The 102,643-nt window shown below is 67.9% G+C and carries 74 protein-coding genes and 1 pseudogene (1 of these 75 running past the window's edge); 39 read left to right on the plus strand and 36 right to left on the minus strand.

Going from position 1 to position 102,643, the window contains the following annotated elements:
* Nucleotides 1-216, plus strand: the 3' portion of a protein-coding gene (locus ACJH6H_RS10085) for a hemophore (RefSeq protein WP_406774770.1). Its footprint begins 330 nt before the window's first position; only the last 216 of its 546 coding nucleotides appear in the window; its start codon lies off the left edge, out of view; the stop codon is at nucleotides 214-216.
* Between the two features lie 95 nt (nucleotides 217-311).
* On the plus strand, nucleotides 312-683 hold the full coding sequence (locus ACJH6H_RS10090; protein ID WP_406774771.1) for a heme-binding protein: 372 nt from the start codon (nucleotides 312-314) through the stop codon (nucleotides 681-683).
* A gap of 52 nt (nucleotides 684-735) precedes the next feature.
* Here the strand turns inward: ACJH6H_RS10090 and ACJH6H_RS10095 are convergent, their stop codons facing one another.
* Genes ACJH6H_RS10095 through ACJH6H_RS10105 form a run of 3 tightly spaced genes read right to left on the minus strand, consistent with a single transcriptional unit; the run spans nucleotide 736 to nucleotide 3,458 of the window.
* On the minus strand, nucleotides 736-1,107 hold the full coding sequence (locus ACJH6H_RS10095) for a DUF3054 domain-containing protein (RefSeq protein WP_406774772.1): 372 nt from the start codon (nucleotides 1,105-1,107) through the stop codon (nucleotides 736-738).
* Nucleotides 1,097-2,338, minus strand: coding sequence for a M23 family metallopeptidase (locus ACJH6H_RS10100; protein WP_406774809.1), 1,242 nt, complete (start codon nucleotides 2,336-2,338; stop codon nucleotides 1,097-1,099). Before ACJH6H_RS10100 ends, ACJH6H_RS10095 begins: the two co-directional genes overlap by 11 nt.
* Nucleotides 2,295-3,458 (minus strand): YbhN family protein, encoded by a 1,164-nt coding sequence (locus ACJH6H_RS10105; protein ID WP_318984811.1) that lies wholly within the window; start codon nucleotides 3,456-3,458, stop codon nucleotides 2,295-2,297. The genes ACJH6H_RS10100 and ACJH6H_RS10105 overlap by 44 nt, the downstream gene beginning before the upstream one ends.
* A gap of 99 nt (nucleotides 3,459-3,557) precedes the next feature.
* Here ACJH6H_RS10105 and ACJH6H_RS10110 point away from each other — a divergent pair, with 99 nt between their 5' ends.
* Nucleotides 3,558-4,730 (plus strand): AI-2E family transporter, encoded by a 1,173-nt coding sequence (locus tag ACJH6H_RS10110; RefSeq protein ID WP_212807935.1) that lies wholly within the window; start codon nucleotides 3,558-3,560, stop codon nucleotides 4,728-4,730.
* Here the strand turns inward: ACJH6H_RS10110 and ACJH6H_RS10115 are convergent.
* The 3 genes from ACJH6H_RS10115 to trmB form a co-directional block, all read right to left on the minus strand.
* Nucleotides 4,690-7,668, minus strand: a complete 2,979-nt coding sequence (locus tag ACJH6H_RS10115; RefSeq protein ID WP_318984809.1) for an MMPL family transporter — start codon at nucleotides 7,666-7,668, stop codon at nucleotides 4,690-4,692. The two genes, ACJH6H_RS10110 and ACJH6H_RS10115, sit on opposite strands and share 41 nt — an antisense overlap.
* Nucleotides 7,669-7,765: 97 nt before the next feature.
* Nucleotides 7,766-8,446, minus strand: a complete 681-nt coding sequence (locus ACJH6H_RS10120; protein WP_244872895.1) for an NYN domain-containing protein — start codon at nucleotides 8,444-8,446, stop codon at nucleotides 7,766-7,768.
* A 14-nt stretch (nucleotides 8,447-8,460) separates the two neighbouring features.
* On the minus strand, nucleotides 8,461-9,264 hold the full coding sequence (trmB, locus tag ACJH6H_RS10125) for a tRNA (guanosine(46)-N7)-methyltransferase TrmB (protein WP_406774773.1): 804 nt from the start codon (nucleotides 9,262-9,264) through the stop codon (nucleotides 8,461-8,463).
* A gap of 110 nt (nucleotides 9,265-9,374) precedes the next feature.
* Here trmB and ACJH6H_RS10130 point away from each other — a divergent pair, with 110 nt between their 5' ends.
* From ACJH6H_RS10130 to ACJH6H_RS10140, 3 genes are all read left to right on the plus strand, one after another.
* Complete coding sequence (locus tag ACJH6H_RS10130; RefSeq protein ID WP_318984807.1) at nucleotides 9,375-10,370, plus strand: hypothetical protein; 996 nt, start codon at nucleotides 9,375-9,377, stop codon at nucleotides 10,368-10,370.
* Nucleotides 10,371-10,586: 216 nt separating this feature from the next.
* On the plus strand, nucleotides 10,587-12,416 hold the full coding sequence (locus ACJH6H_RS10135; RefSeq protein ID WP_318984806.1) for a phosphoenolpyruvate carboxykinase (GTP): 1,830 nt from the start codon (nucleotides 10,587-10,589) through the stop codon (nucleotides 12,414-12,416).
* Nucleotides 12,417-12,727: 311 nt separating this feature from the next.
* Nucleotides 12,728-14,011, plus strand: coding sequence for a sodium:proton exchanger (locus ACJH6H_RS10140; RefSeq protein WP_318984805.1), 1,284 nt, complete (start codon nucleotides 12,728-12,730; stop codon nucleotides 14,009-14,011).
* On the opposite strand, the gene ACJH6H_RS10145 is transcribed toward ACJH6H_RS10140, so the two are convergent.
* Nucleotides 13,912-15,621 carry a GMC family oxidoreductase N-terminal domain-containing protein gene (locus ACJH6H_RS10145; RefSeq protein ID WP_318984804.1) on the minus strand — a complete coding sequence of 570 codons (1,710 nt, stop codon included), beginning with the start codon at nucleotides 15,619-15,621 and terminating at the stop codon, nucleotides 13,912-13,914. The genes ACJH6H_RS10140 and ACJH6H_RS10145 overlap by 100 nt on opposite strands.
* Nucleotides 15,622-15,888: 267 nt before the next feature.
* On the opposite strand from ACJH6H_RS10145, the gene fadD4 reads away from it, so the two are divergent.
* The 7 genes from fadD4 to ACJH6H_RS10180 all read left to right on the plus strand — a co-directional run bounded on the left by fadD4 (nucleotide 15,889) and on the right by ACJH6H_RS10180 (nucleotide 24,652).
* A complete protein-coding gene (gene fadD4, locus ACJH6H_RS10150; protein WP_318984803.1) occupies nucleotides 15,889-17,406 on the plus strand; it encodes a fatty-acid--CoA ligase FadD4 in 1,518 nt (505 codons plus the stop codon).
* A gap of 1 nt (nucleotide 17,407) precedes the next feature.
* Nucleotides 17,408-18,391 (plus strand): MaoC family dehydratase, encoded by a 984-nt coding sequence (locus ACJH6H_RS10155; RefSeq protein ID WP_406774774.1) that lies wholly within the window; start codon nucleotides 17,408-17,410, stop codon nucleotides 18,389-18,391.
* 19 nt (nucleotides 18,392-18,410) lie between these two features.
* Nucleotides 18,411-19,442 (plus strand): helix-turn-helix domain-containing protein, encoded by a 1,032-nt coding sequence (locus ACJH6H_RS10160; RefSeq protein WP_318984802.1) that lies wholly within the window; start codon nucleotides 18,411-18,413, stop codon nucleotides 19,440-19,442.
* A gap of 214 nt (nucleotides 19,443-19,656) precedes the next feature.
* Nucleotides 19,657-20,214, plus strand: coding sequence for a nuclear transport factor 2 family protein (locus ACJH6H_RS10165; protein WP_318984801.1), 558 nt, complete (start codon nucleotides 19,657-19,659; stop codon nucleotides 20,212-20,214).
* Nucleotides 20,207-21,889 carry an AMP-binding protein gene (locus ACJH6H_RS10170; protein WP_406774775.1) on the plus strand — a complete coding sequence of 561 codons (1,683 nt, stop codon included), beginning with the start codon at nucleotides 20,207-20,209 and terminating at the stop codon, nucleotides 21,887-21,889. The genes ACJH6H_RS10165 and ACJH6H_RS10170 overlap by 8 nt, the downstream gene beginning before the upstream one ends.
* A gap of 11 nt (nucleotides 21,890-21,900) precedes the next feature.
* Nucleotides 21,901-23,463, plus strand: a complete 1,563-nt coding sequence (locus ACJH6H_RS10175; protein ID WP_318984799.1) for an FAD-binding protein — start codon at nucleotides 21,901-21,903, stop codon at nucleotides 23,461-23,463.
* 43 nt (nucleotides 23,464-23,506) lie between these two features.
* The gene (locus ACJH6H_RS10180; RefSeq protein WP_318984798.1) at nucleotides 23,507-24,652 is read left to right on the plus strand and encodes a Rieske 2Fe-2S domain-containing protein; all 1,146 of its coding nucleotides are present in this window, start codon (nucleotides 23,507-23,509) and stop codon (nucleotides 24,650-24,652) included.
* Nucleotides 24,653-24,733: 81 nt separating this feature from the next.
* On the opposite strand, the gene ACJH6H_RS10185 is transcribed toward ACJH6H_RS10180, so the two are convergent.
* On the minus strand, nucleotides 24,734-25,003 hold the full coding sequence (locus ACJH6H_RS10185) for a hypothetical protein (protein WP_020103427.1): 270 nt from the start codon (nucleotides 25,001-25,003) through the stop codon (nucleotides 24,734-24,736).
* 271 nt (nucleotides 25,004-25,274) lie between these two features.
* Entirely contained in the window at nucleotides 25,275-26,192 is a 918-nt protein-coding gene (locus tag ACJH6H_RS10190; RefSeq protein ID WP_318984797.1) for an alpha/beta hydrolase, read from the minus strand.
* Nucleotides 26,193-26,302: 110 nt separating this feature from the next.
* Here ACJH6H_RS10190 and ACJH6H_RS10195 point away from each other — a divergent pair, with 110 nt between their 5' ends.
* Nucleotides 26,303-27,790 carry an amino acid permease gene (locus ACJH6H_RS10195; protein WP_212807951.1) on the plus strand — a complete coding sequence of 496 codons (1,488 nt, stop codon included), beginning with the start codon at nucleotides 26,303-26,305 and terminating at the stop codon, nucleotides 27,788-27,790.
* 44 nt (nucleotides 27,791-27,834) lie between these two features.
* Nucleotides 27,835-29,193 (plus strand): WS/DGAT/MGAT family O-acyltransferase, encoded by a 1,359-nt coding sequence (locus ACJH6H_RS10200; protein WP_406774776.1) that lies wholly within the window; start codon nucleotides 27,835-27,837, stop codon nucleotides 29,191-29,193.
* A gap of 70 nt (nucleotides 29,194-29,263) precedes the next feature.
* On the opposite strand, the gene ACJH6H_RS10205 is transcribed toward ACJH6H_RS10200, so the two are convergent.
* Both ACJH6H_RS10205 and ACJH6H_RS10210 read right to left on the minus strand, forming a co-directional pair.
* The gene (locus tag ACJH6H_RS10205) at nucleotides 29,264-30,481 is read right to left on the minus strand and encodes a septum formation family protein (protein ID WP_406774777.1); all 1,218 of its coding nucleotides are present in this window, start codon (nucleotides 30,479-30,481) and stop codon (nucleotides 29,264-29,266) included.
* An 89-nt stretch (nucleotides 30,482-30,570) separates the two neighbouring features.
* The gene (locus ACJH6H_RS10210; RefSeq protein ID WP_406774778.1) at nucleotides 30,571-32,730 is read right to left on the minus strand and encodes an acyl-CoA dehydrogenase; all 2,160 of its coding nucleotides are present in this window, start codon (nucleotides 32,728-32,730) and stop codon (nucleotides 30,571-30,573) included.
* Between the two features lie 144 nt (nucleotides 32,731-32,874).
* On the opposite strand from ACJH6H_RS10210, the gene ACJH6H_RS10215 reads away from it, so the two are divergent.
* Both ACJH6H_RS10215 and ACJH6H_RS10220 read left to right on the plus strand, forming a co-directional pair.
* Complete coding sequence (locus tag ACJH6H_RS10215) at nucleotides 32,875-34,098, plus strand: alpha/beta hydrolase fold domain-containing protein (protein WP_406774779.1); 1,224 nt, start codon at nucleotides 32,875-32,877, stop codon at nucleotides 34,096-34,098.
* A 47-nt stretch (nucleotides 34,099-34,145) separates the two neighbouring features.
* Nucleotides 34,146-35,564 carry a wax ester/triacylglycerol synthase family O-acyltransferase gene (locus ACJH6H_RS10220; RefSeq protein ID WP_212807955.1) on the plus strand — a complete coding sequence of 473 codons (1,419 nt, stop codon included), beginning with the start codon at nucleotides 34,146-34,148 and terminating at the stop codon, nucleotides 35,562-35,564.
* A 19-nt stretch (nucleotides 35,565-35,583) separates the two neighbouring features.
* Here ACJH6H_RS10220 and ACJH6H_RS10225 read toward each other — a convergent pair whose 3' ends face one another.
* The 4 genes from ACJH6H_RS10225 to ACJH6H_RS10240 all read right to left on the minus strand — a co-directional run bounded on the left by ACJH6H_RS10225 (nucleotide 35,584) and on the right by ACJH6H_RS10240 (nucleotide 39,767).
* Complete coding sequence (locus tag ACJH6H_RS10225; protein ID WP_406774780.1) at nucleotides 35,584-35,949, minus strand: hypothetical protein; 366 nt, start codon at nucleotides 35,947-35,949, stop codon at nucleotides 35,584-35,586.
* Nucleotides 35,950-36,166: 217 nt separating this feature from the next.
* Nucleotides 36,167-37,399 carry an alpha/beta hydrolase gene (locus ACJH6H_RS10230; RefSeq protein WP_406774781.1) on the minus strand — a complete coding sequence of 411 codons (1,233 nt, stop codon included), beginning with the start codon at nucleotides 37,397-37,399 and terminating at the stop codon, nucleotides 36,167-36,169.
* Nucleotides 37,389-38,960 (minus strand): acyl-CoA ligase FadD12, encoded by a 1,572-nt coding sequence (gene fadD12, locus ACJH6H_RS10235; RefSeq protein ID WP_406774810.1) that lies wholly within the window; start codon nucleotides 38,958-38,960, stop codon nucleotides 37,389-37,391. Before fadD12 ends, ACJH6H_RS10230 begins: the two co-directional genes overlap by 11 nt.
* 54 nt (nucleotides 38,961-39,014) lie before the next feature.
* Nucleotides 39,015-39,767, minus strand: a complete 753-nt coding sequence (locus ACJH6H_RS10240; protein WP_244872892.1) for a lysophospholipid acyltransferase family protein — start codon at nucleotides 39,765-39,767, stop codon at nucleotides 39,015-39,017.
* Between the two features lie 147 nt (nucleotides 39,768-39,914).
* On the opposite strand from ACJH6H_RS10240, the gene ACJH6H_RS10245 reads away from it, so the two are divergent.
* Complete coding sequence (locus ACJH6H_RS10245; RefSeq protein ID WP_212814458.1) at nucleotides 39,915-40,700, plus strand: crotonase/enoyl-CoA hydratase family protein; 786 nt, start codon at nucleotides 39,915-39,917, stop codon at nucleotides 40,698-40,700.
* Between the two features lie 30 nt (nucleotides 40,701-40,730).
* On the opposite strand, the gene ACJH6H_RS10250 is transcribed toward ACJH6H_RS10245, so the two are convergent.
* The 4 genes and pseudogenes from ACJH6H_RS10250 to ACJH6H_RS10265 all read right to left on the minus strand — a co-directional run.
* Nucleotides 40,731-41,198, minus strand: coding sequence for a hypothetical protein (locus tag ACJH6H_RS10250; RefSeq protein ID WP_406774782.1), 468 nt, complete (start codon nucleotides 41,196-41,198; stop codon nucleotides 40,731-40,733).
* A 42-nt stretch (nucleotides 41,199-41,240) separates the two neighbouring features.
* Nucleotides 41,241-41,726, minus strand: coding sequence for a hypothetical protein (locus ACJH6H_RS10255; RefSeq protein ID WP_406774783.1), 486 nt, complete (start codon nucleotides 41,724-41,726; stop codon nucleotides 41,241-41,243).
* A gap of 89 nt (nucleotides 41,727-41,815) precedes the next feature.
* Entirely contained in the window at nucleotides 41,816-42,625 is an 810-nt protein-coding gene (locus tag ACJH6H_RS10260; protein ID WP_406774811.1) for an acyl-CoA dehydrogenase family protein, read from the minus strand.
* Between the two features lie 204 nt (nucleotides 42,626-42,829).
* A pseudogene (locus ACJH6H_RS10265) lies at nucleotides 42,830-43,948 on the minus strand (acyl-CoA dehydrogenase family protein); the annotation flags it as partial.
* 58 nt (nucleotides 43,949-44,006) lie between these two features.
* Between ACJH6H_RS10265 and ACJH6H_RS10270 the strand changes: the two are divergent.
* Nucleotides 44,007-44,534, plus strand: a complete 528-nt coding sequence (locus tag ACJH6H_RS10270) for a dihydrofolate reductase family protein (protein ID WP_406774784.1) — start codon at nucleotides 44,007-44,009, stop codon at nucleotides 44,532-44,534.
* Here ACJH6H_RS10270 and ACJH6H_RS10275 read toward each other — a convergent pair.
* Nucleotides 44,531-45,106 (minus strand): TetR/AcrR family transcriptional regulator, encoded by a 576-nt coding sequence (locus ACJH6H_RS10275; protein WP_318984862.1) that lies wholly within the window; start codon nucleotides 45,104-45,106, stop codon nucleotides 44,531-44,533. The genes ACJH6H_RS10270 and ACJH6H_RS10275 overlap by 4 nt on opposite strands.
* A gap of 56 nt (nucleotides 45,107-45,162) precedes the next feature.
* Nucleotides 45,163-45,297 (minus strand): hypothetical protein, encoded by a 135-nt coding sequence (locus ACJH6H_RS10280; protein ID WP_020103445.1) that lies wholly within the window; start codon nucleotides 45,295-45,297, stop codon nucleotides 45,163-45,165.
* 610 nt (nucleotides 45,298-45,907) lie between these two features.
* On the opposite strand from ACJH6H_RS10280, the gene ACJH6H_RS10285 reads away from it, so the two are divergent.
* A complete protein-coding gene (locus tag ACJH6H_RS10285) occupies nucleotides 45,908-47,071 on the plus strand; it encodes an IS30 family transposase (protein WP_226522072.1) in 1,164 nt (387 codons plus the stop codon).
* 512 nt (nucleotides 47,072-47,583) lie between these two features.
* Here ACJH6H_RS10285 and ACJH6H_RS10290 read toward each other — a convergent pair.
* Together ACJH6H_RS10290 and ACJH6H_RS10295 are read right to left on the minus strand one after the other, a co-directional pair.
* On the minus strand, nucleotides 47,584-49,056 hold the full coding sequence (locus ACJH6H_RS10290) for an aldehyde dehydrogenase (RefSeq protein ID WP_406774785.1): 1,473 nt from the start codon (nucleotides 49,054-49,056) through the stop codon (nucleotides 47,584-47,586).
* A gap of 55 nt (nucleotides 49,057-49,111) precedes the next feature.
* The gene (locus ACJH6H_RS10295) at nucleotides 49,112-49,894 is read right to left on the minus strand and encodes a class I SAM-dependent methyltransferase (protein WP_406774786.1); all 783 of its coding nucleotides are present in this window, start codon (nucleotides 49,892-49,894) and stop codon (nucleotides 49,112-49,114) included.
* A 33-nt stretch (nucleotides 49,895-49,927) separates the two neighbouring features.
* On the opposite strand from ACJH6H_RS10295, the gene ACJH6H_RS10300 reads away from it, so the two are divergent.
* From ACJH6H_RS10300 to ACJH6H_RS10320, 5 genes are all read left to right on the plus strand, one after another.
* Nucleotides 49,928-51,115, plus strand: a complete 1,188-nt coding sequence (locus ACJH6H_RS10300; RefSeq protein WP_406774787.1) for a glycosyltransferase family 4 protein — start codon at nucleotides 49,928-49,930, stop codon at nucleotides 51,113-51,115.
* A gap of 79 nt (nucleotides 51,116-51,194) precedes the next feature.
* Nucleotides 51,195-53,579 carry an EspA/EspE family type VII secretion system effector gene (locus ACJH6H_RS10305; RefSeq protein ID WP_406774788.1) on the plus strand — a complete coding sequence of 795 codons (2,385 nt, stop codon included), beginning with the start codon at nucleotides 51,195-51,197 and terminating at the stop codon, nucleotides 53,577-53,579.
* Nucleotides 53,580-54,500 (plus strand): hypothetical protein, encoded by a 921-nt coding sequence (locus ACJH6H_RS10310; protein ID WP_133425820.1) that lies wholly within the window; start codon nucleotides 53,580-53,582, stop codon nucleotides 54,498-54,500. It begins immediately after the preceding gene.
* Between the two features lie 43 nt (nucleotides 54,501-54,543).
* Nucleotides 54,544-55,326: a type VII secretion target gene (locus tag ACJH6H_RS10315; RefSeq protein ID WP_133425821.1), complete on the plus strand. Its 783-nt coding sequence runs from the start codon at nucleotides 54,544-54,546 to the stop codon at nucleotides 55,324-55,326.
* A gap of 343 nt (nucleotides 55,327-55,669) precedes the next feature.
* Nucleotides 55,670-57,139: a sugar transferase gene (locus tag ACJH6H_RS10320; RefSeq protein ID WP_226520376.1), complete on the plus strand. Its 1,470-nt coding sequence runs from the start codon at nucleotides 55,670-55,672 to the stop codon at nucleotides 57,137-57,139.
* On the opposite strand, the gene ACJH6H_RS10325 is transcribed toward ACJH6H_RS10320, so the two are convergent.
* Complete coding sequence (locus tag ACJH6H_RS10325) at nucleotides 57,096-58,751, minus strand: hypothetical protein (RefSeq protein WP_406774812.1); 1,656 nt, start codon at nucleotides 58,749-58,751, stop codon at nucleotides 57,096-57,098. The genes ACJH6H_RS10320 and ACJH6H_RS10325 overlap by 44 nt on opposite strands.
* 17 nt (nucleotides 58,752-58,768) lie before the next feature.
* On the minus strand, nucleotides 58,769-59,965 hold the full coding sequence (locus ACJH6H_RS10330; RefSeq protein ID WP_406774789.1) for a DUF3068 domain-containing protein: 1,197 nt from the start codon (nucleotides 59,963-59,965) through the stop codon (nucleotides 58,769-58,771).
* Between the two features lie 217 nt (nucleotides 59,966-60,182).
* On the opposite strand from ACJH6H_RS10330, the gene ACJH6H_RS10335 reads away from it, so the two are divergent.
* Nucleotides 60,183-61,292, plus strand: coding sequence for an acyltransferase (locus tag ACJH6H_RS10335; RefSeq protein ID WP_234880490.1), 1,110 nt, complete (start codon nucleotides 60,183-60,185; stop codon nucleotides 61,290-61,292).
* A gap of 76 nt (nucleotides 61,293-61,368) precedes the next feature.
* Nucleotides 61,369-61,710 carry a type II toxin-antitoxin system HicB family antitoxin gene (locus tag ACJH6H_RS10340; RefSeq protein WP_020103455.1) on the plus strand — a complete coding sequence of 114 codons (342 nt, stop codon included), beginning with the start codon at nucleotides 61,369-61,371 and terminating at the stop codon, nucleotides 61,708-61,710.
* 200 nt (nucleotides 61,711-61,910) lie between these two features.
* On the opposite strand, the gene ACJH6H_RS10345 is transcribed toward ACJH6H_RS10340, so the two are convergent.
* Together ACJH6H_RS10345 and ACJH6H_RS10350 are read right to left on the minus strand one after the other, a co-directional pair.
* The gene (locus tag ACJH6H_RS10345) at nucleotides 61,911-66,050 is read right to left on the minus strand and encodes an alpha-(1->3)-arabinofuranosyltransferase (protein ID WP_406774813.1); all 4,140 of its coding nucleotides are present in this window, start codon (nucleotides 66,048-66,050) and stop codon (nucleotides 61,911-61,913) included.
* A 52-nt stretch (nucleotides 66,051-66,102) separates the two neighbouring features.
* A complete protein-coding gene (locus ACJH6H_RS10350) occupies nucleotides 66,103-66,276 on the minus strand; it encodes a DUF2613 domain-containing protein (protein ID WP_020103457.1) in 174 nt (57 codons plus the stop codon).
* A gap of 118 nt (nucleotides 66,277-66,394) precedes the next feature.
* Here ACJH6H_RS10350 and ACJH6H_RS10355 point away from each other — a divergent pair, with 118 nt between their 5' ends.
* The 4 genes from ACJH6H_RS10355 (at nucleotide 66,395) to ACJH6H_RS10370 (ending at nucleotide 69,837) form a co-directional block, all read left to right on the plus strand.
* Nucleotides 66,395-67,582, plus strand: a complete 1,188-nt coding sequence (locus tag ACJH6H_RS10355; RefSeq protein ID WP_406774790.1) for a glycoside hydrolase family 3 N-terminal domain-containing protein — start codon at nucleotides 66,395-66,397, stop codon at nucleotides 67,580-67,582.
* 25 nt (nucleotides 67,583-67,607) lie between these two features.
* Nucleotides 67,608-68,207 carry a TetR/AcrR family transcriptional regulator gene (locus ACJH6H_RS10360; protein WP_020103459.1) on the plus strand — a complete coding sequence of 200 codons (600 nt, stop codon included), beginning with the start codon at nucleotides 67,608-67,610 and terminating at the stop codon, nucleotides 68,205-68,207.
* Between the two features lie 264 nt (nucleotides 68,208-68,471).
* Nucleotides 68,472-69,044 carry a CHAP domain-containing protein gene (locus tag ACJH6H_RS10365; protein ID WP_406774814.1) on the plus strand — a complete coding sequence of 191 codons (573 nt, stop codon included), beginning with the start codon at nucleotides 68,472-68,474 and terminating at the stop codon, nucleotides 69,042-69,044.
* Between the two features lie 22 nt (nucleotides 69,045-69,066).
* Entirely contained in the window at nucleotides 69,067-69,837 is a 771-nt protein-coding gene (locus tag ACJH6H_RS10370) for a hypothetical protein (protein ID WP_406774791.1), read from the plus strand.
* Between the two features lie 61 nt (nucleotides 69,838-69,898).
* Here the strand turns inward: ACJH6H_RS10370 and ACJH6H_RS10375 are convergent, their stop codons facing one another.
* Nucleotides 69,899-70,741: a MaoC/PaaZ C-terminal domain-containing protein gene (locus ACJH6H_RS10375; protein ID WP_406774792.1), complete on the minus strand. Its 843-nt coding sequence runs from the start codon at nucleotides 70,739-70,741 to the stop codon at nucleotides 69,899-69,901.
* A gap of 34 nt (nucleotides 70,742-70,775) precedes the next feature.
* Nucleotides 70,776-72,125 (minus strand): 3-oxoacyl-ACP reductase, encoded by a 1,350-nt coding sequence (locus tag ACJH6H_RS10380; protein WP_346416504.1) that lies wholly within the window; start codon nucleotides 72,123-72,125, stop codon nucleotides 70,776-70,778.
* Nucleotides 72,126-72,272: 147 nt separating this feature from the next.
* Here ACJH6H_RS10380 and ACJH6H_RS10385 point away from each other — a divergent pair, with 147 nt between their 5' ends.
* Nucleotides 72,273-73,580: an acetyl-CoA C-acetyltransferase gene (locus tag ACJH6H_RS10385; RefSeq protein WP_406774793.1), complete on the plus strand. Its 1,308-nt coding sequence runs from the start codon at nucleotides 72,273-72,275 to the stop codon at nucleotides 73,578-73,580.
* Nucleotides 73,581-73,790: 210 nt separating this feature from the next.
* On the opposite strand, the gene ACJH6H_RS10390 is transcribed toward ACJH6H_RS10385, so the two are convergent.
* Nucleotides 73,791-74,123 (minus strand): DUF488 domain-containing protein, encoded by a 333-nt coding sequence (locus ACJH6H_RS10390; protein WP_406774794.1) that lies wholly within the window; start codon nucleotides 74,121-74,123, stop codon nucleotides 73,791-73,793.
* The gene (locus tag ACJH6H_RS10395; protein WP_406774795.1) at nucleotides 74,120-75,235 is read right to left on the minus strand and encodes a TDT family transporter; all 1,116 of its coding nucleotides are present in this window, start codon (nucleotides 75,233-75,235) and stop codon (nucleotides 74,120-74,122) included. The genes ACJH6H_RS10390 and ACJH6H_RS10395 overlap by 4 nt, the downstream gene beginning before the upstream one ends.
* Between ACJH6H_RS10395 and ACJH6H_RS10400 the strand changes: the two genes are divergently transcribed.
* From ACJH6H_RS10400 to ACJH6H_RS10410, 3 genes are all read left to right on the plus strand, one after another.
* Nucleotides 75,234-76,199 (plus strand): TIGR03564 family F420-dependent LLM class oxidoreductase, encoded by a 966-nt coding sequence (locus ACJH6H_RS10400; protein WP_406774796.1) that lies wholly within the window; start codon nucleotides 75,234-75,236, stop codon nucleotides 76,197-76,199. The genes ACJH6H_RS10395 and ACJH6H_RS10400 overlap by 2 nt on opposite strands.
* 61 nt (nucleotides 76,200-76,260) lie before the next feature.
* The gene (locus ACJH6H_RS10405) at nucleotides 76,261-76,974 is read left to right on the plus strand and encodes a VIT family protein (protein WP_406774797.1); all 714 of its coding nucleotides are present in this window, start codon (nucleotides 76,261-76,263) and stop codon (nucleotides 76,972-76,974) included.
* Between the two features lie 335 nt (nucleotides 76,975-77,309).
* The gene (locus tag ACJH6H_RS10410) at nucleotides 77,310-77,669 is read left to right on the plus strand and encodes a hypothetical protein (protein ID WP_406774798.1); all 360 of its coding nucleotides are present in this window, start codon (nucleotides 77,310-77,312) and stop codon (nucleotides 77,667-77,669) included.
* 162 nt (nucleotides 77,670-77,831) lie between these two features.
* On the opposite strand, the gene phaZ is transcribed toward ACJH6H_RS10410, so the two are convergent.
* Genes phaZ through ACJH6H_RS10425 form a run of 3 tightly spaced genes read right to left on the minus strand, consistent with a single transcriptional unit; the run spans nucleotide 77,832 to nucleotide 81,834 of the window.
* Nucleotides 77,832-78,650, minus strand: coding sequence for a poly(3-hydroxyalkanoate) depolymerase (gene phaZ, locus ACJH6H_RS10415; RefSeq protein ID WP_406774799.1), 819 nt, complete (start codon nucleotides 78,648-78,650; stop codon nucleotides 77,832-77,834).
* Nucleotides 78,647-80,332, minus strand: coding sequence for a PHA/PHB synthase family protein (locus ACJH6H_RS10420; RefSeq protein WP_406774800.1), 1,686 nt, complete (start codon nucleotides 80,330-80,332; stop codon nucleotides 78,647-78,649). The genes phaZ and ACJH6H_RS10420 overlap by 4 nt, the downstream gene beginning before the upstream one ends.
* Before the next feature lie 2 nt (nucleotides 80,333-80,334).
* Nucleotides 80,335-81,834, minus strand: coding sequence for a long-chain-fatty-acid--CoA ligase (locus ACJH6H_RS10425; protein ID WP_406774801.1), 1,500 nt, complete (start codon nucleotides 81,832-81,834; stop codon nucleotides 80,335-80,337).
* Between the two features lie 108 nt (nucleotides 81,835-81,942).
* On the opposite strand from ACJH6H_RS10425, the gene ACJH6H_RS10430 reads away from it, so the two are divergent.
* Nucleotides 81,943-83,121, plus strand: coding sequence for a PucR family transcriptional regulator (locus ACJH6H_RS10430; protein WP_406774802.1), 1,179 nt, complete (start codon nucleotides 81,943-81,945; stop codon nucleotides 83,119-83,121).
* Nucleotides 83,122-83,349: 228 nt separating this feature from the next.
* On the opposite strand, the gene ACJH6H_RS10435 is transcribed toward ACJH6H_RS10430, so the two are convergent.
* The gene (locus ACJH6H_RS10435) at nucleotides 83,350-85,185 is read right to left on the minus strand and encodes an acyl-CoA dehydrogenase (RefSeq protein WP_406774803.1); all 1,836 of its coding nucleotides are present in this window, start codon (nucleotides 85,183-85,185) and stop codon (nucleotides 83,350-83,352) included.
* 606 nt (nucleotides 85,186-85,791) lie between these two features.
* A complete protein-coding gene (locus ACJH6H_RS10440; protein ID WP_406774804.1) occupies nucleotides 85,792-96,825 on the minus strand; it encodes a type I polyketide synthase in 11,034 nt (3,677 codons plus the stop codon).
* A gap of 358 nt (nucleotides 96,826-97,183) precedes the next feature.
* On the opposite strand from ACJH6H_RS10440, the gene ACJH6H_RS10445 reads away from it, so the two are divergent.
* From ACJH6H_RS10445 to pe, 3 genes are read left to right on the plus strand one after another with little or no spacing between them, the layout of a single operon-like run.
* Nucleotides 97,184-98,593, plus strand: coding sequence for a condensation domain-containing protein (locus tag ACJH6H_RS10445; protein WP_133425844.1), 1,410 nt, complete (start codon nucleotides 97,184-97,186; stop codon nucleotides 98,591-98,593).
* Between the two features lie 6 nt (nucleotides 98,594-98,599).
* Nucleotides 98,600-101,575, plus strand: a complete 2,976-nt coding sequence (locus ACJH6H_RS10450; RefSeq protein ID WP_133425845.1) for an RND family transporter — start codon at nucleotides 98,600-98,602, stop codon at nucleotides 101,573-101,575.
* Nucleotides 101,572-102,582 (plus strand): acyltransferase PE, encoded by a 1,011-nt coding sequence (pe, locus tag ACJH6H_RS10455; protein WP_406774805.1) that lies wholly within the window; start codon nucleotides 101,572-101,574, stop codon nucleotides 102,580-102,582. The genes ACJH6H_RS10450 and pe overlap by 4 nt, the downstream gene beginning before the upstream one ends.
* Nucleotides 102,583-102,643 lie beyond the last annotated feature (61 nt).

The raw sequence follows: 102,643 nt of genomic DNA on the forward strand, positions 1-102,643 counted from the left end.
TTGTCGTCGCAGTGCAAGCTGCCGCTGACCCTGCCGCAGCTGATGGGCCTGATGCAGTCGGCGCAGCAGGGTGGCGGACTGCCCGCCACGTTGCCCGCGATGCCGAGCGTGCCCGGCGCCGTGCCGTTCACGCCCACCCTGCCTGGCGTGACGACGGCGACGGGGTCCATCCCGGCGGCCCAGGCCGTGTCGGCGGCGCAACCCGCCGGGCGCTAGACAGGCGGTTATCCGGCTCTTCTGCTTATCTTTGAGGGGCCGGTAGCCCCGTCGGGGTTCCGCTACCGGAACTCTCGACGAAGGGGTTTGACCACATGATGCTTTCCGCTCTGGCCAAGCGACGCGTTGTTGCCGGTTTCATCGGTGCCGGCGCGGTCGCCGGCAGCATGTTGTTCGGTGCCGTGCCGTCGGCCCTCGCCGACGACCTGCCGCCCAACTGCACCTCTGCGGACATCGCCGGCGTCAAGTCGGGCGTCGAGGCCTCGACCTCCGCCTACCTGTTCACCCACCCCGACGTGAACGACTTCTTCACCAGCCTCCGGGGCCTGTCGAAGGACCAGGCGCACGCCAAGGTCAAGCAGTACCTGGCCGCCAACCCGCAGACCAAGGCGGAGCTGCAGGGCATCCGGCAGCCGCTCAAGGACATCCGCGACCGCTGCGGCCTGCCCGGCCCAGCTGCCCGCTAGTCAGGGATTTGTGCACGAAAATCCGCGGCCAGCGCGGATTTTCGTGCACAAATCACTTGCGGAGTCGAGCCAGGCCGCGCCAGCCGAGCAGGAAGACGGCCGTGACGGTCGAGGCGACGATCACGAAACTCACCGCGACGCCCTGGGCTGAGGCCTTGCGCAGCAGCATGCCGATGACGACGGTGCTGATCCACACCACCAACCCGGTCGGGTTCAGCGCCGTCGGGCGGCGCCAGCCCCGCGACAGCGCCCAGCCCGCCACGGTTCCGGTCAGGAACGGCCAGCTCGTGTGCGCCACGCCGGCCAGGGTGATGCCCTCGGCGTGACTGCGCCGGCCGATGGCGCAGAAGATCACCACCAGCACCACGTCGGCAACGAAAGCCAGTGCGGCACTGCGATTTCCGGTGGTCTGCTCAGTTGTCATAGGTCATCACGTCCAGATTCAGTGGGCTGACATTGTTTTCGGCGCGGGCGGTGAAGCCGGGTTCCGGACGCGCGGGACCGCCGGCCTCCAGCGCGTCGACGGCTGCCATGTTGGCCAGTCGGTCGGTGAGCCGGAACGAGCGGAACACGAACGGCAGGCCGTCCGCGCGCAGTGGATCGGGTGCGCTCATCACGTGGAAATGCAGGTGCGGCGCACTGGAATTGCCGGTGTTGCCGACGTTGCCCAGCACCTGCCCGGTGGTCAGCCGGTCACCCGGCTTGACCTTGACGCTGCCGGTCTTCAGATGCGCGTAGAAGGCGAAGTTTCCGTTCCCGATGTCCTGGACGACGTGATTGCCGCCGTACTGCGCCAGCGTGAGGCCGGTCGGGTCGACACCCGGCACCTGCTCGGGCAGGCCGTCGAGAACCGCCACCACCGGGCCGTCGGCGACCGCGTGCACGTCCGAGCCGAAGTAGAGGTAGCTGTCCGTTTTCGCGCGGTCCCCGCTGAACAGCTGCCCGTCGGCCCGTAGCTGCTCGTAGTCGATGGCGAATCGCTCTGCGGCCCAGAGTTTTCCATCGATCGGGTTGAGGGCCATGCGGTGCGGCGTCATGTCGCAACAGCCGTTGGCGTCGAGCCAGCCGGAGCCGCGCAGCGGCGGGTCGAGTACGACGGGCTTGTGGTCGGACACCGTCACGGGTGCGACGTTCTCGGTCACCACCGGTGGCACGAGCGGCGGCATCGGCTTGGGTACCTTGACCACCACCCGGTGTGAAAGTTGCTGGGGCGCAGCGCCACCCGCGTCCAGTTTGACGTCCAGCCAGACGATCGACCGTTGTCCGGGCGCCAGATCGTTGCTGCTGATGCGGGTGCCCATGGTCCGCGTCCAGTAGGCGAGGCCGGCGCCGGACAGTTGCAGCAGGGGCCCGGCGGGTCCCAGGACGGCGATCGAATCCACGGTCACGGGTTCGGGGGAGGTGTTGGTCAGCAGCAGCTCGTATGCGAGATGCACCTTCCCGTCGGTCGCCGGAACGGGCACGGGTTCGGCCACGACGTCGACGAGGACGGGCGTGACGATCGGCTCGGCGCCTATGGAAGTCGTTGCGGGAGTTGAAGACTCGACCGATTTCGGTGCCGTCGTGCAGGACGTCAGCGCGGCGGCGAGCAGCAGTGCCGCCGCCGGCCGGCTACCCGGGATCACGCGAGGTCTCGGGGTCGGCGGGCGGCACACCCGGTGCGGGGGCAGGGGTTTCGGGCGCATCCGGGTCGAAGTCCTTCTCCGTGCGGAACAGGAAGAAGAACACCACCCAGCCGATGGCCGAGATGAAGATCCAGCTGACCAGCCGATAGATCAGCATCGTCGAGATGGCCGCCGCGAGCGTCATGCCGCTGGACACCAGGCCGGGCACCAGCACCGCCTCGACCACGAGCAGCCCGCCGGGCATCAGGGGAATCGCGCCGACGGCGCGGGCCGCGGCATACGCGACAGTCAGACCGGCCAGCGACGGATGCCCGCCGGTGGCGTACGCCGCGCAGGCCAGGCACGCGACGTCGGCGACCCAGTTGAACAGCGACCAGCTGAATGCGACGGTCAGGGTCCGGCGGCTCAGGCTCACCGACTCCAGCTGGTTCAGGGTGCGGCGCCAGCCTTCCAGCCCGGTGTCGGCGGGCTTACCGCGCAGCGAGTTGAACCACGACAGCAGCCGCACGCCGATGCCGTCGATCTGCTGCGGATTGGCGGCGACGGTCTGCGCCAGCAGCAGCAGCGCCACGAAACCGCCGATCGTGAAGATCAGCGACAGCGGGTTCTTGCTCGCGCCGAGCAGGAACGCGCCGCCCAGGCCCAGCAGGGCCAGCCCGACCACCTGCAGGGCCCCGGACATCACCAGCTGCCACGACGCCACCAATGGCGAGGCGCCCCACAGCCGCTGCTGGCGGTAGACGAAGGTGGCCGAGAGCACCGGGCCGCCCGGCAGCGTGGTGGACAGCGCGTTGCCCGCGTAGAACGCGGCCTCGGACCGCCACTGCTTGACCCGGACACCGGCGGACCGGAGCAGGGTGCGCTGAATCTGCGCGAAGCTGTGCATCGAGGCCAGGGCCGCGACGGCCGCGGCGGCGACCCACCACCACGTCGCCGACAACAGGCTGCGCCACGCCTTGGCGAGCTGCTCCCAGACCATCACGACCTCGACGGTCAGCACGACGACGGCGATACCGATCAGCACCCAGCGCAACCACCAGTACTTGCCGCGGGGCCGGGCCGGTGCCGAACGGGCATCAGCGCGCCGGCACGCCGCCCAGAGACCGCGACGGCGGGCCGTCAAAGACCCGGGGGCAGCCTCGTGTGACACCGCTACAGCGTATCCGGCGTGTCGCGGGCGGCTCGCCGTACGCGGTCGGCATGGCGCAACGACCCCGCGGTGTCATCGGGCGGCGCTACGCTGGCGCCCATGTCACAAGCCGACGAAGCGGTAGATCCGGTGGTACGCAAGGCCGCAGCCTGGTCGTGGCGGTTCTTGGCGATCTTCGGTGCGGTGCTCGCCGTCCTGTGGATCGTCATCAAGCTCGAGGTCATCGTGGTGCCGGTGCTGCTGGCCATGTTGGCCACGGCCTTCCTGCTGCCGGCCGTGGACCTGCTGACCCGGCGCGGTCTGCCGCGCGGCGCGGCCGTCGCCGTGATGCTGCTGAGTTCCATCGTGGTGATGGGCGGCATCCTGACGTTCGTCGTCTTCCAATTCATCGACGGCGCACCGGCTTTGGTGGAGCAGGTCACCAAGAGCATCGACGGTGCCCGCAAGTGGCTGACCGAGGGCCCGATCCTGCACCTGAGCGCCGACCAGATCAACAGCGTCGGCCAGACCGCCATCGATGCCCTGAAGAACAACCAGTCCAAGCTGACCAGCGGGGTCTTCTCCACCGCCGGCGCGCTGACCGAGATCGTCACCGGCCTGCTGCTGACCCTCTTCACCCTGATCTTCCTGCTGCACGGCGGGCGGGACATCTATGCGTTCGTCACCAAGATCATCCCGTCGTCCGTGCGGGACCGGGTGCGCGAGGCCGGCCGGGCCGGATTCGGCTCCCTGATCGGATACGTCCGCGCCACGTTCGTGGTCGCAATGGTCGACGCCGTCGGCATCGGCACCGGGTTGGCGATCATGGGCGTGCCACTCGCGCTACCGCTGGCATCGCTGGTGTTCCTCGGCGCGTTCGTCCCGCTGGTCGGTGCGGTCGTGACCGGTTTCGTGGCCGTGGTGGTGGCACTGATCGCCAAGGGCTGGATCTACGCGCTGATCGCGCTCGGCCTGATCATCGCCGTGCAGCAGCTGGAGGCGCACGTGCTGCAGCCGATCGTCATGGGCCGTGCGGTGTCGGTCCACCCGCTCGCCGTCGTGCTGGCGATCGCCGGCGGCAGCGTCACCGCCGGCGTCATCGGCGCCTTGATCGCCGTGCCCATCGTCGCATTCCTCAACAGCGCGATCCGGGTGCTGACCGCCGACAATCCACGCGCCACCGAGGCCGAGGTACTCGCCGAGGCCGGTTCGGTCGCCGCCGCGGCGGTGTCGCCGGGGGACACGCCGCCAGCTACAGACGGCCCTCCCGGCGCAGCAGATCCGCAGCGCTGACCCCGCCGCCGGTACCGCGACGCTGAGTTTCGGCGGTATCGATCTTCTCCGTGGCGTCAGGGGCGTCGGCCGGCTGGGCGCGGAACGCCGTGGTCGGCTCGTTGCCCTGATCGCCGGGTGCGTCTGACGGCGTCTGAATCTGCGGCCCGGAGGCGCTGATGTTGCCGCGCAGCTGCCCGAGCCACGACTCGATCTCCCGGTTGCCCGGACCGCCCTGGCCCTGGCCCGGCTCGGCGGGACGGCCCGCTCCCGGCGCACGGAACGCCGTGGTGGCGGGCTCGGAGGGCGGACCGAACGCGGTGGTCGCCGGGTCGCCGATCGCGGTGGTCGGCGGCGTCGGGTCCCCATTCTGCGGGGTGACGGCGCGGGTCACGTTCGACACCACGTTGCGGAAGGCGCCCTTGGCGGCGCTGAACCGCGTGGTCGCGGGTTCAGCAGACGAAGGTGCGGGCGGGGCCTGCGGTGCCGGGGGCTGCGGCGGAGCGCTCGGCATCCGGTTGGTGGGTGCCTGGCTCGGCGGCTGCGGCTGCCCCGGGGTGATCCGGGTCGGGACGGCACGCTGGCCGGGGGCCGGATGCGTGGGATCGTGCGGCGGCCGGACCGGGGCACCGGAGCCGACCAGCGCACGGGGATCCTCGGGTTCGCGGACCGCGGGACGCTTGCGCTCGTCGGGCAGCTCGGTCTCGCCGAGACCCAGCTTCTGCTGAACGCGCTTCATCCACAGCGGCGCCCACCAGCAGTCGTCGCCGAGCAGCTTCATGACGGCCGGCACCAGGAACATGCGGATGACGGTGGCGTCGAGCAGCAGCGCCATCAGCAGACCGAATGCCAGGTACTTCATCATCACCAGGTCGGAGAACGCGAAGGCGCCGACGACGACGGCCAGCACCAGCGCGGCGCCGGTGATCAGGCGGCCCGTGGTGGCGGTACCGATCCGGATGGCCTCGGCGGTGGACATGCCGCGCTCGCGGGCCTCCACCATGCGGGACACCAGGAACACCTCGTAGTCGGTCGACAGACCCCAGATGACCGCGATGATCAGGCCGATCATCGGCGCCATCAGCGGCTGCGCGGTGTAGTTCATCAACCCCGAGCCGTGCCCGTTCTCGACGAACATCCAGGTCAGGATGCCCATGGTCGAGCCGAGCGTGAGGGCGCTCATCAGGGCGGCCTTGATGGGCAGCACCAGTGAGCCGAACGCCAGGAACATCAGGACGGTCGTGGTGATCACCAGGATCGCCACCATCAGCGGCAGTTTCTCGAACAGCGTGCTGATGCTGTCCTGTTCGAGCGCCGGGGTGCCGCCGACCATCACCTGGACGCCGTGCGGCTCCTGCAGGGCGCGCAGTTCGTTGATCTTCTCGCCGGCGTCACCGCTGTTGATGAGGCCGTTGGACAGCACCCGGACGGACGGGTCCTTGCTGCCGCCCTCCTGGTACGTCCGCTCGGCCCACATCTTCGACTTGTCGTTGCCGTCCGGCGTCACGAACCCGCTGATGGTGCCGGCGTTGGCCCGCACCTGGGCGATCTGCTGATCGGTGACGGGCTGGCCGTTGTCGCTCTTGATGACGAGGGTCAGGGCGTTGGTACGGAAGCCGGGGAAGAGCTGGTCGAACTCCTCCTGCGCGGTACGGACCGAGTTGTCCGGCGGCAGGTACTTCTCGCTCATACCGGCGAGGGCCAGCTGTCCCAGTGGGATGACCAGCAGGATCATGCCGATGGTGATCGGCACGGCGAATGCCAGTGGCCGTTTCATCACGACGTTGACCAACTTGCCCCAGAAGCCCTTCTCGACCTCTTCGCGGGTCTTGGTCTTCTGCGTCTTCTCGGCGAACCAGTCGATGATCTTGCGCGAGAACGGCCAGTTGGCCAGGAACGGCACCTTCAGCAGGGTGCGGACACCGAGCGCGTCGACGTTGGAACCCAGGATGCCCAGCACCGCGGGCAGCACGGTGTTCGACAGGAACGCAGCCAGCAGCACCGACGCGATGATCGCGTAGGTGATGGACCGCAGGAAGCCCAGCGGGATCAGCAGCAGGGGCAGCGACGACGCGACGATGATCACCGCGGAGAACGCGACGGTCCGGCCCGAGGTCATGACGGATCTTCGGACGGCCGCTTCGACGTCGTAGCCCTCGGCCAGTTCTTCTCGGAACCGGCTCACGATGAACAGGCCGTAGTCGATGGCGATACCGAAGCCCATCATGGTCACGACCGGCTGGGCGAAGAAGTGCACGGGCCCGAACTCGGCGGTGAACCGCAGGATGCCGAGCGCGCCACCGATGGTCAGGCCACCGATGATGGCGGGCAGCGCCGCGGCGACCGCGCCACCGAACACGAAGAACAGCACGACCGCGACGAGCGGCACGATCGCGATCTCGGCACGCTTCTGGTCGGTGCCGATGGTGCCGGTCAGCTCGCTCGCGAGCGGCTCCAGACCGGCCAGCTTGATGTTGCCGCCGTTGACCTTGTACAGGTCAGGGGCGACGGACTGGTAGTTCTTCAGGATCGCGTCATCGTTGTCGCCCTTGAGCGGAACGGTGATGAAGGTGTGGCGCAGGTCCTGCGTCGTCATCTTCTTCAGCCCGTCGCTGGGCGCCTTCAGCCAGCCGACCCAGGCGACCACCTTGTCCTTGTGGTCGTTGACGAAGGTGTCCAGCTCGCCGCTGACCTTCTTCTGCCAGGCCGGGTCGGTGATCTTCTTGTCGTCGGGTGGCGTCAGGATGGCCACCACGAGGCTGGTCCGGTCGCGGCCGTAGACCTCGTCACCGAGCACCGACGCGGCGACGGACTCGCTGCCCTCGTTGTAGAAGCCACTCTGCGTGACATGCTCGCCGAGACTGGACCCGTACACGGCGCCACCAAGGCACAGTGCGACCATGACACCGATCACTATGTATCGGAATCGGTACACCGTTCGACCCCACCAGGCGAACACGTCAGCTCCTCACGATTATCTGCATAAATTTGAGCTCAAAGGCACCCTCTAAGAGGTTGCCATTTTCAGCCACCGCACACGTCATCTGTAGTTTTTCCTAAACGCGCGAGCTCAGCAGCGCGGACAACGGCCGGAAGGGCTGCAGCCAGGCGCCCTGTTCAGGCAGCGAATCCAGGCCGATTCGCGGCAGCGGCTCCCGGAAGACACCAGGGATGTCTTCCAGGTCGACGAAGTCCAAGGTATCCGACGCTAACGCCCAACTGGCATGTTCGCGAAATCCGACCACGGTCGCGGGAGTGCCGTCGTGGGCGATGTCCTCGAGCGGTTGGCGGAACGCCTGGCCGTCGGCCGAGGCCACATAAATGCCGGCCAGACCCTCGCTGCGGCGCAGCGCGATGTGCGCCAGCATGTCGCTGTCGACGTCGCTGTCCTCGTCGGTCTTCGGCTTGGCGAACACCGCGAAACCGACGTTCCGCAGGGCCTCCACCCAGGGGCGCACGACGTCGGCGCTACCGGGCGCGATGTTGGTGAAGACGGTCGCCTCGGGCTCCAGGGACACCGGCGGCTGGTCCGGCCGCCGGCCGTTCGCGATCTCGTTGGTGCGGGCCAGTAGCCAGCGGCCCAGCGCGTCGAAGCGGGGCCGGTGGGCGGCGGTCGGCCGGCCGCCGAGGATCGACCCGAGGCCCATGTCGAGGTTCGGTGCGTCCCAGACCAGCAGCACCCGGTGCGGCCGGGGTCCCGGCGGCGGGGTGGGCGGGTAGGGCTTCACCTGTGGAATGGCCTCGGTGATTGTCACTCGGGCTTCTCCCAGATGAGTTCGGTGATGGGGCTGCCCATCCGCATGCCGCGCGCCTCATATTTGGTCGTGGGGCGCCGCACCGAGATCGGCAGGTCGGCATCGGCCGACGTGCGCTTCAGCGTCGGCTCGGCGTCGCCGACTTCGGCGATCTGCACGGCGTAGTCGGCGTGGTCGGTCGCCGCGTGCAGGATGCCGCCGGGCTTGAGGCGGCTGGAGATCAGCGCCACCGTCTCGGCCTGCAGGAGCCGGCGCTTGTGGTGGCGGGCCTTGGGCCAGGGATCCGGGAAGAACACGCGCACGGCGGTCAGGGTGCCCGGCGCGATCATGTGTTCCAGCACATCGACGCCGTCGCCGCGGACGAATCTCACATTCGTCAGGCCGGCCCGGTCGACGCCGCCGAGCAGCTGCGCCAGGCCTTTGCGGTAGACCTCGACCGCGATGACGTCGAGGTGTGGTTCCTCCTGCGCCATGGCCAGGGTCGAGATACCCGTGCCGCTGCCGATCTCCAACACCACCGGCGCGGTGCGGCCGAACCAGGCGGCGGTGTCGATGAGGCTCGCCGCGGTGCCATCTTCGGAGCGGGCGACTTTGCCCAGCTCAGGCCAGCGCCGGTCCCACGTGCTCTGCTGTCCGGTGGACAGGGTCGACCGGCGGGAGCGGAAGCTGGTCACGCGGCGATGCTGGTGGGTGGGTGCGGCGGTGGTTTCGGTGGCCGGCTCGTTTTCGGCCGCCGAGGCGCCGGCCGACGAGGCAGCGTCGTCCTCGCGCTGGGCATACATTCGTCCATCGTCTCTCATCCGGCTGTGAGAGCCCGCATCGTGGTGCAGATTGATACCCAACAGTTGCCTGGAAAACGGCGTCGGCCGGACCCGCGCCGAGGTGCGACGATGGCATCCGGGGGTAGGTGGTGTCAGGGGATCTTTGGCAGCGGTTCACCGCGGAGCTGCAGCGGTTGACGGACGACGTGCCGGGCCTGGCGCATGTCGTTGCGGGCCCCGAACCGGACGACGCCGCCGGCCGGTACCGGTCGATATGTGCAGTGCTGAGTGAAATCGACTGGGCGGCAAACGAATTGGCTGACGATCGGGTGCACCGGTGGTTGGCCTCCGATGCGATGGCGGCCCTGCGCGCCGCCGCGGCGACGGCTGCGCTGGCAGCCGACGGCCTGGTTGTCGACGCCGCCATGGACCCCGACGTCCAGCTGCGGCGGGCGCTGCACTGGCGCCGTCACGGCCGTCGCACCACCGCCGAACTGCATCAACGCTGCGCCGCGGACCTCACGCGCGGGTCATTGCGGCTACTCGCACGTGCGGGAGTGCGACGCGTGACGTCTCGACTGGAACTTCAGCGCATCCGGCTGGAGCTGCTTCGCGAGTGCCGCCGGCAGTACGGCGACCTGCACGCCGAACTGCTCGCTCGGGTGCCGTCCCGGCGGGTCGCGACCGGGAGTTTCGAAGCCGGCGTCCGCGTGCGGCTTGTGGAGCAAGCTGCGCGGATTCGCGACGAGACCACGTTCGCGCTCGGCGCTCCCCAGGCCGACGGCCGGTGGCCGGCACCCGGCATCCCGGGGCCGGTGCTGGCCCAGCGCCCGGACGAGGTGTGGTTGGGCCTCGTGCTGGGCGCGGGTTTCGGTCTGGGTGCGGCGTTGGGGCTGGCCAGGGTGGCGACCGGGCTGGCGGGCGTGCCCGACGGCATCGGCGGCGGCGTGGGGCTGGTGCTCGGTCTCGCACTGACGGCGGCGGTCATCGCGGGCCGCGCCCGGCTGCATCGGCGGGCGGTGCTGGACCGGTGGGTTGGGACGGCCGTCGCGGCGGCACGGCAGGCGAGTGAAGAGGAACTGGCGTACCGGTTACTGGAGGCGCAGGCGGTGATGGCGTCCGCACATCACAAAACGAAAAATTGACCGATTTACGAATTGTGCCCACCGAAGCGCTCGCGCTACTGACGGGTAACCGGCAGTTGGCGCCCTCAAACGCGTTACCTGCGGGTTCGGCAGCTGCGATTGGGCTTTCTGAATCGTTCTTGTGAGAGATCGGACAGCAGCCCGATTGTCCACTTGTATGTCACTCACGTTAACCTCTAAAGAGGTATAGCTGCGATTTGCGAGCAGGAGAATTTGATGACCTCAGCGACCATTCCCGGTCTCGACGCCGCACCGACCAATCACGCCGGGCTACTCGCCTGGGTTCGTGAAGTTGCGGAGCTGACTCAGCCCGACCGGGTGATGTTCGCCGACGGCTCGGCCGAGGAGTACGACCGCCTCGCCGCTCAGCTCGTCGAGGCCGGCACCTTCCAGAAGCTGAACCCCGAGAAGCAGCCGAATTCCTATCTCGCACTGTCGGATCCGTCTGACGTTGCCCGTGTCGAGTCGCGGACCTTCATCTGCTCGCAGCGCGAAGAGGACGCCGGGCCCACCAACAACTGGATGGATCCGGCCGAGATGCGCGGCATCATGACCGACCTCTACCGCGGCTGCATGCGCGGCCGCACCATGTGGGTCGTGCCCTTCTGCATGGGCCCGCTGGACGCCGAGGATCCCAAGCTCGGCGTCGAGATCACCGACTCGGAGTACGTCGTCGTCTCGATGCGCACCATGACGCGCATGGGTGCCAAGGCGCTGGTCAAGCTCGGTGACGACGGCTTCTTCGTCAAGGCGCTGCACTCGCTCGGTGCACCGCTGGAGCCCGGCCAGAAGGACGTGCCGTGGCCGTGCAATGACACCAAGTACATCACCCACTTCCCCGAGACCCGCGAGATCTGGAGCTACGGCTCGGGCTACGGCGGCAACGCGCTGCTGGGCAAGAAGTGCTACTCGCTGCGTATCGCCTCGGCCATGGCGCACGACGAGGGCTGGCTCGCCGAGCACATGCTGATCCTCAAGCTCATCTCGCCGGAGAACAAGGCGTACTACATTGCCGCGGCGTTCCCGTCGGCCTGTGGCAAGACCAACCTCGCGATGCTGCAGCCCACCATCCCGGGCTGGCGCGCCGAGACCGTCGGCGACGACATCGCCTGGATGCGTTTCGGCAAGGACGGCCGCCTGTACGCCGTCAACCCCGAGTTCGGCTTCTTCGGCGTCGCGCCGGGCACCAACTGGTCATCGAACCCGAACGCCATGAAGACCATCGCCGCCGGCAACACCGTCTTCACCAACGTCGCCAAGACCGACGACGGTGACGTCTGGTGGGAGGGCCTCGAGGGCGAGCCGGAGCACCTCATCGACTGGAAGGGCCAGGACTGGATCCTGCGGGAGACGGAGACCAAGGCGGCGCACCCGAACTCGCGCTACTGCACCCCGATCTCGCAGTGCCCGTCGGTCGCGCCCGAGTGGGACGACCCGCAGGGTGTGCCGATCTCGGCGATCCTGTTCGGCGGCCGCCGCAAGACGACGGTGCCGCTGATCACGCAGGCCCGCGACTGGCAGCACGGCGTCTTCATCGGCGCCACCCTGGGATCCGAGCAGACCGCCGCCGCCGAGGGCAAGGTCGGCACCGTGCGCCGCGACCCGATGGCCATGCTGCCGTTCCTCGGCTACCACGTCGGTGACTACTTCCAGCACTGGATCAACATCGGCAAGAACGCTGACGAGTCCAAGATGCCGAAGATCTTCTTCGTCAACTGGTTCCGCCGCGGCGACGACGGCCGCTTCCTGTGGCCGGGCTTCGGTGAGAACAGCCGCGTGCTGAAGTGGGCCATCGAGCGCATCGAGCACCAGGCCGAGGGCAAGAGCACCCCGATCGGCATCGTGCCGACCGCCGCTGACCTGGACCTGGAGGGTCTGGACGTGTCGGCTGCCGACGTCGACGAGGCGCTGGCCGTGCGTGTCGACGAGTGGCAGAACGAGCTGCCGCTGATCGAAGAGTGGTTCGAGTTCGTCGGCGAGAAGCTGCCGACCGGCATCAAGGACGAGTTCGACGCCCTCAAGCACCGCTTGGCTGAAGAGGCCTAAGAGCTCCCTCGCACAAACACACGACCCCCGGTCTCCCAGGAGATCGGGGGTCGTGGGTTTTGGGGCGATCCACCGCGAATGTGCGTCCAGATCGCGGATCGGGTGGCGGAGACGCGCTACGTGCACACTCGCGGCGTGGGGAGACCGACGGCTTCCCGCCACAAATGATCTTGATTAGCCACACAATCGAGTTAGGGTAACCGAACTCAAAACGTCCAGCACGCTGACCAGCAAATTCAGCGCCGCAGGCCGAAGTAATTCGTAGCAACGCTAAGTTGCTGGAACGGTTTTGGGCGGCTAGCGTCAGCGGCGTGACCAGCACCCGATCCGCCGGCCCGACCACGCGTCGGCCGCTTGCGCGATCCCTGCTGCTGGCCACTGCGTTCGTTCTCCCGGCGGTGGCGCTGCGTCTCGCGGGCGTCCACCCGAACCCCGTCGTCTCGCTGTTGGCATTCGGCGCGGCTGTCGTCGCCGCAAGCTTCGTGCTGGCCTGGGCGGCCGAAGCAGCGCAGGTCGACGTGTCCGGTGGCCTCGCCATCGCCGTTCTGGCCCTGATCGCGGTGCTGCCCGAATACGCCGTCGACCTCTACTACGCCTACGTCGCCGGCCACAACGCCGAGTACGTGCAATACGCCGCCGCCAACATGACCGGCTCCAACCGGCTGCTCATGGGTATCGGCTGGCCGGTCGTGGTGATCGTCGGTCTGTACGTCGCGCAGCGGATGTCGGCCGGCAAGAGCAGCAAACCGATGTTGTCGCTGGAACCCGGCAACCGCGTCGAGCTGGGCTTCCTGCTCATCGCCGGACTCGTCGCGTTCATCATCCCGACGACCGGCCGCATCCACCTGGTGCTCGGCGTGGCACTGCTGGCCTGGTTCGGCTTCTACCTCTACAAACTGACGCGCGGGGAGCCGGAGGAGCCCGAGCTCGTCGGTACTGCCGCGGCCATCGGCGCGCTGCCCGACCGGGCTCGCCGCATCACCGTCGTGACGTTGTTCGCGGTATCGGGTGCGGTCATCCTGATGTGTGCGGAGCCGTTCGCGAACAGCCTGGTCGACGCGGGCACCGAGCTGGGTGTCGACCGCTTCCTGCTGGTGCAGTGGCTCGCGCCGCTGGCCTCGGAGGCCCCGGAGTTCATCATCGCGACCATCTTCGCCGCGCGAGGGAAGAGCACCGCGGCCATCGCGACCCTCATCTCATCCAAGGTCAATCAGTGGACGCTGCTGATGGGCTCGCTGCCCATCGCCTACCTCGCCGGCGGTGGCGGCACCGAGCTGGTTCTCGACGGCCGGCAGGTCGAGGAGGTGCTGCTGACGGCCACCCAGACCATGATGGGCGTCGCGCTGATCCTGTCGCTGCGGTTCCACCGGGCGACGGCGTGGCTGCTGCTGGCGCTGTTCGTGGTGCAGTTCCCGATCACCTCGACCACCGGCCGCCTGGTGCTGTGCGGCGTCTACGGCGCGCTGACGGTGGTGGGCCTGATCATCAACCGTCGTCACATCGTCGCGACGCTGCGGGCACCGTTCAGCGCCGGCGACGACGACGTCGACGGGGTGCGGTTCGACGGCCGGGAGCTGTCGATCGTCGGTCGCTGACCGCGGTGACGAGCGGCGCGAGCCGGCGAGTCCAGGATGAAGTCCGCGGCGCGCGCGGCCATCGCCATCGCAGGCGCATTTGTGTTGCCGGACAACATGATCGGCATGATCGACAGATCGGCAACCCGTAGACCGTCGATGCCGCGGACCCGCAATTGGTCATCGACGATGTCGTCGTCGTCCGGTCCCATGCCGCAGGTGCCGATCGCGTGGAACCCGGTCAGCCCCTGCGTCATGGCGGCGTGCAGGAGTTCGTCATCGGATTGGGTCTCGGGGCCGGGCGTCAGCTCCGTGGCGATGAGGTCGGCGATGGGCGACTGCTGGAACACCTCGCGCATGGCGCGCAGGACCCCGATGGCGGCGGTCCGGTCGTGGGCGGTGGCCAGATAGTTGGGGTCGATCATCAAAGGGTCGTCCGGGTCGGGCGAGCTGATCCAGACGCTGCCCTCCGACGTCGGGCGCAGAATCTCGCCCATACAGGACACGCCCGGCAGACGCTCGACCGTGCCGCCGACGCCGGCCAGTGTCAGCGCGGTGACGAGCATCTGGCCGTCGACGCGGGGCTGGTCGGGGGCGGTCTTGAAGAACGCGAGCACGTCACCGGTCGGTGCGGCCAGTGGTCCCCGGCCGGTGGCGGCGTATCTGACGGTGGACCGGACCTTGCCGCACGTCGTCGACAGGTGCCGGTTGTGCCCGATGTTCCGATTGAGTCGGTAGGTGTTCACCAGCGTCCGGTGGTCGCGCATGCGCCGCCCGACGTTCGAGCGTTCCAGGTAGCACGGCACGCCGGCGGCCGCGAGCACGTCGCTGGGCCCGATTCCGGAGAGCTGCAACAGTTTTGGTGATCCGAGCGCGCCCAGCGTGAGGATCACTTCTCGATTCGCCCGCACCACCGTCGTGAGTCCGTCCATCCGGAGCCTCACCCCCGTGGCGCGGCCTCGGGTGAACTCCAGTCGCTCTGCCGTGGCGCCGGTGAGCACCTGCAGGTTGGGGCGGGCGCGCACCGGGTCCAGGAATGCGGTGGCGGCGCTGACCCGTCTGCCATTGTGGATGGTCGCGGGCGAGAGTCCGATGCGTGGCTCGTCTGTTTCGTTCAGGTCGCAGAGGGGCCGCAGGCCGAGGCGGGTACCGGCGGCAATCGTCGTCAGCGCGAGCGGGTCGGGGTCGCGGACGACGCTGATCGCCAGTTCGCCGCCGAACCCGCGCGTGGACGACTGACCGATGGTGTTGTGTTCGAAGCTTCGGTACGCGGCGAGGATGTGGTCCCAGCCCCAGCCGGGATTGCCCAGCTGTTCGAGCTCGTCGAAGTCGGCTTTCTGGCCGCGGTTGTAGACCATGCCGTTGACCGAGCTGGACCCGCCGAGGACCTTGCCGCGTGGCCACAGTTCGCTGGTGCCGTGCGGGCCGAGGGGAATGGTCTGGTGCTGCCAGATGTACCGCGGGTCGCCGAACAAGCGGCTGCCGAGTTTGGGGACGCGAAGGTAGGGGCTACGCGCAGGGCCCCCGGCCTCGATGAGGAGTACCCGGTTGCGGGGATCGGCGGACAGGCGATTCGCCAGCACACACCCCGCCGTCCCGGCGCCCACCACGAGGTAATCGAATGTGGCCATCGCGACCTCCGGTCGGCGTCATCAAAACTTTGCCAAAACTACAGTCGCAAGCTCGCGACATCGACAGATAGTCGCATAGATCTGCAAAATATGTCGATTAGATCTGCTTCTGGCGATTAGCTGAGAGTTTGCCAAAATTGCAGGAATAGCAGAATATCGGCCGTCGTCCGAGCGTTGCCGACCGGCGTCAGGTGGTTGTCGACGCCGCAGAATTCGACACACCCACCTTCTTGACAGGTGTCAAGTCACCTGTCGTAGAGTGCCGTCATGCAGATTCGCCAGCACGTGGGCAGCGGGAAACCGGCCGTGATCTTGCACCCGTCCGGCACGGTGGTGACGTTCGACGAGTTGGAGGCCCGGGCCAACCGGCTGGCGCATCACTTCCGGGCCAACGGGCTCGTCGAGGGCGACGTCGTTGCCATCCTGATGGAGAACAACGAGCACATGCATGCGGCGATGTGGGGCGCGCGGCGCAGTGGCCTGTACTACGTGCCGATCAACATTCACCTGACGCCCGCCGAAGCCGCCTACATCATCGAGAACAGTGGCGCCGCCGCGGTGATCGGTTCGGCGGCCCTCAGTGACACGTGTGCCGGCTTGGCCGAGCACCTGAAGGGTGGGCTGCCCAAGCTGCTCATGATCGCCGACGGTGAGCTGCCAGGCTGGGATCGCTACCCGGAATGCGTTGCGGCCTATCCTGATACGCCGATCGACGACGAGATCGAAGGTGACCTGCTGCAGTACTCGTCGGGCACGACGGGGCGCCCGAAGGGCATCAAGCGCGAGCTGACGCATCTGCCGCCGGCCGAGGTGCCCGGGCTCATGAAGATGCTGATGAGCTTCTGGCTCCCCAAGGATGCCGTCTACCTGAGCCCGGCGCCGCTGTACCACACCGCGCCCTCTGTGTGGTCGATGCAGATTCAGGCCGAGGGCGTCACCACGGTCGTGATGGAGAAGTTCGACGCCGAGGGCTGTCTGGACGCCATCGCGCGCTACGGCATCACGCACGGCCAGTTCGTGCCCGTGATGTTCACCCGGATGCTGAAACTGCCGCAGTCCGTGCGGGATTCGTACGACCTGTCGTCGCTCAAGCGCGTCATGCACGCCGCCGCCCCGTGCCCGGTGGAGATCAAGAAGCAGATGATCGACTGGTGGGGCCCGATCGTCGACGAGTACTACGCGTCGTCCGAGGCCATCGGCTCCACGCTGATCACGGCCGAGGACTGGCTGACCCACCCCGGGTCGGTCGGCAAGCCCATGCTGGGCGTCCTGCACATCCTCGACGAGGACGGCAACGAGCAGCCGCAGGGCGTACCGGGCGAAATCTATTTCGAGGGCGGGAACACCTTCGAGTACCTGGACGATGCCGAAAAGACCGCGGCTTCAAGGGATGCGCACGGCTGGGCGACCGTCGGCGACATCGGCTACCTCGACGAGGACGGCTACCTCTACCTCACCGACCGCCGGCATCACATGATCATCAGCGGCGGTGTGAACATCTACCCGCAGGAAGCGGAGAACGTCCTCGTCACGCATCCCAAGGTGATGGACGCCGCGGTGTTCGGTATTCCCGATGCCGAGATGGGCCAGAGCGTGAAAGCGGTTGTGCAGACCGTGGATCCGGCCGACGGTACCGAGGAGTTCGGCGCGGAGCTGCTGACCTGGTTGCGGGACCGGCTGACGCACTACAAGTGCCCGCGGTCCATCTCGTTCGAAGCGCAATTACCGCGGACCGACACGGGCAAGCTGTACAAGCAATCGCTGATCGAGAAGTACTCTGTGTGACGTGCCCACTGGCGGACCGTTTTTCGAGGACCTCAGCATAGGTCAGGTTTTCGACTGGGCGCCCGGCATGACGCTCACGGACGGTGCGGCGGCGGTACACCAGGCCATCGTCGGTGACCGGATGCGGCTGCCGTTGGACGCCGCTCTGGCTGCCGCGGTCACCGGATCACCGCGGGCGCTGGCGCATCCCGCGCTGGTGTGCGACATCGCGATCGGTCAGTCGACGCTGGTGACCCGACGGGTCAAGGCGAATCTGTTCTACCGCGGGCTGCGGTTCCACCGCTTCCCGCACATCGGCGACACCATCACCACCCGTACCGAAGTCGTTGGGCTAAAACAGAATTCAGCCAAGCCGGGCCGGCCGCGTACGGGGCTGGCCGCGCTGCGAATGATCACCATCGACCAGGACGGCCGCACGGTGCTCGATTTCCACCGGTGCGCCATGCTGCCGCTGCGCGACGACGCCGACGACACCGGCCACGCCGACGACCTCAGCACCATCGGCAGTGCCACGCCCGGGCTCCCGGACCCGACTTCGGAGTGGAATGCCGACGCGTGGCGCTCGGGGGCGCCCGGCGAGAATTTCGATCCGGAGCTCGCCGGCCAGGTGTTCACCAGCACGGCCGACGTCGTCAGCAGCGCCCCGGAACTGGCCCGCCTGACCCTCAACGTCGCTGCCACGCACCATGATTCGCGTGTGGCCGGCACTCGGCTGGTGTACGGCGGGCACACCATCGGCCTGGCGCTGGCCCAGGCCACCCGGCTCCTGCCGAACATCGTCACCGTCCTGGGCTGGGAGTCCTGCGACCACACCGGCCCCGTGCACGAGGGCGACACTCTCTACAGCGAGTTGCACGTCGAGGCCGCGCACGAGACGCCGGGCCGCGGCGGGACACTCGATCTGCGGTCCGTGGTGTTCGCGGTCGACGCCGACGGATCCGACCGGCAGGTACTGGACTGGCGGTTCAGCGTCCTGCAGTTCTGAGCATTGTCAGAATGGCGGCGTGAGCGCGTTGCGGTTGTCCGATCTGGGCAGTGACCCGGAGTCGGTGCTGCGGCTGGTCCGGTTTTTCGACGACCTCGATGCCTCGGGTGTCGACGGGGTGCTGGAGGCGGCGCAGGTCGTCGCCGGGTGTCCCGTCCACGTGCGGTGGGACGGCTCGGCACCAGAGGTTTGGCTGGAGCGCGACGCCCCGGCGCACCCGTTGGACGCCGTCCTGCTCGACAGGGTGCGGCACACGCTGGGTGACATCGGCGCCCGGGTGCCGCCCAGCTTCGGTGACCCGGCGCTGGTCGAGGTGGTGCTGTCGAGCCGGGAGCGCCCCGAGGACCGGGCGCGGGCGATCAGGCTGCTGGGGCTCGACGAGTCCCGCGAGGTCAGGGTGCTGGCGGTGTCGGCACAGTCGTCGCCGGAAGCGTTGCGGGTCATCACGTCGGCCCTGACCGCGGTGTCGGTGCGGACCGCGGACCTGGGCACCGCGACGGCGGTGGTGTGCCAGGGCCGGACCGACACGCGTGCGCTGTCCGACGAGCTGGACCAGGCGATCGTCACGGCGTTCCCGGCGCCGTTACCGGTCGGCGCCGACCGGGGGCCGTGGGTCGGTCTCGGGGCGGCCGGCGGCGTGTTCGCGGCGCCGACCTCGTGGTCCCAGGCGCTGCGGGCGCTGCGCTTCGCGTCGTCGACCGGTTTCGGGCGACGTGCCGTCGCCTACGAGCGGTTGAGCGCGCTCGAGCTGCTGGCCGAGCTGCCACCCGAGGCCACGCGCGGCAGTCACGCGCTGGCCCGCATCAACGAGATCGCCGCGACGCCCACCGGCCGGCTGCAGGTCGAGACGGCCGAGGCATTCTGCGTGTTCGGTTCGCTGCGACGGACGGCCGAGGAACTGCACGTGCACCACAGCACCGTGGCGGCGCGGCTGGCGCACATCGAATCCCAGCTGGGCTGGGATATGGACGATCCGCTGGACCGGTTCTCGGCGACCCTCGTGCTGATGATCCGCCGGATCGCGCTGTCGTCGGCGGAGCTGACGGACTGAATGGCGCGCGAGCGTGCAGCTAGATCGCCGATTTTCGAGATCTCGCTCTCTGGCTGCACATTCGCGGGTAGTCGCCGCGCTCGGCCGACGATCGTCGGGAAATATCCCTCCAAGACGCGACGTATGTCGGATGACCCGACATCGTTGGGTTCGTGATGATGGCCACACAAGCGTGAACAGCCCACGCTCAGTCACAGACTCAAGGAGTACCCACATGGCCGTCATCGACCCCACCAAGACCTGGGAACTGGTGGAGGAACGCCTGTCGCGCACCACGAACGAGCGCCACCGCCAGGTGCTGGGCATCGTGCTCGAACACATGAAGGCGGAGGCCGTGCCGGACATGGATCGTCTGATGGCCACGTTGTCCCCGAAACCGGATTACCACTTCTGGTACGCCAACACCGACATGGGCCCGAAGACCACCGAAGGCGTGCGCGCCTATTACGAGGCGTTCGTGGCCAGTGGCGCGAATCATCTGGTCTTCGAGGTCGATCGCCTCGCCGTCGACGATGATCTGGTGATGACCGAAGGCTGGATGAAGATGATCTACCCGGGCGCGTCCGCGCAGGCCATCGGTGTGGACGTCGACGACCCGAACGGCGACTACCTGCTGGTGTTCCGTCAGCTGATCAACTGGCCGATCGACGCCGACGGCCTGATCATCGGCGAGGACGCGTACCAGACCGGCCCGGTCAGCGTCACCAAGCTCGGTGTGGCAGACCTGCCGCAGGCGTACATCGACCAGAAGGCCGCCGCCGCCAATGCCTGAACGCCGCGAGGACATCGCAGCCCTGCTGCTCGACCGCCTCGGCGACGAGCGGCTGGGGCTGCGGACCCGGGACCAGGACTGGACCTGGGACGAGGTGGTCCGCGAGTCCGCTGCCCGCGGCGCGTACGCCGCCGAACTGCGGGCTGACGGGCCGTTCCACATCGGCGTCCTGCTGGACAACGTGCCCGACTTCATCTTCTGGTTGGGCGGCGCCGCGCTGTCCGGGGCGACGATCGTCGGCATCAACCCGACGCGCGGCAACACGGAACTGGCCGGCGAGGTCCGCCATGCGGACTGTCAGCTGATCGTCACGGATTCGGCTGGGCGGGAACGGCTTTCGGGCCTTGACCTCGGGCTGACGCCCGACCGCATCCTCGTCGTCGACGACCCCGCCTACCAAGAAGCGATTTGTGCACGAAAATCCGCGGCCGGCGCGGAAAATCGTGCACAAATCGCTCCTGCGGAGGGCGTCGGCGCCGAAACGCTGATGCTGCTGCTGTTCACCTCCGGCACGACGGGCGCGTCGAAGGCCGTCAAGTGCAGCCAGGGTCGCCTGGCGTGGATCGCCTACTCGGCGGTGGACAAGTTCAACCACGTCCGCGACGACGTCGACTACTGCTGCATGCCGCTGTTCCACGGCAACGCCATCATGGCGCTGTGGGCCCCGGCGCTGGCCGTCGGCGCGACCGTCTGCCTGACCCCGAGCTTCTCGGCGTCCGGCTTCCTGCCCGACGTGCGGTATTTCGGCGCGACGTTCTTCACCTACGTCGGCAAGGCACTCGGCTACCTGCTGGCCACCCCCGAATTGCCCGACGACGCCGACAACCCGCTGAACCGCGGGTTCGGCACCGAGGCCTCACCGGAGGACCAGGCCTATTTCAAGCGCCGATTCGGCGCGGAGCTGTACGAGGGGTACGGCTCCAGCGAGGGCGGCGGCGCCGTCGTACTCGACCCGAACCAGCCCGAGGGGGCACTCGGCCGTCCCGCCCATCCGGGTGTCGCGATCATCAACCCCGAAACGATGATCGAGTGTGCCCCGGCGGTTTTGGACCGGCACGGCCGCATCCTCAACCCCGACGACGCCGTCGGCGAGATCGTCGACAAGCTCGGCACCAAGAAGTTCGAGGGCTACTACAAGAACGACTCCGCCGACGCCGACCGCATCCGAAACGGCTGGTACTGGACCGGCGACCTGGGCTACCTCGACGAGAACGGCTTCATCTACTTCGCCGGCCGGCGCGGGGACTGGATTCGGGTCGACGGCGAGAACACATCGGCCCTGTCGATCGAGCGCGTGCTGCGGCGCCATCCCGAGGTGATCGCCGCCGGGGTATACGCGGTGCCGGACCCCCGCTCGGGCGATCAGGTGATGGCGGCCATCGAGGTCGCCGACCCCATCCTGTTCGACGTCGACAAGTTCGTGCAGTACCTGAACGACCAGGACGACCTCGGCAAGAAGGGCATGCCGCGATTCCTGCGGATTTCGGATTCGTTGCCGGTCACCGGCTCCAACAAGGTGCTCAAGCGCGAACTGCAGGCGGACAAGTGGCACACCGACGAACTGGTGTACCGCTGGGTGGGTCGGGGCGTACCGGTTTACGGCCTGATGTCGGACGATGCCAAGCGCGCGTTGGACGATGAGTTCACGCAGTACGGACGGCAGCGATACCTATAGGGAGTTTGGGCATGACGGACTGGGACTCGACGGTTGACGTGCTGGTGGCGGGCTCTGGTGGCGGTGGCGTCACCGGTGCCTACACCGCCGCGCGTGAGGGGCTCGAGGTGCTGCTGGTCGAGGCCACCGACAAGTTCGGCGGCACCACTGCCTACTCCGGTGGCGGTGGCGTGTGGTTCCCGTGCAACCCCGTGCTGCAGCGGGCCGGCACCGACGACACCATCGAGGATGCACTCGAGTACTACCACGCCGTTGTCGGCGACCGGACGCCGCGCGAGCTGCAGGACACCTACGTCCGCGGCGGGGCGCCGCTGATGGAGTACCTGGAAGCCGATCCCAACATCAAGTTCGACATGCTGCCCTGGCCCGACTACTTCGGGAAGATGCCCAAGGCCCGGCTGGACGGTCAGCGGCACGTTGCGGCGCGTCCGCTGAAGATCGAAAAGGCGCCTGCATTCAAGGAATTGGTGCGCGGCCCGCTCGACAACGACCGGCTCGGCGTCCCGCAGCCCGACGACTACTTCATCGGCGGCCGGGCGCTGATCGCCCGCTTCCTGGTGGCGCTGAAGCAGTACCCTTCGGCGACAACGCAACTCGACACCGCGCTGGTCGAGCTGGTCACCGAGGACGGCGCCGTCGTCGGTGCTGTCGTCGAGACCGACGGGGTCCGCAAGGCGATCAGGGCGCGCAAGGGCGTGCTGCTCGCGGCCGGCGGCTTCGAGGGCAACGACGAGCTGCGGCACAAGTACGGCGTGCCCGGCGAAGCGCGAGACACCATGGGGCCCTGGGGAAATCTGGGGCAGGCGCATGAGGCGGGCATCGCCGTCGGCGCGGATACCGACCTGATGGAGCAGGCCTGGTGGTCGCCCGGCCTGACGCATCCGGACGGTCGCAGCGCGTTCGCGCTGTGGTTCACCGGCGGCATCTTCGTCGACCAGGACGGCAAGCGGTTCGTCAACGAATCCGCGGCGTACGACCGCATCGGCCGCGTCGTCGTGGACCGGCTGGCCAAGGGCGAGATGACGTTGCCGTTCTGGATGATCTACGACGACGGCGAAGGCGGAGCCGCCGGCGTTGTTCCTCCAATAAAAGCGACCAACGTGTCGATGGTCGAGACCGAGAAGTACGTCGATGCCGGGCTGTGGCACACCGCCGACACCCTGGAGGAGCTGGCCGTCAAGATCGGCGTCCCGGCCGAGCAGCTCGCCGCGACCGTCAAACAGTTCAACGAATACGCCGACGCCGGCTCCGACCCCGACTTCGGCCGCGGCGACGAGGCCTACGACCGTGCCTTCTCCGGCGGCGCCTGCCCGATGGTCCGGATCGACAAGGCGCCGTTCCACGCCGCCAAGTTCGGCATCTCCGACCTGGGCACCAAGGGCGGCCTGCGCACCGACACCACCGGTCAGGTGCTCGACACCGCCGGTAACCCGATTCCCGGGCTGTACGCGGCGGGCAACACCATGGCCGCGCCGAGCGGCTACGCCTACCCGGGCGGTGGCAACCCGATCGGCACCAGCATGGTGTTCTCCCACCTGGCGGTGCTCGATATGGTCAAACGAGAGGCTTCGTAAGGGTCCTGGTTCCAGGGCTCGGCGAATTGGAAAGGGGCACAAGATGACTGAGGCCGAGGTCCGGCATATCGATGCCGGCGTCGAGATGACGCGGTTCGCGCGCGGCTGGCACTGCATCGGGCTGGCCGAGTCGTTCCGGGACGGAAAGCCGCACTCGGTGCAAGCGTTCGGGACCAAGCTCGTGGTGTTCGCCGACTCCACCGGTGCCATCAAGGTGCTCGACGGGTACTGCCGCCACATGGGTGGTGACCTGTCGCAGGGCACCGTCAAGGGCGACGCGGTGGCGTGCCCGTTCCATGACTGGCGTTGGGGCGGGGACGGCAAGTGCCAGTTGGTGCCGTACGCCAAGCGCACGCCGCGGCTGGCCCGCACCCGGGCCTGGCAGACCACCGAGGTCAACGGGCAGCTGCTGCTCTGGCACGACCCCGAGGGTTCGACGCCCGGGCCGGAGCTGACCCCGCCGACCATCGAGGGGTACGAGGAGGGCCAGTGGTCGCCGTGGCAGTGGAACTCGCTGCTGATCGAGGGGTCGCACTGCCGCGAGATCGTCGACAACAACGTCGACATGGCGCACTTCTTCTACATCCACCACGCCTACCCGACGTACTTCAAGAACGTCATCGAGGGCCACACCGCCAGCCAGTTCATGGAGTCCAAGCCGCGCCCGGACTACGCGACCCGCGAGCTGTGGGACGGCACGTATCTGCGTTCGGAGGCCACGTACTTCGGGCCCGCGTACATGATCAACTGGCTGCACAACGATCTCGCCCCGAACTTCACGGTCGAGATCGCGCTGATCAACTGCCACTACCCGGTGACGCACGACTCGTTCGTGCTGCAGTGGGGAGTGGCGGTGCAGAACAATCCGGCGCTGCCGGCGGACAAGACCGAGAAGCTGGCGGCGTCGTTGAGCCGCAGTTTCGGCGACGGCTTCATGGAAGACGTCGAGATCTGGAAGAACAAGACGCGCATCGAGAACCCGCTGCTGACCGAGGAAGACGGTCCGGTCTACCAGCACCGCCGTTGGTACGAGCAGTTCTATGTCGACGTCGCCGACATCAAGCCCGACATGGTCGCCCGCTTCGAGCAGGAGGTCGACACCACGCACGCCAACGACCTGTGGCACGAAGAGGTCGCCAGGAATTTGGCCAACCGCACTCCGGTGGGCAAGGCGCACGCCGTCCAGTAGTCGCCGAAAAGCACTGAGCCGCCCTCGTTTCCGAGGGCGGCTCAGTGGTCAGATCGGGGTGTCGGACTCAGCGGGCGGGGCTCAGCGGGCCGGGTGCGCCTGCGGGCTCTGCACGATGGCGGCCAGCTGGCCCAGGTTCTGCAGCTTGTCCATGTCCGGAGCGGACGGGACGGGGACCGCGGAGAACGCGGGCAGCACCGGGTCGGCCGGCTTGTCCTGCAGCATGCCGAGGGCCATGTAGCCGGCCACGCCCAGACCTGCTGCCGTCAGCACCACCACAGCGGTGGAACGCCGGAACAGCTGCCGCAGGGGGCCGATGTTTTCGGTCGTCTGATGGGTCAGGGTGGTCATTGCCGTGCCTCTTCTCGGTGAAGATCACGACCGAGGTGGTCGTTGGTCTGTTCAACAACCATGCGCCCCGAAATGCTTCCCCGCAAGGGTTTATTTGATCGGCTAATATTTCAAAAACCGTGCATGACCTGCATAAACATCGATTAGATAGTATAATCTAAGTAACGAAGATCACGTTCGGGCGGCACCTGGCGGGCGGGATCGTCAGTGCCGCAGCGGGTTGCGGCAGCCGCATCAGCGGTGCTGGTGCGCGATGAGTTAGCCGTCGGGGCTAGCCGACGACGGCCGGGTTCAGCAGCGGCCGCAGGAACTCGACCTGGCTGGCAAAGAACGCCCGGGCCACCTGGGTCTTGGCGGCGACGCCGTCGAACCCGTGATAAGCGCCCGGCACCACTTCCAGTTCGCACGGCACGCCCGCCGCCCGCAGCCGCTCGGCGTACTCGACATCCTCGTCGTGGAAGACATCGAAGGTCCCGACCCCGACCCAGGCCGGCGGGAGACCGGACAGATCGGCGCGCCGGGCGGGGACGGCCACCGTGGGGTCGGCGCCACCGAGATACGCGCGCCAGCCGAAGCGGTTCGACTTCTGGGTCCACAGCCGGTGTCCCGGATGGTCCAGTCCGGGCCGGCTGCCCGACCGGTCGTCGATCATCGGATACACCAAAAGCTGTGCTGCCAGGGGTATTTCACCGCGGTCATGCGCCAGCTGCGCCAACGCCGCGCTCATGCCGCCGCCGGCGCTGGCGCCGCCGACCGCCACCCGTGCCGGGTCGACAGCCGGCAGGTCGACCAGCCAGCGCAGCGCCGTGTAGCAGTCCTCCAGCCCGGCCGGATACGGATTGTCGGGCGCCAGCCGGTATTTGACCGCGGCCACGGTGATGCCCAGGGCGTCCGCGAAACGCCGGCACAGCGCGTCGTCCTGCGCCGGGCTGCCGATGACGTAGCCGCCGCCGTGAATCCACAGCAGCGCGCCGCCCCGGTCCGCGCCGGTGGACGGGCGGTGCAGCCGGATTCCGACGCCCGACGCCAGCGTCAGCACCTCGACGTTGTCGGGGGTGCGGCGTTCCTGCAGGTCGGACAGTACGCGGACGAACCGGAGGTTCCACGGCGTGATGGGGCTGCGCGGCATGAACCGCGCGGCCCGCGCCAGCTCGGGGTGGAAGTCGACTGTTTGCGAGAGGCCCGGCATCCAACCGACATTACTGATCGGCGCGCGTCCGGGCGGGACACGCCTGCAGTTCACACACAGGAAACTCGTTGTCCTGCGCGAAACTGAGCATCAGTGTTCACTGAAACGCTATGACTTCCACGCCGCACAAGCATGCCGAGCCACCCGGTCTGACGGCCGAGGACGCGGGCTACCACCACACCCTCAAACCGCGTCAGCTGCAGATGATCGCGATCGGCGGCGCCATCGGCACCGGCCTGTTCCTGGGTGCCGGTGGACGGTTGCACAACGCGGGGCCGGGGCTGTTCCTCGTCTACCTGATCTGCGGCGGGTTCGTCTTCCTGATCCTGCGGGCCCTGGGCGAGCTGGTGTTGCACCGGCCGTCGTCGGGGTCGTTCGTGTCGTACGCGCGGGAGTTCCTCGGGGAGAAGGCGGCTTATGTCGCGGGCTGGATGTACTTCCTGAACTGGGCCATGACGTCGATCGTCGACTCGACCGCCATTGCCACCTACTTCCACTACTGGTCGGCGTTCGACGCGATCCCGCAGTGGCTGATCGCGCTGATCGCCCTGGCCATCGTGCTGAGCATGAACCTGATCTCGGTGACGCTGTTCGGCGAGCTCGAGTTCTGGGCGGCCCTGATCAAAGTCGTCGCGCTGGTGACGTTCCTGGTCGTCGGCACGGTGTTCCTGGCGGGCCGCTTCAAGGTCGACGGTCAGTCCACCGGCTTCAGCGTCATCGCGGACCACGGCGGCCTGTTCCCGACCGGCCTGCTACCACTGGTGGTGGTGACCTCGGGCGTCGTCTTCGCTTATGCCGCAGTCGAACTCGTCGGCACCGCGGCGGGTGAGACGGCAGAACCGCACAAGATCATGCCGCGCGCCATCAACTCGGTGATCTTCCGCATCGCGCTCTTCTACGTCGGCTCGCTGGTGCTGCTCGGCCTGTTGCTGCCGTACTCGGCGTACAAGCCGGGGGAGAGCCCGTTCGTCACGTTCTTCTCGAAGATCGGTTTCGAGGGCGCCGGCACCCTGATGAACGTCGTCGTGCTCACCGCGGCGTTCTCCAGCCTGAACGCCGGGCTGTACTCGACCGGCCGCATCCTGCGTTCCATGGCGATGAACGGCAGCGCCCCGAAGTTCACCGGCGTCATGTCGAAACGCGGTGTGCCCTATGGCGGTATCTGCCTGACCGCCAGCATCGGCCTGCTCGGTGTCGTGCTCAACGGCGTCGTGCCGGCGCAGGCCTTCGAGATCGTGCTGAACATGGCGGCGCTGGGCATCATCGCGTCGTGGGCCACCATCGTGATCTGTCAGTTGCAACTCTTCCGCTGGTCGCAGCGCGGTGAGATCGCCAGGCCGGCGTTCCGGATGTGGGGTGCGCCGTACACCGGATACGCCACGCTGGCATTCCTGGCCGCGGTGCTGGTGCTGATGGCGTTCGACAAGCCGGTAGGCACCTGGACGGTGGCGACGCTGGTGCTCATCATCCCGGCGCTGATCCTGGGCTGGTACGCGGCGCGGGGCCGGGTCCTGGCGATCGCCAAGGAGCGCGAGGGCTTCACCGGCCAGTTCCCGGTGGTCGCCAACCCGCCGCCACCGGGCGAACGTCAACCTTGACGCGTTGACGTTTACCGCCGGCCGATTAGGGGTTTACTTGGCTGGTGGAGATCATGTCGCCGACCGATGCCATGTTCCTGCTCGGCGAATCGCGGGAGCATCCGATGCACGTCGGCGGCCTCCAGCTGTTCACCCCACCCGACGGGGCCGGGCCCGAGTTCCTGCCCGAGCTCTATCAGGACATGTTGGCGCACACCAACTTCAACCCCACCTATCGCAAACGCCCGGCGCGGATTCTGGGCGGCATCGCCAGCTTCGGTTGGGCCTATGACGACGACGTCGACGTCGACTACCACGTGCGGCGCTCGGCGCTGCCCCGGCCGGGAAGAGTTCGCGAGCTGCTCGACCTGTGCGGACGGCTGCACACCAGCCTGCTGGACCGGCACCGACCGCTCTGGGAGACGTACCTGGTCGAGGGACTCGAAGACGGCCGGTTCGCGGTCTATTCGAAGGCCCACCACGCGCTACTGGACGGGGTCTCGGCGCTGCGGATGGCGATGCGCACGCTGTCCGACGACCCGGCCGAGCAGGAGGTGCGGGTGCCGTGGGACCTGCCGTCCCGCAAACGGGCGCCGAAGCAGAGCCCGTCCCTGATCGGTTCGGCGGTGGGTGCCGTCGGCGCGGCGGCCGGTCTCGCGCCATCGGCGTTCCGGGTGGCTCGCGCGGTGTTGTTGGAGCAGAACCTGACCCGGACGTTCAGTGCGCCGAAGACGATGTTCAACGTCAAGATCGGTGGCGCCCGGCGGGTGGCGGCGCAGTCCTGGCCGATCGCCCGGATCAAGGCCGTCAAGCAGGCCGCCGGCGGCGTCACCGTCAACGACGTCGTACTGGCCATGTGCGCCGGTGCGCTGCGGGCCTACCTGCTCGAGCAGAACGCCCTGCCCGACGCGCCGCTGATCGCGATGGTCCCCGTGAGCCTGCGGTCCGAGGCCGACGCGGATGCCGGCGGCAACCAGGTCGGCGCGCTCCTGTGCAACCTGGCCACCGACGTCAAGGATCCGGCGACGCGGCTGCAGACCATCGCCGACTCGATGCGCGGCAACAAGCAGGTGTTCTCGGGGCTGTCGAAGACGGAGTCCATGGCCCTGTCGGCGCTGCTGCTGTCCCCGATCGCGCTGTCCGCCGTGCCGGGTTTCGTCGACGCCACCCCGCCGCCGTTCAACATCGTCATCTCGAACGTGCCGGGGCCGCGGGTGCCGATGTACTGGAAGGGCGCCCGGCTCGACGGGAACTATCCGCTGTCGATCGCGCTCGACGGGCAGGCGCTCAACATCACGCTGGTCAACAACGGCGACAACCTCGACTTCGGGTTGGTCGGCTGCCGGCACAGCGTGCCGCACCTGCAGCGACTGCTGGGCCACCTCGAAGACTCGCTGACGGACCTGGAGGCGGCGGTCCGCTAGCCGCCGAACGTGAAGAAGATGGCGACTTTTCGCGGATTTCTCGCCATCAAGTTCACGTTCGGCGCGCGCCTTACAGCGGCGGCGGCGCCCAGGGCAGGGTGATCGGGGCCAGACCCGGGATCTCGAGCACGTGCGACGGCGGTGCCGGCTCGGCGGGAGCTGCCGGCTCGGCCGGGGGCGCCAGCGGCGGATGCGCCGGGTTGTCGACGGGCGAGGCCGGCGGCGCCGGCGGCACGGTCGTGTCGGTGACCGCCGGACTCGGTGCCTCGGCGGTATGAGTCACCGCCGACGAGGACGACGACGAAGACGACGGCGCCACCGCTTCGGCACTCGGCGCGACCGCCGGAGCCGCGGCGGTGGTCGGGGTGTTGCTCGTCGGGGCGACGGTCGTGGCGGTGGTGACGGGCGCCTGTGCCACCGGGCGCGGGGCCACCGGAGCCGGCACCGCGGTCGCGCCGCCCGGGGCCTTGATGCTGCCGGTCATCGGGCCGGGTGTCCGCGGTGCCAGCGTGCAGAGCACCTGGTGGCTGCCAGCGGACCAGCTGGCCGGCCCGATGGGCCGGTGGTTGACGGTCAATGCGCTGGCGGACAAGGTCTTTGGTGCCAGATACGCGGCGGCCATCGTGAGGCAGGCGGGTCGCAGTACATCCTCCTGGTCGGCGTCCGAGGGCGGCGGGCCGTCGTGGAAGTGCGCGCCGAGGTCGATGGGACCGACGACCTCGACCGAGTGCGGCTCGGCGCAGTCCACGGGTACGAGGCCCGTCTGACCGCCCTTCATGTCGGCGCCCAGGCAGGTGCCCGGCGGCCACACCCGGGACTGGTCCTGCTCGGCGACCAGCCCGCGGAACGGCAGCTGCTCGCCATTCGGGCCGGGCAGCTGCAACCCACACAAGGAGATGTGTGATCCGGCACCCTCGGCACCCACCGAGCGCAGCAGGCCGTACGCGAACCGGCCGTTGGGGTCGTAGCGCGGTCCGAGGTACCGGCGGCCCGACACGGCGCAGGATTCCTGGTCGCCGTCGCCCTGGACCGAGTTGACGACCTCGAACAGGTGCGGGCTGCTGCACTGGACGAAGGCGGGGCGCTGTGGCGGCTCCGGTTGCCAGGTCAGGCAGCTGCCGGCGTGCGCGCTGCGGAAGACGGCGTCGGTGTGGTCGGCTTCGGTCGCGCCGCCGGCGGACGGGCCGACAGCGGCCACGGTGACCACGCCGGCGATCAGCTGGGCGCACAGCAAAGCCGCTAGCAAAGCGCGGCGTGGCGCCCAGAACTTGACCGATAGCACACTCATCGGTGCCTAGCGTGACATATTCGGCCGATCTACGCAGCTTGGCGGATCGATCTCCACCGAGTCTCTACCGTCTCGTGACGGGCGGAGGACTACTTGAGCAAAGGGTCGCGGGGCAGTCCGAGAATGCGTTCGGCGATGGTGTTCCGGGTGATCTCCGAGGTACCGCCGGCAATGGTCATGGCGCGGTAGCCCAGGTAGGCCTGGGTGAGTGTGGGAGTTTGCCCGGTCACGGCCGCGGGACCGGCCAGCTTCATGCCCAGCTCCGTCTGCCGCTGCCCCTGCTCGGCGACGACCAGTTTGGTGACATTGCCCTCGGGTCCCGGACCGGTGCCGGCGATCGCGCGGCTGATCCGTCGCAGATTCAGCAGCCGCAGGGTGTGTCCCTCGGCGATCACCGCGCCGGCGCGGTCGCGCAGCCCGGCCGCCTGCTCCGGCGGTGCCGCGTCCAACAGGGCGACCAGGTCGTCCGCGCTGAAGCCGGATTGCGCGCCGGAGCCGCCGCCGATCGACAGGCGCTCGTTCCCCAGCGTCGCGCGCGCCACCAGCCAGCCCTTGTTGACGTCACCGATGACGTCGGCGTCCGGGACGAACACCTCGTCGAAGAACACCTCGTTGAAGTGGGCGTTGCCGGTCAGGCCCTTGAGGGGGTTGACGGTCACGCCGGGCGCCTTCATATCGATCGCCATCATCGTGACGCCGGCGTGCTTGGGAGCATCGGGATCGGTGCGCACCGTGGCCAGACCCCACTGGCAGTACTGGGCCAGGCTGGTCCATACCTTCTGGCCGGTCACCAGCCAGCCGCCGTCGACCTTCTTGGCGCTGGTGCGCACGGCGGCCGCGTCCGAGCCGGCCTCGGGCTCGGAGAACAGCTGGCACCACATGATCTCGCCGCGCAGCACCGGATACACCCAGCGCTCACGCTGGTCGTCGGTGCCGGCCTGGGCGATGGTCAGCGTCACCCAGCCGGTGATGCCGAGGTCGGGCCGCTCGACGTCACGGAACTCCTCCTCGATGGCCAACTGCTCCAGCACGCCCGCGTCCCGGCCCCACGGCTTGGGCCAGTGCGGCACCAGATAGCCGGAATCGACAAGGAAGTCCCGCTGCTCGTCCTCGGGCAGTGACCGCAGCGTGGCGACGGCATCGCGGGCGGCGGTGCGGTATTCGGCCGCTTCCTCGGGGAGGGCGAACGATGCGCCGTGGGCCCGGCCGGTGCGTTGTCCGTCGACCACATCGGCCAGCGGGTCGGCGCCGTCCGCGGTCAGCGCGGACAGCGTGAGGGCGCGGCGCAGATACAGGTGTGCGTCGTGTTCCCAGGTGAAGCCGATGCCGCCGTGCAGCTGAATGTTGTTCTCGGCGTTGAAGACCTGGCTGTGGATCGCCTGGGTGGCGGCCACCGCCGCGCCGAACCAGGCGTCGTCCAGATCGTCGGCGCGAGCCGCATCCCACGCTGCGGCGGTGGTGAGTTCGGCCGCCACCAGCATGTTGGCGGCGTGGTGCTTGACGGCCTGGAAGGTGCCGATGGTGCGGCCGAACTGCTCTCGCACCTTGGCGTATTCGACGGCCATTTCCAGTGCCGCCCAACTGATCCCGACGGCCTCGGCCGCGGCCAGGATGCGAAAAGCGGTGTGCGCCTTGGTCGCCGCATCGCGGATGACGGCGATCGCCTCGGCCTGGTCCAGCGTCACCGAGCCGATGCTGCGCGTGGTGTCCGCGCTGTCGAGCGGGGTGACGGTGACGCCGGTGGCCTGCGCGTCGACGACCACTACGTCGTCGCCGGCGACCAGGACCAGCAGCGCGGCATCGGGGGCGCCGAGCACCGTCGGGCTCTCGCCGAACACGGTGTGGGCAGTGCTGTGAACGTGGCCCGACAATCCCAGCGCGGCGACGGTGCTGCCATCGGCCAGCCCGGGCAGCAGCGCGGCACGCAACTCGTCCGTTCCGCACCGGTCGATGACGACGGCCGCGGCGACGGTCGGCAGGAACGGCCCGGGACACAGGTCGCGGCCTTGCGCCTCGAGTACCACCGCCAGCTCGGGCAACCCGAACCCGGACCCGCCGAACTCCTCGGGGATGGCCAGGCCCTGCCAGCCCAGATCCGCCGCGGCCGTCCAGAAACCGGCGGGATGCGACGGTCCGCCCTCGAGCGTGGCGCGGGCGGCGGCCCGGCTGCCGAGCCGGCGCAGCAGTCCCGTCGCCGAGTCCGCGAGGTCGTTGTGGTCGTCGGTGATCGCCAGCGCGGAGGTACCCATGGCTCGACTGTAAGCACGACGGTACGGCTTCGAATAGGTCCTGACCAGCTGTGATGCACTTCACAAATGAACAGTCGCCGAACTGTGACCGCGAATGTGCTGTGGCCCCGAAACCCCGTGGTCAGGCCGGTGTACGCTCGCGAAATGACGGCTCGACCGAACAATGATGTTCACAGCCCTTCCTTGGCCACCCGGCTGCGCTGGTTCATGGCTGCCAAGCCCTCCGATCACCTGTTGGCGATGGCCACGGCCGCCGCGTCGCTGCCCGTGATCGGCAAGAGCCTCGAGCCGCTCGGCGGCGCCACCGCGATGACCCTCTGGGGTATGCGGCACGTGCCCAGCTTCTGGGCGTCGACGTCGAAGGCTCTGTTCACTCCCAGCGTTGCCGAGATCCGCCGCGCCGAGCGCGACTGCACCAACGAGGTCGTTCGGGCCGCGCTGACGGGCGTCGTGCCCCCGGCCGAACTCGACATCAAATGGCCCGCGCCGGAGCGCACGCCGCCGTTCTGGCGCGCACGCGAACACCGGCGCCAGGTGCACCGCACCTCGGTGCGCTACGGCGACAGCCCGTCGCAGCTGCTGGATGTCTGGCGCGCCGACGACCTGCCGGCCGAGCCGGCCCCGGTTCTGATCTACCTGCCCGGCGGGGCCTGGGTGCACGGCAGCCGGCTGCTGCAGGGCTACGCCCTGATGAGCCATCTGGCCCAGCAGGGCTGGGTCTGTCTGTCCATCGACTACCGCGTGGCTCCGAATCACCGTTGGCCGCAACACATCACCGACGTCAAGACCGCGATCGCCTGGGCCCGGGCCAACGTCGACAAGTTCGGCGGCGACCGCAATTTCATCGCGATCTCCGGCGGCTCGGCCGGTGGGCATCTCGCCGCGCTGGCCGGACTGACCGCCAACGATCCCGAACTGCAGACCGAGCTGCCCGAGGGCGCCGACACCTCGGTCGACGCCGTCGTCGGTATCTACGGCAGATACGACTGGGAGGACCGGTCCACCAAGGAGCGCGAGGAATTCGTCGACTTCCTGGAGCGCGTCGTGGTCCGGCGCCGCATCGACAAGCATCCCGAGATCTACCGGCAGGCTTCGCCGATCGCGCGCGTGCACCGCGACGCACCGCCGTTCCTGGTCATTCACGGCAGCGGCGACAGCGTCATTCCGGTGGCGCAGGCGCGGGACTTCGTACACGAGCTGCGCGCGGTGTCCGCGTCGACGGTCAGTTACATCGAATTGCCCGGTGCCGGACACGGTTTCGACATGACGGACGGTGCCCGCACGGGATCGATGGCCACTGCCATAGGGTTGTTCCTCGATGAGGTTCGCCGGAACCAGAACCAGCACTGCGTCGAAGAGGTCGTCTAGACCGATCGACCGGCCGAGGTTCTGACCCGAAGCGCAGGAGAGGTCGAGTGAAACGACTGAGTGGGTGGGACGCGTTCCTGCTGTATTCGGAAACGCCCAACGTGCACATGCACACCCTCAAGATTGCCGTCATCGACCTCGCCGGCCTCGGCGACCGCACGTTCGGCATCGACGAGTTCCGCCGCGTGCTCCGCGAACGCCTGCACAAGCTGGAGCCTTTCGGCTATCAACTCGTCGACATCCCGTTCAAGTTCCACCACCCCATGTGGCGGGAGCATGCCGAGGTCGACCTCGAGTATCACGTCCGGCCGTGGCGGGTGGCCGCGCCCGGTGGCCGCCGTGAACTCGACGAGGCGATCGGCGAAATCGCCAGTACCCCACTGGATCGCAGCCGTCCGCTGTGGGAGATGTACCTCGTCGAAGGCCTGGCCAACGGGCGGGTCGCCGTGGTCGGCAAGATCCATCACGCGCTGGCCGACGGGGTGGCCTCGGCCAACCTGCTGGCGCTCGGCATGGACATCACCGAGGGTCCGCAGCGGGACAACGATCTGTACGTGACGGATCCGGCACCGTCGCGCGGCCAGCTCGTCCGGTCCGCGTTCGCGGATCACCTCCGGCAGATCGCGCGGTTCCCCGGCGTCGTGAAGTACACCGCCGACGGCATGGCGCGGGTACGCAAGAGCAGCCGCAAGCTGTCGCCCGAACTGACCCGGCCGTTCACGCCGCCCCCGAGCTTCATGAACCACGTCATCACACCCCAACGGCGTTTCGCCACAGCGACTTTGGCGCTCGCGGACGTCAAGGAGACCAGCAAGAAGCTCGGCGTCACCATCAACGACCTGGTGCTGGCGATGTCGTCGGGGGCGCTGCGCGAGTTGCTGCTGAAATACGACGGCAAGGCCGACCACGCGCTGCTGGCGTCGGTGCCGATGAGCTACGACTTTTCACCGGATCGCATCTCCGGCAACCGATTCAGTGGTGTGCTGATCGCGTTGCCCGTCGACGTCGACGATGCCGCGCAGCGCGTCCAGCAGGCCCGCGAGGCCGCCTTGCTGGCCAAGGAGAGTCATCAGCTGGTCGGCCCGGAGCTGGTCGCCCGGTGGGCGGCCTACATGCCGCCGGCGCCGATGGAATCGATGTTCCGCCGCCTGTCCAACAAGGACGGGCAGAACAAGGTACTGAACCTCAACATCTCCAACGTGCCGGGGCCCCGCGAACGCGGCAAGGTCGGCGGCGCGACCGTCACCGAGATCTACTCTGTCGGACCGCTCACCGCGGGCAGCGGGCTGAACATCACGGTGTGGAGCTACGTCGACCAGCTCAACATCTCGGTGCTCGCCGACGGTGCCACCACCGACGATCCGCATGAGGTGACCGCCGGCATGGTCGCGGACTTCAAGCAGATCCGCAGGGCCGCAGGGCTTTCCGAGGAGCTGACGGTCGTCGAGACCGCCATGGCGCAGTAGATTTGCGTCCGGTGGCGCGTCAGTCCGCCGGGCGGTTGCGGAATCGTTTGTGGAGCACCTGGCGTGACACGCCCATGATCCGACCGAGCTCGGCCCAGGTCCATCCGTTGGCGCGGGCCTGGCGGACGGCCTGCTCGTATTGCGTTTTGGCGCTGACGAGATCGTCGCGAGCCTGAGCCAGCGCTCGTCGGCTGATGCCGCCGAATACATCCGCGGCTATTGGATCGGGTTCTGCGGGTTCGTCATCAAATGACCAATCGTCGTCGTCATCATCGACGTCAAGGCCATGTGCTTTTCGGAAGGCATCGCCGGCGGCATCGATCTCTTCGCGCGTCGGACGGCGTTGTTGTGGTTCCCACCAGAGCCGCTCGGTTGGGTAGGTCATGGCTGTACCTTCCGGGGTCGGTCACTGGGGAAAGTATGTGCCGACGGACCGACACGTTTCGTGTGACCGAGACTGGTGCGACCCGTCTCCAAGTGTGTTCGGGCTGGGAGCCGTCACCCTGGGCTGACAGTGTCAACCCAAGGTGACAATGTCAGCCCAAGGTGACGGGTCCAGATCGGACATGTTGATGAGAGCGCCGGGCCGGCCGGACCGCTGGTTAGCCGACACTCTCGGAGTCGGCGACCTTCGCCTTCTCCGCCCGCACCCACTCCAGGAACCGCGTGATCGCCTCGGCGGTGTAGCGGCCGTGCGCCGAGCCGAAGACGTCGAATGCGTGCTGCGCGTTGGGGATCTCGGCGTACGCCACTGGTGCCGGTGACTGCTCGCGCAGCGCTGCGACGAAGTCCCGTCCCTCCTGGACGTCGATCAACGTGTCGTTGGTGCCGTGCAGCACGAAGAACGGTGGCGCGTCGGGACCGATCCGCTTGATGGGCGAAGCGTCGAGGAACACCTGCGAGTCGTTGGCGTACCGCTTCTTGATGATCAGCTGCTCGAGGGCCCGCATCATCTCGGCGCGGCCAGGGCCTTCGAAGCCGAACCAGTCGTACCGGCCGTAGACCGGGACTGCGGCCACCACCGAGGTGTCGGCATCTTCGAAACCGGGCTGCCACTGGGGATCTCCGGGAGTCAGGGCTGCGAGCGAGGACAGGTGACCGCCCGCCGAGCCGCCGCTGATCGCGACGAAATCGGGATCGCCACCGTACTCGGCGATATGCTCCTTGACCCAGGCCAGGGCCTGCTTCACGTCGATGATGTGCGCCGGCCACTGATGTTTCGGGCTGACGCGGTAGCCGATGGACACGCAGATCCAGCCCCGGTCGGCCAGGGCGCCCATCAGCGGGTACGCCTGCGGCCGACGATCGCCGAGCATCCAGCCACCACCCGGAACCTGAAGCAGCACAGGGGCTTTACCGTCACGCGGCAGGTCCGGGCGGCGCCAGATGTCGGCAAGGTTGGCGCGGTGCGGGCCGTACTTGACGGTGTCCTTGTTGTACTTGCGGCGCGACAGCATGGTGCGCCCGATGCCGGGCAGGCGCGGGACGCCGGGATCGGCCGGGTTGCGCGGACCGATCACGTCATCCAGCGGCTCCTCGAACGCGGGCCGCGAGCTCCGGCTCCGGATGAGGATGTAGCCCAGGATGGACCACGTGATCGCGTTGATGGCCAACGCGATTCGGCCGCTGGTGCCCGAGAAGGCGCCACGCCGGCCCCGGCGGATCGCGGACAGCACCGAGGAACTGAGCACGAAGCCGGCCGCTTCACTGGACGGCCAGCCGTACGCGAACGCGACGATGCCGGGGTTCCCGGACCGGGCCAGCGGGCTGGCCGCGTTGGTGGCGTTGACGAGACCGAGGACGGCCCGTAGCAGGGTCACCGTTTTACGCGCCATCGGCCAGCGCCTTCAGCTCGCGGCGGTCGATCTTGCCGGTACTGTTGCGCGGCAGCTCCGTGAGCACCGTAATCGACCGTGGCACTTTGTAATTGGCGAGGTTGTCGCGCACGTGCTGCTTGAGGACGTCCTCGGTAGCCGTTGCCCCGTCGGCCAGCACGACGAACGCGGCCAGGCGCTGGCCGTACTGCTCGTCCTCGACGCCCAGCACCGTGGCCTCGGCGACGTCCGGGTGGGTGGACAGCGTCTTCTCCACCTCGATGGGGTAGACGTTCTCGCCGCCCGACACGATCATCTCGTCGTCGCGGCCCACCACAAAGAGCCGGCCCGCGGCATCTAGATATCCGACGTCACCCGAGGACATGTAGTCCTGGTGGAAATCCTTTGTGGCACCGGAGGTATAGCCGTCGAATTGGGTCGAGTTGCGCACGTAGATGGTGCCCACCTCGCCTGTCGGCAACTCGTTGAAGTCGGCGTCCAGGATCTTGATCTCGGTGCCCTCGGCCGGGCGGCCGGCGGTGTCGGGGGCGGCGCGCAGATCGGTCGGCGTCGCGGTGGCGATCATGCCGGCCTCGGTGGCGTTGTAGTTGTTGTAGATGACGTCACCGAACTGGTCCATGAACGAAGTGACGACGTCGGGCCGCATGCGCGAACCCGAGGCCGCGGCGAACCGCAGCGAGCGGCCGCTGTACCGGTTGCGGATGTGGTCCGGCAGCTCCATGATGCGGTCGAACATCACTGGGACGACACACAATCCGGTCGCCTGGTACTTGTCGACCAGCGCCAGCGTGGCCTGCGGGTCGAACTTGCGGCGGGTGACGACGGTGCAGGCCATCGATGCCGCGAACACCAGTTGCGAGAAGCCCCAGGCGTGGAACATCGGCGCGACGACGACGGTCGTCTCCTCCGTGCGCCACGGCGTCCGATCCAGGATGACCTTCAGTGCGTCCAGCCCACCGCCGGAATGCTTGGCGCCCTTGGGAGTTCCCGTGGTTCCGGAGGTCAGCAGGATCACGCGGCTCTTCTCGCCGGTGCGTCGCGGCTGCAGCCCCAGGTGGTCGATGATGAGCGACTCGACGGTCAGCGGGTGGTCGTCGGTATCGGTCCACGCCACGATTCGCGTGGTGCCGGTCCGGCCCTCGAGCGCACGATCGACCGTCGCGGTGAACTCTTCGTCGTAGATGATGACGTCGACGTTCTCGCGGGCGACGACCTCGGCCATCGCCGGGCCGGCGAAGGAAGTGTTGAGCAGCAACACATCTGCGCCGATGCGGTTGGCCGCGATCAGGGAGTCGACGAAGCCGCGGTGGTTGCGTGCCATGATGCCCACGACCTTGGCCGAGGGCAGCGTCTGCAGGGCGGCGGCGAACGCGTCGCCACGCTTGTCGAGCTCACTGAAGGTCAGCGTGCCCAGCTCGTCGATGAGGCCGGGGCGGTTCCCGCAGCGTTGCGCGGAACTCGCGAAGCCCGAAGTGACGCTCATGTTTTCGCGCGCCATGGCACCGGCGATCCGCACGTACTTGTCCGGGCGGAGCGGGGCGATGACACCGGCCCGCACCATGGTGTTGACCAGGCCCGCCGTCGCGGTCAGCTTGTCGGTGATTCCCACGGCCGGTCAGCCTATTACCGGGAAGCGGCGCTCTTCGGCGAGTTCGTCGAGAGCGTCCTGCATGACCTTGCGGACGTGCGCGTCGACGGCATCGACGTCGGGCTCATCGCCGGAGGCGAACGCGATCGCCGTGGGATCGACGGGCGGCAGCACCTGCATGACGATCTTCGACGGCAGCGGCAGGTTCAGCGGCAGCACGGCGGACAGCCCGAACGGCAGCCCGATGGACAGCGGCACCACCTTGGCGCGCGCGGCGCGGGCGATGGGACCGAGCGCCTTGGCGATCTTCTCGCCGCGGGTCAGGAACAGCTGGGTCTCCTGGCCGCCGATGCCGACCATCGGCACGATCGGGACGCCGGCGTTGATCGCGGCCTTCACGTAACCCTTGCGGCCGTCGAAGTCGATCTTGTTGGCGTCGGTCGACGGCCGGTAGACGTCGTAGTCCCCGCCGGGGAACACCACGACGAGGCCGCCGGAGCGCAGTGCCTCGTCGGCGTTCTCGTGGCTCGCCAGGATGTAGCCGGTCTTCTTGAAGAAGTCCGCGGTCGGGCCGACCATCAGCATGGCGTGGCTGAGGGTGTAGACGGGGCGGTCGTAGCCGTATTTCTCGTAGAAGTGCGACGAGAAGATCGGCACGTCCATGGGCAGCATGCCGCCCGAGTGGTTGCTCACCACCAGTGCGCCGCCGAGGGGAATGTTCTCCAATCCGCGGACCTCGGATCGGTGATAGACCTTCAGCAGCGGTCGGAGAATCCCCATGACCTTCTCGGTCAGCTCCGGGTCGAATTTGGTGATTTCGGGCAGCTTGGCCACGGTTTCTCCTCTGACTGCGGCAAAAACTAGAACATGTTCTAATTTTCGATTATTCACTGGTTGACCGCCGGACGCCAATCCCCTGTGGCTAGCATCACCGTCGTGACCGAAGAAGCCACCAGCGAAGATGCTGTCCTCGTCGAACAGCGCGACCGCATACTGATCATCACCATCAATCGGCCCCAGGCCAAGAACGCTGTCAACTCAGCGGTCAGCAAGGGCCTGGCGGCCGCCGCGGACCGCCTCGACGAAGACCCGGGACTGTCCGTCGCGGTGCTGACGGGAGCCGGCGGCTCGTTCTGTGCGGGCATGGATCTGAAGGCGTTTGCCAAAGGCGAGAACATCCTCTCGGATCGCGGCCTCGGCTTCACCCAGCGTCCGCCGGCCAAGCCGCTGATCGCGGCTGTCGAGGGCTACGCCCTGGCGGGTGGCACCGAGCTGGCGCTGTCGGCCGACCTGATCGTCGCCTCCAACGCGGCGGCATTCGGCATCCCCGAGGTCAAGCGCGGCCTGGTCGCCGGCGCCGGCGGGTTGCTGCGGCTGCCGCAGCGCATCCCGTACGCCATCGCCATGGAACTCGCCCTCACCGGTGACAACCTGACCGCGACGCGGGCGCACGAACTGGGCCTGGTCAACGAGCTGACCGAGCCCGGTGGCGCACTCGATGCCGCGCTCGCACTGGCCGAGCGGATCACCGCGAACGGGCCGCTCGCGGTCGCCGCGACCAAGCGCATCATCGTCGAGTCGTCCGACTGGTCCGACGCCGAGAAGTGGGAGAAGCAGGGCGCCATTCTGGGGCCGGTCTTCATGTCGAAAGACGCGCGCGAGGGCGCGGTGGCCTTCGCCGAGAAGCGCGCGCCGCAGTGGACCGGTAGCTGAGGCTGCCGACCATCGGCTCAGCCGATGCTGCTACCTCGGTTTCTTTTCCGGCTGCTGCACGGGGCACTGCTGCTCAACCCAGTTGTTGAGCGTGCGGCTGAACTGGCTGCGGTCGGGATCGCTGCTGTGCAGGCCGTTGGTCTTGACGAAATGCGTCACGGCGGCCTGCACATCGGCCGGCGGGTGGAAACCGTTGATGGTGTCCCCGGCTGCCTTCGAGTCCTCGGGGGACGCGCCGGACATCAGGTTCACCACCGCGCCGGTGAGTTGCAGGCAGGTCCCGCCGTCGAGCTGACGGCTGGTGGGTGACGGCGGCGCTTCCGCCGCGGGCGTGCTCGGGGCGGCCGAGGAACTCTGCGCCGGAGCGCTCGATGCCGAGGTGCTCGGCTGCGCCGGCTGCTTGTCGCCCGAACATCCGGCCAGCAGCAGGGCGGCTGCCAATACGGCCGCCTGGCCGCCGTTGAGTCGCCGCGACGTCATGTTCTCCCGGTAGCGCATGTGTTTGTTCTACCGGGAGACGGCTGTCGTCGGCCAGTGGGGTCAGACCGAGGCGACGAAGTCGCTGCTGTAGAACTCGGCCGGGCTCTGCGAATGCGGCTGGGGCAGATCGACCGCGACCCAGACGCCGGTGGTGCCGGGGGCGACGGGCAGCTGGACGGTGGCGCTGCCGTTGCCCCAGCCGTCGGTGCTCAGCGGGGCGGTGCCGATGCTCGGGTCGCCCGGCAGGCAGCCGAGGGTGGCATGCGGTGCCGGGATCACGCGGACCGTGTACTGCGCGTTGCGCGCACCGTCGAGCATCTCGATGTGGGCGCTGGCGGTGCGCCCGTCGGAGGTGATCTCCGCCGTCGGGACTGCCGGGAAGCGGAACTTCATGTAGTTGATCGGCTGCCGATCGCAGGTGTAGGCCCGCGACATCAGGGTCTGACGGGCCGTGCCCGCGGCCTGGGCGGGCGCCGCGACGACGGTCGCGGCGGGCAGGGCGGCACAGACGGCCATCGCGGCGAAAGCGCCACTCTTCTTGGACATGTGTCGAGTTTTTACCGAGACCGCCGGTAGCGCAGTGGTGGCCGTCACAAGCGGACGGAACGCACTTTCCGCGCGGATATTGACTTAGGTCACAACGGGTTTCCGCTGCGGCCCACCGTCACATCCCAGGCGTCCGTCGTCGCGGTGCGGTCGGCCAGTCGCCGGGCGTGCCGGCCGGTGCTACCGAACTCATCGGCCCAACTGCGTGCGTGCAGGGTGGCGCGCCACAGCGGATGTTCCGCCGTGGTGCCGATGGCGCCGTGCAGCTGATGGGCGATGGTCGTCACCGGGGCGACGGCCCGGCCGACGGCGACCTTGGCCACCGTGGTGGCGTAGGCGGTGCGGTCGTCGCCGAAGCCGTACCGAGCGGCGGCGGTGATCGCCAGAATGGTTGCCGCTCTGGCGCGCTCGATCTCCCCGAGCATCGTGGCCAGCGAGTGTTGCACGGCCTGGAACGCCGCGAGCGGGCGGCCGAACTGTATGCGCGTCTCGGTATGCGCGACGGTCAGTTGTGCGGCCCCATCGAAGGCGCCGACGATCTGCACGCAGCGACACCAGGCACCGCGGATGGTCAGCTCGTCGGCGACCGCGAGCGGCAGCTGGACGACATCGGCTGCCGCGGTGTCGAATTCGACGATGGCGCGGGGTTCGCCAGCGAGGTTGTATCCGTCGTCGACGAGTGTCGGCGCGTCGCGCAGCGCGACGTACAGGGCGTCGGCACCTCGAGTGGCCACAACAATGGGCCCGCATTGTGGCCAGGTGGCGACGCCGTCCACCGCGAGTGTGAGCGGCCCCGATTCCGGTATCGGCAGGCCGGCTTCGGCGGCCAACCATGTTGCCAGCACATCGGTTTCGGCGATCGGTACCGCGGCCCCGTGGCGGGCCAGAGCGCCCAGCACGACGGCCGTGGCGGCGGGCCCGGCGTCGGGCTCACTGCTCAGCCGGGTCAGCCCTGAACCCTCGGCGGTGCGCCACAACGCGTCGTCGAACGTCAGCGGCAATGTCCGCGCGGGCGCGGCCGTCCGGCCGATCTGCTCGGCCAGTTCGCGCAATTCCGCATACTCGTCCGAAGGCTGTTCGGCAGCAGCCTGTTTGGTCCAGTTCTTGGCGACGATGCCGCGCAGGACCTCATTCGTGCCGCCGCGCAGCGTGAACAGCGGGGCGTGCACGCGGGCGGTGTCCAGCATCGTCTGCAGCCGCCGGCGGTCGGGGCCGTCGTACCGGTCCAGCAGCTCCGCGGCGATCTCGACGGAATCCCGTTCGAAGCGGGTGCCGAGGTCCTTCACCAGCGCGGCGGACACCGCGGCGTCCTGGCCGGCCGTCAGGGCCCGGGCGACCGATATCGAGAGTTGGCGCAACGAAATCATCCGTGCCATCAGGTCGCCGACGTCGGCGCGGGGTTCGTCCCGCAGTGCCTCGACGAGGGCGAAAAGCAGTGTGGCCGTGGACAGGAAGCGCTCCGGACCGCTGCGTTCGAAACCCAGTTCGGAGGTCACCTGATGCCAGCCGGCGCCGACCGTGCCCAGCAGGTCGGCGTCGGTCAGCGCGACGTCGTCGAACAGCACCTCGTTGAAATGGTGCTCACCGTTCATCTGGACGATGGGCTCGATGGTGACGCCCGGAGCGTCGGTGGGGACGATGAACTGACTGAATCCCGCGTGCCGATGTTTGGGGTCCAGGGGGCTGGTGCGGGCGAGCACCACGATCTGGTGGGCCAGATGCGCGCCGCTGGTCCAGACCTTGCTGCCATTGAGCAGCCAGCCGCTGTCGGTGCGGGTGGCCCTGGTGGTGACGGCGGCCAGGTCGGAACCCGCCTCGTGCTCACTCATGCCGATGGCTGAATACAAAGTGCCGGAAGCAATTCGGGGCAGGATCCGGCGCCGTTGCTCCTCGCTGCCGTAGCTGAGGAGGGCGGGCGCCACCTGCCGGTCGGCGATCCAGTGTGCGGCCACCGGGGCGCCGTGGGCCAGGAGCTCTTCGGTGACGACGTACCGGTGCATGTGGCTGCGCCCGCGGCCGCCGTACTCGACGGGGATGGTCAGCCCGACGAAGCCGGCCACCGCCAGCCGCCTGCTGAAGTCGGCGTCCCACTTCGACAGCCAGCAGTCGACACCGGGCTGCCAGCCGAACTGCGCCGCGTCCTCGGCCAGGAACCGGCGCAGGTCGTCGCGCAGTTCCGCCAGGTCACCATCGTCGGCGCGGAGCTCATCGAAATCGTCCATCGGGCAACAGTAATCATGGCGCCGCAGATTGTCGGTGGGTCACGGCATACTCCGCGAGATGGCGACCATTTACTACACCGCATCCAGCTTGGACGGCTTCATCGTCGATTCCGCGGGCAGCCTGGACTGGCTGCTCTCGCGTGACATCGACGTCGACGGGCCGTTCGGCTACAAGGCGTTCGAGAAGTCCGTCGGTGCCCTCGTCCTGGGGGCGACGACGTACCAGTGGGTCGTCGAGCACGAGCCGGGCGACTGGCCGTATCCCCAGCCGACGTGGGTGCTCACGTCCCGGCCCGGCATCGTCGTCGACGGCCATCCGGTGCAGGCGGTGAGTGGTGAAGTGGCGCAACTGCATCCGACGCTGGTCGAGGCGGCGGGCGACCGCGACGTGTGGATTCTCGGAGGCGGGAACGTTGCGGCGCAGTTCGTGACGGCCGGCCTGGTCGATGAACTGGTGGTGTCGTACGCGCCGTGCTCGCTGGGCGAGGGCGCGCCGGTGCTGCCGGTGCGCTCGGAGTGGCGGCTGGTGGAATCCGCCGTCAACAGGGACTTCGTGTGTGCGCGCTGGGCTCGCGCGGAAGGTTAACTGCCGGCGGTCGGCAGGCCGTTGTTCTTGACGAAAGCCTTTGCCTTGATCAGGAATTCGAGCTGAGTGGCAACATCGTGCAGCGGCTCGACGCTGCGTGACGAGCGGCTCAGGATCACGGCGCCCTCGAGCGCGGCCAGGCAGGTGACGGCCAGGGTTGACGCGTCGGTGTCGCTGAAGCCTTCGGCGGTGAAGGCATGCCCGAGCGCGGTGCGCCACCGGTCGAAGATCTCGGCGGCGATGGGGGTCAGGGTCGGCGCTTCGTCGCCCGACCCGACCGCCGCGGCGACCACCGGACACCCGGCGGTGAAGTCACTGTCGGCGAGGATGCGATCCCAGAACGTGACGAATCCGCGGACGAGGGCGATGCCGCCGTAGGCGGCGGAACCGTCGATATGGGCGGCGATCGCATCGCCGGCGAACTGCAGGGCCTCGATCAGCAGCTGGCTGCGGCCCTCGGGAAAGTGGTGGTAGACCGAGCCGCGCGGGGCACCGCTACGGACCAGCACCTCGTCGATGGTCAGGCCCGCGGCGCCGCGTTCACGCAACACGGCGGCGGCGCTGCGCACCATCCGTTCCCGAGTGGCGCCGCGCTTGTTGACCGTCTTGGTGACGGGCTCAGCTGACGTCAATGCGTGACCCGGTTCCGCAGCTGCGTCATCCGATCCTGCACGCCCCGCGCCGCTTCACGCAGCCGCTCGTTGGCACCCAGGACGGTGTGCGTGAAGCGATGGCCCTTCACGTTGACCTCGACGACCCACATGGCGCCCTCCTCGATATGGGTCTCAGCATAAAACGTCGGACACATCGGGCCAAAGAATGTATTCCAGGTCACTATTGGGCGGCCGCAGCGGCCAAATGGCGTCGAAATTATGGCCGGTTACATAGTTCTGTGATCAAGAATTCACTTCTGGGTGGACGTCCGAACTCGATGTGCAGACCGTCATCAGGGGTCTTCCGCAGGGGCGTTGTGGGTTCGCCTCCGAGCGTGCGCTCAGATCGGGGATCTGGCCTGCAGGACGATCTGTCCGCACATTGGCGAAGGTGTACGGCCGCGTTGATCACGAGCGTGCAGCCAGATCGAAGATCGGGCGGCAGATTCAAGGGGTCGTCACAACACCTGATTTGAGAGGTGTTGTTCGATGCATCCGAGGCGTTGGAGTCATTTGGGTAGTTATGGTGTTCCGCAGTCGGTGCGAGATGCTTTCGATGCGGCGTTGAGGTCGGGGCTGTCACCGACGGCGGCTGGAACCGTGGCAGGGGTGAGTGGTGCGACGGGTCGGCGATGGGCCAAAGAAGCTGGGTATCAAACCGATCCGCGGCATTGCGGCACGCGGTATTCGGGTGCGGTGAAAGCGTCGTTCTGGCAGGAGATGCATGCCGGTGCCACTGTGGCCGACGCCGCAGTGGTCGCGGGCGTGTCAGAGAACCAGGGCCGGCGGTGGGTCGCTCAGGCTGGATTCGTGCCGAAAACCCCCGCTCCTACCGATGATCCGTCATGCGCCGTGGTCGAACTCGATCCCGGGGTCTCGCGGGGGCCGTTGTCGTTTATCGAGCGGTGGCGCCTCGAGCAGTTGCTGACCGCCGGCGCGACCGTCACCGAGGCCGCAGCGGCTCTGGGGCGGTCCCGGACCACGATCCACCAGGAACGCAAACGTGGAGCCACCACCAGCGGATATCGGGCCTGGGTGGCTCAGGAGGTGGCCACCACCAACGCCAAGCGACCCAAGGCTCGCAAGTTGGAGTCCAACCCTGCCCTGCTGGAGCAGGTCGTGGCACGCTTAGAAAAGCACGACAGCCCGGCGCAGATCGCGGGCCGACTGCGCCTTGATTTTCCCGACGATCCGGAGATGTGGGTGTCCCACGAAACGATCTACCAAGCGCTGTATGTACAGCCGCGCGGTGAGCTGGCCCGCATCGTCAAAGAAGCCCTGCGCACGGGCCGGGTTCGACGGAAACCGCAGGGCCGCAACGAAACCGGAAGCAAAATCAAAGACATGGTCAGCATCAGCGACCGCCCGAAAGAGGCTGATGATCGGGCGGTCCCGGGGCATTGGGAAGGGGACCTGATCCTGGGCAGCACCGCATCAGGTTCGGCGATCGGCACCCTGGTGGAGCGCACCACCGGGTTCGTGGTGCTGCTGCACCTGCCGGGCGATCACACCGCCGCGACGTTGGCCGCCGCGATGAGCGCCAAAATCCCGGAGATTCCCGAGATCCTGCGCCGCTCGCTGACCTGGGACCAAGGTAGCGAGATGGCCAAGCACGCCGACATCACCAAAGCCCTCGGCCTGCCGATCTACTTCTGCGATCCGCACAGCCCCTGGCAGCGCGGCACCAACGAGAACACCAACGGTCTTCTGCGCCAGTACTTTCCTAAAGGGACCGACCTGTCGTTCTACGGACCCGGATGGCTCGACCAGGTCGCCGCTGAACTCAACGCCCGACCCCGTAAACGCCACGGTTGGCGCACCCCGGCCGAGGAACTCGACCGGCTACTGTCAGACCCGTCCACATTTGTTGCGGCGACCGCTTGAATCTGCCGGCGGAATGTGCGATCTGAGTGCACCCTCGTGGAGGGCAACGAGATGAGCAGACGCAAAACTGCCCCTTCTCCGAGGAAAAGGGGCAGTTTTACGTCTGCTCGCGGAGAAAAACTAGCCGGCGTTCTCCAGCGCGACGAGCGCGGCAGCGACGGCGAAGTACTTGCTGGAACCGAGCTGACGCACGGTCTTGATGTTGAACGCCGCGGCGAGGTGCTCGGCGTCGGAGTCGCTGACCCCGGCCAGCGCGGCGGGCGATGCGTCGAGGATTTCCTTGAGGGACTTGCCCTAGTACGCCTTGTCGAGTGCCTTGTCGAGATCTACAGAGACAGCCATACGTTTCCTCCCAGATTGTTTGCCAGACCTTCGGACGGGCGTGACGGTATCAGCGATTGCTGGGGTTCGCCTGGGATAAAAACCGGTGCTGAAAAGCCGAATGGCCACCCGGCCGAGTCCCCCGAGGGGCGAAGGACAAAGCGCGGGTGGCCATCCGGACGAAGGCGGTTTTACTCCGGGGTGTAGCCGAACGGCATCAGGACGCTCTTGGCCTGGCAGTAGGCCTCGATGCCCTCGGGGCCGTTCTCGCGGCCGATGCCGGAGTTCTTGTAGCCGCCGAACGGCGCGCCCGGGTCGAACGCGTACATGTTGACCGCGTAGGTGCCGGTGCGAATCTGCGAGGCGATCTTCATGGCCCGCGGGATGTCGGTGGTGTAGACGCTGCCGGCGAGGCCGTAGTCCGAGTCGTTGGCGATCCGGATGGCGTCTTCTTCGCTGTCGAAGGGGATGATCGCCAGCACCGGGCCGAAGATCTCTTCCTGGGCGATGGTCATCGAGTTGTCGACATCGGCGAACACCGTCGGCTGCACGAACCAACCGGAATCCAGGCCCTCGGGACGGCCGCCGCCGGTGGCGATGCGGGCGCCTTCCTCGACGCCCTTCTTGATGTAGCTCTCGACGCGCTCGCGCTGCTTCTCGCTGATCAGCGGGCCGATCATGGCGGCGGGGTTGTCGGGCAGGCCGACCTGCATGGCGGCCGCACCGGCGGCCACCTTTTCCACGACCTCGTCGTACCGCGACCGCGGGGCCAGGATGCGGGTCTGGCCGACGCAGGCCTGACCGGTGTTCATCAGGCCCGAGAACAGCAGCATCGGAAGAGTCGAGTCCAGGTCGGCGTCCTCGAGGATGATCGCCGCGGACTTGCCGCCGAGTTCCAGGGTGCAGGGCTTGAGGCGCTCGGCGGCGACCTTGCCGATCTCCTTGCCGACGGCCGAGCTGCCGGTGAAGGTGAACTTGTCGATCTCCGGGTTGGCGGTCAGCGCGCGGCCGGTCTCGGGGCCACCCGGCACGATCGACAGCACGCCCTCGGGCAGGCCGGCGTCGGCGAAGGCCTGCGCCATGGCGAACACCGACAGCGGCGTCTCGGCGGCGGGCTTGAGCACGACGGTGCAGCCGGCGAGCAGTGCCGGGCCCAGCTTGTTGGCGGCCAGGAAGAAGGGGACGTTCCACGCGGCGACGGCGGCGACGACGCCGATGGGCTCGCGGGTCACCAGGGTCTGGCCGTAAATGCCGTCGCGGATGTCGCTCCACTGGAACTTGTCGGCGGCGCCGGCGTAGTAGTTGAACGACGACATGGCAGCGCCGTACTGCATCATGTCGACGATGCTCGGCGGCTGGCCGGTCTCGGCGGCGAGCAGGAACTTCAGCTCATCGGCGCGCTCGGTCATGATGCGCGACGCCTCGGCGATCACCGCGGCGCGCTCGGCCGGCGACATCTTGGGCCACGGGCCCTCGTCGAACGCCTTGCGGGCGGCGGCACAGGCGGCATCCACATCGGCCTTCGAGGCCAGCGGCACCTTGCCGACGAGCTCGCCGGTGGCCGGGGAGTGCACCTCGATGACGTCCGACGTCGCGGGTGCGGTCCACTGACCGCCGATGAACAGCTGATCCCACTCGGTTTTGAATGCCGTGCTCTGTGTCATGGCCGTCACACTACCGAGTTTTCGGCCAAACGAGAACATGTTCCAATTAGGTCATTCAGCTGGGCCGGAGCACCAACACCAGGTTGCTCGTCAAGAACTCCTGTAACACCGGTACAGAAGTCGCACGCCAGGCCCATTGCGGGTGGTAGCGGGGGAATGCGGCGACCAGCGCCCCCGTGCTGCGCGCCCACTCCAACCCAGCTGCGGCAGACACCGCGAACAACGACGATCCGTAGTCGTTCTTCGGCCGGTGGCCGTGTTTGCGGGTGTACATCTCGGCGGCCCGCCGGCCGCCGAGATAGTGCGTCAGCCCCATCTCGTGGCCACCGAACGGGCCCAGCCACACCGTGTACGACAGGATCGCCAGCCCGCCCGGCCGGGTGACCCGCAACATCTCGCGGCCCATCAGCCACGGTTCGCGGACGTGCTCGGCGACGTTCGACGACAAACAGACGTCGACGCTGTCGTCGGCGAACGGCAGCGCCATGCCCGAGGCGCGCACGAAGCTGCCGGCGCCATCGGGTTGGGCGGCCGGACCCGCGTGCATCTCGCGAGGGTCGGGCTCGACGCCGATGTATGTCATTCCGGCGCTGGAGAATTCGGTGGCGAAGTAGCCCGGACCGCCGCCGACGTCGAGCACCGTCATGCCCTCGGGCGCGCTGCCGTTGAGGTCGCGCCACAGACCGTCCACGAGCGCGACGGTGTCGCGGGCGAGGCCGCCGTAGAAGCGGGCCGGGTCGCTCTGCTCGAAACGGAACTCGCCGAGCAGTCGGATCGAGCGGGCGAGGGTGGCCCGCTTACGCGTGGTGACCAGTCGTTTGGCTGCCCGGCGATTCACTCCGCAACCCTACTGACCGGTACCCTTCATTCGATGCCAGACCACCCCCAGCAGCCTGCTGGATCTCCTGAAGAGATCCGGTCGGTGCTGCTGCTCTGCTGGCGCGACACCGGCCATCCCCAGGGCGGCGGGAGCGAGACGTATCTCCAGCGCATCGGCGCACAGCTGGCCGAGTCCGGCGTGCGGGTGACGCTGCGGACCGCCCGCTATCGCGGGGCCTCCCGCACCGAGGTCGTCGACGGCGTACGGATCAGCCGCGGCGGTGGCCGGCTGTCGGTGTACATCTGGGCCGGGCTGGCCATGGTGCTGGCCCGCGTCGGGCTGGGCCCGCTGCGCGGCGTCCGGCCGGATGTGGTGATCGATTCGCAGAACGGCATCCCCTTCCTGGCTCGCCTGGCCTACGGCCGTCGCGCGATGGTGCTGGTACATCACTGCCACCGCGACCAGTGGCCGGTAGCTGGGCGCGTGATGAGCAAGTTCGGGTGGTTCGTGGAGTCGCGGCTCTCGCCCCGGCTGCACCGCAACAACCAGTACGTCACGGTGTCGCTGCCGTCGGCCCGGGACCTCGTGGACCTGGGCGTCGACGCTTCGCGGATCGCTGTCGTGCGCAACGGCGTCGACCTCGCTCCGGCGGCGTCCCTGTCGCTGCCCCGGGCGACGGAGCCGCGCATCGTCGTGCTGTCGAGGTTGGTGCCGCACAAACAGATCGAGGACGTGCTCGACGCCGTCGCGCTGCTGGCGCCAGTGGTGCCGGGGCTGCGTCTGGATGTCGTCGGCGGTGGCTGGTGGGACGAGCGCCTGGTCGCGCACGCCCGGCGGCTGGGCATCGGTGCCGCGGTCACGTTCCACGGCCATGTCGACGAGGCCACCAAACACGAAGTGCTGCAACAGGCTTGGGTGCATGCACTGCCGTCGCGCAAGGAAGGCTGGGCGCTGGCCGTCATCGAGGCCGCGCAGCACGGCGTGCCCACGGTCGGCTACCGGTCCTCGGGCGGCCTGACCGATTCGATCGTCGACGGCGTCACGGGCCTGCTGGTCGACGACCACCGTGGTCTGGTCACCGCGCTCGAGACCCTGCTGACCGACGCCGTCCTGCGCGATCAGCTGGGTACCAAGGCGCAGGTGCGGGCCGCCGAATTCTCGTGGCCGCAAAGCGCTTCCGCGATGCGGACGGTTGCCGAGGCCGTCCGGGACGGCAAGTTCGTCAACGGGATCGTCTGAACCGTCTCTCGAGCGAGACTGGCTTGAGCTGAGAAATTACCGGCCGGATAGTCGCCGACCCCGAATAGAATAGGGCGGTATGGGGGATGCGCTCGATGCGTTTGATTCGGTGTGGCAGCGGGCGCACGCCACATTCGGTACGGGTACGCCGCAGACCGGCGAGCATTTCGACAAGAGCGCGCAATTGCGTGGCATGCAGGCCACCGTGCAGTCCGCTGCGCCGGGGGATAACTGGCGCGGTACTGCATCCAGCGCTTATGGCACCGCCAACAACAGTCAGGGACGTGCCCTCGGCGGACTGGCGGACCTGGACCAACAGTTGCGTACTGCTGTCGATCGATCAGCCGAGATCGTCACCAAGGGGCGGCAGGGCCTTGATGAGACCCGTAAGTGGGTCCAGGACATGGCAGCCCAGGTTCCGGCGGGACGTAACCGCGATATGCAGTTGCTGCCCATCGCCAGCCAGGGACTCAAGCAGGTTAGCGATCTCCTGACGTCGACCGTGACGCAGCAGAACGCCGTCGCCGGCGACATCAAGGTGCTCACTACGCGGTATAACGCCATCAAAGGCGATCTGCCGCTGTCGCCGAAGGACGACAAAAAGGACGATCAGGACAAAAAGGATGGCAAGGACTCGGTCGTCGGCGATGACAAGAAGGATGGCAAGGACGACAAGAAATCTCCGGCTCAAACGGGCGCTGACGATGCCAATGCACTGCAGAACGGACAGCTGACCCCCGAACAGCGTGAGCGCCTGACGCAGAACACCACCCTGAGTCCCGAACAACAGGCCGCGCTGCACAACGGAAAACTGAATATGCCGCCCGACCAGATGGCGTATCTCCAGGGATTCTCGCGTGCCTTCGGCGACAAGACGCCGGCCGAGATCAAAGCGATCATGGACAAATCCGGCCCCGACGGCAAGCGCGTTGCCGATGTCTTTCAGCTCGCATCGAACCCCAACATCAAGACGGGACTGCCGGAGACACAACCTCCGTCAATTGACCATCCGTCCAGCGGTGGAAAGTACGCACTGCCGGACGGCATCCAAAAGGTGCTCGACGGACCCGTCCTCACTCCGCTGGTCTACGGCGAACCAGTGCACAAGCCTGACGGCTCGATCGGCCCGCCGCCGCTCATAGGTCCATCCCAGCCGACTGCGGGCCTCAATGACCTCGCCAACATCATCCAGAGTGGCAACCGCGATTTGCAGGTCGGGTCTGCACTCGACTCCGGCATGATGACGCAGAGTCAACGACTGCTCGAGCAGTCCAATGGTTGGGCTGTCCCGAATGCCCACGATTTACAGGCCGACCGTGCCCATTGGTATCAGGCCGCTGTCGATCCGACACTGCAAAACATGTTCAACGCCCTGAACAAGGACGACATGGTGATCCATGGCGCCGTTACCGGGCCCGGCGGGGATAAGTTTCTCGACAATCTCACCAATCATCAGTGGCAGGACAACGGGTTGGCCGCGGGCGGCCTCTTTGACTGGGTTGGGGATACTGCCGCACACGATTCCACTGGCCGTGCCGCGCAGACGGCGCATGCTCTCGCCCAGTACATGAGTGATCCCGACAAGCATCATTTGCTCAACTTGGAAAGCGCGCCGGGCCAATCCCTCGGCCAAGTCAATCCCGAACTGACCCGAGATTGGGCGCGGGCCCTATCTCCCTATCTTGACGACATGGTGGGCAACAACGTCAGTGGCAATAACGGATTGTTCCCACCGCTTGATCCGCCTGACGGCAGTAAGACTGAACCGACGAACACCCGCCACGTCATGAGCGTGCTGATGTCCGACCACCCGCCGGCCGATCAGAAAGTGGACGCCAACGCGCCAAAGACGGCCAGCCAGATTGTCTTCGAAGCCACTCAGCACGACGTCAATCAGATGTTCGACAAGGCGGCATTGTCCGCAGTGGACCCAAGCGGCGCGAAAGATGATTTCTCGGCTCAGGCTGCAGGTCGGCTACAGGCAGCACTGAATCTCGGGAGCTTCGACGAAGCGAATTCCCGACTGCACAACACATTTCAAGCCCAGCACGACGCGTGGCAACTGCGTGGGAAGTTGTACGACATTGTGGGGGCGGGTGTCGACCAATTCGGTGCTCCCGGCGGTGCCGCGAAGGACGTGATGGATCTCGGCAAGGAATACATCATCGGTCCGGAGCCGAAAGAGGGGAAAGCGGCGAATGTCACCATTCCGGGAACGTTCCCCACGCAGCAGCACATGGCCGAGGTGCTGGCGCAGTCGCACGCCGGTGATATGTCGAAGTTGCAAGAATATTTCAGAGACGGTGAGTTGCATCCACCGAAGAATGATGGAGGCCCTGCGTATTCCCGGTACCACAATCAGGTAGTGGCGTATCTCAATTCCATTGGGGAATCCGGCTCGATCAACGATCTTTTGCAGTCGTACTGGACCACCTACACGGGTTCGGTCTACGGGGCGACATAGATGACACGGGGCACAAAACTCATTGTTGTGATGCTCGCGGTCGTCACGTTGATTTCCGGCTGTGTTGATGACCAGAAACCTAAGGCTGACTCAACCGCGCCTACAGAGAAGCGCCTGTTTCAATACTGGCCCACCTTGCTCAACAATTTTCGATTTCGGTGGAGTTCTGAATTGGGTATTGATGTGACGACTGGTCCGGCGATGGTAGTTCGCGCGTATTTGGAGGCCCACGACATCGCGACATTCACCCTGGACGCGAACAATGTGTATCCCGGTTTCATGCGGGCGACGCCGGAGAATTTGACATTCAAACAAGCAGAGTTGTTGCAACAGACGTATGTACGTCCCCTTGGCGAGGGGTACCCGACCACTCCGAAGGACGCCCGTGCGCACTTCGGATACACCATCAGTCATTTTCTGGAGCTTGTTCCTAGCGGAGATGGCTGGGCGGCGCTCGTGTGCGAAGGGACCTATCCCCACTTCGCGGCTAGTCGTGTGCATCCGGGCAAGTATGTGTCGGTGAACGCGGACGAAGTGACCGCGCAGCCGAACAAAGGTGTAGTCAAGGATGAAGATCTCGGCGTTGAGCCAATTAGAGTGACGCTGACTCAACATGATCCGCGCGTCGGGCCGGGTGCTCCTGCTGATGTCACCACTCCGCAGAAGGGGCCTGCGTTCTCGCCCGACCGCGACGTTTTCGGCAACTGGTTTATTACTGCGGCGAGTTTTGGCGGGTGGGGTCCAAAAGACGTCACCCAGTCGTTGCGGTGGGACCAGCCCGAACCGCAGAATCGCTGCAACTCCGTCATGCCGCAGAACGCCGCTGAGCGTCGAGCCATCATTACCGGGTTCAGAGACGCGCCACCTCCACACGGCGACGCCGTCCCAGGATGGCCGCTACCAGCGGGTGACCGACCATGATCCCGCCACCGGAGGACGTCGCCCACCAATCTGGAGATAGATAATGACCGAACCACTACGCGTCGACCCTGCGGGATTGCTGAACTACGCGCAGCAGCACGCCGATGTCTCCTCGGGTATATCCGGTCTACTCGGCGCGGGTGCGCCCGACGGCAAGGGCGTCGACACCAGCCACGGGGTCGTGTCGTCAGCGGTTTCCACCGCATTGTCGAGTGCGCTGGAGGGGCGTGGTGAGGTCTTCGGTGCCGTCTCGGAGACTGCCGACAGGTTCTCGGAGCGCCTACAGCGCGCGTCGAAGGCATATGCCGACGGCGATCGACAGGCTGCGGACCGAATCAAGGCCGCAACAGGCGGGATGGAAGGCAATGGTTCCGGTGGCCAGACGGGCGGACCGGCTGGCGGCGCTCCCGGGGCTCAGGCGGGCCAACAGATGATCGGCCAAATGGGCCAAATGCTGGGGCAGGTCGGTCAGCAGGTCGGTCAGCTGGCGCAATCGGTCACCCAGCCATTGCAGGGCTTGGCGCAGGGGCTGCAGCAGATCCCGCAGCAGATAGCCCAAGCTGCCCAGCAAGCATCGCAATCTGCTTCGGCTGGCGGCGCCGGTCAAGGCGAGGACCTCAAAGAGCGCGACGCCGAACGGGACGAGCGCGAGCGCAATGATGCGGAACGCAAGAAGGCTGCGCGCGCAGATCGCGAAGGAGCCGGCGGCCCCCCAACGCAACAAGAACAAGCCGGACAAGGCAATTCGAGCGGCGCGGGGCGGGCTCCCGTCGAGCCGAGCGCGCCCACGGTTCGCCCTGCGCCGACGCGCGTGCCTATTGACTGAGGGCGGTCTGGAAACTCGGCGACCCGTTCGCGGGTCCATCCCTTGACGCGGTGTGTGCGGCGATCGACAACCCACACGGATGTCACGGTTCTTTCGGATCCAAATCTGCCGTTTTGCTGTTGGACATCGCCCCGCCGCATAAACTGACGGCCAAGTCAAATTTAATAGCAATGAGGGCCGCCCTTCGGGTTCCGGCTTTCGGGTGTCCCTCGAATTTTGCGGATCCAGGCAACTGGGCCCGGTGATGCAGTGCGTTCGAACTCCGTTCTCATTCAATGTAATTGGATATTCCGCTCCATCGATGTACCACCAGGTCTGAGGAGTTGAGCATGTGGAGTTGCCGATGACGCTTTCGACGTTCGGGCTCACCCGGCTTCCGAGTTCACGCACGGTCTGGCAGCCGCATTACGCGCGTCGCGTGCTGATCACCGACGCCGTGGCCATCGTCCTCGCGATGCTGTTCGCGCAATGGGTCCGATTCGGCGGAGCGGGTTACGGCCCTTCGGCCTCCATGCTCTATACCGGGTACTCGCTGGTGTTGGCCTGCCTGTGGCTGGGCGTCCTGAACTTGCATCACGCCCGCTCCGCGTCGATCCTCGGCTGTGGCATCGAGGAGTATCGCCGCGTGGTCGCCGCGTCCTTCTGGACGTTCGGCGTGATCGCGATCGTGGCCCTGCTGGCGCGGCTCGAGATCGCACGCGGTTACCTGGCCTTGGCCTTCCCACTGGGCACCATCGGGCTGCTCATCGGCCGCAAGCTGTGGCGGCGCCGGGTTCGTGCCCGCCGGCATGCGGGCGAATGCCTGACATCTGTTCTCGCCATTGGTGATCGGGACGCCATCGCGGTCCTCGCGACCGAGCTCATGAACGATCCCGGCGACGGTTACGTGGTGGTCGGCGCCGGCATCCCGGGCGACCCGGGCGCGCGCGGTGACGTCATCAGGATCGGGGACCGGGTGATCCCGATCTTCGGCGACGAGAACGACGCCCTCGGCGCGCTCGGCGACCGCTGCGCCGCCGACACCGTGGCGCTGACCGACGCTGAACATTTCGGTGTCGCCGGAATCCAGCGGCTCACCTGGCGGCTCGAGGCGTCCGACGTCGACCTGGTGGTGTCGCCCGGCCTGCTCGACGTGGCGGGCGCGCGGCTGGCGATGCGGCCGGTGGCCGGCATGCCGCTGCTGCACGTGGAGAAGCCGCAGTACCACGGTGCCAAGAGCTTCCTGAAGAAGGCGTTCGACTTCGGATTCGCGCTGGCGGCGCTGATCGGGACGGCGCCGTTGCTCGTGCTCACGGCCATCGCCATCAAGATGACGAGCCGCGGTCCGGTGTTCTACCGGTCGGAACGCATCGGACTGGACGGTGAGCCGTTCACCATGATCAAGTTCCGCAGCATGGTGGTCGACGCGGAGGAGCGGCTCGACGACCTGCTGCCGTCGAACGAGATGGCCGGCGGCGTCATGTTCAAGATGCGCGACGATCCGCGGGTGACACTGGTCGGAAAGGTGTTGCGCCGCTACAGCATCGACGAACTTCCGCAGTTCATCAACGTGCTCAAGCAGGACATGAGCGTCGTCGGACCCCGGCCGCCGCTGCGCCGGGAGGTCGAGACCTACAACGGCGACATCAGGCGCAAGCTGCTCGTCAAACCGGGCGTGACAGGGCTCTGGCAGATCAGCGGCCGGTCCGACCTCACGTGGGACAAGGCTGTGCGCCTTGACCTTTCGTACGTCGACAACTGGTCGATGCTCACCGACGTCGGGATCATCCTCAAGACGTTGACGGTGGTGGCACGCGGCGACGGGGCGTACTGAGTCCCCGCCACCGCTGAACGGCCATCGCGGCCAGGGCGCCGATCAGCATGCCCAACCACACCACGTGCGCGGCGACCAGCAGCGCCCGACCAGACGCCGCGGGCGTCGTCCCGCCCACGCGGTACAACGCAATGTCGTTGTCCCGGTAGATAATCGGTAGCGATAGCGGGGGAGCCGGGCCCTCCACGACCACCCAGCCAACCCCAGCCGCGGCCAGTTGGTGCACGTCGGCGCCCCGCAACAGCAGGTCCTGCACGCGCCGAGCCCGCACGCCTTCGCCGGGCACGGTCCGTCCGCCGATCACGAGGTCCCCGGTCGCCAGCACGTCGGCGGAAACCCAGCGGGGCAGCGGGTCCAGCACCGCGGCGGGGCCGGCCCAGGGGAACTGCCGGATGACGTCGGGCGGCAACACCGCAACGGGTTTCGGGTCGGAATTGATCTGTGCTGCAACCGAATACCAGCCGGCTGGGTATTGCACCGACCGCAGCTGGCCGCCGACGCCCCAGGCCAGGTCGGGCAGTGCCGCCAGCACCACCACGCAGCAGCCCGCGGCGGCGAAAGCCGTTGGCAGCCAGCGTCGCAGCACCGCCACCGCGGCGGCTCCGGCCAGGGCATAGCCCGGCATCGCCAGCGCCACCCACTTCTGGCCGTCGCGCAGCACACCGGTGCTGGGCACAGTCCGGATCAGCCAGTCGAGGAATGCCGACCCGGGATCGGTCGCCAGCAGCGCGGGCACCACCACGGCGACGACCGCGAGCACCAGCAGCGGCCGCGCCGCGGCCACGGACCACGCCTTCCGCGCGCCACAGGCCACCACGGCCAGCAGCGCGACGGTCCCGACCAGGGCCCACAGCGTCGTGCGGGACGCCGGTATCGCGCCCGCGTTCCAGATGCCACCGAGCCCGGCCAGGCTGCCCAGCGTCCCGAGTCCAGGCTCTGCACGCGCCGCGAACGCCGGCACACCGGCGCTCGCCACCGGTAGCACCGAGCGGGCGACGACCGTCGCCACCAGCCAGGGCAGCGCCGCTCCGACCGAAGCGGCCAGCGCCACCCAGACGCCGCGCCAGGTCCGCGAACACACCAGCGCCACGACCAGCGCGAGCAGCAGACCCGTCGGCGTCAGCCCGGCCAGCGCCACCCAAAACACGAGATTTGTGCACGATTTTCCGCGCTCACCGCGGAAAATCGTGCACAAATCACTGGAGAGGGCGACCCACGGCAGGCAGCCGTAGCCGACCAGCAGGCTCCAGTGCCCCTGCAACAGGCGCTCGGCGACGTAGGGGTTCCACACCGCGACGGTGACGGCCACCAGCTGTCCGCCGAGACCGGCGTCCAGAACGGCGGCGGCCAGCTTCGCCGCGCCCCAACCGGCCAACCACAAGCCGAGGATCGTCAGCGCCTTGACCAGCACGCCGCCGTCGACGACGGGCGAGAGGACGGCCAGGAAGAAGTCCTGCGGCAGGGCCCGGGGTGCGGCCTCGGACAGGCCCAGGGCAGCGTCGGACAGGTAGGACCGCGGCGTCGAGACCGCGTCACGCAGCAGCAGATAACCGGGCGCCAGCAGCGGCGCGGTGACAGCGAGCGTCAGCCCCAGCGCGTACAGCGCCGGCAGGGCACGACGAAAAGCGATCAGATCCGGTCCGGTGGCAGATCGGTCGGCCGCTGGGTGGGCAGCTTCTCGGTCATGGCCTCAGCGGCGGGCATCGGTCCGGAATCGGTGTCGCGCCGGCCGAAGAAGCCATGCCCGGCGGCGTCGAGGCCCGGATCGATCAGCGCGGCCTGCGACCGCAGGCTGTAGCCGGCGAGCAGCACGCCACCGACGAGGAACACCAGGCCCAGGCCACCGAACGTGATGGGCAGGATGCGGTCCCACAGGGCCAGCTTGTCGCGCTCGTCGTGGGCCGCGGCGACCTGCGACTCGACCGTCTGCTCGTTGGAGGTGACGGTGAAGTCGGCGAACGTCACCTCAGGCTTGAGGGCGTCACGCGAGTAGTAGTGGAAGCCGCGGTCCTTCTCTTTGACGATGGTGCCGGAGACCGGGTCCACCCAGAAGGCGCGCGCAGCGGCGTAGTAGCGCTGCATGGTGATCGGGTCGGTCGGCTCGGCCGACGGCACGCCCCACAGTTCGGCGCGCGCGGTCACCGAACCGTCTTCGTCCTTGTCATACAGCGACGAGAACTTGATCGGCTCGACCAGCTTGCCGTCGGCGTCGAAGCCGACGTTCTGGGTGAACTTGTAGACCGAGAGGCCGTTGACGTCTTCTTCGCCCTCGTAGTTGGCGTCGTACGCCTTCTGCGCGATCGGGTCGAACACCTGGTAGGTCTTCTTCTCCGTGCTGAACGGGAAGCGGTAGCTCAGCCCGGTGTGGGGCAGCGCGATGTTGGTCGGCGGGTTCTGGTCCTCGATGGTGCGCGGCTTCTGCACGGAACCGGCCGCACCCGTCACCGCGGCAGCGGTGGTGCGGTTGAGCGTCACGGTGTCGACGAGCGCCAGCAGCAGGCCGTTGTCCTGCTGCTTGTCGGTGCGGCGCACGGTGCTGCCAACCTGCAGCGTCACCACGTCGGCGTTCGCCGGGTTCTCGACGCTGACCTGGCGCTGCAGCACCAGCGGCACGTTCTTGTTGACGACGAACTTCTCGCCCAGCAGCGACGCGGGGTCCAGCGCGGTCCCGGTGCCGTTGCTGACCAGCGTGGTGTCGATGTCGAGCGGAATCTTGGAGATTTTGCCCGACGTATAAGTAGTCAACAGCAGAGCAGCAATCAGCAGGGCGGCGCCGAGCCCCATCAACACGCATGCCGCGATTCGCAACCCCACAGCGCGGTTCAACCCGTGCTCCTTACTTTGTCTGCCAGCCACACAGCAACCCGACTGACCCTAACAGCCCTTACTAAGGCACACCCTCAGAGTGGTCCGCGGGCGTCGGTGAGATTCGCCGCCGAGCCCGGGCACCCGGCACACTGGGGTCGTGGGCGACCAGGGACACGACACCGCGGACAGTGCTGAGGTGAGCGGCACCCGCAGTTTCCTGCCCGCCGTCGAGGGCATGCGTGCCTGTGCCGCCATGGGGGTCGTCCTCACGCACGTGGCGTTCCAGACCGCCAACAGCAGCGGCTGGTACGGCCGGTTGTTCACCCGTTTCGATCTGGCGGTGGCGGTGTTCTTCGCGCTGTCGGGCTTCCTGCTGTGGCGCGGCCACGCCGCGGCCGCGCGTGGTCTGCGGCATCGGCCGCCGACGGGTCACTACCTGCGCTCGCGCATCGTCCGCATCATGCCGGGCTACCTGGTGGCCGTCGTGGTGATCCTGGCGCTGCTGCCCGACGCCCACGCCGACCTCACGGTGTGGCTCGCCAACCTCACGCTCACCCAGGTTTATGTACCCCTGACGCTGACTGCCGGGCTCACGCAGATGTGGAGCCTGGCCGTCGAGGTCTCCTTCTATCTCGTCTTGCCGCTGCTGGCACTGCTGGCGCGCCGGCTGCCGGTGGACTGGCGCGTGCCCGCGATCGCGGCGCTGGCGGTGGCGAGCTTCGCGTGGCCGGCACTGCCCTGGCACCTGCCCTTCGGCGTCAACCAGATGAACTGGCTGCCGGCGCTGTTCTCGTGGTTCGCCGCCGGCATGCTGCTGGCGGAGCTGACGGTCATGCCTGTCGGCCGCATGCATCAGCTGGCCCGGCGCCGCTGGGTGATGGCGGCCATCGCCGGGGTGGCGTTCGTCATCGCGGCGACGCCGCTGGCCGGCAACATCGGACTCGCGCCGGGCACCGTCGGCCAGGTCGTGGTCAAGACGGCGATGGGCGCCGTGGTCGCCGGGGCACTGCTGGCACCGCTGGTGCTGGACGCACCTGGGACGCCGCACCGCATCCTCGGCAGCACCACGATGGTGACGCTCGGCCGCTGGTCCTACGGTCTGTTCATCTGGCACCTGGCGGCGCTGGCCATGGTGTTCCCGGTGATCGGCGAGTTCCCGTTCAACGGCCACATGCCGATCGTGCTGATCCTGACCTGGATTTTCGGGTTCGCGATCGCCGCCGTCAGCTACGGGCTGATCGAGTCGCCCTGCCGCGAGCTGCTGCGCCGCTGGGAATCCCGGCACGCCCCGTCACCGCGGGACAGCGCGATCACGGACGTTCCAGAGCCCGCCGCGGTCGGATAGCCGCTGCTACGCGCCGCCGGTGCGGCCACGGTCCCACGGATCGGGCCGTGTCGGTCGGGTGCGCCATGCTCGCGCCATGACGCAATACACCTACCGGGCGGAGTGGTCGCCGGAGCGTGGCCGCTATCTGGCCGGATGCCTGGAGTTCCCGCGGCTCTGGGCGACGGGCATGACCGCCGCGACCGCGATTGCCGCAATGGAACAGACGGTGGCCGACGAGGTCCGCGATCTGCTGGCGAGTGAAATGTCGCCGCCTGAATCCATCACGGACCGCAAGTACAGCGGCAAGTTCCTGTTGCGGATGCCGACGGCCATGCACGCCAAGCTCAGTGTCGAAGCGGCTGAGCAGGGCGTCTCACTGAATCAATGGGTGGTCCAGAAGCTGGCTGCCCGGCCACCGTCATTCGACGATTTCTAGCAGTGTGCGGCCGGGGGTTCGGTGTGCCGGCGTGTCGAGTTGTCAGTTGGCCCAACCGATTCCGGAACTCGGTATCGCCCGCGATACCACCTGCCAATCTGTCCTGGTCAGGCCGCGCCTGATACTGCCGGCGATACCGAGTTCCAGATGCGTGTGGCGACCGACAGATCGGTGCGTGTGATGCAGGTGTGACTCGTGAATCACTCGTCGAGCTGGCGCGTCCATCTGGCCGGTGCCTCCCACAACGACGCGGCCAGCGCGGCCACCGAGATGAGCGCCAGGAACTGCACCCACGGCGAATGCCCGACGTAGCCGTCCACCGAGCGCCACGGGTACGCGCTGAGCACCGCGCCGGCACCGATGAGGCCGCTCGCCGAGACGATGACGGTCCAACCGTCCAGCCACCGCTCCCGCGACCTCAACAGGTACCGGATACCCATGGCCGCCCCGATAGTCGCCAGACCCGCGAATCCGGCCACCAGGAAACCGAATCCGGCGAGGGCCACGCCGACGAGCGCGGGCCCCGGCTGCCAGGTCTGCGTCGGCTCGTCGTCGACGCGGCGCCGCATCGGCAGCAGCGCCAGGAGCGTCAGGAGCGGCAGCAGCGCGAGCCCGCCGAACAGCCCGATGCGGTACGGGGTGTTCAGCCCGAATGTCAGCGTGACGATGCCCGCGGTGCCGGCCGGCAGCACCCAGCCCTGCTGCCAGCCGTTGATGGTCACCGGCGTGAGGACGGCGCCGTTGGCGGTGTGGGCGGTCCAGCCGGGGTTGACGCTCTCGGGCACGACGAGCACCCGCTGCGCCGGAGACGGCGTCACGTCCACCTCGCGGTGATCGGAGGTCCATGTCTTCAGCTGCGCGGGAGTCGTTGGGGCACTGTGGATATGGGCGGCGAGCGGGCCCGTCAGGCGAGCACCGACGACGGTGAAGAACGGGCCGGGGCTGATCAGCAGCTCCTGCTTTCCGGCGGGCAGTTGCAGCGGCGCGGATTGGCACGGTTGGGCCGCGATGGGCTTGCTGTCCAGCAGCGCGCCGACCGTGGTGTGTACCGAGGTCTGCAGGAACTGGCCGGCGATCGCGATGATCGGCCCGCGGCCGCACGGCAGCGTGATGGCGCGGCGCCGGTTGGCGTCGGCGTCGGCGGGGGCGATGGGCACGCCGCGGTCGTCGAGGGCGGTGACTTCGGCAAGGCCGGGCGGCTTCACCTGATCGAATCCCAGTGACGTGCGGTCGATCAGGTCGTGCCAGTCGAGGATCGACAGCTTGATGGTGTCGGTCTTCGCAGGGTTGAGCTTGATGGTCTGCGGGCCGTCGCCGATGCGTCGCACCTGCGGTCCGTTGCCGAGGTCGACGGCGACGACAGTTGGATGCGCCGGCAGCTCGGAGGCGCTGGGCGTGAGTCGCAGGGCGCTGACGGTCGTCGGCGCCGGCAGGTGCAGGGTCAGGTTGGCACCGTTGCGGAACTGGACGATGCCCTGCGGCGCGACCCAGGCGGTCCGCGGATCGCCGTCGGTGGCGGCGTAGGCCGATCCCGCGACGTCGATGACGTCCGAGTCGCCGGACGCCCGGGTGGTGCCGGGCTGGCTCACCAGGTCGGCCAGGTGCGGTCCCTGCCGGGCCTGCACCCAGATCGTCGGGACGACGGCCGTCGGCGTCGGCACGGTGAGGGTGCGGCTCATGTTGACGGGTTCTTCGGGCGACTGCGCCATGGTGGCGGCGCACCGGACCCCGTTCGGGCCCTCGGCGCAGCCGGGCCGGCCCAGCTGATCATTGCCCAAATCCCATTGCGCGACAGCCGATCCCGCCGGCGGGCCGGGCACGTCGACGGTGTGCCGCAAGCTCACGGCGTGGGCGAAGCCGGACGCGTCGTACTGCGTCACAGAGAAGTCGGTGATGCCGAACTGCACGCCGGGCGAGCCGTCGTCGGTGCCGGTCGCGGTGAACCGGACCCAGGAGGTCTCGCCGTAGGGCAGCGCCGCGGTCAATGGCTTGCCCGGCTGATCGAAGCGAATTGTGCTGGTGCCGTTGGCTGTCGCGACTTCGATACGGCGCACCTGGGCGCCGACGGCGGTGGCACTCGGCGTCAGGGTGATGGTCGCGTTGGTCACCGGATGGTCGAAGTCGACCTGAAGCCATTGCCCCACAGCGGTTTGCAGCGAGCTCGACACCCAGCTGGTCGAGGTGTCGCCGTCGATCGCGGCGGCCGGGCCGGCCGCCGTCGCCACGTTGGGCAGCGCGGTGGAATCGGACGACGAACTCGACGTGGTGATCCGTCCACCCGGCCACTGGCCGTAGGCGGTGGTGGCGCCGGGGCTGGGGTAGTCCATGACGCGGTTGTAGGTGCGCCGCGGGTCGTCGGGGGCCCGGACTGCCGACGAGTGGTCGTCGACGCGTCCGTAGTCGGTCTCGCGGGCCAGCGGGGTATCGGTGACGGTCACCTCTGGCACCGGCAGTCCGGCGCGTTGCGCATCGGACGTCAAGATCATGGGGCCCAACGGGTTTCGCCCCATCAGGCGGCGGCGCTCGTCGATGCGCAGCAGCGATTCGGGTCCGCCGTCGACGCGCGGCATGGTGTCGGTGTCGGCGAGGTACGGCTGGGTGGGCACGGTGCCCGTCACGCGGTAGATCTCGACGGCGGGGTAGCGCGGCCGCAGACCACTGTCGGAGACGAACCCGTCCAGCGTGCCCGGGCCGACGGGATCGCCGAACTGGGCGACTTTCGTGATCCCCCTGGAACCTTCCAAGGCCCGGTGCACCAGCAGCGGTCGCGCCGACCGCGAGTTGTCGGGGTCCAGGTCGTTGCGCACCACGACGAACGAAATGCCTTGGCGGGCCAGGGTATCGGCCAATCCGGCGGACGGCCGCCCGGTGGCGAACAGGCGTTGCACGGAGTCCAGCGCCCGGATGGTCTCGGGCGGCGTCAGCGGAATCGAATCCCGCACACCCCACGCGCCGCGCTCGAGGACCTGCAGCGGCTCGTCGTGCGTGTTCCCCCAGACCTGGTTGGCGAACGGCGCGCCCGGCGCGACAAGCACGCGGCCCGGGGTCTCGGCGTTGTGCGCGTCGAGCCAGTCCGCGGTCTGGTGCCAGTACTGCGGGATGGCGCGGTAGGCACCCGGCGCGGCGAGCCGGCCCGTCCACGCCAACGACGTCCCGGCGACCAGTGCCGTCAGCAGCACGACGGCCACGGCCATCCGCTTGTCCCGCTCGAGGTGCGCGAACGCGTTGATCCACTCCCGCCGCGGCGCGGTGCTCGGCAGGGGAATCCGGCCCAGCACGTGGGCCAGGCCCAGCGCCAGCGGCAGTCGCAGCACGGGTTCGAGTTTGTGCACGTTGCGCAGCGGGGTGCCGCCGGCATCGAGGAAGGCCCGCACCTGGTGCGCGATGGGCGAGCCCAGCCCGCCCGCGTACGCGACCGCGAGCAGCAGCAGCCCGAACAGCAGCATCGAGATGAGCCGCCCGCGGGCCGGCATGCCCCGCATCGCCAGGCCCGCCATGCCGCCGGCGGCCACCAGCGTGGTGGCCAGGACCGCGACCGAACCGGTCACCAGCGACGAACCGGCCGTCGCGTTGGTCGCGACGAACGCCGTCCAGCCGTAGGTGCCGCGCAGCACCTCGGTCAGTGACAGCCACTGCGTCGTGACGCCCGACGATTCGATGAAGTCCAGGAACGGCGGACTGATCCGGCCGAGCAGCAGCAGCGCCACGGCCCACCACAGGATCGCGAGCAGCGTGCAGCCGAACCACCAGGCCGTGAAGCGCCACCAGCGCCGGTTGGGCCGGTGCGCGGCCCACCAGATGATCGCGGCCAGGCAGCCCGTCAGCGTCGCGACGGCGTTCACCGCGCCCATCAGCGCGACGGCGACGGCCGAGCGGGCGGCCAGCTGCCGAATGCGCGGATCACCACGCAGCGCCAGGATCACCGGCAGCAGCACCCACGGCGCCAGCATCATCGGCAGGGTCTCGGAGGAGATGGCGCCCAGCGTCGTCAGCGCCCGCGGGGACAGGGCGAACGCCACGGCGGCGAGGACGCGCGACGACCGGCTCCCGATGCCGAGCGCCTCGGCGACCCTGATGACGCCCCAGAAGCCGACGACGAGCAGCAACGCCCACCACAGCCGCTGCGTCACCCAGCCGGGCAGGCCGATGACGTCACCGGCGAGGAAGAACGTGCCGTGCGGGAACAGGTAGCCGTAGGCCTGGTTCTGTGACTGGCCGAAGGGGAGGTCGCTGCTCCACAGGTTCGCCGCCCGCGCCAGGAAGCGTGCGGGGTTGGCGGTGAGATCGAGTTTGGTGTCGGGCGAGACCCGGCCCGGTGACTGGGCGAACGTCAGGACCAGTGCGGCCGCGCTGACGACCCATAAGCAGCGCCGGGAGAGCGGCGCCGCGGGATCAGCTGCGGTTGCCGTATTCGACCCGGTTGAGCACCGATGACGCTGGATCGCCCGATTGCAGCGTCGGCTTGGTGTCCTGCTCCAGCATCAGCGTGGTGCCGAAGACCGCTGCGGCGCCGAGCAACAGACCGACCACGATGCTGGCTCCGGCGGGCACGAGGAAGCGGTCCATGGCGCCCAAACTAGCATGGCGACCTGCCTGCTTCCGTGTTCGCCGGCCTGCGTGCAGGTCATCGCGGGACCAATGTGCCCCGGTTGCGTGACTCGTCGCACGGCTAGGCTCGGACCCCATGTCCCTCACCCGAACCCTCGGCGCGCTCGCACTGGTGTCCGGATTGGTCGCCGGTTGCTCGTCGTCCTCCGACAAGCCGGCCGCATCCAGCACGACCAGCACGGCCTCGAGCACCGCGTCGTCGAGCAAGCCGATGGACGCGCCCGCACCGACCGCCCCGCCGTGCGATCCACACGCGCTGCTCAGCACCCTCACGCTGCGGCAGAAGCTGGCGCAGCTGCTGATGGTGGGCGTCAAGGACGCCGCCGATGCCCGCGCCGCGGTGACGCAGCAGCAGGTCGGCGGCATCTTCATCGGTAGCTGGACGGACCTGTCGATGCTGTCGGACGGTTCGATCCCCGCGCTGCAGGCCGCGTCGGGCGCGCTGCCGCTGGCGGTCAGCATCGACGAGGAGGGCGGCCGGGTGTCCCGGCTCAAGAAGCTGATCGGCCCGCAGGAGTCGGCACGCGTGCTCGCGGCGACCAAGACCCCGGCCGAGGTGCAGGCCATCGCCAAGGACCGCGGGCAGCAGATGAAGGACAAGTTCGGCATCACCGTCGACTTCGCGCCCGACGCCGACGTCACCGAGGAGCCCGACGACGAGGTGATCGGCGACCGTTCCTTCGGCTCGGACCCGCAGAAGGTGACCGAGTACGCCGGTGCCTACGCCGCGGGCCTGCGCGAGGCGGGGCTGGTTCCGGTGCTCAAGCACTTCCCGGGGCACGGCCACGGCTCGGGCGACTCGCACACCGGTGGTGTGAAGACGCCTCCGCTGGACGCGTTGAAGGACAACGACCTGGTGCCGTACCGGACGCTGACGACGCAGCAGCCCGTCGCCGTCATGGTCGGTCACCTGCAGGTGCCGGGCCTGACGCTCGGGGACGACCCGGCGAGCCTGAGCAAGCCGGCCTACGACCTGCTGCGCAGCGGTGAGTACGGCGGCCCGCCGTTCGACGGTGTCGTGTTCACCGACGATCTGACCGGCATGGCCGCCATCACCCAGCATTTCGGCGTGGCCGACGCTGCGCTCAAGGCACTGCAGGCCGGCGCGGACGTCGCGCTGTGGATCACCACCGACGGCATCCCGGACGTGCTGGACAAGCTGGAGGCGGCCGCGAAGGCGGGGCAGCTGGACCAGGGGCAGATCGACAAGTCGGTGCTGCGGGTGGCGGCCATGAAGGGGCCGGGCGCGAAATGCGTGAAGTGAGCCGCTCGTTGCATACCCTGATCTGATGGCAGGTGGAACCAAGCGGCTGCCGCGGGCCGTCCGCGAACAGCAGATGCTCGACGCTGCCGTGCAGATGTTCTCGGTGAACGGCTATCACGAGACCTCGATGGACGCGATCGCCGCGCAGGCCGAGATCTCGAAACCGATGCTGTATCTCTACTACGGCTCGAAGGAAGAGCTGTTCGCCGCCTGCCTGGACCGGGAGCTCACGCGGTTCGTCGACACCGTCCGGGCCGACATCAACTTCGCCCAGAGCCCGCGCGACCTGCTGCGCAATGCGGTGCTGTCGTTCATGACGTACATCGACCGCAACCGGGCGTCGTGGATCGTGCTCTACACGCAGGCCACCAGCTCGCAGGCGTTCGCCCACACCGTGCGCGAGGGCCGCGAGAAGATCATCGACCTGGTGGCGCGGCTGCTCAGCGCCGGTACCCGAAACCCGGAGCCCGACAGCGACTTCGAGATGATGGCCGTGGCCCTGGTGGGTGCGGGTGAGGCCATCGCGTCCCGCGTCAGCGCCGGCGACACCGACGTCAACGACGCCACCGAGCTGATGATCAACCTGTTCTGGCGCGGCCTGAAGGGTAAGCGCGCCGAGTCCTGACTTCCGCGGCGGGCGCGGTCACCTCCCCCTCGCGAGCAGACGCAAAACTGTCGATTTCGGCAGGAAAACGACAGTTTTGCGTCTGGTCGCGAGGCAGCGCCGGATCCGCGCGTTGTGGGATGCCTTGCAGGATCCCGATCGCAAGTCATGGATTGCGGTTAAGGAGCGCGCAGCGCGCGGGCATGCTGCTTTGCGTGTGTTGCTGGATGTTCCGCAAGCGTGACTGCATATTGCCGACGGCTAGCACCACTTCGGTCACTTAATCTGGAAGACGTGCACAAACGCGCATGGCGCCTCTCGCTGGTGGTCGCCGCCTTGGTGATTGCGGGTGTCGCAGCCTTGGCCGGGTATCGCGGCCACCGCGAACACGTTGCCCGGCCGGGCTTCCCGGCAGTCGACACCTCGCAACTCAGCCCCGGGCGGGCGGCCCTCGTGCATGTCCTGGCTCAGGAGTACGCGGCGCAAGCGGGCATGTCGAAGTACTCCGAGGGCAACGACGAGCCCTGGTGCGCGGACTTCACCAGTTGGGTGATGCGGGAATCCGGAAAACCCTTCACCAACCCCAACTCCGGGCACTGGCGCATCCCGGGTGTCATGACGCTCACCGACTATCTGCACACCGAGGGACGTTGGGAGTCAACGGATTACTCGCCACTGCCCGGCGACATGGTGCTCTATGACAAGCCGAGTCCAAAGGGCCAGCACGTCAACATAGTGCTGATCAACGACAACGGAACCCTCACCACGGTCGGCGGGGGTGAGGGGGCAAATGTGGGCCTGTCGACCTACAAGATCGCCGACGACCCCGGCATCCGCGGATTTGGTCGTTACGAATGATGCTGTGCCGGAAGGATGTTAGGTGACTGATCTGCCGAAGCCTGACGGCTGGAAAGACAGAACTCTGCTGTTCGGGTTCGCGCTGGTGATGGTGGGATCACTGGGGCTGTTCTTCGCGGTCAAAACCGTTCGCGCTGTGCAGCACATGCATTGGCTGGCGGCGACCATTTGCCTTGCGGTGGTGGTGGTTTCGTTGATCGCCGTGGTGGGCACGGCGTGGGTGCTGGTGGGCCGGGTCAAGTTGCGGGCGAGTTTCGATGCGGCCGGCACGACGTTGCGATCGGCTTCCGCGGCGAAATACCTTGTCGCGGTGTTGGTCGCGCTCGTTGTGGGGGGCGGCCTGTTTCTGATGTTCAATTCGCAGGTACGTGACGACCTACCCAGCGACGCAAGGGATCGCGGCAAGGTCACTGTCCTGCTGGTCATCAGTTTGATCGGCTTGGGTTTCATGGCCCGCACCCGTGGGCGTCCAGCGCCAGGATTGAGACTGTCCGCCGATGGTGTCGATTACACCGATTGCTACGCCCCTTTCACGCTGGCGTGGGATGAGATCAGCGACATCACCGGGCTCGCTCCGAAAGGCAAGACCTACTACCGCCCTGTGGTTTTAGAGCTGCATGGTGATCGGCCGCCAGCGGTGATCAACAACGCGTCGGCATGGGCGCCCGACGGTGTGGTCCTCTTCTGGCTGATCCGCCACTACTGGCGGTACCGCCAGGACCGCGGCGAATTATCCAATGATGTTGCGATAGAACGACTCAGGGACGGTCGGGTCACCGCCGAGCAGACGTAAAACTGTCGATTTCGGCAGGAAAACGACAGTTTTGCGTCTGCTCGCGAGGGGGTGGTGACCCCTACAAACCAGCGACCGTCGCCGTCAGGTGCGGGTAGCCCTTCGACAGGTTGCGCAGCGCCAGCTCCCAGCCGCCCTCGATGGGTTCGACGTACAGCCCCACCTTGGCGGGCAGCAGCACCGGCTTGCCGAACTTGACCGAATACTTGACCGCATCCGGCAACTGGCCCTCGATGTTGGCCAGAACCGCTGCGGCGCTGAACATCCCGTGCGCGATGGCGGTCGGGAAGCCGAACAGCTTGGCGCCGATCGAGCTGGTGTGGATCGGGTTGTGGTCGCCACCGACATCGGCGTAGTGCCGAATCTGACCCGGCGTGATGCTGATGACCGCGTTGGGCGGCGGCAGCTTCGGCTGCTTCACCGGCTCCGGCTTCGGCTCACCCGACAGGCTGGTCCGCTGCTGGTGCAGGAACGTGGTGATCTGGTTCCACACCAGGTCATTGCCGACCTTGACGTCCGTGATGATGTCGACCAGCAGGCCCTTGCGGTGCTCGCGCAGGTTCTCCGCGCGCACCGCGATGTCCAGTTCGTCGGTCACCTTGATGGGCCGGTGCTGGGTGATGTGGTTCTCGATGTGCACCGAACCCATTGCGGCGAACGGGAAATCGAACCCGGTGACCAGCGACATCATGGTCGGGAAGGTCAGTGCGAACGGGTACGTCAGCGGCACGGTGTCGCCGAACCGCAGCCCGGTCACCGCGGCGTACTCGGCGACATTCTTCGGGTCGATGGTCAGGCCCGACACCGTCACGGTGCGGGCCGGCAAGGTGGAACCCCGCGACACGAACGGCAGCGCACCCGCCACCGCCCGCGCCATGTTCAACAATCCGTTCGGTTGCGCCATGACTACTGCCTCCTGTTCTTCGCGCAAGCGCTCATCACGCGCCCAACAGGGCCTGGCCGCAGACCCGAATCGTGTTGCCGGTCACGGCATTCGAGGCGGGGCTGGCGAAGTAGGCGATCAGCTCGGCGACGTCGACCGGCAGGCCGCCCTGGAACAGCGAGTTGAGGCGGCGGCCCACCTCGCGGGTGGCCAGCGGGATGGCGTCGGTCATCTTGGTCTCGATGAAGCCCGGCGCGACGGCGTTGATGGTGACGCCCTTCTCGCCGAACACCGGGGCGAACGCGTCGGTCATGCCGATCATGCCGGCCTTGGTGGCGGCGTAGTTGGTCTGGCCGCGGTTACCGGCGATACCGGCCATCGACGACAGGCCCACGATGCGTCCGCCCTCGCCGATGGTGCCGTTCTCCACCAGCCCCCGCGCAAGACGTTGCGGCGCAAGCAGGTTCACGGCGATGACCGAGTCCCAGCGGGCGTCGTCCATGTTGGCGAGCAGCTTGTCGCGGGTGATGCCGGCGTTGTTGACGAGGACGTCGGCCTTGCCACCGTGGTGCTCGGTGAGATGCGCGACGATCTGGGCGACGGCGTCGTCGGCCGTCACGTCCAGGGCCAGCGCGGTGCCACCGACCGCGGCGGCGGTCTCGGCCAGTGCGTCAGCGGCCTGCGGGACGTCGATGGCGACGACGGACGCGCCGTCGCGCGCGAACACGCGGGCGATCTCGGCGCCGATGCCGCGGGCGGCACCGGTCACGAGTGCGACCTTCCCGGCCAGCGGCTTGTCCCAATCGGCCGGGGCGACGGAGTCGGCGGCGCCGACGTAGAACACCTGGCCGTCGACGTACGCCGACTTGCCCGACAGCAGGAAGCGGATGGTCGACTCGATGCCCGAGGCGGCGGGCGCGGCCTTGGCCGACAGGTAGACGAGCCCGATGGTGGCGCCGCGCTGCAGCTCCTTGCCGAGCGAGCGGGTGAAGCCTTCGAGGGCACGCTGGGCGATGCGCTCATCGATGCTGTCGGTCTCGTCGGGCGTGGTGCCGACGACGACGACGCGGCTGTTGGCGGCGAGGTTGCGCAGCACGGGGGTGAAGAACTGGTGGAGCTGCTTGAGCTGCTCGGGCTTGGTGATGCCGGTGGCGTCGAACAGCAGGCCACCGAACGAGTCGGCCCAGCGGCCGCCGACGTTGTTGCCCACGAGCTCGTAGTCGTCGGCGAGGGCCGCGCGCAGCGGCTCGGCCACGCGGCCTTCGCCACCGATCAGGAGGGGGCCGGCCAGCGGGGGCTCGCCGGCCTTGTAGCGGCGCAGCGGCTGGGGCTGGGGTACGCCGAGCTGCTTGGCCAGGAACGAACCGGGACCGGAGGTGAGGACTTGGGAGAGGACGTCAGCCATTGCGGACCTTTCTGCGGACGTATGTCGTATAGACGGAACCGTCTTGTCAGAGACGAACTTACTCCAGAGTAAGAACGGTGGGTAATATAGGCGTCAAGCAACATCTTGCCTCAGTCATCCAACGTCAAACCGAACTGGAGAAAAACCGTGGCCGAGACCAACAGCCGCCGCCGCGTGGCCGTCCTGGGTGGTAACCGCATTCCCTTCGCGCGATCCGACGGCGCGTACGCAAACGCCTCCAACCAGGACATGTTCACCGCGGCCCTGGACGGTCTGATCGACCGCTTCAACCTCAAGGGCGAGAAGCTCGACATGGTGATCGGCGGCGCCGTCCTCAAGCACAGCCGTGATTTCAATCTCATGCGCGAATGTGTGCTCGGCACCTCGCTGTCGCCCTACACGCCGGCCTTCGACCTGCAGCAGGCCTGCGGCACCGGTCTGCAGTCGGCCATCGCGGCCGCTGACGGCATTGCTGCCGGCCGGTACCAGGTGGCCGCGGCCGGTGGCGTCGACACCGCGTCGGACGCGCCCATCGCCCTCGGCAACGACCTGCGCCGCGTGCTGCTGAGCCTGCGCCGTGCCAAGTCGAACGTCGACCGGCTGAAGCTCGTCGGCAAGCTGCCCGCCGCCCTCGGCGTGGACATCCCGGTCAACAGCGAGGCCCGCACCGGCCTGTCGATGGGCGAGCACGCCGCCCAGACCGCCAAGGAGATGGGCGTCAAGCGCACCGACCAGGACGCCCTGGCCGCCGCCAGCCACCAGAACATGGCCGCCGCCTACGACCGCGGCTTCTTCGACGACCTGGTCAGCCCGTTCCTGGGCCTGTACCGCGACAACAACCTGCGGGCCGACTCGTCGACCGAGAAGCTCGCCAAGCTCAAGCCGGTCTTCGGCGTGAAGCTGGGCGACGCCACCATGACCGCCGGCAACTCGACCCCGCTGACCGACGGCGCGTCGGTGGCGCTGCTGTCGACCGACGAGTGGGCCGCCGAGCACGACATCCCGGTGCTGGCCTACTTCGTCGACTCCGAGACCGCCGCCGTCGACTACGTCAACGGACCCGACGGCCTGCTCATGGCCCCGACCTACGCCGTGCCGCGCCTGCTGGCCCGCAACGGCCTGACGCTGCAGGACTTCGACTTCTACGAGATCCACGAGGCCTTCGCCTCGGTCGTGCTGGCGACGCTGGCGGCCTGGGAGTCGCCCGAGTACTGCAAGGGCCGCCTCGGCCTGGACGCGCCCGTGGGCTCGATCGACCGGTCGAAGCTCAACGTCAACGGCTCGTCGCTGGCGGCCGGGCATCCGTTCGCCGCGACCGGCGGCCGCATCGTGGCCCAGCTGGCCAAGCAGCTCGCCGAGAAGAAGGCCGCGAACGGAGGGACCGGGACCTACCGCGGCCTGATTTCCATCTGCGCCGCAGGTGGCCAGGGCGTCACCGCGATTCTTGAGGCGTAGACCAGGGATTTGTGCACGATTTTCCGCGCCGGCCGCGGATTTTCGTGCACAAATCGCTCGGGTGTAACGCCCCGCGAACCGTCAGCGATACCCCAAGTGCCTCGTGTTTCCGTCTGACCCCCGACCTGACGGAGGCACGGGGCACTCTCGTGTTCGGGGTGATTTGTGCACGATTTTCCGCGCGCCCCGCGGATTTTCGTGCACAAATCCCTAGAGCAGGGCCGCCAGGATCGGCACGTGGCTGATCGCGACGTCCTTGGCCGCGGTCGTCAGCGTGACGGGGCCCATCGCGCGGAGTTTCGACAACTCCGCCAACCCGTCACCGTCGGCCAGCTCCTCGCGGTAGCGGGCCGCGAAGTCCTCGTACTGATCGAGATGCGCGTGGTACCACTTGCGCAGCTCATTCGACGGCGCGACGTGCGGCATCCAGGTGCCGACCCGCGGGTCGTCCTTGTGAATGCCGCGCGGCCACAAGCGGTCCACGGTCACCCGGGGTGGCTGGGCCTCGTCAACCGGGTCGTACACCCGAGCAGTGTCGATCATTTCGGGTCCTTGTGAATGGCCGCCGGGGCAGGCGGCGGGGTGAACAGGCTGCCTCCGACACTGCCACGCAACGTCCGCACCGCAACCAGTGCCCACGTGCACAGCAGGAAGACGTACGCCAGGACCGCGGCGACGCGGAACGCCGGCAGGCCGGTGTGCGCGGCCAGTTGCGACGTGCCGGTGACGAAGGTGCCGACGGGGAAGGTCAGGCTCCACCACGTCAGGGCGAAGGGCATGCCGCGCCGCATGGTCCGCACGGTCAGCGCGCTGGCCAGGCTGATCCACAGCACCGCGAAACCCCACACCGGGACGCCGAACAGCACCGCGAAGATGTTCATGCCCGACGCCAGCTCCGGGCTGATCGCCGAGGTCGCGGCCGTCCCGAGCAGCCCGGCGGCGGTGATGCCCTGCCCCAGCGGACCCAGCACGATCCACAACGTCGGGACGCGGGCCGAGCCCGAGGTGCCGTAGTGCGCCAGCCGGCTCCAGATCATCGTGATGATGATCAGCGCGGCGATCAGCGACAGCCCGAACATCGCGAAGCAGCCGTAGAACATGGTGGTGCGGGCCGTGCCCGGCGGCAGATGCGGCAGCAGCAGGGCCCCGGAGGCCGCCGACACCATCGGGGGCACGACGGGCATCAGCCAGCCGCCGAACGCGGCGTCCGGCCCGACTTCCAGCTGCGTGAACATCAGGAACGGGATGGTCATCGCCGTGAACAGGCCGCCGACGGTGCCAGCGGTCCACAGGATCCAGTCGAGGTCGACGGCGAAGCGCGTGCCGATGAGGTCCTTGCCGATCAGCAGGGCGCCGAGGCCGACGGTCATCAGCGCCATGGGCGCCGCGCCGTAGAAGTGCGTCATCTGGGGGTTGCGCACCTGGCTGCGCGCCACCGTGGGGTGGCGCACCCACTGCACCGACACCGCGACGATCAGCAGCACCAGCAGCGCGGTGGCGATCACCCAGACGCCTTCGGCGAATCCCCGCAGCCCGGGCAGGTGCACCGGCAGGGACGCGGCCGCGGTCGCGACGATGCCCGTGCCCATCACCGACGCGAACCAGTTGGGTCCGAAATATTGCAGCCGGGCAGTCTCTGGCGCGTCGATCGTCATGGTTCGATACTCACAGGTGACACAATCCGGCCTCAAGGAGCATCCCGTGCAGATCAGCATTTTCGGTTCGTTGAGTGGTCTCGAATCCCCGGTCGACGACACCGTCGCGTACCTGAACCAGCTGCGTGAAGAGGGGTTCCGGCGGGCCTGGTTCGCCCAGATGCCTTATGAGCCAGACCTTCTCACGGTCCTGACGGTCGGACTGCGCGAGGTCGACGGCATCGAGGTCGGTACCGGTGTGCTGCCCATCCAGAATCAGCTTCCGATGTTGCTGGCGCAGCGGGCGTTGACCATCAGCCAGATGGCGGGTGGACGCCTGCTGCTCGGATTGGGGATGACGCACCAGGCCGTCACCGAGGGCATGTGGGGCATCCCGTGGGACAAGCCGGTACGCCGGCTCAACGAATACCTCGACGGCTTGCTGCCGCTGCTGAACGGTGAGAAGGCCGACGCCACGGGCGAGACGGTGACCACCCGCGGTGCGCTGATCATCCCCGGCGCACCGACCCCGCCGGTGTATATCGCCGCGCTCGGGCCGAAGCTGCTGCAGATCGCCGGACGGCGGTCCGCGGGCACCGTCACCTGGATGACGGGGCCGAAAACCCTTGCGGGCCATGTCAGTCCGACGTTGCGGCAGGCAGCCGCGGACGCCGGCCGCGCCGATGCGGTCTGGGTGGTCGCCGCGATTCCGGTGGCCGTGACCGACGATGTCGACGGCGCCCGCAAGCAGGCCGCCGAGCAGTTCGCGATCTACGGTCACCTGCCGTCGTATCGGGCGATGCTCGACCGCGAGGGTTACGCGGGTCCGGAGGACATCGCGATCATCGGCGATGAGCTGACGGTGCGTGACCGGCTCGCCGAGCTCAAGGCAGCCGGCGTCGACGAATACGTCGGCGTGACGTTCGAGCCGTCCGCCGAAGGCCGGGCCCGGACCCGCGCGGTGCTCAAAAAACTGGAATCCTGAGCAGGTTTGGCAAGGCTTCATTGGCTGGCGGATCGGCGCGGGCCCGCATAGCGTTGCAGGAATGGCGATCTCGTCCCATGATGCCGAGCCCCACGCGGGTTCGGTTGCGTCGAAGCTGAACTGGTTGCGCGCCGGCGTGCTCGGCGCCAATGACGGCATTGTGTCGACTGCCGGCATCGTCGTCGGTGTCGCGGCCGCGACGGCGGAGCGCGGGCCGATCTTCACCGCCGGTATGGCCGGATTGGTGGCCGGTGCGGTGTCGATGGCCTTGGGCGAGTACGTGTCCGTGAGTTCTCAGCGCGACACCGAACAGGCCCTGCTGGCCAAGGAGAAGCGCGAGCTTCAAGAAGATCCCGCGGCCGAACTCGAGGAGCTGGCCGGCCTGCTGGAAGGCCGGGGACTGTCGACGCCGACGGCCCGCACCGCCGCCGAGGAGCTGACCGATCACAATGCGTTTGCGGCGCATGCGGTGGTCGAATTGGGTATCACGCCAGGTGATTTGGCGAATCCGTGGGCGGCGGCGTTCTCGTCGGCGGTGTCGTTCACCGTCGGGGCGCTGTTGCCATTGATCGCGATCCTGCTGCCCCCGATGACGCTCCGCGTTCCGGTGACCATGTTCGCGGTGCTCCTGGCGCTGGCGATCACGGGCGTGGTGTCGGCCCGGCTCGGTGGCGCATCCGTCGGAAAGGCTGTGGCACGCAACGTGATAGGCGGCGCCCTGGCGTTGAGCGCCACCTATCTTGTCGGCCATCTCGTCGGCGGCGTCATCGCCTGAATCCGGTTGTGCGGGCCGCGGTTCTTGCCGGCGTCGCCTTAGCCCGACGGACCGCCGGCAGTTCTTACCGGCGTCGTCGCCTGAGCCCGACGGACCGCCCGCAGTTCTTACCGGCCGCCGCCCGAGCCCGACCGACCCCGCCGTCCTTGCTGGCGTTGTCGGCGTGTCGGAATTGGCGTGTCGGCTCTCCTGCGGCACATGCGATTTGGAACGGTCAATGTGCCTTGACCGTCAAGGCACATTGACCACTCCAGATCGAACATGTCCTAGAAGTCCGCGGGACCTGTCGGTGCCCGCGCGCATACTTCCCGAATATCTCTGGGGAGGGGTAAAGCATGGGTGGACCGAGTGATGACCCGTACATGCGTGAGCTGGGTCGTCGTGCGCTGGTGGATCTCCTGGGCGAGGAGGGCGCCTACCGTGCCCTCAATGGCCTCGATGACGACTTGCCCGACGATGACGTGTTCGAGGAGCGTGAACCCGAACCCGACCCGGTGTTGGCCGACTTCTACAGCGGAAACAGCGTGCGCGCCCTCGCCGACGCTCGTGACGGACTGGCCGCCGCGAAAGAGTGCTATGACCGGGCCGTCATCCAGGCCCGCTCGGCCGGGTGGACGTGGCCCGAAATTGCCCGTGTTCTCGGCGTTTCCAAGCAGGCCCTGCACAGCCGGTTCCCGGACCGGACGCTCGATTAGTCGGGCGTCTTCCCGCACATGTTTCGTCTGGAGCGGTCAACTTGCCTTGACCGTCAAGGCAAGTTGACCGTTCCAGATCGCATGTGCCAAGGGAGAGACCTTCGCCGGGGTCGGCCCGGCACGTGCCCACTGCCCGCGATCAGGCGCGTTTCCCAAGCTCGTTCAGGCGCGCGCCCCCGGCTCGTGGAGGAACGTGGCGATCACCGGTGCCAACTCGGCGGCGTTGGTGATGAGGTCGACGTGCCCGCCGGAGTGCAGGTGCAGATGCGAATGCGGCATCAGGAAATTCATGATGCGCGCGTTGGCCACCGGGATGATCGGGTCGTCCGTACCGGCCACGATCAGCGTCTCCTGGCGGACGGCGGGCAGCGCGTGGATGCTGGTCCACACCGCGCCGGCCATCAGCTGGTGCACGTAGCCCATCTTCGAACCCGCATGCAGCTGCTGCAGGAACAGCTTGGCGATGTCGTCGCCGTGGTGCCGCACGGTACCACCGTAGAGTTCTCCGGCGATCGAGGCGGCGTACGACGCATTCGAGAACCGCTTCGGCGTCAACATTTTCGCCAGCACCCGCGGGTGCCCGGGCACCATCACTGCGCCTGTTCCGGTGGCCACCAGCACCAGCCGACGGCAGCGCCGGGGGTTCTGGAACGCGAACTGCTGTGCCAGCGCCCCGCCCCAGGACAGGCCCAGGACGTCGACGACGGTGAACCCCAGCTTGTTCAGCATCCGCCCCATGACCCAGGCCAAGTACGGAAAGCCATAGGGCGCGAACGATGTTGGCGATCCGCCGGTGCCGGGCACGTCGAACCGGATGATCGTGGTGTCCGGCAGGTGCTCGACCAACGGGTCGAGCACCTCGAGGCTGGCGCCGATGCCGTTGCACAGCACCAGTGGAACCGCATTGGGATCGGTGCCGCGGTCAACCCGGACCCGAAGCCGCTGACCGCCGACGGACACATACCGCTCGGTGACGGTCATTTCTGCAGCACGTACGTGCCGGGCGCTGGGCCGACGGCGATGAAGCCCTCGGCGCCCAGCGTCTTCGGGGCGTCGACGTCGTCGCCGCTGCGTTCGGCCAGCCACGCGACGTAGTCGGGCCACCAGGAGTCGCTGGACTTCTCAGCCTCGGCCAGCCATTCCTCGGGCGTCCCGTCCTGCACTTGCGCGATCCGGTACGACGCCTTGGGGTTCCCCGGCGGGTTGACCAGCGCGGCGATGTGGCCGCTGGTAGACAGCACGTAGCGATTGTCCTTGCTGCCCAACAACTTCGCGCTGCGGTAGGTGGCCTGCCAGGGGGAGATGTGGTCGGCGATGCCGCCGATGACGTACGCGTCGCAGGTGATCTTGGACAGGTCGACGGGCGTCCCCAGCATGCTCACCGCGCCCGGGGTCACCAGCGAGTTGTTCAGGCCCATCAACACCATGTCGCGGTGCAGTGCGGCCGCCATGCGGGTGGTGTCGGCGTTCCAGAACAGCACGTCGAACGCCGCCGGGCTGCGGCCCTGCACGTAGTTGTTCACCCAGTACCGCCACACCAGATCGGTCGGCCGCAGCCAGGCGAACATCTCGGCCATGGCTTTGCCGTCGAGATAGCCCTTCTTCGCGGACGTGGCGATCGCGGCCTGTGCCGCGCGGTCACTCATTGCGGCAGAAGCGAATCCGGCGCGGTCCTGGTCCAGCACCGTCACCGCCAGGGTGAGGCTGGCGACTTTGTCGGCGTCGCCGGTCTCGGCCAGGTGTGCCGCGGTCATGGCGGTGATGATGCCACCGGAGCAGCTCGCCATCAGGTGGGCGCCGGCCGTGCCGCAGATCGCCCGCACCGCGTCGATGGCCTCGATGATGGCGGCGCCGTAGGCGTTGATGTCCCAATCCTTGTGCCGGGCCTGCGGATTGCGCCACGAGATAGCGAACACCTGCTGCCCCTGCTGCACGAAGTACTCGATCATGCTGCGGCCCGGAGCGATGTCCATGACGTAGTACTTGTTGATCACCGGCGGCACCATCAGCAGCGGCACTGTGTGGACGGTCGGGGTCTGGGGTGCGTACTGGATCAGCTCGAACATCCGGGTCTGCAGCACCACAGCACCTTTGGTGACGGCGACCGTCTCGCCGACGGTGTAGGCGTCCGGCTCGACCATGGCCGGCACCCGGGGTGACGACATCATGTCGCGGGCAAAGGCTTTCAAACCGCGGACGGCGCTGAGGCCGCCGGTGTCGATCATCGCCTTCCAGCCCAGCGGGCTGATCAACGGGTTGTTGGTGGGGGCCAGGCCCTCGATGGCGTTGTCGAAGACGAACCGCATGCGGGCTTCGTCGCGCCAGTCCAGATCGGCGTCGGAGAACAGCTTCTCAGCGGTGTCCGATGCGGCGAGGTAGCCCTGCATGATGCGGTGCAGGAGTGGATTCTGTTGCCACGCAGCGTCACTGAAGCGCTTGTCGGCGCGTTGTGGTGCCCGGTCGGAGTCGCCGGTGGCGATCTCGCCGAGTTCGCCGGCCAGTTCCTTGCCACGCTCCAGTAGGGTGCGTGGCTGCTTGGCCAGGCTGACGGCCATGCGGGCCCAGGCCTGGTCCGGCAGCATCCGGCGGGCGAACGGTTTGGTGGCGCTGGTCAGCAGCAGGTCGAGGGGTGCGGCCAGCTCATCGGGGTGCAGGGTTGCCATGATTATTCGCTTTCCGTTGCAGGAATGGTGATTTCGCGACGGAGAAGCTTCCCGGTCGGGCCCTTGGGCAGCTCGTCGAGGAACCAGATGCGTCGCGGGTACTTGTAGGCGGCCACCTGGCTCTTGACGAACTCGCGGAGTTCGTCGACGGCGACCTCGATGCCCGGCTTGAGGCTGACGGCAGCGCCGACCTCCTCGCCGAGCGTGTCGTGCGGGATACCCACCACAGCCGCCTCGGCGACTGCCGGGTGGGTGTAGAGCACCTCTTCGATCTCGCGGGGGTAGACGTTGAAACCGCCGCGGATGATGAGCGCCTTCTTGCGGTCGACGATGTAGTAGTAGCCGTCCTCGTCGGTCCGGGCGATGTCGCCGGTGGCGAACCAGCCGTCAGCGTTGATGGCTTCGGCGGTGGCCTCGGGCAGGTTCCAGTAGCCCTTCATCACGTTGTGCCCGCGAATCTGGATTTCGCCGGGCTCGCCCTGCGCCACCGGGGCGCCGTCGTTGTCGACCACCCGCATCTCGACGCCCTCGACCGGCGTGCCGATCGAACCGGGCTTGCGTGGACGGTCCGGATGGTTGAACGCCGCCACCGGCGAGGTCTCGGACAGGCCGTAGCCCTCCAGGATCGGGCAGTCGAAGGTCTTCTCGAAGTCCTGCAGCACCTGGACCGGAATGGCCGCGCCGCCGGAGACCGCCACCCGCAGCGTGGCCGTCGACGCCGAACCGCCCGCGGCCAGCAGCGCTGAGTACATCGTCGGCACGCCCTCGAAGATGGTGACGCCGTCGCGCTCGACCAGCTCCAGCGCCTTCGCCGGATCGAACCGGGGCAGCAGGCTCAGGGTCGCCCCGGCCAGCACCGCCGAGTTGAGGCCGCACGTCAGGCCGAACACGTGGAACAGGGGCAGGCAGCCCATCACCACGTCGTCGGGCCCGATGTTCAGCAGTGTCCGCACGCAGACGTCGGCGTTGCGGCCCAGACCGCCGTGGGTGAGTTCGGCGCCCTTGGGCTTGCCCGTCGTACCCGAGGTGTGGAGGACGACGGCGGTGTCGTCGTCGGCGCGCTCGACCGGCGCGGGCTGCGCCGGGAGGTCCGCGATCAGCGCCGCCAACCCGGCGTCGTCAACCACCCAGCAACCCGCGCCCGCGGCCTCGGCACCGGCCTGCGCTTCATCGGCGAAGGCGGGCGGGGCGAACAGCGCCTTGGCGGTGGTGTTGGAGAGGTAGAACTCGATCTCGGGGGCCTTGAGCAGCGGGTTCATCGGCACCGCGACCGCTCCGGCGTACAGGATCCCGTAGAACACGGCCGGGAAGGCCGGACCGTTCGGCAGCATGACGCCAACTCGGTCGCCCGGCTCGATGCCGGCCTGCTGCAGCAGCGTGGCGACGCGGGCGGCGGCGTCGTCGAACTGGGAGTAGGTGTAGGTCTGGTCGTCGCAGCGGAGGGCGACGTGGTCGGGACGACGGGTCCGGCTGGCGACGAGGTTCTGGGCGAGGTTGGTCATGTATTCAAGGGTGGTGTCGCGCGCACCGGGAAGCGATGGTGGCGGGAACAACAGTGACCATCGCCAAATGTGATCGGCCACAATCGGCGCCTCACCTAAGGTTGGCTGATGGCCGGGGTCGACGAGCACATGCTGGAACTCAGCCGGATCATGCTCACGCGTGTGGAGACCCTGGGCGAGCAACTGGCCGACCGGATCTACAGCCGGATCGACGGCTACCGTGCGACCCCGTCAGCACGCGACAATGTGCGCGAAAGTTGTGTCGCCAACATGACTTTCGTGTTCCACACCCTCTGCAACGACGGCGAGGCGGACCTGTCGCCGGCCGAGGCGACCGGCCGCGAGCGGGCTGTCGAGGGCATTCCGCTGGCAGCGGTCATGACGGCCTACCGCATCGGTTTCCGGTTCATGTGGGAGAGCAGCGTCGCCGCCGCGCGGGAGGCCGGCATCCCGACCGAGTCCATCCTCGAGGCCAGCGCGCGCATCTTCCTGAGCCAGGACGAGTTCACGCAGGCGATGACGGGCGCCTACCGCGAACAGCTCACCAGCCAGATAGTGGACCGGGAGGAGGAGCGGTCGGCTCTGGTGGAGGCGGTGCTGTTCGGTCGCATCACCGACAACCAGAGCCTGTGGGAGGCCGCCGATCTGCTGGGGCTGCCGACGACGGGGCCGTATGTCGTTGCGGCAGCCGAGATTCCGTCCATCGGCAAAGTGGGGCTGCCTGAGATCGCGAGCAAGCTCGCCGCCCGCGACATCCGGTCGGCCTGGCGGCTGCTGCCCGACCTGCAGGTCGGCGTCGTGCACCTGCGGCAGGACGCGACGTACGGCGTGCTGGTCGAGGTGCTCCGCAAGGTCGCGACGGCGCGCGTCGGCCTCAGTCCCGCGTTCGTGAGTCTGGCGGAGACGGGCGAGGGCCTTCGGCTGGCTCGTTTGGCGGTGACCGGTAAGCCGAGCCGGGACGGATGGGTGAGTGCCTTCGATGACGCGCCGCTGGCGTTCGCCGCCGTCAGCGCGCCTGAGGTGATGAACCGTATCGAGGAGTCGGTTTTGGGCGGGCTCCGCGGGCTGCCGGCCGAGGAACGGACTGTCCTCTCTCAGACGTTCCAGGCCTGGCTCGACGCCGGGGGCTCCGCCAACGAGGCGGCGGCCGCAATCTTCTGCCACCCCAACACCATTCGGCACCGGCTGCACCGCATCGAGGAGCGGACGGGCCGGTCCCTCTCGCGCCCCCGCGACGTCGCCGAGCTGTGCCTGGCCTTCGAGATCAGTCAGCGCCTGCCTGACTAGTTGCGTTCCCTGCCGCGAGTGTGCAGCCAGAGTGTTTGACGGCCCGGACCAGCGCGCTGTGTGCACGTTCGTGACGCCAGCTCCAGTTGCTTTTCGCGACTGTGCAGTGAGAGCCTCTGCGCGGCCGGATCTGCGCTCTACGCGCACGCTCGAGGCGTCAGCCCCGGCGCTGCGTGACGCAAAAGAAAACGGCCCCCGCTTCGGCGGGGGCCGTTCACTTGAGACGGATCAGAAGGACGCTTCGTCCAGCTCCATGGTCTCGTTGTCGACGGACTCGATGACCGCGCGGACGCTGGTGAGCAGCGGCAGCATGTTCTTGGCGAAGAACGAAGCCGACGCGATCTTGCCCTCGTAGAACGCACGGTCGTCGCCGGTGGCGCCCTCGTCGAGCGCCTTGATGGCAACCGCGGCCTGCTTCAGCAGCAGCCAGCCGATGACCAGGTCACCGACGGCCAGCAGGAAGCGCACCGAACCCAGGCCCACCTTGTAGATGGACTTCGGGTCTTCCTGAGCGGCCATCAGGTAGCCGGTCAGGGAGGCGGCCATGCTCTGGACGTCGCCCAGGGCGGTGGCGAGCAGCTCGCGCTCGGCCTTCAGGCGGCCGTTGCCGTCCTGGTTCTTGATCAGCTGCTCGATCTCGCCGGCGACGAATGCCAGGGCCTGGCCCTTGTCGCGGATGATCTTGCGGAAGAAGAAGTCCTGCGCCTGGATGGCGGTGGTGCCTTCGTACAGCGAGTCGATCTTCGCGTCACGGATGTACTGCTCGACCGGGTAGTCCTGCAGGAAGCCGGAACCACCGAAGGTCTGCAGCGACTCGGTCAGCTTCTCGTAGGCACGCTCGGAGCCGACGCCCTTGACGATCGGGAGCATCAGGTCGTTGACCTTGAAGGCCAGCTCGGCGTCCACACCGTGAACGGCCTTGGCGACCTCGGGGTCCTGGAACGACGCGGTATACAGGTACACGGCGCGCAGGCCCTCGGCGTAGGACTTCTGGGTCAGCAGCGCCCGGCGGACGTCCGGGTGGTGCATGATCGAGACGCGCGGAGCGGTCTTGTCCATCATCTGGGTCAGGTCAGCGCCCTGGATGCGGGTCTTGGCGTACTCGAGCGCGTTCAGGTAACCGGTCGACAGGGTCGCGATGGCCTTGGTACCGACCATCATGCGGGCCTGCTCGATGACGTCGAACATCTGCGCAATGCCGTTGTGCACCTCACCGACGAGCCAACCGACGGCGGGGGTGCCGTGCTGGCCGAGCGTGAGCTCACAGGTGGCCGAAACCTTCAGGCCCATCTTGTGCTCGACGTTGGTGACGAAAGCGCCGTTGCGCTCGCCGGGCTCACCGGTCTCGGGGTCGAAGTGGAACTTCGGCACGAAGAACAGCGACAGACCCTTGGTGCCCGGGCCGGCGCCCTCGGGGCGGGCCAGGACCAGGTGCATGATGTTTTCGAACAGGTCGTCCGAGTCGGCCGAGGTGATGAATCGCTTCACACCGTCGATGTGCCAGGTGCCGTCAGGCTGCTGGGTGGCCTTGGTGCGGCCGGCGCCCACGTCAGAGCCGGCGTCGGGCTCGGTCAGCACCATGGTGGCGCCCCAGCCGCGCTCGGCAGCGAGGACGGCCCACTTCTTCTGCTCGTCGGTGCCGTTGTTGTAGAAGATTTCGCACATGCCCGAGCCCATGGCGTACATGTAGGCGGCGGGGTTGGCACCGAGTACGTGCTCGATCAGGGCCCACTGCAGTGCGCGGGGCATCGGCATGCCGCCGAGCTCCTCTTTCAGACCGACCTTGTCCCAGCCGCCGTCGAGCAGCGCGCGCATCGACTTCTTGAAAGGCTCGGGAAGCGTGACGGTGTGGGTCGCGGGGTCGAAGACCGGCGGGTTGCGGTCGCCGTCGGCGAACGAATCGGCGATCGGGCCCTCGGCGAGGCGCGCGATCTCGTTGAGCATTTCACCGGCGGTGTCGGCATCCAGGTCGGCGAACTTGCCTTCACCCATCGCCTTGTCCACGCCGAAGACCTCGAACAGGTTGAACACCTGGTCACGGACGTTGCTCTTGTAGTGGCCCACGATTTCTCCTCGATGAGATGGACTGTAGGGGTTGGGTACTCAGGGCTAAGTTACCCACCAGTAACTGGGGCTAACTATACCGCCGGGTAACTTCATCGCAAAGCAGTCAAGAGCAAATTTTTCGTAGCTAACCAACCCAGTGGTTGAACGGGGTGGTTTCGAAGCCGGTTTATGGCCGCTGACCTGCAGTTTAGTCCGAATGTGATGTCCGCCACCGGAAACTTCCGGAACTGGGGAGGACGTGTCAGTTGGGGTCAATGGGAGCCGTGTTGTGGCGTCTTCGTGGTGGATGCGAAGGCTTGCAATCGCCGCGATCCCAGCCTCGGAAGACCGCGGTCCGACGACAATCCTGGGGGGTCGCTGTGAGGCGGGTCACCATGCCGTGGTTATGTGAGGTATGCGTCGGGTAGCGGTGTGGGGCACAGGCAACATGGGGGCGACGGCGATCCGGTCGGCGGTCGCGTTCCCGGGGCTCGAGCCTGACAGAATTGCTCGCGCACGTCAATAACTTATTGACGCCAGTGCGGGGTATTTCTGGGCTGGTAGGCCCAAAGGACTGGGTGTGCACGCGGCCGGTTCAGACCGCGTGCACACCCGTCACAGTCGTCACTCCTGTGCGGCAGGTGCCTCAGGCTCGGCGTCGCCGGCAGCCTCGGCAGGCGCCGCAGCCTCCGCCGCCGACTCCGCCGCGGCCGACTCCTCAACCGTCGCCTCCGGTGCACCCGATGGCGCATCCGACGGCGGCAGCTGCGACGCCAGGTGCCCGGCGAGTTCGCCGAGGGTCGGGTAGTCGAAGATCGCCGTCGGGCTGATGTCGAACTTGCCGCCGAACTGACCGAACAACCGGTTGCGGAGCTCGACCGCCATCAACGAGTCGGTGCCCAGATCGAGGAACCGGCTCGTGGCCGCGGGCGGCTGCGCCAGGCGCAGGAAGCCCTGCACCTCCTTCTGCAGGAACTCGGTGATGAAGCCGGCGCGCTGGGCGTCCGGAATCTCCTGCAGCTGCCGCAGCAGCTCGCTGTCGCCGGCGGCCGCGGTGTCGCTGGTCGGCAACACCTGGTCGAGCAGCGGCGGGCGGATGCCGCCGAGCATCTTGGCGGCCCGCTGCCAGTTGGCTTTGAGGACCGTCGCCTGCGCCGCACCGTGGCGGATCACCTCACCGAGGGCAGCCAGGGCCGCCGACGGCTCGAGCGGCATCATGCCCTGCGCGCTGAGGTTCGCGGTGGCAGCCTGCGAGCTGGCCATGCCGCCGCGGCCCCACGGACCGAAGTTGACGGCCGTGGCCGGCAGACCCAGTGCCCGGCGGTGCGCGACGAGGCCGTCGAGCAGCGCGTTGGCCGTCGCGTAGTTGGCTTGCGCCGGTGAACCCAGCACCGCCGACGCCGACGAGTAGACGATGAAGAAGTCGAGATCGTCGTCCTGCGTCAGCTTGTGCAGGTGCAGCGCGCCGAAGGCCTTGGGGCCCAGGGTCTTCCGGAAGCGCTCCAGATCCTGCTGGGGCAGCAGCGCGTCGTCGAGCACACCCGCCAGGTGGGCCACGCCGGCCAGCGGCGGCAGTTCGGTGCGGATCCGGTCGAGCAACGCGGTAACCGAGGACTCGTCACCGACGTCGCCGGAGAAGACGTGCACCCGGCAGTGGAAGCGCTCCATCATCGCGTCGATGGCGCGCTGCGCCTCGCCGTCCGGCTCGCGCCGGCTGGTCAGCACGATGTCGCCGGCACCCAGCTGGGCCAGGTAGGCGGCGGTGTGCAGACCGAGCGCCCCGAGACCACCGGTCACCAGGTAGGTCCGATCACCGTGCGGCTGCAGCGGTTTCGGCATCTGCACCACGATCTTGCCGATGTGCCGGGCCTGCTGCATCCGGCGGAACGCCGTCTTGGCCTCGGTCAGCGGGTAGACCTCGGCGGGCACCGGCGTCCACTCACCCTTGGCCAGGCCGTCGGCCACCTCTTCCATGAGCCGCTGGATGTGCGCGGGATCGGTCATCATCGTCACGTCCAGCGCGACGATCTCGTAGTTGATGTCCGGCCGCGCCTCTGCCATGCGTTCGGGGGTCCAGATGTCGCGCTTGGCGATCTCGGCGAATCGGCCGCCCTGGGCGGTCGCGCGCACCGTGGCCTCGACGAAGCCCTCGTTGGTCAGGCTATTGAGCACCACGTCCACGCCCTCGCCGTTGGTGTCGGCGAGAATCTGGTCCGCGAAATCGGTTGTGCGCGAGTCGTAGACGTGCTCCACGCCCATCTTGCGCAGCGTCGCGCGCTTGTAGGTGCTGGCGGTGGCGAAGACGATCGCGCCCTTCTGGCGCGCCATCTGCACCGCCGCCAAGCCGACACCACCACTGGCGGCGTGGATCAGCACGCGGTCGCCCGGCTTGAGCTGCGCCCAGTCGAACGCCAACCGGACCGTCAGCGCCGCCGCGGGCAGCGTCGCCGCGTCGACCGGGTTGATGCCCTCGGGGACCACGGCGAGCAGCTGCTCCGGCACGTTGAGCCGGCTGGAGAAGGCGCCCTGCATGGAGCCGAACACCCGCTGCCCGACCTCGAATCGGGTGACCTCCGAACCCAATTCGGTGATGACACCGCACAGATCGCCACCGATGGGCCCCGGATCGCCCGGGTACAGGCCGAGCACGTTGAGCACGTCGCGGAAGTTGAGGCCGGCGGCCTCGATCCGGACCTGCACCTCGTGCGGCTCGGGCGGCGTCACTTCTTTCTCGGTCAGCCGCAGGTTGTCGATCGCGCCCCGCTCGGTGGGAGCCAGCACGTAGTCGTCGGAACGCGGCATCGGCAGGTGGCCGCTGCGCGCCCAGTGCATCAGCCGTGGCACGAGGAACTTGCCTTGCCGCAGTGCGAATTCCGACTCGGTGACGGGAGTGCCCAGAATGCCGGTCAGCCAGTTGGTGGCGTTGTCGTCGGCGCCGTCGAGGTCGACGAGCTTCAGCCGCAGGGTCGGCTGCTCGTTGATGACGGTGCGCCCCAGGCCCCACAGCGCGGCCTGCACGGGGTCGACGGGCTCGCCTGGCTCGGTGGCCACGGCGCGCTCGGTGACGATCCACAGGCCGCCGGTGAGGTTCAGCTTCTCCTCGGCGAGTGCGATCTGCATGCCTGCCAGCACGGTGCCGACCTCGGTCTCGAGGCGGGCCGCGACGTCGGCGTCCTCGTAGCCCGAAGCGCGCCAGACGATTCCGGTGACGGGGGAGCCGGCCTCGGCTGCCGTGATGATCGCCTGCTGCCAGGCGGCGGCGTCCAGGGTCTGGTCGAGCTTGACGGCCCCGGGGAGACCGGCGGCCAACTCGTCGAATCCCGCGACCAGCCAGGTGCCGGTGGTCGCTGTGGTCGCAGCTTCGGCCGCGTCAGTAACACCCGGTGCCGCACCCTCCTGCCAGCCCAGCGTGTACAGCAGGCGAGTGGTGTCGCCGCCAAGCCCGCGCATCAATGCCTCACGCGGTGCCCGCTTCACGGTGAACTCGGTGATGCCACCGAGGCGCTTGCCGTCGCGATCGAGGAAGTCGATGTCGAAGACCTGCGTCTCGTTGGTCAGCTCACTGGTGTGCCAGCGTGCCCGCGCGTAGAAGCGCCGCGGCATCTTCTCGCGCAGCTCGACCTGGCCGTACCGCAGCGGCAGGAACAGGTCGTGCATGCCGTGTTCGGCGGCCAGCAGCGCCGGGAAGGCCGGGAAGGCCACACCGGTGCACAGGTCCAGCAGGACGGGGTGGATGGGCTCGGTGCTCAGGTGCTCGGCGAGCTCGTCACCGACCGACACATCACCGATGGCCATGCCGTCGCGCACCCACAGCGACTTGAGCGACGTGGACCACGTTGGGCCCCATGCCAATTCCATGTCGTTGAAGGTCTCGAACAGCTGCTGCGGACGCAACCGCTCCATGCGCTCGACGACGTCCTCCATCGAACCGGCGACGTTGTCGGACGCGTCGGCCTCGTCGGCGCCGGCCAGCAGGGTGCCGTCGGCGTTGAGCGACCACTCGGCTTCCCGCACGCCGTTCGGGCGGCTGTGGACCTGGAACTTCCAGCCTTCGCCGCCCTCGAGGGTGCGGATGGTCAGCTGGGTCTCACGAGACGCCTTGTCGGGCAGGATGATCGGCTCGTAGAAGAAGACTTCCTTCACCCGCGCCGGTGCGCCGACCGAGGCCAGCGCCATGGCCGCGTACGTCGCGCCCGGCACCACGACGGTGCCGTAGATGACGTGGTGCGACAGCCACGGCTGCGTCTTGACCGACAGCACATTGCTGTAGATCGTGTCGCCGGTGGCCAGATCCTTGGCACTGCCCAGGATTCCGGACGTGGCGGCGGCCCCGCCGGAGCTCATTCCCACGACGTTGGCGGTCTTGGGCCAGAAGCGGCGCCGCTGGAACGGGTACGTCGGCAGCTCGACACGGTGTCCGCGGTTCTTGACCGAGAAGTCCGGCCGGTGCCCGCAGATGTACGTCGTGGCAAGCGCTTCGGTGATCTGACGCTGCGCGTTGGCACCCTTGCGCAGGGACACGATGGCGCGCGGGGTCTCGGCGCCCTCGGGCCAGCACTGCAGCGCGGCCGCGGTCAGGATCGGCTGCGGACCGATCTCCATCAGCACCGAGCAACCCAGCGCCGCCACGGTCTTGACGCTCTCGGTGAACTGCACGGGCTGACGAGAATGCCGCCGCCAGTACTGCGCGTCGATCGGCGTCTCGGCGGTGAGGACCGTGCCGGTGCGGTTGCAGATCAGCGGCAACGTGGGCGTCGCGAACTGGAACTGCGTTGCGAAGGACTCGAATTCGTCGAGTACCGGGTCCAGCAGCTCGGAATGAAATGCGTGGCTGGTCTCGAGCCAGGTGCAGCGCGTGGCGTCCTCGCTGCAGGCGGTGACGATCTGCTCCAGATCCTCGGCCGGGCCCGACAGCACGGTGTTGCGGCCGTTGTAGGCGCCGACCGACACCCGTGGGTACGCCTCGGCGGCGCGCTCCACGTATTCGGGATCGGCGAACACCGCCACCATGCGACCACCGGCCGGCAGACTGCCGAACAAGCGGCCGCGCTCGGCGATCAGCCGGGCGCCGTCCTCGAGGCTGAACACGCCGGCCACACAGGCCGCCGCGTACTGACCGACGCTGTGCCCCAGCACCGCATCGGGCTCGATGCCCCACGACTGCCACAACCGGGCCAGGCCCATCTCGACGGCGAAGATCGCGGGCTGCGCGAACGCGGTGTTGCGCAGCGTCTCTGCCGCCTCACGATCGTTGCCGAACATGACCTCCAGCAGCGGACGCGGCAGGATCGGATCGACCGCCTGCGCGCAGCGGCGCACCACGTCGGCGAAAACCGGCTCTGTGTCGAACAATTCGCGTGCCATACCCGGGTACTGGCTGCCCTGGCCGGGGAAGAACCACGCCGTGGTCGGCGGGTCCGTGCACTCGCCCTTGAGCACGCCCGGCCGCAGCTTGTTCGCCACCAGGTCTTCCAACAGATTCTTGGCGTCGTGGACGGTGTTGGCGACCACCGCGGCGCGGTGCTCGAAGTGCGAACGTCCCGAGCCGGCGGTGAAGCACACGTCGGCGATCGAGGCATCGGGGTGTGCTTCGAGCCAGTCGCGGTACTTCTGCGCCAGCGCCGTCAGGCCCTGGGCCGAGCGCGCCGACAGCGGCAGCACGCTGATCGGCTCGGTGGCCGGGGTTTCGGGCGTCACGTCATCAGCGACGTCGTCGTCAGACACCACGACCGGCGCCTCTTCCAACAGCACGTGCGCGTTGGTGCCGGTGAACCCGAAGGAGCTCACACCGGCGCGACGCGGACGGCCGTCGGTGTGCCACGGGGTGGGCTTGTCGACGACCTGGACGGGCAGCGAATCCCACGGGATGTGCGGCGACGGCTTGTTGAAATGCAGCGTCTGCGGGAGCATCTCGTGCTCGAGCGACAACACCACCTTGACCAGACCGGCGACGCCGGCCGCGGACTCGAGGTGTCCGATGTTGGTCTTCGCGGTGCCCATCAGCAGCGGCCGGTTCGCATCCCGGCCCGCGCCGTACGCGGCGGCCGCGGCCTGCACCTCGATCGGATCGCCGAGTGGCGTACCGGTGCCGTGCGCTTCCAGGTAGTCGACGTCGCCGCCGCTGAGGCCGGCCCGGGCCAGCGCGGTGTTGATGAGTCGTTGCTGCGCACCACCATTGGGGACGGTGAGGCCGCTGGACGCGCCGTCCTGGTTGACCGCGGTGCTGCGGATGACCGCGGCGATGCGGTCACCGTCGCGCTGCGCGTCGCTGAGCCGCTTGAGAACCAGCACACCGCAGCCTTCACCGCGGACGTAGCCGTCGGCGGCGGCGTCGAACGTCTTGCAGCGGCCGTCGGGCGCCAGCATCCGCGCGCGGGACGCCGCGACGATGGACGCCGGGCTCAGCAGCACGTTGACACCACCGGCCAGGGCCATGTCGCAGTCGCCGGCGTGCAGGGCCTGCACGGCCTGGTGGACCGCGACCAGCGAGGAACTGCAGGCGGTGTCGACCGCCATGGCCGGACCTTCCAGGCCCAGCGTGAACGACACGCGACCCGCGATGGCGTTGAGCGCGTTACCGGTGATGAAGTGCGGTTCGAGATTCTCGACCGAGCCGCCCGAGAGCAGATGCGAGTACTCGTTGGCGCCGACGCCGATGAACACGCCGGTTCGGCTGCCGCGCAACGCCGCCGGCGCGTAGCCGGCGCGCTCGAGGCCTTCCCAGGCGATCTCGAGCATCAGGCGCTGCTGCGGGTCGATCCACACGGCCTCGCGCGGCGAGATGCCGAAGAACTCCGGATCGAAGGTGTCGACGCTCTCGAGGTAACCACCCGAGCGGGTGTAGATCTTGCCTGGCGTCATGGCGTCGGGGTCGTAGAACTCGTCGACGTCGAAGCGGTCCTCGGGGATCTCGCTGATGGCGTCGACACCCTGAGACAGCACCTGCCAGAACGCATCCGGATCGGGCGAGCCCGGGAAACGGCACGCCACCGAGACGATGGCGATGGGCTCGTCGGCAGCGGCGAGCGACTTGACCTCGGTGACGGCCTTCGCGCCGGCCTTCTCGCTGAGGTTGAGGATGTCGCTGAGTAGGTAGTCCGCGACGTCGGTGAGACGCGGGTGGTCCATCGCGAGGGTTGCCGGAAGTTCCTTGCCGACACCCTGTTCCAGGCGGCGACGCAGTTCGACGGCCATCAGCGAGTCCATGCCGAGGTCGAAGAACCCGGTCTCCTCACGGATCTCGGAGGCCTCGATGCGCGTCACCTCGGCGACGGCGTCCCGCAGGTACTCCAGCACCAGCTTCTTGCGCTGCTGCACCGGCGCGGCGATGAGCTGCTCGACCAGTCGGGTGTTGCCGGACGCGCCGACGGCACCGGCGGTCGCGGACTCGGGCACCTCGCGTGCGACCTCGGCGAGCAGGGCCCGGGACCCGGCCTGCGAGTAGATCGGCAGGAACTTGGCCCAATCCATGCGCGCCACAACGGCTTCCGCGGGATTGCCGCCGGCCACCATGACGTCGGCCATGCCGGTCAGGGCATCGGCGGGGGACAGAGTGCGGACGCCGCGGCGCTCCAGCTGGGCGCGGGCATCGGGGTCGGCCATACCGGCGGACCACGGGCCGAAGTTGACGCTCATGCCGGGCACACCCTGCTCACGCAGGCGCCAGGTCAGGCCGTCCAGGAACGCGTTGGCCGCGCTGTAGGCGGTCTGGCCGTAGCTGCCCCACACCGCCGAGATCGACGAGGTCGACAGGAAGAAGTCCAGCTTCAGGTCGGCGACCGCTTCACTCAGGTACCAAGCGCCCCAGACCTTTCCGGAGAAGACGCGCTCCAGCTCGGCGTCTTCCAGGGTGGCCAGCGGGGTGGTGCTGTTCTCGCCGGCCGCATGCACCACACCGGCCAGCGGCGGCAGCTCGGCGCGCAGGGTCGACATCAGGCGGGCGACGTCATGCGGATTGGCGACATCGGCGGTGACGACACGCGTCTGGCAGTCGTACTGCTCGCGCAGCGCGTCAATGCGCTGCTGCGCTGCCTCACTCGGTGCGCGCCGACTGGTCAGCACCAGGTTCCGGGCGCCGTGCGCGGCCAGGTAACCCGCGATCTCCAGGCCGAGCGAACCGAGGCCACCGGTCACCAGATACGTTGCGTCAGCGCGCAATTCCAGCTGCGTCGGGTTCGGCTGCCCGGTACGACGGACCAGCCGCGGCACGTGCACACCCTCGGGGCGCAGCGCGATCTGGTCTTCGCCACGCGGCGCCGCGATCACCTGGGTGAGCAACCGCGACCATTCGTCGGTGCTGCCCTCGGCCAGGTCGGCCAGACCACCCCACACCTGGGGATACTCCAGCGCTGCCGAACGGCCGAAGCCCCACAGACCCGTCTGCTCGGGTGCGACGGTGTCGGTGTCGGTAACGCGTTGTGCACCACGGGTGATCACCCAGATGGGCGCCCGCAGCTCGGCGGCGGCCGCCGCGCGGAACAGGCGCTGCGTGCCGCTGAGGACATGGTGCTGCACCCGCAGCACGGCCTGCATGGAAGCCCGGTCGGCATCGAGCCCGGCGACGTGCAGGATGCGCAGCGTCGGCTCCTCCTCGACAGCCGCGCGCAGGTCGGCCTCCAGCTGCTGCTCGTCGGCGTCGGAGCTCAGCAACCCGAGAACGCGGTGCCGGTGGCCGGCCCGGGTCAGGGCCTCGGTCAGCGGCGCGAGCACGGCCGCGTCGTCGCTGATGACGACCCACGCGGAGCCCTCGCCGACCTCCGCGGGCGCTCCGGCCGCGATCTTGTCCCAGCGGATTTCGTACCGGGCGTCCGAGACGGATTGCGCGGTGCGCTGCCGGTTGTGCTGGGCCGCAAGCTTGTTCAGCACTGCGGTCGTCGATTCATCGGTGCCGCCCAGCAAGGTGGCGAGCTCATCGATGCGGCCGTCTTCGAGCAGGCGGACGGCCTCGGTGGTCGCCCCGCCCATGTGCGCCGTGGCGGACGGTGCGACGCGCTCGTCGCGGAACCAGTACGCCTTGCGCTGGAAGGGGTAGGTCGGCAGATCGACATTGTGGGCCGAGCCGGGCCGGACGGCGGCGAAGTCGGGCAGGTGGCCGGCGGTGTAGGTGGTGGCCAGCGCCTCGGTGATCTGCCGGTGGTCGGCGCCCTTGCGGCGCAACGACGCAATGGCGCGCGGTGCGCTCGTCGGGTCGGGCCAGGCGCGCAGGGCCGCGGCGGTCAGGATCGGCTGCGGGCCGACTTCGAGCAGTACCGCGCAACCGAGCTTGGCGAGCGTCTCGACGCCCTTGGAGAACTCGACGGGCTGACGTGCGTGCCGGCGCCAGTACTGGCCGTCGAGCTTGGCGGTGCGCCCCAGGGTGTCACCGGTGCGGTTGCACACCAGGATGCGCTGCGGCGCATTGAACGTGAATTGGTTTGCGTACGACTCGAATTCGTCGAGCGCCGGGTCCAGCAGCGCCGAGTGGAAGGCGTGGCTGGTCTCCAGCCAGTCGCAGCGGATGCCGTCACCGGTCAGCCCGGCGACAGCGCGTTCCAGGTCGGCGCCCGGACCGGAGAGCACGGTGTTGGCGCCGTTGTACGCGGCGACCGAGAGGCGGGGGTATTCGTCGGTCAGCCGCTCGACGCGCTCGGGTGCGGCGAAGATCGCCGCCATCCGGCCGCCCGGGGGCAGGTTCCCGAACAGGCGACCGCGCTCGGCGAGCAGGCGCATGCCGTCTTCGAGGCTGAACACCCCGGCGACGCAGGCCGCGGTGTACTGGCCGACGCTGTGGCCGAGCACGACGTCGGGCTCGAAACCCCACGACTGCCACAGCCGCGCCAGGCCCATCTCGACGGCGAAGATCGCCGGCTGGGCGTAGCTGGTGAGGCGCAACGTCTCATCCGGACCTTCGAAAATGACGTCCAGCAAAGGCTTTTCGAGCACATCGGCGACTGCGGCCGCGCACTGCTTCACGGTCTCGGCGAACACCGGCTCGGTCTCGAACAGCTCCTTGGCCATGCCGGCGAACTGGCTGCCCTGACCGGGGAACAGCCAGGCGGTCTTCGGCTTGTCGGCGGACGTGCCGCGCACCAGGCCCGGCGCCGGGCGGTCGTCGGCCAGCGCGCCGAGCAATTCGCGCGCGGAATCCAGGGAATTGACCACGAGCGCGGCACGGTGCTCGAAGTGGGCGCGGCCCGCACCCGCGGTGATGCAGACGTCCGAGAGGGTGGCCTCGGGGTGCGCGGTCAGCCAGGTGCGGTAGTCCTCGGCCGACTGCAGCAGCGCGGCCGGGGTTCGGGCCGACAGCGGCAGCACCATGAAGCGCCGGTCGTCAGGCTCCTCGGCCGGTGCCTGCGCCGGCGCGGCGGCGGGTGCTTCCTCAAGCAGGACATGGGCATTGGTGCCGGAGAAGCCGAACGAGCTGATGCCCGCGACGCGCGGCCGGTCGCCGCGTTCCCAGGTGGTGGCCTCGTCGACGACCTTCACCGGGATGCGGTCCCACGGGATGTGCGGCGACGGGTTCTTGAAGTGCAGGTGCTTGGGCAGTTCCTGATGCTCGAGCGACAGGATGACCTTGATGATGCCGGCGACGCCCGCGGCGGCCTCCAGGTGCCCGATGTTCGTCTTCACCGAGCCGATCAGCAGCGGGTTGTCGGCGTCGTGCCCGGTGCCGTAGGCCGCGGCCGCGGCCTGCACCTCGATCGGGTCACCCAGCGACGTGCCGGTGCCGTGCGCCTCCAAGTAGCCGACGTCGGCAGGCGACAGGCCCGCGCGCTCCAGCGCTTCGGCGATAACACGTTGCTGCGCAACACCATTGGGGACGGTCAGGCCACCCGAGGCGCCGTCCTGGTTGATGGCGCTGCCGCGGATGACGGCCCGGATCCGGTCGCCGTCGCGCACCGCGTCTTCCAGTCGCTTCACGACGATGACGCCACAGCCCTCGCCGCGCACATAGCCGTCGGCGGAGGCGTCGAACGTCTTGCACTTGCCGTCCGGGGCCAGCATGCGCGACTGCGAGAAGGTGATCATGGTCGCCGGGCTCAGGATGACGTTGGCGCCACCGGCCAGCGCGAGATCGCACTCACCGAGCTGCAGCGCCTGGCACGCCTGGTGGACGGCCACCAGCGACGAACTGCAGGCGGTGTCGACGGTGACGGCCGGACCCTGCAGGCCCAGCCGGTAGCTGATGCGGCCGGCTGCCGCGGCGCCTGAGGTACCGATGGCCATGTAGGCCTCGATCTCCGGGTAGGTCAGCTCGCCCGAGGCCATGCCCAGGTAGTCGTGCGTTGCCAGACCGATGAACACGCCCGTCTGCGTGTTGGCCAGGGCGGACGGCGCCGTGCCTGAGTGTTCGACGGCGCGCCACGCCATCTCCAGCAGCAACCGCTGCTGCGGGTCCATCATCTTGGCTTCGCGGGTGGACACCCCGAAGAAGGGAGCGTCGAACCCGACGGCGTCATCGAGGAAGCCGGCGCGGCGCGTGATGATCTTGCCGCGGGCGTCCGGGTCGGCATCGAAGAACTCGTCGACGTCCCACCGGTCTTGTGGCACCTCGGATACGGCGTCCCGGCCTTCGCGCAGCATCTCCCAGAAGGATTCGGCGTCGGTGGCTCCGGGGAAGCGGGCGGCGTACCCGACGATCGCGAAGCTGGACGTTTCCGGACCTTCGATCGTTGCCATGAAAAAGCTGTCCTCCGCGTTTTGCCGGTGACGTCCGATCCCGCGCAGGAGACCGTGTTCAGCGCCAGAATTTATGTTGCGAACGGCCGGCCTCGACGATTGGTCGGCAGATCTACTTGACGGCCGGCTCAGTCATGAATGGCCAGTTGATCTTCCGAACGGCCACGGCCAGCTCATCTTCTGCGGGCCAGTATTACATGTAGGTTGCTGAAGCACGAGGATTATGTGCGCCGGTGGTGGTTGGTCAGCGCGGACCGCCCCACCAGGCGTAACGGCGCCGGCAAAGGTTGCCGGGGTATGTTGATGGCGCCAACAGTGTTGCCGGGCCTCTGTGTGCCCAAACCTGGGAGGAAAGTAATTGCGAATCGGGAAGATCACGATCGGAAAGATCGATGATTGGACGCCGATCCCAGGTGTTCTGACCTCCTGGCACCCCACCGAGGCGGCTCGCGAAGTGGCCCGGCGGGCACCTGTGAGTTCGGTGCCGGTCAGCTACATGCAGGGCCAGCACATCCGCGGTGTCGTCGAGCGCACGGGCTCGGGCCTGGAGTACTCCCGGCAGATCATCGCGACGTGCGAAGTCCCTGGTCAGTGCGACATCGCGGCCATGAACGAAGCGCTGAACTCCTATCTGCGCAGGCACGACACCTACCGCAGCTGGTTCGAGTACACCGGCGACGGCGACATCCTCCGGCACACCCTCACCGACCCCGATGACCTCGAGTTCGAGCCCGTCAACCACGGTGAACTGGCGGTCGAGGACGTCCGCAAGCACCTCGTGGACATCCCGACACCGCTCGAGTGGGGCTGCTTCTCCTTCGGCATCGTCCAGAGCGAAGACAGCTTCAACTTCTACGCGGCCATCGACCACGTCCACGGCGACGCGGCGCTCATCGGCATCACGATGCTGGAGGCTCATGGCCGGTACACAGCATTGACAACAGGTGGCTCAGCGTTTGCTCTGCCCGACGCCGGCAGCTTCGACGAATGGTGCGTCCAGGAGCACGAGCGCACCTCGGCGCTGACCGTCGACTCTCCCGAGGTGCAGGCCTGGATCGAGTTTGCTGAGAACAACAACAACAGCATGCCGGAGTTCCCGTTGCCGTTGGGGAACGCCATGGAGCCGTCGGTCGGCGACATGGTCGGCGAATCGCTCATGGACCCCGAGCAGACGGCACGGTTCGAGTCTGCCTGTGAGGCGGCCGGTGCCCGCTTCGTCGGCGGCCTGTTCGCCTGCATGGCCCAGGTCGAGCACGAATTGACCGGTGCTGCAACGTATTACGGGCTCACCCCGCGTGACACCCGGCGCACGTCGGACAACTTCATGACGCAGGGCTGGTTCACCGGACTGGTGCCCATCACCGTGCCGATCGCCGCGGCGACCTTCAACGAAGCCGCCTGGGCGGCGCAGGAGTCGTTCGACGGCAACCTCAACATGGCGCGGGTTCCGTACTACCGCGTCCTGGAGCTCGCACCGTGGCTGGACTGGCCGCGGCCCAACTTCCCGGTGTCGAACTTCCTGCACGGCGGCGCGGCGCCACTCAACACCATCCTGGCCGCCACCGAGATGGGATACGCCAACAACATCGGCATCTACTCCGATGGCCGGTACTCCTACCAGCTGACCATCTACGTCTTCCGCTACGAGGGCGGCACGGTCATGGAGGTCATGTACCCGGACAACCCCATCGCCAAAAAGTCCGTGACCCGGTACCTGGAGGCGATGAAGTCGGTCTGCACGCGGATCGCCGACGGCGGGAACTGGTGACCTGACTTGCGACGGCTAGCCGATTTTGTGGTGCGGTGGCCTTGGGCGGTGATCGGCCTGTGGATCACGCTGGCGGTGGCCCTGCCCCTGGCTGTCCCCAGTCTCAACGAGATGGCCCAGAAGCATCCGCTGGCGATGCTGCCCGCCGATGCGCCGTCGAACGTCGCCGCCCGGCACATGACCGAGGCCTTCAAGGAACCCGGTACCGACGACCTGCTGCTCGTGGTCCTGATCAACGACCGCGGCCTGGATCGCAACGACGAAGCCACCTACCGCAAGTTGGTGGACGCCCTGCGCGACGACCCGCACGACGTCGTCATGATGCAGGACTTCATCAGCACCCCGCCGCTGCGCAACTTCATGACCAGCAAGGACAAGAAGGCCTGGGTGTTGCCCGTCGGCCTGGCCGGCGCGCTGGGCACGCCGCAGTCGTACGCCGCCTACAACCGGGTGGCCGACATCGTGCGGCACAGCACCGCCGGCAGCCCGCTGAAGATCCACCTGTCCGGCCCCGCGGCCACCGTCGCCGACCTCACCGTTGCCGGTGAGAAGGACCGGATGCCCATCGAGATCGCCATCGCGGTCCTGGTGCTCCTCGTGCTGCTGGTCGTCTACCGAAATCCCGTGACCATGATGTTGCCGCTCGCGGGCATCGGCATGTCGTTGGTGATCGCGCAGGCGACGGTCGCCGGGTTGTCGCAGCTGACCGGGCTGGGGGTGTCGAACCAGGCCATAATCCTGTTGAGCGCCATGATCTTCGGCGCAGGCACCGACTACGCGGTGTTCCTGATCAGCCGCTACCACGACTATGTGCGGCAGGGCCTGGGATCCACCGATGCCGTCCGGCGCGCGCTGGGTTCCGTCGGCAAGGTCATCACGGCGTCGGCCGCGACCGTCGGCGTCACCTTCCTCGGCATCAGCTTCGCCAAGATGGGCGTCTTCTCCACGGTTGGCGTCTCGTCGGCCATCGGCATCCTGGTGGCGTTCCTCGCCGCGGTCACGCTGCTGCCCGCGATCATCACGCTCGTCGGGCCGCGGGGCTGGATCAAGCCGCGCAACGAGATCACCGCGCAGCTGTGGCGCCGGTCCGGCGCGCGCATCGTCCGCCGACCGAAGCTGCACTTGGTGGCCAGCCTGCTCGTGCTGCTCCTGCTGGCCAGCGCCGCGGGCTTCGCGAAGTTCAACTACGACGACCGCAAGGCCGTCGCAGCGTCGGCCCCGAGCTCCATCGGGTACGCCGCGCTCGAGAGCCACTTCAACGTCAACCAGTCGGTGCCGTCCTACGTCCTCGTCCAATCGCCGCGCGACCTGCGCTCCCCGCAGGCCCTCGCGGACCTCGAGCAGATGGCGTCGCGCATCAGCCAGTTGCCGGACGTCGCCATGGTCAGCGGCATCACCCGTCCCCTCGGCGAAGTGCCGCCGGAGTTCCGCGCCACCTTCCAGGCCGGCCTGGTCGGTGACCGGCTGACAGAAGGCGCGGGCATGATCGGCCAGCGCACCAACGACATCAACCGGCTGGCCAAGGGCGCCGACACGCTCGCGACCAACCTCGCCGACGTACGCGGCCAGGTCGGCCAGATCGCCACGCAACTCCAGACGACGCTCGACGCCTTCACCGCGATCCGCAGTCAGTACGGCGGCAACAAGCTGGTGCAGAACGTGGAAGTCGCGGCCAAGCTCGTCAACAGCGTGAGCAAGCTGGGCAACACCCTGGGGCTGAATTACACGGCGGCCAAAGACATGTTCGGCTGGGTCGGCCCCGTGCTGGCGGCGCTGCAGAACAACGCGGTGTGCGACCTCGACCTGTCGTGCGCCGAAACCCGCGGCCACTTCCAGCGGCTGGAAGAAGCGCGCCAGGACGGCACCATCGACGAGATCAACAAGCTCGCCGGGCAGCTGCAGACGATGCAGGACCAGAAGACGCTCAACGCGTCGGTGCAGCAACTCCAGAGTGCGATGACCAACCTGACCAAGGTGATGCGCACCATGGGGATGGACAGTCCCGCGGGCGCGCAGGCCAATCTGACCAAGCTCCGCCAGGGTGCCGATCGGTCGGCGAGCGGCAGCCGCGAAGTCGCCAACGGGGTCGACGAGGTCGTCGAACAGATCCAACTGATGCGGTCGGGCCTCGACCAGGCCGGCGCCTTCCTGCTGTCGATGAAACAGAACGCGGGCGGCCCGACCCAGGCGGGCTTCAACATTCCGCCCGAGGTGCTGCAGCTCGAGGCCTTCAAGTCGGCGTCCAAGATGTTCATCTCGCCCGACGGGCACTCGGTGCGCTACCTCGTCCTCACCAAACTCGACCCGTTCAGCGCCGCGGCGATGGACCAGGTCAACACCATCCGCGACACCGCCCGCGGCGCCCAGCCGAACACGTCGCTGTCGGATGCCACGGTGTCGATGGGCGGCTATCCCGTGGCGCTCAAGGACACCCGCGACTACTACCAGAACGACATCCGGTTCATCATCATCGTCACCGTCGCGGTGGTGCTGCTGATTCTGATGCTGTTGCTGCGGTCGCTGATCGCGCCGCTGTATCTGGTTGGCTCCGTGGTGCTTTCGTACTTCGCGGCGCTCGGCATCGGCGTCGTGGTGTTCCAGTACCTGTTCCACCAGCCGCTGCACTGGACCGTTCCACCACTGGCTTTCGTGGTGCTCGTCGCGGTCGGCGCCGACTACAACATGCTGTTCGTCTCGCGCATGCGTGACGAATCGCCACACGGCATGCGGTACGGCATCATCCGCACGCTGTCGTCGACCGGCGGCGTCATCACCGCGGCCGGCCTGATCTTCGCGGCCTCCATGTGGGGTCTGCTGTTCTCCAGCATCGGTACCGTGATCCAGGGCGGCTTCGTCATCGGCGCCGGCATCCTGCTGGACACCTTCCTGGTGCGGACCATCACCGTGCCTGCCATGGCCACGCTCGTCGGAGAAGCGAACTGGTGGCCGTCCCGCCCGAAACCGCAGGGGAGCAACGTATGAACAAGCGACTTGCCAGCTCGTTGGCGATTGCCACCACGCTGTTGACGGTCGGTGCTTCCGGGCCCCTCGCCGACTGGATCGCGACGGCCGACGAGCCCTGGACCGGTCCCGGTTCCAGCTCTGACGCCGGCTCCGGCGGCCCGCTCGTGCCGGCCATCCCGCCGATCGGCACCCCCGGCCGTGGGTACGCACTCGGCGGCGCGCACGTCATGGGCATCCCGTACGACGAGTACATCCGTCGTACGGGCGCCGACTGGTTCCCGGGTCTCAATCGAGAGATCGTCGACTACCCCGCCGGCCAGGTGCAGGGCCACGTGCTCAGCGTCATCCCGGGCATCGACGAGCTACATCAGAAGATGCCCGAGATCGGCTTGAACGGACCCAGCATCGGTGAGTCCGTCGAGGTCGGTAAGAACAACGTCATCAACCGCGTTCAGGCCGGCGGCCCCGGCACGGTGATCGGCCTGTCCGAGGGCGCCATGGTCGTGCACGCCGTGCAGGACCGGCTCGCGTACGACCCGGCCGCGCCGCCACCGAACGAGCTGTCGTTCGCCACCTACGGTGACCCGCTCGCCATCAACCCGTGGACGCAGAGCTTCCTGCGGCAGACCTACCCCGTCGGCAGCACGGTCCCCGCGCTCGACTTCCTGATGCCGCCGGTGGTCGACAGTCAGTACGACACTTACCAATTCATCTCCGCGTACGACAGCATCGCCGACTGGCCGGACCGCCCGGACAATCTGATGGCGCTCGCGAACGCCGTCGTCGGCCTGGCCACCGGCCATACCGCGGTGGCGTTCACCAACCCGAAGAACGTGCCGCCGCAGAACGTCATCAAGACCGTCAACTCCCGCGGCGCGACGACGACGACGTACATGATCCCCGAGCAGCACCTGCCGCTCGTCGTGCCGTTCAAGTACCTCGGCATGTCCGAAGCGGACATGAATCACCTCGACGCCGTGATGAAACCCATGGTGGATGCCGGATATTCGGCTCTTCGCAGTTGAGGGTGTAGAGGTCATCGGCGCGTCGTTGCCGGGATAGGGGTCGAGGTCTCTCGAAGATGAA

Source organism: Mycobacterium sp. SMC-21 (genome assembly GCF_045310825.1).
Taxonomy (GTDB): domain Bacteria; phylum Actinomycetota; class Actinomycetes; order Mycobacteriales; family Mycobacteriaceae; genus Mycobacterium.

Coding starts and splice junctions, on each gene's coding strand:
- ACJH6H_RS10420 (WP_406774800.1), bottom strand. CDS start 80,332: ATGGCAACCCTGCACCCCGATGAGCTGGCCGCACCCCTCGACCTGCTG.
- ACJH6H_RS10410 (WP_406774798.1), top strand. CDS start 77,310: ATGGGTGGACCGAGTGATGACCCGTACATGCGTGAGCTGGGTCGTCGT.
- ACJH6H_RS10350 (WP_020103457.1), bottom strand. CDS start 66,276: ATGGACCGCTTCCTCGTGCCCGCCGGAGCCAGCATCGTGGTCGGTCTG.
- ACJH6H_RS10270 (WP_406774784.1), top strand. CDS start 44,007: ATGGCGACCATTTACTACACCGCATCCAGCTTGGACGGCTTCATCGTC.
- ACJH6H_RS10145 (WP_318984804.1), bottom strand. CDS start 15,621: ATGGCCACATTCGATTACCTCGTGGTGGGCGCCGGGACGGCGGGGTGT.
- ACJH6H_RS10400 (WP_406774796.1), top strand. CDS start 75,234: ATGGTTCGATACTCACAGGTGACACAATCCGGCCTCAAGGAGCATCCC.
- ACJH6H_RS10255 (WP_406774783.1), bottom strand. CDS start 41,726: ATGTCCAAGAAGAGTGGCGCTTTCGCCGCGATGGCCGTCTGTGCCGCC.
- ACJH6H_RS10240 (WP_244872892.1), bottom strand. CDS start 39,767: ATGGGGATTCTCCGACCGCTGCTGAAGGTCTATCACCGATCCGAGGTC.
- fadD12 (WP_406774810.1), bottom strand. CDS start 38,960: ATGGTGCGGGCCGGTGTCATCGCCCCGCTCCGCCCGGACAAGTACGTG.
- ACJH6H_RS10425 (WP_406774801.1), bottom strand. CDS start 81,834: ATGACCAACCTCGCCCAGAACCTCGTCGCCAGCCGGACCCGTCGTCCC.
- ACJH6H_RS10205 (WP_406774777.1), bottom strand. CDS start 30,481: ATGAGTGTGCTATCGGTCAAGTTCTGGGCGCCACGCCGCGCTTTGCTA.
- ACJH6H_RS10305 (WP_406774788.1), top strand. CDS start 51,195: ATGGGGGATGCGCTCGATGCGTTTGATTCGGTGTGGCAGCGGGCGCAC.
- ACJH6H_RS10195 (WP_212807951.1), top strand. CDS start 26,303: ATGACTTCCACGCCGCACAAGCATGCCGAGCCACCCGGTCTGACGGCC.
- ACJH6H_RS10320 (WP_226520376.1), top strand. CDS start 55,670: ATGACGCTTTCGACGTTCGGGCTCACCCGGCTTCCGAGTTCACGCACG.
- ACJH6H_RS10315 (WP_133425821.1), top strand. CDS start 54,544: ATGACCGAACCACTACGCGTCGACCCTGCGGGATTGCTGAACTACGCG.
- pe (WP_406774805.1), top strand. CDS start 101,572: ATGAACAAGCGACTTGCCAGCTCGTTGGCGATTGCCACCACGCTGTTG.
- ACJH6H_RS10165 (WP_318984801.1), top strand. CDS start 19,657: ATGGCCGTCATCGACCCCACCAAGACCTGGGAACTGGTGGAGGAACGC.
- ACJH6H_RS10395 (WP_406774795.1), bottom strand. CDS start 75,235: ATGACGATCGACGCGCCAGAGACTGCCCGGCTGCAATATTTCGGACCC.
- ACJH6H_RS10180 (WP_318984798.1), top strand. CDS start 23,507: ATGACTGAGGCCGAGGTCCGGCATATCGATGCCGGCGTCGAGATGACG.
- ACJH6H_RS10380 (WP_346416504.1), bottom strand. CDS start 72,125: ATGGCTGACGTCCTCTCCCAAGTCCTCACCTCCGGTCCCGGTTCGTTC.
- ACJH6H_RS10090 (WP_406774771.1), top strand. CDS start 312: ATGATGCTTTCCGCTCTGGCCAAGCGACGCGTTGTTGCCGGTTTCATC.
- ACJH6H_RS10185 (WP_020103427.1), bottom strand. CDS start 25,003: ATGACCACCCTGACCCATCAGACGACCGAAAACATCGGCCCCCTGCGG.
- ACJH6H_RS10280 (WP_020103445.1), bottom strand. CDS start 45,297: ATGTGGGTCGTCGAGGTCAACGTGAAGGGCCATCGCTTCACGCACACC.
- ACJH6H_RS10335 (WP_234880490.1), top strand. CDS start 60,183: ATGCGTGCCTGTGCCGCCATGGGGGTCGTCCTCACGCACGTGGCGTTC.
- ACJH6H_RS10430 (WP_406774802.1), top strand. CDS start 81,943: ATGGCCGGGGTCGACGAGCACATGCTGGAACTCAGCCGGATCATGCTC.
- ACJH6H_RS10300 (WP_406774787.1), top strand. CDS start 49,928: ATGCCAGACCACCCCCAGCAGCCTGCTGGATCTCCTGAAGAGATCCGG.
- ACJH6H_RS10190 (WP_318984797.1), bottom strand. CDS start 26,192: ATGCCGGGCCTCTCGCAAACAGTCGACTTCCACCCCGAGCTGGCGCGG.
- ACJH6H_RS10110 (WP_212807935.1), top strand. CDS start 3,558: ATGTCACAAGCCGACGAAGCGGTAGATCCGGTGGTACGCAAGGCCGCA.
- ACJH6H_RS10250 (WP_406774782.1), bottom strand. CDS start 41,198: ATGCGCTACCGGGAGAACATGACGTCGCGGCGACTCAACGGCGGCCAG.
- trmB (WP_406774773.1), bottom strand. CDS start 9,264: ATGAGAGACGATGGACGAATGTATGCCCAGCGCGAGGACGACGCTGCC.
- ACJH6H_RS10310 (WP_133425820.1), top strand. CDS start 53,580: ATGACACGGGGCACAAAACTCATTGTTGTGATGCTCGCGGTCGTCACG.
- phaZ (WP_406774799.1), bottom strand. CDS start 78,650: ATGACCGTCACCGAGCGGTATGTGTCCGTCGGCGGTCAGCGGCTTCGG.
- fadD4 (WP_318984803.1), top strand. CDS start 15,889: ATGCAGATTCGCCAGCACGTGGGCAGCGGGAAACCGGCCGTGATCTTG.
- ACJH6H_RS10405 (WP_406774797.1), top strand. CDS start 76,261: ATGGCGATCTCGTCCCATGATGCCGAGCCCCACGCGGGTTCGGTTGCG.
- ACJH6H_RS10290 (WP_406774785.1), bottom strand. CDS start 49,056: ATGACACAGAGCACGGCATTCAAAACCGAGTGGGATCAGCTGTTCATC.
- ACJH6H_RS10170 (WP_406774775.1), top strand. CDS start 20,207: ATGCCTGAACGCCGCGAGGACATCGCAGCCCTGCTGCTCGACCGCCTC.
- ACJH6H_RS10230 (WP_406774781.1), bottom strand. CDS start 37,399: ATGGCGCGTAAAACGGTGACCCTGCTACGGGCCGTCCTCGGTCTCGTC.
- ACJH6H_RS10225 (WP_406774780.1), bottom strand. CDS start 35,949: ATGACCTACCCAACCGAGCGGCTCTGGTGGGAACCACAACAACGCCGT.
- ACJH6H_RS10210 (WP_406774778.1), bottom strand. CDS start 32,730: ATGGGTACCTCCGCGCTGGCGATCACCGACGACCACAACGACCTCGCG.
- ACJH6H_RS10390 (WP_406774794.1), bottom strand. CDS start 74,123: ATGATCGACACTGCTCGGGTGTACGACCCGGTTGACGAGGCCCAGCCA.
- ACJH6H_RS10215 (WP_406774779.1), top strand. CDS start 32,875: ATGACGGCTCGACCGAACAATGATGTTCACAGCCCTTCCTTGGCCACC.
- ACJH6H_RS10355 (WP_406774790.1), top strand. CDS start 66,395: ATGTCCCTCACCCGAACCCTCGGCGCGCTCGCACTGGTGTCCGGATTG.
- ACJH6H_RS10095 (WP_406774772.1), bottom strand. CDS start 1,107: ATGACAACTGAGCAGACCACCGGAAATCGCAGTGCCGCACTGGCTTTC.
- ACJH6H_RS10340 (WP_020103455.1), top strand. CDS start 61,369: ATGACGCAATACACCTACCGGGCGGAGTGGTCGCCGGAGCGTGGCCGC.
- ACJH6H_RS10360 (WP_020103459.1), top strand. CDS start 67,608: ATGGCAGGTGGAACCAAGCGGCTGCCGCGGGCCGTCCGCGAACAGCAG.
- ACJH6H_RS10375 (WP_406774792.1), bottom strand. CDS start 70,741: ATGGCGCAACCGAACGGATTGTTGAACATGGCGCGGGCGGTGGCGGGT.
- ACJH6H_RS10285 (WP_226522072.1), top strand. CDS start 45,908: ATGCATGCCGGTGCCACTGTGGCCGACGCCGCAGTGGTCGCGGGCGTG.
- ACJH6H_RS10175 (WP_318984799.1), top strand. CDS start 21,901: ATGACGGACTGGGACTCGACGGTTGACGTGCTGGTGGCGGGCTCTGGT.
- ACJH6H_RS10440 (WP_406774804.1), bottom strand. CDS start 96,825: ATGGCAACGATCGAAGGTCCGGAAACGTCCAGCTTCGCGATCGTCGGG.
- ACJH6H_RS10275 (WP_318984862.1), bottom strand. CDS start 45,106: ATGGTGCGCAGCGCCGCCGCCGTGTTGCGTGAACGCGGCGCCGCGGGC.
- ACJH6H_RS10135 (WP_318984806.1), top strand. CDS start 10,587: ATGACCTCAGCGACCATTCCCGGTCTCGACGCCGCACCGACCAATCAC.